The following is a 111,854-nucleotide window of genomic DNA, read 5'->3' on the forward strand; positions in this document are numbered from 1 at the left end:
GCTGCGTGACGAGAGCGGCGAGCCGCCGCAGTGGAACTTCACCTGCGCCGAGCTGAGCGTGCTGGCCGCCTTCTACCGGCGCTGCGCCGAGCGCGGCTTCGCGGTCTACGCCGACGCCTGACCCGGCTGCCCGGCCTCGCCGGGTCCGGCCGCCGTGGCCCGGTTGGCCGCCGCGATCACCTCGGTGAGCACCGTGTGCAGGTGCCGCAGGTCCGCGAGTGGCAGGCCGAGCCGCTGCACGATCGCCGGCGGGATCCGCTCGGCCTCCGCCCGGAGCGCCCGCCCGCTGGCGGTGAGCGAGACGGCCAGGCTGCGCTCGTCGGACGCGTCGCGCTCCCGCCGCACGTAGCCGGCGGCTTCCAGCCGCTTGAGCAGCGGGGACAGGGTGCCCGGGTCGAGCTGGAGCAGCCGGCTCAGCTCCCGGACCGACAGCGGCGCGTGCTGCCAGAGCGCCAGCATGACCAGGTACTGCGGGTGGGTCAGCCCCATCGGTTCCAGCAGCGGGCGGTAGACCGCGACGACGCCGCGCGCGGCGACGGAGAGCGCGAAGCACACCTGCTCCTCCAGCGCCAGGGGATCGCCCTCCAGCCGGTCGGCCACCCTTGTCCTCCTCGTCGGTCGTTGCGATCGTAGCAACGATTGGTGTACCAATTATTGGGGCACCAATCGTACGGCGGCGAGGGAGAGCGGCGGATGAGCGGCGACGAGCAGCAGGTGGGCGACGCTTCCGGCAGGGGCGGTCGCCTGATGGGCTGGGTCTTCCAGAACCTCGCCGGCCCGTCCCAGGTGCAGGGCGCCGTGCAGGGCGGCTCCCGGCAGGCGCGCGAGGCCTGGAAGCAGGACCTGGAGCGGCGCAAGCAGTGGAGCCGCGAACAGCGGGAGCTCAAGCGCGCCCAACGGGAGGCACGCCGCGGCGAGCGGTGACGCTCAGCCGTAGGTGTCGCGCGGCCCCCGACCACGCACCCGGCGCGGGCCCCGCGACCAGGACGGCGCAGCCGGGCCGTGGATGTGCAGCTTGCGCACCACGTTGTGGCCCACCTCGCTGGCGATCTGCTTGAGCAGCGAGCCGGCGAGCAGCCGCAGCTGGGTGGCCCAGGCCGTCGAGCGGGCCTCCACGGTCAGCTCGCCGTTCTCCAGCTTCACGGGGCGACTGTGCTGCGCCACCTCCGCGCCGACCACCCGCTCCCAGGCGCCGAAGACCGTCGCCTCGGCCGCCGGCTGCTGCCAGCCGCGCGCCTTGACCAGCTTGTCCAGCACCGCGCCGAGCGGCTGCGGGTCCCGCGGGTCCGGCCCTGGGCCGGAGTATCCGCGCAGCCTCTTCTCGCCGTCGCCGCGGACCGAGCTGCGCCGCCGCGTGCCGGCCGCCGCCTGCCGGCGTGCCTTCGCCGCGTCCAGCACGGCCCGGGCCAGCTCCGGCCCGGCCGCCCCGTCCGGCAGGTCCGCACCGGCCTTGGCGCCCGGCTTCGCTTCCGGTCCCTCCGGGGTACGCCCACCGCGTCCCGGCCCCAGCCGCGCGGGCGGGAGCTCCACCTCATCCGACACGGCGTACCGTCCCCTCGCCCACCGCGTACCGGGTGCCCCGCAGGGTCGCCGGCACGTCGTCGTCGACCGCACAGGTCACCAGGAGCTGGCTCGCACCACCGACCAGCTCGGCCAGCCGCTCCCGCCGGCCGGCGTCCAGCTCGGCGAAGACGTCGTCCAGCACCAGCACCGGCTCGATCCCGTCGGCGCGCAGCAGGTCGTAGCCGGCCAGCCGCAGCGCCAGCGCGTAGGACCAGGACTCACCGTGGCTGGCGTAGCCCTTCGCGGGCAGCGGGCCGAGGGTCAGCGCCAGGTCGTCCCGGTGCGGGCCGACCAGCGTGGTGCCCCGCTCGATCTCCGCCGACCGGCTCGCGGTCAGCGCGGCGCCGAGGGCCTCCACGAGGGCCGCCCGGTCGGTGGTCGACTCGGGCAGCTCCAGCGACGGGCGGTACGCGATCCCCGCCGCCCCCCGGCCCGCCGCCACCGCGTCGTACGCCTTCGCCACGTGCGGGGTCAGCGCCGCCACCAGCTCCAGCCGGCCGGCGAGCAGCTCCGCGCCGTGGTGCGCCAGGTGCGTGTCCCAGACGGCGAGGGTGGACAGGTCCCCGCCCCGCGAGCCGCCCGTCTTCCGGGCCAGGTACGCCGTTCGCAACAGCGCGTTGCGCTGCTTCACCACCCGCTCGTAGTCGGCCCGCACCCCGGCGTACCGGGGCTGGCGGGTGACCAGCAGGTCGTCCAGGTAGCGGCGGCGCTCGGCCGGGTCACCGCGGACGAGTTCCAGATCCTCCGGGGCGAACAGCACCAGCCGCAGCACGCCCAGCACGTCCCGGGCCCGCCGAGCCGGGGAGCGACCCAGCCGGGCCCGGTTGGCCTTGCCCGGAACGATCTCCAGCTCGATCAGGAGCTCCCGGCCCTCGTGCACCACCGCACAGCGGATCACCGCCGAGGTGGCACCCATCCGGACCAGCGGGGCGTCCGTGGCGACCCGGTGCGAGTCCAGGGTCGCCACGTAGCCCAACGCCTCGACCAGGTTGGTCTTGCCGACACCGTTCGCGCCGACCAGCACGTTCGGGCCCGGCTCCAGGTCGACGCCGACCCGCTCGTACGAGCGGAAGTCGACCAGTTCGAGCCGGCGGACGTACACAGGCTGTGGATACCGGTCAGCGCTTGTGGACGGCGTGCCCGCCGAACTGCTGGCGCAGCGCGGCGACGGCCTTCATGGCGGGCGAGTCGTCCTGCCGGGAGGCGAACCGGGCGAACAGCGAGGCGGTGATGACGTTCAGTGGCACGGCGAGCCGCACCGCCTCGTCGACCGTCCACCGGCCCTCGCCGGTGTCCTCGGTGTAGCCGCTCAGCTCGGCCAGCTCCGGGTCCTCGTCCAGCGCCCGGTCGAGCAGGTCGAGCAGCCAGGACCGGACCACCGTGCCCTCGCGCCAGGACTTGAAGACGCCCGGCACGTTGGTCACCAACTCGGAGGCGGCCAGCAGCTCGTAGCCCTCGGCGTAGGCGTGCATGAGGCCGTACTCGATGCCGTTGTGCACCATCTTGGCGTAGTGGCCGGCGCCGACCGGGCCGGCGTGCACGAAGCCGAACTCACCCGCGGGCTTGAGCGCCTCGAAGATCGGCAACAGCCGCTCGACGTGCTCCTGGGCGCCGCCGACCATCAGGGCGTAGCCGTTCTGCTTGCCCCAGACGCCGCCGGAGACGCCCACGTCGATGTAGCCGATGCCCTGCTCGTTGAGGCGCTCGGCGCGCGGGGCGTCGTCGCTGAACCGGGAGTTGCCGCCGTCGATGATGATGTCGCCCTCGCCGAGGACACCGGCGAGCTCGTCGATGGTGGCGTCCGTGACGCCGGCCGGGACCATCACCCAGACGGCGCGGGGCGACTCCAGCTTCTCGGCCAGCTCCGCGAGGCTCGCGACGTCGCTCAGCTCCGCGTTGCGGTCGTAGCCGACCACCTCGTGACCGGCGGCGCGCAACCGCTCGCGCATGTTGCCGCCCATCCGGCCGAGTCCTACCAGGCCGAGCTGCATCTGCTCCTACCTCCGTACGTCTGGGTCGTGCTGCCGTCGATCAGCGGGACACGCGGATCGGCATGATGAGATACCGGTACCCGGGGATGACCTCGCCATCCTCGCCGGCGGGGGAAATCACCGCGGGCTTGAAGGCGTCGACGAACGCCAGCTGGGCGTGCTGGGCGCCCAGGTTGGTGAGGCCGTCGATCAGGTACTGCGGGTTGAAGCCGATGGTCAGCGCGTCGCCCGTGAAGGTCGCCTCCATGGCCTCGCTGGCCCGGGCCTCCTCGGTGCCGCCGGCCTCGACCACCAGACCGTCGGAGCTGAAGCTGAGCAGCACCGGGGTGGTGCGCTCGGCGACGAGCGCCACGCGCTTGACCACCTCGATGAGCGTGGCGACCGGGACGCGGGCCTCGGCGTTGTGGCTGGCCGGGAAGAGCGAGCGCACCGGCGGGTAGTTCGCCCCGTCGAGCAGCCGGCTGGTGGTCCGCCGGGTGCCGCCGGAGAAGCCGATCATGCCCTCGCCGGCGCCGCCCTGGGAGAGCGCCATGGTGACGTGGCCGCCGAGCGGGCCGAGGGCCTTGGCGGTGTCGTGCAGCGTCCGCGCGGGCACCAGCGCGTTGAGGCTGATCTCCGGGTCGTCCGGATTCCATTCCATCTCGCGCAGGGCCAGCCGGTAGCGGTCGGTGGCGAGCATCGCCAGCGTGCTGCCGGAGAGCTCGATCCGGACGCCGGTCATCATCGGCAGCGTCTCGTCCCGGCCGGCGGCCACGGCCACCTGGGCCACGGCGGCGGCGAAGGCGGCCGCGTCGACCGTGCCGGCGCTCTCCGGCATCTCCGGCAGGGTCGGGTAGTCCTCGACCGGCATGGTCGGCAGGGTGAACCGGGCGCTGCCGCACACCAGCTCCAGGTGCGCGCCGACGGCGGCGATGTCCACCGGCTTGGCCGGGAGCGCCTTGGTGATCTCGGCGAGCAGCCGGCCGGAGACCAGGGCGGCCCCGTCGGCGTCACCCTGCACCTCGACGGTGACCTGGCTGGAAACCTCGTAGTCGAAGCCGGAGACCTGGAGGTTGCCGTCGGTCACCCGGAGCATCACTCCGGCCAGCACCGGCACGGAGGGTCGGTTGGGCAGGCTCTTGGCGGTCCACGCGACCGCCTCGGCGAGCGCGTCGCGCTCCACTCGGAACTTCATCAATGCCTCCGCGTCGACGTCAGCGACAACTCTCTCATGCCGACCGCTGCAACCCGCCCCGCCCGACCGTGCGGGTACCCCTCGCACCTTAGGGCGCGTGGGCATCGGCTGTGCGCCCGACCCCGTGGATCCAGGTGCCCGGGTGACTGCCGGCGGCAGTGCTCCGGCCCGATCCACAGGAAGTCCAACGGTGATGATTGGTTTTTGTTGTTTAGAAGAGATAACTCATCGTCTTCATCGCACCTGTGCAAACTGTGGAGAACCCGCGTCCGCCCAGGTCAGACAGGTTATCCACCGGTGGTTTGGCTGTGGAGAACCAGGGGTACAACCCGTGTCCCGGTCCACAGCCGTCGCCAGCCGCCGGGTTTTCCACGGCTGTCCACCGGTTGTCCACCGCTAATCCACCGGTTTTCTCCCCAGTGCTGTGGACAGCGTCGACCGCGGCGACCGCCGTCGTCCCCAGAACCTTCAACAGGTCCCCCACAGGCCGACCGTCGTCGGTGGACAACGCAACCGTCGTCCCCAGGCGTCCACAGGCTCGTCCCCAGGGTTTGTCCACAGTCTGTGGGTAACCGGGCGGAGACCGAGCGTGGTTTTCCACCGTCTGTGGAACAGGGGGTGTGGACAACCGGGCCGAGGTGTGGATGAACACGACACCGATCGTGGGCCCTGCACCGGGTCGAGGGTCAAGCGCCGGACCTCCACAGGCACGAAAAAGCCCGGCCGGTGGGCGGCCCGGCCGGGCTTCGCGTCGGCGTACGGATCAGGTGGTCTGCTTGATCCGGTTGGTCAGCTCGGCGATCTGGTTGTAGAGCGAGCGCCGCTCCGCCATCTGCTGGCGGATCTTCCGGTCGGCGTGCATGACGGTGGTGTGGTCCCGGCCGCCGAACGCCTGCCCGATCCGGGGCAGCGACAGGTCGGTCAGCTCGCGGCACAGGTACATGGCCACCTGCCGGGCGTTGACCAGCACCCGGGACCGGGAGTGGCCGCGCAGGTCCTCCAGGCTCACACCGAAGTAGTCCGCCGTGGAGGCCATGATCTGGTCGGCGTTGATCTCCGGGCCGGCGCCGTCCGGCATGAAGTCCCGCAGCACCTCCTCGGCCAGCGACAGCTCCACCGACGAGCGGGTGAGGCTGGCGAACGCGGTGACCCGGATCAACGCGCCCTCGAGCTCCCGGATCGAGTTCGACACCCGGGAGGCGATGAACTCCAGCACGTCCGGTGGGGCGTACATCCGCTCCTGTGCGGCCTTCTTCTGCAGGATCGCGATCCGGGTCTCCAGGTCCGGCGGCTGGATGTCGGCCAGCAGCCCCCACTCGAACCGGGTTCGCATCCGGTCCTCCAGGGTGGCGAGCTGGCGCGGTGACCGGTCGGAGGTGATCACGATCTGCTTGTTGGCGTTGTGCAGGGTGTTGAAGGTGTGGAAGAACTCCTCCTGGGTCCGTTCCCGGTTCTCCAGGAACTGGATGTCGTCGATCAGGAGGATGTCCACGTCCCGGTAGCGACGCTGGAACGCGCTGGTCTTGTCGTCGCGCAGCGAGTTGATGAAGTCGTTGGTGAACTCCTCGGTCGAGACGTACCGGACCGAGCGGGCGTTGCCGAGGGTGGTGGCGTAGTGCCCGATGGCGTGCAGCAGATGGGTCTTGCCCAACCCGGAGTGGCCGTAGATGAAGAGCGGGTTGTACGCCTTCGCCGGTGACTCGGCCACCGCGACGCTCGCCGCATGGGCGAAGCGGTTGGACGAGCCGATGACGAACGTCTCGAACATGTACTTCGGGTTGAGCCGGTTGCCGCCGCTCTCCCCGCCGCCGGGCAGCCGCCGGTCGGCCTGGCCGCCCGGGCGGTGGTCCGGGCCGCCGCGGCCGGGGCCGCTGTCCGTGGTGCCGTCCCGGGGCAGGCCGCGCAGCGGCGGGGCGTCGGCCGGGCCGGGCGCCTCCCGGTAGCGGGGCTCGTAGCCGTCGGGGACGGTCGGCTCCACCCGGGACCGCTCGTCGTAGCCACGACGCTCCGGGGTGGCGCGCAACGGCTCGGCGAAGGCGGCGCTGAACAGCGTGTCCTGCCCGTCGCGGCTGGCCGGGATGAGCTGCGGCCGGGGGCCGTCGGCCGTGCGCTGCCGGGGGGCCGGCTCCTCGGCGGGCGGCTCCGGGCGCGGGTCCGCGTACGCCGGGGCCTCCGGCCGGGCCGGGGGGAAACCCAGGTCGGGGAAGCCGGGCCGGGCGTCGGCCGGGCCGGGCTGGTCGAAGCCGGTGAGCAGATCCGGTGGGCCGTCGGGCCCGGGAGCGGGCTCGGGGCTGCTGCGGTAGACGGTGCCGGCGGGGCGGGCGCCCGGATCCTCCGCGACCCGCACTGTGACGGCCACCTGGATGGGCCGGCCGAGCCGGCGGCTCAACGCCTCGGTGATGGCCGGGCGGAGACGGGACTCGATCACGTCCCGGGTGAACGCGTCGGGGACGGAGAGCAGTGCGGTGTCCTCGACGATCGCCCGCAGCCGGGTGAGCCGGAGGTACGCCCGCTGCTGCGCGGAGATGATCTCGTCGGCGAGTTCGTCGGTCGTCGCCGTCCACACCGCGGCAAGGTCGGTCGATCCGGTCACCGTCGTGCCACCCCCCTCGCCTCTGCTCACGCCCGCCCGGACGGCTGACCGGTCGTCATCCACAAGTTATCCACAGCCTGTGTGTACCGACCGATTGGGGCCGCCCACCGGACGCGGGTCGGACCTGCCCCCTGGTTCCCGGAGGCAACGAAGCGGGTTCACCGTGCCGAACGATTCACTACCTTGTCCGGTCTTGCCAGCCAGCGACAACCGACACTCCAGCTCGGCGCGTCTGACGCCGCGCGGCGACCTGGAGCCGTCGTCCCGGACCCCCGACGCTGACCGCAATCGGGCACGCTAACAGCGCGGACCCCGCGCCATCAACCGTCGACACCGGGGCAGCCTTGTCAACATCAGTGAAAACCGCCCCTTCGGTCGGGCTCCCGGCGCAGGTCGCGGCCCTGGTGTGAGGTTTGACGGTCATTGCCCCCCTGCGTAGGCTGGAACGGCTGCTCTCTCGCCCTCTGCTAGGGTGATGGGTGCTTGCTGTCCGCGGTCACCTCCCCGCATCGCCGGGGCCCCAGGTCGCCGGGCAGCACCGATCGGAGGCCACCGGCGAGGTGGCCTGGACCACCACACGACCCCGGGCGATCCCCCGCGCGAGGTCTACGACAACGGAGAGCCTGACGTGAGCAAGCGCACCTACCAGCCGAACAACCGCCGGCGCGCGAAGACCCACGGCTTCCGGCTGCGCATGCGCACCCGTGCCGGCCGCGCCATCATCTCGACCCGTCGCAGCAAGGGCCGCACGCGCCTGTCGGCCTGAGGCCGACCGGTCCGGTCCGGGGACGTGGGCAGTCGTGCTGGCCGCCGCGCAGCGACTGCGGCGTAGTAGCGACTTCGCCGCAGCGGTCCGGGGTGGCCGACGCGTCGGCCGGGGTGCCGTCGTGGTGCACCTGACCCTCCCCGAGCAGACCGGATCCACCGCGACAACCTCGCCGGAGCCGGCGCGGAGCGGCGGTGCGGAGACCTCCGCGCCGCGCCGCGCCGGCTTCGTCGTGTCCAAGGCCGTCGGCAATGCCGTGGTCCGCAACACGGTCCGCCGCCGGCTCCGCCACCTGGTCCGCGAGCGGCTGGCCGACCTGCCCGCCGGCAGCACCCTGGTGGTACGCGCGCTGCCGCCGGCCGCCCAGGCTTCGTACGCCCGGCTCGGCGCCGATCTGGACGCCGCCCTCGCGGCCGCGCGCTCTCCCCGGGGACGGCGGTCGCGGTGACCGAGCACACTGCCGCGCCGCGGCCCTCTGCCGGTGCCCGCATGCTGATGGCGCCCATCATCGCGTACCGTCGGTGGATAAGTCCGGCACTGCCGGCCCGCTGCCGGTTCTACCCGTCGTGCAGTGCCTACGCCGTCGAGGCGGTGTCCCGGCACGGTGCGGCGCGGGGAGCCTGGCTGACGGTCCGTCGGCTGTCGCGCTGCCACCCCTTCCACCCTGGTGGACACGACCCGGTCCCGGAGCCGGGCGACCGCCGCCGTTCCGACGTGACTGGAGCCTGAGTGTTTAGTCTCGACTGGATCTACTACGCGATCTCGTGGATCCTGCTGACCTGGCACTCGGCCTGGGACGCCATCGGGGTCTCGGTCGGAGCCGTGATCGGCACGAACTGGGCGTGGATCCTCTCCATCATCTTCCTGGTGGTCACCGTCCGGGTGATCCTTTTCCCGGTCTTCGTCAAGCAGATCAAGTCGCAGCGGGCCATGCAGGCGCTCCAGCCCAAGGTCAAGGAGCTGCAGGAGAAGCACAAGGGTGACCGGGAGACGCTCCAGAAGGAGATGATGGAGCTCTACCGGAAGGAAAAGGCCAACCCGCTGATGGGCTGCCTTCCGATGTTCCTCCAGATCCCGGTCTTCCTCGGCCTGTTCCACACGCTCAAGCGGCTCAACCCGGACAACCAGGGCAAGACCCTGTACGGCTGGACCGTCGAGCAGTTCCACAGCGCCTCCAGCGCGAAGCTCTTCACCGCCCCGATCTCCGGCCGGTTCGGGTCCACGCCCGACGAGCTGGCGAACCTGGGCGCGAACAGCACCACGGTCAAGATCGTCGCCGGCATCCTGGTGCTCATCATGATCGCCACGACCTACCTGACCAGCCGGCAGATGATCCTCAAGACCGGTTGGGCCGAGGACCCGCAGCAGCGAATGGTGCAGCGGCTGATGCTCTACGGCATCCCCGTCTCGCTGCTCATCTCGGGCTCGATCTTCCCGATCGGTGTGATCATCTACTGGGTCACCAACAACCTCTTCACCCTCGGCCAGCAGCAGTGGGTGCTGCGGAAGTTCCCGCCGCTGGTGCCGCCGAAGAGCAGCACCGCCGGCAAGGCCACCGCGGGCAAGGCCACCGCCCAGCCGGCCCGGGCCGGCGGCCTGCTCGGCCGCAAGACCGCGCAGCCGGCCGTCAAGGCCCCGGCCGCCGCCCCCAAGGTGGCCGGCCCGAAGCCCGGCGCCAAGCCGGTCAACCCGAAGAAGAGCAGCGGCCGGCCCGCCAAGCGACAGGGCTGAGCCTTACCGGGCCGCCGCCGGACACCGGTGGCGGCCCGTTCCGGTCCCCGAGCTGCCACCCTCCGGAGTCGGCGCCGGGCCGGAACCGCCGCGCGGAGCGCGGTCACGGGCGAAACTGGCCCGTACAGACGTGCCCGAGGGCACCGGCGAACCTCCCGCCGGCCCCCGGGAGACCAGCGGACCCGACGGTCCGGCCGAGCGAGTACGGAGATGAGACCGTGACCGACACCAGCATTCCCAGCGCGGACCAGTCCCTGGACGAGGAGACCGCGCCGGCCGCCACCACGGAGGAGGCCGAGGACACCCAGGCCGAGGCCCGGGAGAAGAAGGCCCCCGCCGACAGCGACCTGTTCCGGCAGAGCGAGATCGCCGCCGACTACGTCGAGGGCCTGCTCGACATCCTCGACTACGACGGCGATATCGACGAGCTGGTCTCCGGCGGCCGCCCGGTCGTCGAGGTGGTCGGCGGTCGCCTGCAGAACCTGGTCGGCCAGCGCGGCGCCACCCTGGAGGCGCTCCAGGAGCTGGCCCGGCTGGCGGTGTTCCGGCAGACCGGTTCGCCGAGCCGCCTGCTGCTCGACGTCGGCGGCTACCGCGCCGCCCGGCGCAAGGAGCTGGCCGCGGTCGCCAAGAACGCGGTGGAGAAGGTCAGGGAGCACGGCGAGCCGGTGCGCCTCGAGCCGATGTCCGCGTTCGAGCGCAAGTGCGTGCACGACGTGGTCAACGCGATGAGCGGTGTGGAGAGCGAGTCCGAGGGCGTCGAGCCGAACCGCCGGATCATCGTGCGGCCGGTTACGGACTGACGTAGGTGGCCTCCGACGAGACAACGGCGGGTGCCGTGACCGGCCCGGGCGGTACGCCGCCCGGGCCGTCGCCTGTCCGCACCGATCCGGCCGTCGACCCGGTCTTCTCCGGGGGCGATGCCCCGGCGCACCCGCCGACCCCGGTTCCGACCTCGGGCCCGGTCGACCCGGCCTTTTCGAGCGAGCCGGCCTACTCGGGCGATCCGGTTCCGACCACCGTGCAGCCCGCCGCCGGCGCCGACCCCGCCACCGGCGTGACACCGGCCTTCTCCGGCGAGCCCGACGGACGACCCGAGTCGTCGGCGTCGGTGGAGGCACCGGCCGCACCGGCCACGGGCGGCGCGATCGACCCGCTGTTCGCCGAGCCGGTCGCCGCCGGCCGCGACCCGGGCGACCGGCCCTCCGACGAGCGAGACAACTCCGGACCGTCCCTCATGGACGGTGGCGAGCGGCCCTCGGGCGACCAGCCGGCCCCGGCGGAGGCGACGTTGCCGCCCGAGTTGGCCGAGGCCGCCCGTACCCTCTTCGGCGACCGGCTCGACGTGGCCGCCGCGTACGCCGAACTGCTGGCCACGGACGGCGTGGTGCGCGGCCTCATCGGCCCCCGCGAGACGCCACGGCTCTGGGAGCGTCACCTGCTCAACTGCGCGGCGCTGGCCGAGCGGATCCCGGAGGGCGCCAGCCTGATCGACGTCGGCTCCGGGGCCGGCCTGCCCGGCCTGGTGCTGGCCATCGCGCGGCCGGACCTCACCGTGACGCTGGTCGAGCCGCTCGCCCGGCGCACCGCCTTCCTCATCGAGGCGGTGCAGCACCTGGGGCTGACCAAGTCCGTCCGGGTTTTTCGTGGCCGGGCCGAGGAGGCCGCGGTCGGCTCCCGGGACCGGGAGCCGCTGTCCGCCGACATCGTCACGGCGCGCGCGGTGGCCCCGCTGGACCGGCTCGCCGGCTGGTGCCTGCCGCTGGCGGTGCCCGGCGGCCGGCTGGTCGCGCTCAAGGGCGCCTCCGCCGCCGAGGAGATCGCCGAGCACGCCGCAGCGGTGACCCGGCTCGGCGGTGGCGAGCCGGAGCTGCACCGGTGCGGTGTCGACGTGATCGACCCTCCCGCAACGGTGATCGAGGTGGTCCGCGAGCGGGTGGTCGGCCCGGCCCGGAAGAAGGCGCCCAAGCGCTCGCGGGGTGGCCGCCGCCGCGGCACCCAGGGCCGGGACCGCTGACGCGGCAAGGCTTTCCGGACGCGGGCCCGGTCGTTGGACCGGGTGGGCGTGAGCTGGTCGATCAGAACCCGACATGGACCCGCTACGCCCGTCGGCCGTAGGCTGGCCGCGCGCCGATAGTGTGGAGCGGCGGTGCCGGGCGGCACCCGAACCCGACCGTTCCCACCGGGCCGATGACGCCGCGCGGCGAGCGCGGGGGGCTGAATGACGGGTGCGGACCGACCATCCGGAGCGGGCAGGGATGACAGGTGCATGACGACGGCAGGTACGACGATTCACGGGTGACCGGGCCAGGCGAACGATCCTCGGCCACCGGCCCCGTTTCACGTGAAACCAACTCCCAGGGCTGGCCGTCGAACGGCGAGCCGCACGACCCATCCACGCGACCCCCGGACTGTGACCCGGTGGTGCGGCGCGAGGTGCCGCCGGCCGGCGCGGTGCGGCCGACCTCGTCCGTGCCGGCGAACGTCCCGCCGGCGCGGGACCCGCACGATCCGAGCGACGGCCCGGCGAACGCGCCCGCCGCGCGCCCGGCCCCGGTACGCGGGAACGCCGCCGTCCCCGCGCGGTTCGAGCCGCAACCGCCGGCCGTGGTCGTACCCCAGCAGCCCACCCCGGAGTCCGCGCCGGACGTGCCTGCGGCCCCGGCTCCGTCCGACACGCCACCGGATGCCGGCTACGGTCCCGAAGCCCCGGCGAGCACGTACGTTTCACGTGAAACCCCGACGCGCGAAGAGGATGACCCACCGTTGGCTATGGAGGCTATGCGCGCCGTGCAGATCCTGAATCCCAGTGGTGAGGTCACCATGCCGCGCCCTGAACGGACCCGGGTGATGTGCGTCGCCAACCAGAAGGGCGGCGTCGGCAAGACCACCACCACGGTGAACCTGGCAGTGGCGCTCGCCCTGCACGGCAACCGGGTGCTGGTCGTCGACCTTGACCCGCAGGGCAATGCCTCTACCGGGCTCAACGTCCCGCACCACACCGGCGTGCCGGACGTCTACGACTGCCTCATCGACAGCGTGCCGCTGGAAGAGGTGGCCCAGGCCGTCGAGGGCATCCCGAACCTGTGGTGCGTACCGGCCACCATCGACCTGGCGGGCGCCGAGATCGAGCTGGTCTCCGTCGTCGCCCGGGAGTCCCGGCTGGCCCGGGCCATCGCCGCGTACCCCGGGCACTTCGACTACGTGTTCATCGACTGCCCGCCCTCGCTCGGCCTGCTGACCGTCAACGCGTTGGTCGCCGCGCAGGAGGTGCTGATCCCCATCCAGTGCGAGTACTACGCGCTGGAGGGCCTCAACCAGCTGATCCAGAACATCAACCTCGTTCGGCAGCACCTCAATCCGAAGCTCGAGGTGTCCACGATCCTGCTCACCATGTACGACCGCCGTACCCGGCTGGCCGACGCGGTGGAGCAGGACGTCCGAAACCACTTCGGCGACAAGGTGCTCCAGGCCGTGATCCCCCGGAACGTGCGGGTCTCCGAGGCGCCCAGCTACGGGCAGTCCGTGATGACCTACGATCCCGGATCGCGGGGGGCCACGAGCTACTTCGAGGCCGCCCAGGAGATCGCGGAGCGGGGCGTCAAGGAGCCGGTGAGCCGGAATGCGTAGTACGGAGAAGTCGCTGGGAGGCGTCGCATGAAGAACCGTCCTCGCGGCGGTCTGGGCCGGGGGCTCGGCGCCCTCATCCCCACCGGGCCCGTGCCGGGCAGCGCCCCGGCGACCGCCGAGACCGAGAACGGTACGGGGGCGGCCGTCCCGGCTCCCTCGATCGGTGGTGCCGCGGCGGCCGTGACGGGAGCCAACGGGGTCGGTGACGTGGCCGCCCCGGCGGCTCCGGCGGCGGAGCCGGAGCCGCAACTGAGCCCGGTCCCCGGAGCCCGCTTCGCCGAGATCCCGGTCGACAGCATCGTGCCGAACCCCAAGCAGCCCCGGCACGTCTTCGACGAGGAGGCGCTGGAGGAGCTGAAGACCTCGATCCAGGAGGTCGGCTTCCTCCAGCCGATCGTCGTCCGCCAGCTCGACAGCGAGAAGTACGAACTCGTCATGGGCGAGCGGCGCTGGCGCGCGGCCCAGGCGGTCGGTCGGGAGAGCATCCCCGCCATCGTCCGGGACACCAAGGACGACGCGATGCTCCGGGACGCGCTGCTGGAGAACATCCACCGCGCCAACCTCAACCCGCTGGAAGAGGCGGCCGCGTACCAGCAACTGCTGGAGGAGTTCGGCGCGACCCACGAGGAACTGGCCCGCCGGATCGGCCGGAGCCGGCCGCAGATCTCCAACACGATCCGGCTGATGAACCTGCCGGCCCAGGTGCAGCGCCGGGTCGCCGCCGGCGTGCTCTCCGCCGGCCACGCCCGCGCCCTGCTCAGCCTCGACGACTCCGAGGCGCAGGAGCAGCTCGCCAAGCGCATCGTCGCCGAAGGCATCTCCGTACGCGCCACCGAGGAACTGGTGGCGCTGGCGCTCGCCGACGGCCCGGCGAAGGCCCCGACCGCGAAGCGCCGGCCGAAGCCGCACGCCCCCGCGCTCACGGACCTCGCCGACCGGCTCTCCGATCGCTTCGATACCCGGGTGAAGGTCGACATCGGCCGGAGCAAGGGCAAGATCACGATCGAGTTCGCGACGGTCGACGACCTGGAGCGGATCGTGGGCATCATCGGTGTCGGGCAGGAGGAGCGGCCGCCCGAGGAGTGAACAGCCCGCTGTCGATCTCGGCCGCGTGGTCCCTCCGGGGGCGACGCGGCCGAGCCGTTTTCGGGCTGGAGGATCGCCGACGCCCGGGACCTGTTGGAGGGTGTCGGTGGTGCCGGGGTCGTGCTCGCTTCGGCGTGCTCGCAGCGGGTCGGGGTGCTGGCTGTCTAACGACGTCCACTACCGGGCTCGGATCCGGCGGCTCCGCTACCGGGCTCGGGTCGGGCGGCTCCGCTACCGGGCTCGGGTCGGGCGGCTCCGTTATGGGCCTTGAGCCCGGCGGCATGCCCTGGCTTGCGGGGTGCCCTATCACCTGTCGTGTCGTGGGAGGCGCTTGTGCGGCGTCCTGATGGGCCTCTGGGCGGCCGGTAATCCCCCGGACGGGGCGCTGGGACACCCTGGCCGTGCTCGGCGCTGGCGGCCTTCTGAGGGCATCGGCGTTGGCTGGGTAGCGATTCGACGGCCATGGCGGACGGGATCGCTGCGCCGTGCTCAATGGCCCTCGCTGTTGTCGCCCGATCGTCTGAGCTTGTCCCGATCGTCTGAGCTTGTTTCGCCGCGGGACTGGTCGAGTGCCCGTCACCGCTGCCGTCGCGACCACCAGTCACCTACCGGCAGGCGGGGTAGTGCAGGTCGACCTGTCGGTCCCGTCAGCTGGCCGGTGGACACCCAATCGGCAGCAGCCGGGTGGTGCGATTGTCGCGGCCGGCGAGGCCGGGCGCGAGGCTCCAGGGAAAGGCGGCTCACCCCCACGTCGCCGTTTCACGTGAAACACGTCCGCTGGCGCGCGTTGTGGGCGTGACGCGCACCGCAGCCGGCTGGTTGGCGACGCGCGCCGCAGCCGGACTGGGTGGCGACGCCACGCGCCACAGCCGGGGTGGTTGGCGGTGGGGCGCGCCCCAGCCGGGCTGCTGGGTGGCGAGGCGACGCGCCACAGCTGTGGGTGGTTCGCGACGGACGCCGCAACCAGGGCTAGGTGGAAATCCCGCGTGCCGCAGTCGGCGAGACGGCCGTCGGTCGGGGGAGCAAGGCTGGTCTCACCCATTACCGACGTCCTGTTTCACGTGAAACGGGGAGCGCAGCCGCGACAGGGGGGCGGCCCACGACTAGGCCCTTGCGATTGGGCGCCGGCAGTCGGGGCGGGGCGCCGGCACGCTTGTTCAACGGATCGGGCGAGCGGACACGGACTGGCGGAGGAAGCGGAGATGGCGGAGGGAATTGAGTGGCGGGCGCCCAGACATCGGCCTCGGCGGACCCGGCCGTCGCCATCGGGGTGGGCGGACGCGCGGGGGTGTCAACTCGCCTCCGCGCCCGACGGGTCGGTAGGTGACCGAGCGGCACGCCGCAGACGCCCACGGGTTTGGCGGGGCAATCGGGCCCCCAGCATGACGTGCCGCCGGCAACCGTCATGCGCGCCCGGCGAGCAACCGCCGGCCGCACCCGACGGGCAGGGCCAGGTCCCTGTCCTGAAGCCTTCGCCCACGGCGGCGTGTCTGCGGGCCCGTTGAGCGGTGTGCGCCCCAGCGCCTGGAGGCCGAACTACCTAGCGATCGGCCGGAGCCAGCTGGGCATGGCGTCGACCGGGACAAGGCGCTGGGCGCTGCTTCTCGTTCCGGCCGTCATCCGACTCCGTTGGACGCTCCGCTCTGGAGAGGTCGGCGACCCAGGAAGGTCCGTCCTGAGGCCTGTCGCCTCTCGGTCGTCGATGGGATTGCGGGCGGGCCGGCAGTGGTTCCGCGGGGTGGCGTCTTGGAGGCTGCGAGCGTCTTGGCACCGCCTATCGTCCTTGACGATCCAGAGTGCCGACGGCTGGGCGTCGCCGGTTCACAGGGCGCTGAGCGGCGCCGGACCGGTCGTCGTCTCCCGACGGCCGCCCATCGCGCGTCGAAGCTCGCCGCCGATCATGAGGACCCCGCCGGCCGGCCGAGTGAGGGCCCAGCCCGTACCCGGCCAGCCCTTCACGACGCCACACTCCGCTTCCTGTTTCACGTGGAACACAGCTCGACCGGATGTTGGGCATGGCGTCGACCGGACAACTCGCTGGGCGCTGCTTCTCGTTCCGGCCGTCATCCAACTCCGTTGGAAGCTCCGCTGATGGCCGCATTGCGGTTGGCGCCACTGCTGACCACAGACCTGCCGGCGGCCTCACTTGTGCGCCGACGCCGATGTCTCCGTCAACCGCCGGGCAGCCATGACCGGCGCCGCGCGGCACGGGGAGTCGCTGCAACGGACGTCGCTCGCCGAACGCGCTCGCCGAACGGACTCACCGAACGCGCTCGTCGACCCGCTCACCGGATGTCGCCCACCGGACGCAGTCGCCGGACGGGCTCGGCGGACGCTGCTGACCGGACGCCGCTCACCCGAATAGCGCTCATGCGCGCCGCCGTTTCACGTGAAACACGGCCGCCAATCGCGCACCTGTCGGGCCCGCGCGGTGCCCCGGGGGCTGTCTCGGAAACCATCGCCATCGGCCGGTGCGGATCGCCGCCTCGCTCGTTGGGAAGGAAGGATCGAGGCACCCCAAAGGCCCGCTAACGACCGCCAACGTTATCCACAGCAGTTGTCCACAGGCTCTCGCCGTTCCACGTGAAACATCGCGCCGAAACCCTTGCTGAGCAGTGGATGACGCGCTGTGCTGGTGATCTCAGCGGCCTGTGGACAACGCGGTGGACAACCTGTGGTTGATCGATGAGGAACGCTCAGCGGCCCGTACTCGGGTAGGGACAGGCGTCGCCAACTCGGTTAGGGTCAGCGTCGTGCAGGACACCCCTCCCTCAGTCCCGGACTTCACCCAGTGGCCCTCCTTCCCCTTCGAGGGCGATCTCCACGTCAAGCAGCTCGACGAGCCGGTGCCGGTCGAGCCTCCCCGCCGCGGCGAGGGAAATCGGGAGTGCACCGCCTGCAACGCGCCGGACGAGGCGTACATCTGGGTGGGTGAACGATGGCGGGTCCGGGCCATGGACCGGCCCACCGGCCTGCCCATGGTGTTGATCCTGGAGTCCCGGTCGCACCTCGACCTCGGCGATCTGCCGAACCTGCTCGCCGCCGAGTTGGGCGTCATGACCGTGCGCCTGGAGCGGGCAATCCGGTCGCTGGACGGCGTCGCCCGGGTGCATGTCAACCGCTGGGGTGACGGCTCGGCGCACCTGCACATGTGGTTCCTGGCCCGGCCGTACGGGCGGCTGCAGCTGCGGGGCACGTTCCTGTCCCTGTGGGACTCGATCCTGCCGCCGATCTCCGAGGCGCAGTGGCGGGAGAACCTGGCGATGGTCGCCGCGTGGCTGGCCGAGTTCGGTGGCCGTCCGCTCGCCGAACCGCCGCGCATCCAGTGGCAGGCACCGTCGAGCCTGACTGCCGCGCCGACCGGCGGGGCGACCGAGGAGCCCGAGGAGGAGATCGCCTCGGTGATCGAGGCCGCGGACGAGATCCCCGAGGCCGAGGCGGCGGAGGAGCCGGCCACGCCCGAAAAGGCCGAGCACCCGGAGCGGGCGCCCGCGCCGCAGCAGGCCGGGCAGCCGGATCGGGCGGGCACGCCGGAACGATCCGAGGTGCCGCAGCAGGCAACCGCGCCGGAACAGGCCGAGCAGCCGCAGCGGGCCGAGACGCCGTAGCGGGCGACCGGTCAGCCGGACGTCAGGGGCGGCGGGCGGCGGCGCGGCTCACCAGGGTGCCGAGCGCCCGCCCGAAGTCCAGGCCCGCCGCCTGGACGGCCAGCGGGAGCAGCGAGGTCTCGGTCATCCCGGGGGAGACGTTGACCTCCAGCACATGCGGCTGGCCGTCCGCGTCGACGATCAGGTCGACGCGGGACAGGTCGCGGAGGCCCAGCGCGGCGTGTGCGGCGAGCGCCACCCGGGTCACGCGCTCGGTCGTTTCGGGGTCGAGGCGGGCCGGCGCGTGCCACGTGGTGCGGCCGGCCGTGTAGCGGGCCGCGTAGTCGTAGACGCCGTTGCGGGGCACGATCTCGACCGGCGGCAGGGCCTGCGGCCCCTCGCCCAGGTCCAGCACGGAGACCGCCACGTCCATCCCGGGCACGTAGCGCTCCACCAGCGCCGTCTGGTCGTACGCGAAACAGCCGACCATGGCGGCCGGCAGCGACGTGGCGTCCCGGACGACGGCGGCGCCGAGCCCGGAGCCGCCCTGCGCGGGCTTGACCATCAGCGGCAGGCCGAGCCGGTCGGCGATCCGGTCCAGGACGGCCACCGCGCCCAGTTCCGAGAAGCGGTCGTGTGGCAGCGCCACCCAGTCGGGCGTCGGGATGCCCGCCTCGCGCAGCACCGCCTTGGCGGAGGGCTTGTCCCAGGCGAGCCGGGAGGCGCGGGCGTCGCAGCCGACGTAGGGGACGTCGCAGAGGTCGAGCACACCGCGCAGGGAGCCGTCCTCGCCGGTGGCGCCGTGCAGGGCGATCACCACGGCGTCCGGCGGGTCGGCGGCGAGAGCGGGCAGCAGCGCGACGTCGGCGTCCCGCAGTTCGGCTTCCACGCCGACGGCGCGCAGCGCATCGAGCACCCGCCGGCCGGACCGGAGCGAGACGTCCCGCTCGTAGGAGAGGCCGCCGGCGAGCACCAGCACGTGCAGTTCGTCGGTGGCGGCGGGTCCGGTCACGGACGTGTGTGCGGCAGGGCTGACGGACATGCGGGAATCATGCCAAGTCGGGACCGGGCGTGTCCGAGCCGCCCTGCCGGCGCCGCGGACCCGCCCCGCCGACCGCGCCGAAGACCTTGCGCATGGCGATCTCCTGCTCCATCACGCCGGCCAGCCGGCGAACGCCCTCACGGATCCGCTCCGGCGGCGGAAAGGAGAAGTTGAGCCGCATGTTGCCCGTCCCGGTCCCGTCGGCGTAGAAGCCGGTGCCCGGCACGTAGGCGACCCGGGCGGCGACCGCCCGCGGCATCATCGCCTTGGAGTCGAGACCGTCGGGCAGGGTCGCCCAGACGAAGAGGCCACCGGCCGGGGTGGTCCAGGTGGTGCCCTCCGGCATCAGGTCCGCGAGCGCGTCGAGCAGGGCGTCCCGGCGCTCGCGGTAGACCTCGCGGTAGACCTTGAGCTGCTCCCGCCAGGGCATGGTGCCCAGGTAGGTCGAGACGGCGGCCTGTGCGAAGCCGCTGGGGCAGAGGATCTGCGCCTCGCTGGCGATGACCAGCTTGTCGCGGACCGCGTGCGGGGCGAGGATCCAGCCCACCCGCAGGCCGGGCGCGAAGGTCTTGGAGAAGGTGCTCAGGTAGAAGACCCCGTCGCGCCGCCGGGCCCGCAGCGGCGCGGGCGCCTCACCCTCGAAACCGAGCTGACCGTACGGGTCGTCCTCGACCACCAGCAGCCCGGCGCGCTCGCAGATGTCGAGCACCCGCTCGCGCCGCTCCTCGCTCAGCGTCACGCCGGTGGGGTTCTGGTAGGTCGGGATGGTGTAGAGGAACTTCACCCGCCGGCCGGCGCGGGCCAGCTCGGCGATGGCCACCTCCAGCGCCTCCGGGATCAGCCCCTCGGAGTCCATCGGCACGTGCGTCACCTGGGCCTGGGCGGCCTGGAACACCCCGAGTGCGCCGACGTACGTCGGCCCCTCGGCGAGCACCACGTCACCCGGGTCCAGGAAGAGCCGGGCCACCAGGTCGAGCGCCTGCTGCCCGCCGACGGTGACCACCACGTCCTCGGGGGAGGCGCCGCACGACGCGTCGATCCCGGACAGCGCCATGACCTCGCAGATCCGCTCGCGCAGCTCCGGGGTGCCCTGGCCGATGCCGTACTGGAGGGTGGTGGCGCCGTGCTCGGCGCCGAGCCGGCCGAGCATCTCGCCGACCGCGTCGAGCGGCAGCGCCGCGATGTAGGGTGCCCCACCGGCGAGCGAGACGACCTCCGGCCGGCTGGCCACCGCGAAGAGTGCCCGGATCTCGGAGGCCGTCATCCCCCGGACCCGCCGGGCGTACCGGTCGGTGTAGTCGTCGAGCGTCGTGCCGGTCATGACATCACCTCGATCGGGTGTCGGCGGGGCTGCCGCCCGGTGTGGTACCCGCGATGCCGGCAACCATGGCGGCGCGCGGGAAAAGCCGGTTGGTCGATCGTAGTCGCCGCCGGCCAGCACCGGGCCCACCGTGTGGGTACGTCCACATCCCGGACCGGCCCTCGTCCCCGGCGCGGGTGGGCGTTCGCGCGTCCCCTCCCGTAGCGCCGGGCGGAAGCGTACGATCGCTCGTCGGGGGGCAGGAAGGCGGCGGGAGACCGCAGGGGTCTCCGCTCCGGGCCTATGGGTGGGGTGCTCATGTCGCGACGTCTGGTCAGTCTGACCCTGGACACGCTGGAGGACCTGCCCCGCTCCTGCCGGCAGTGCGTCTACTGGGAGCTGGACCCGGTCTCGGCCGAGCGCGCGTGCGCCGCCGGTGACCCGGGGCTGGAGAAGGAGGCCTGGGTCTCCCAGACGCTCCTGGAGTGGGGTTCCTGCGGCAAGCTCGCGTACGTGGACGGCATGCCCGCCGGTTTTGTCATGTACGCCCCGCCGGCGTACGTTCCGCGCTCGATGGCGTTCCCCACCTCGCCCGTCTCAGCGGACGCCGCGCTGCTCATGACGGCGCACGTGGTGCCCGCCTTCGCGGGCGGCGGCCTGGGTCGGATGCTCGTCCAGGGGGTCGCCCGGGATCTCACCAAGCGTGGGATCAAGGCCATCGAGGCGTTCGGCGACGCGAAGTTCGGCGACGACGCGGACGACCCGGCGCGGGGCTGCCTGGCGCCCGCCGACTTCTTCCTCTCGGTGGGCTTCAAGACGGTCCGCCCGCACCCGCGCTACCCCCGGCTCCGGCTGGAGCTGCGCACCGCGCTCAGCTGGAAGTCCGACGTCGAGTACGCGCTGGAGAAGCTGCTCGGCTCGATGAGCCCGGAGACGCTGCTGCGCCCGGTCCGCCCGGCGCCCGCCACCCGCTCGATGAGCTGACGCCCGGGGCGGCTCAGTCGACCACCGTGCCGGCGGCCACCACCGCCCGCAGCTCGCTCACGTCGATCGAGCCGGTGGGCACGTCCCGCTCGATCGGGAAGTACATCCGCTGCACGGCGGCGACGATCGCCTCGACCAGCCGGTCCCGGAACCGGGGGTCCACCAGCCGGTGGCGGTCGGCCGGTGAGGTCAGGTAGCCCACCTCGACCCGGACCGCGGGCATCCGGGTCAGCCGCAGCAGATCCCAGGTCTTGGCGTGGGTGCGGCAGTCCCGCAGCCCGGTGCGGGCCACGATCTCCCGCTGCACCAGCCCGGCCAGCCGCTCCCCGGTGGCGGAGGTTACGCCGTTGTCGGTGCCGTAGTGGTAGGTGGCCACCCCGTCGGCCGCCGGGTTGGCGTGCCCGTCGGTGTGCAGGGAGATGAAGACGTCGGCGCCGAGGGAGTTGGCGAGCTGGGCGCGGTCCGCGTCCGGCAGGCAGGTCCGCGGGGACGGGCCCCGGGTGAGCTGCACGCGTACGCCGGCCGCCGCGAGCCGCCCCTCCAACCGGCTGGCCAGGTCGTGCACGAGGTCCGCCTCGGTCCAGCGCAGCGGGCCGTCGGGCACGACCACGCCCGGGTCGGTGCCGCCGTGCCCCGGGTCGATGACCACGGTCCGCCCGACCAGGGTCGGCCCGGCCTGCCGGATGGCGTCGGATTCGCGGAGCCACTGCGGCCGCCCGCCGACCACCTTCCGGCCGAGGCGGCGCAGCGCGTTGATGGTGTGCGGACCGCACGTCCCGTCCGGTTTCAACCCCATCTCCCGCTGGAACTGGGCTACCGCGCGGGAGGTGCGGATGCCGTAGATGGCGTCGGCGCGGCCCGCGTCGTATCCCATCTCCAGGAGCCGTTCCTGCAGTGACCGGACGTCCTCCCCGGTCAGCGGCTCGGGGACCGCGTGGTAGAGGGTGCGCGCGCCGAACCGCCAGCGGGCCGCGTCGAGCGCCTGCCAGGTCTCCGTGCCCACCCGCCCGTCCACGCTGAGGCCGCGGGACTGCTGGAACGCCCGGACGGCGCGCTCGGTCTCCGCGTCGAACTCCTCGCCGCCGGGTCCGGCGGGGAGCAGTTCCAGGCCGGTGAGGACGGTGCGGATCTCGGCCACCGCGGGTCCCCGGTCACCGGGTCGGATGGGACGCACGATGACCCCCCTCTGCACGGACGCTGGCTGGCCGGAGACTCCGACGGAGGTGCTTCCCCGCTGGGGAGACCTTACGGAGCGTACCGTGGCCGGTCACCGGCGATTGTGGGTTCGCCGCAGGTCAGAAACGCGGAACCCCCGTCGCCCGGGGTCGGGCGGACGGGGGTTCCGGTGGTGTCGGGTGTCGGCTCAGAGCGCCGACTCGATGAGCTTGACCAGCTCACCCTTCGGCTTGGCGCCGGCGATGGACTGCACCGGCTCGCCGTTCTTGAAGATGGTCAGGGTCGGCACGGACATCACCCGGTAGGTGCGCGCCGTCTCGGGGTTCTCGTCGATGTTGAGCTTGACGATGGTGACCTGGTCACCCATCTCGCCCGCGATCTCCTCCAGCAGCGGCGAGACCTTGCGGCACGGACCGCACCACTCCGCCCAGAAGTCGACCAGAACCGGCTTGTCGGACTTCAGCACGTCGCTCGCGAAGCTCGCGTCCGTGACCGCCTTGGTTGCTCCCACTATGAACCCCTCCTCCGGGACCTGTTCGTGAAAATGTTTCAGCCTTGCAGGGTGGCGATGAAGCGCTCGGCGTCGAGGGCGGCGGCACAGCCCGTGCCGGCCGCCGTGATGGCCTGCCGGTAGATGTGGTCGACCACGTCACCGGCGGCGAAGACACCCGGGATGCTGGTCCGGGTGCTCGGCGCCTGCACCTTCACGTACCCCTCGTCGTCGAGCTCCACCTGGCCCCGGAAGAGCTCGCTGCGCGGGTCGTGGCCGATCGCCACGAAGACGCCGGTGACGTCGAGCACCTTGCTCTGACCGCTGTGCACGTTGCGCACCCGTACGCCGCTGACCTTGCCGTCCTCGCCGAGGATCTCCTCGATCACGCTGTTCCACTCGACCTTGATCTTCTCGTTGCCGAGGGCCCGAGCGGCCATGATCTTGCTGGCGCGGAACGAGTCGCGGCGGTGGATGATCGTCACCGACTCGGCGAACCGGGTGAGGAAGCTGGCCTCCTCCATCGCCGAGTCGCCGCCGCCGACCACCACGATGTGCTGGTTCCGGAAGAAGAAGCCGTCACAGGTCGCGCAGGACGACACGCCGTGGCCCAGGTATTCCTGCTCGCCCGGCACGCCCAGCGGACGCCAGGCCGAGCCGGTGGAGAGGATGACCGCCCGGGCCCGGTAGGCCGTCTCGCCCACCCAGACGGTGCTCACCTCGTTGGAGCCGACCTCGCCGGTGTCCTTCAGCTCGACCCGGGTCACGTCGTCGGTGAGGAACTCGGCGCCGAACCGCTCGGCCTGCTTGCGCATGTTGTCCATCAGCTCGGGGCCGAGGATGCCGTCCGCGAAACCGGGGAAGTTCTCCACCTCGGTGGTGGTCATCAGCGCACCGCCGGACTGCACGCCCTCGATGACCAGCGGCTTGAGGTTGGCGCGCGCGGCGTAGACCGCCGCGGTGTAACCGGCCGGCCCGGAGCCGATGATGATCAGGTTGCGGACCTCGTCCACTGCCGTCTCCCGATGTGTGTGTTCGTCACCGGCGCGCACCGATGTCCGATCCCGAGTGCCGACGGCTCAGCGGCGTCGGCGCCTGACTTGCAGAACGTCATCGTACGAAGCGAAGATTCCCGAGCCGGTCATCCGGTGGGTCACGTCACGCGGCGGAGCCCGCCCGGGTGACCGCGACCTCACCCTACCCGCGCGGTGAAGCGGGTGTCCGCGCCGGACCCGGGGACCCCGCACTCGGGTCCGCTCACCCAGGCCCAGCGGGCGCCGCCCCCGTCCGTGAAGGTCACCACCAGCGCCGGGCTGCCCCGGAACCGGGCGTAGTCGACCAGCTGAACGGTGAGCGGGCCGGCGCGGTGCTCCGCGCCGATCTCGGACAGGCAACCGGCCAGCGCCTCGGGGCGTTCGAGCCGGTCCAGCCCGGTGGTCTCGAACACCCGGTGCTCGTCCTGTCCGTCCGCGGGCTCCGCCCGGTCGCTCGCCTTGGTCGAGAGCCCGGCGAACCCGCCCGGGATCCGGGAGAGGGTGTCCGGGGTGTAGTCGGTGCCGCTGTGCAGGGCCGGCCCGGTGGTCCGGAACGGCCCGGCGGCGAGCGGAGCGGCCCCGCCCTCGGCCCGGCTGCCCGCGCTGTCGGCCGTCCCGGTGATCCCGCCGGCACCCGCGTCGACCAGGTAACTGACCCCGAACCCGACCGCGGTCACCGAGGCGGCGGCCAGCGCGACCGGACCGGCGAGCCGCGTCCAGCGCCGGGAGCGGCGTCCCGGCCCGGTGTTCCGGCCGGGCCGGCCCGTCGCGCCGGGCGGATGGGCGCCCCGGCCGGGCTGTGCCGGCACGGCGGCCGGCGTCGAGCCGTGCTCGGGAGGATCGGACGCCAGATCGCCCGTCGGGGCCGGGCCGGCGCCGGCGAGCGCCGCGGTGATCCGGTCCGCCACGCCCGGCGGCAGCTCCGGGCCGGGCTCGGCGGCCCAACCGGCCAGGTCCGCGTGGACCAGCTCGACCGCCCGGGCCAGGGCCGCGTACGCCTCGCCCCAGGCCGGGTCCTGCTCGACCAGCCGGGCGACGGTCGCCCGCTCCGGGGTGCCGTCCAGCGCCCCGCCGAGGTAGTCGGCGAGCAGGTCGTGGTCGACCTCGCTGAACTCCCGGGAAGTCACGTCTCCTCCTGGCTGGCATCCCGCCGGGACCACCCCGACGTGGATCCGACGCCCTCGGGCGGCCGGGGGTTCCCACCGGTGACCCTGGGCACGTCCGGGACCTCGTCGGAGCCGGTCCGGAGATGCCCGAGAAGCACGGCGAGGCGGGCCCGGCCCCGGGCGCACCGGCTCTTCACCGTCCCCTCGGCGACCTCGAGGATCCGGGCCACATCGGCCACCGAATAGCCCTGCACGTCCACCAGCACCAGCGCGGCCCGTTGCTCGACCGGGAGCGCGGCGAGGGCCTGCCGGACCACCAGGGCGGTGTCGTGGTCCCGGGCCGGTGCCGCCAGCTCCACCCCGCCGGTGTGCCGGCCGGGCTCCCCGTCGGTGTGGACGCCGTCGGACAGCGGGACCGTGGCGTGCGTCTGGCGCCGCCGGATCCGGTCCAGGCAGGCGTTGACCACGATCCGGTGCAGCCAGGTGGTGACCGCCGAGTCGCCCCGGAACCGGGCCGCGGCGCGGTGCGCCGACAGCAACGCGTCCTGGAGGGCGTCGGCCGCCTCCTCGCGGTCGCCGACCGTCCGCAGGGCCACCGCCCAGAGCCGGTCCCGGTGCCGGTGGAACAGCTCGGTGAAGGCGTCCCGATCGCCGGCGACGTGCGCCCGCAGCAGGTCGAGGTCGGACACGCCGGCCGGCTGGCCGTCACCGGTCGCTGGTTCGGGCGTACGCCCACCGCGACCCGCCATCACCACGTCCGGCGGAGGTGGTGCACCGGGTGCGGCGTACGGCTCACGAGCCCTGGACCGTGATTTCCTGGACGCCGAGCTTCCAGCCGCCGCCGCCGTCCTTCTCCGGCAGCTCGGTGATCCAGAAGAGGAGGTACTGGTACTTCTCCTCCGGGTTGAACCCGTCGAAGACCATCGTGGTGCCGTCGTGGTCCTCGAACGGCTGCCCAATGCGCTCCGTGTAGGCGGCGACGAGATCCTTGTCGCCCTTGGAGCTGGACGGAAACTCGTTCTTGCCGGCGCGCAGCTCGGCCGAGGCGCCGGTGGACGACAGGGTGGCCTGGATCGCCTTGACCGTGTGCGGGGCGCCGAGATCGATCCAGATCCCCATGCCGTCCTTCAGGCCGCCGAACTTGCCGTTGTTCCGGTAGCTCTGGGTCTCCCAGCCCTCGTTCGGGTCGCCGTCGATGACCTTCTCGGCGTCGCGCACCTCGGCGCGGTCCCGGCTGTCCGGGTCGATGATCCGGACGTCCTGGATGTTGAGCTTGCGGACCGGGGCCGCCGGCACGCTGGTGCCGCCGGCGGCGGGCGCGCTGCTGGACGGCTGGGCCACCGGCTCCTTGCCGTGGTCCTTGTCGTCGCCGAGGGCGCTGATGCCGATGAGCAGCCCGACCAGGGCCACCGCCAGCAGCGCGGCGATGCCCAGGGCGACCTTCCGGCCGCCGGCCGCGGCCAGCGGCGAGGGCTCGTCCTCGGTGTCGGCCGTGAAGCGCAGCGGACCGGCCTGCTCCAGGAAGTGCTCGTCGGCGGGGATGTCCAGCCGGTTCAGCTCGGCCGACAGGACGTCGGACGAGGGCGGGGCGATCTCCGGGTCGAGCAGGTCCATGGTGAGGTCGTCGAGGTACGCCGGCACCCCGGCGCGCACCTGGCGGGGCGCGGCGATGGCGCCGCCGGCGTCCCGGACGGCGTCGGGAAGGGCGGCCCGGCCGTGGCCGGCGGTGGCGCCGTGCAGCGGGGCCTCGCCGTGCGGCCAGTGGCCGGTCAGGGCGAAATAGAGCACCCCGCCGACCGCCCGCAGGTCGTTCTCCTGGCTGTCGGCCCCGTCGGTGCGCGCGTCGGCCAGCACCACGCGGCCGTCGTCGCTGATCATCGCGGTGCCGGGGTGGACGTTGCCGTGCACCATGCCGGTGGCGTGCACGGCGGCGAGGGCGCTGGCGACTGCGCTGCCGATTGCCGTGGCCCGGGCCGGGTCCAGCGGACCGTCGGCGGTCACCAGCTCGCGCAGCGACTGCCCGTCCACCCATTCGCGGACCACGTAGGCCCGGTCGGCCTCGTCGATCGCGTCGTAGACGCCGACCAGGTTGGGGTGGATCACGCGGCTGGCGGCGACGGCCGCCTGGAGCATCTCGGTGGCGGAATCGCCACCCGGGTAGCGGAGGACCACCGCGACCGGACGGCGCAGCACGACGTCGACCCCGCGCCAGACCAGCCGGCCCGCGCTGTCGTTGTTGATGTGCTCGACCAGCTCATACCGCTCGGCCAGGACCTCACCGACCGCGGGAGCACCGAAGGTCACGACCGGCGGAGAGGTCTCCTCCGCCTCCTGACCCTCGCCGACCTGGGTCACCCGTCCTCCCTCGGTGATCGTGTCGATCGATGGACCCGTGCTGCTGGGCATGTGGCTTCCCGCTCTGCCTTGGCTGGAACCGGCAGACCGGTGTCGACGCCCGCGTCGGCACCCGCCGTGCCCGTCGAGAGTGACCTTACCCGGGATGCCCGGTTCTCCGACATGTCATCTTCCCGCCGGACTCGGTGGGACGCCAGTGACCGTGGGGATCGGCCGGGTAACGGCCCGGTCGGGCCACGTCGCTGGGACACGCACGCCCAATCTAGATGTTGACGGCAAGTAGTCGGCGCAGGGGCGCACCGGTGTGGCGGCCTCCGTGACGCGGCTGGATTTCCCCTGCTCCGGCCGGTCACCCTCAGCCGTACGGTTGGTTGTCCACAGGCCGAGAGGCCCATTGGGCGGGGGAACCCTGAGTTATCCACAGCCGTATCCCCAGGCTGGTGATCGTCGTTCACCGTCCGTCATCGGCGCTGGTCGAGGTCATCGCCCGAGCCGGCGGCGGACCATACCGACCACCTCGGTGATCTCGCCGATGCGCAGCACCATGGCCAGCCCGAGGTACGTCACGCCGATCACCGCGCCGCCGATCACCAGCTGGGCCGCGGCGGCGAGCCAGCTCAGGTGCGCCGGGTCGCCGGGGAGCACCTTCACCACGAGCAGGCCGACCAGCGCGGCGCCCAACGCGGCGAGCACCACCCGGCCCATGGTCCGCATGATCCCGCCCAGGCCGATCCGGCCCACCCGGGGCCGCAGCAGCAGCGCCGAGACGACCGCCGCCGCCACGTACGAGATCGCGTTGCCGAGCATCATGCCGGCCGCCGCGAAGGTGGCCGAGAAGGCCAGGTAGAGGCCTACCTGGAGGAGCACCCGCAGGGCGACCACCGGGATGTTGACCAGGGCCGGGGTGCGGGTGTCCGGCAGCGCGTAGAAGGCGAAGGTGAAGAGCTGGCTGATCGAGAACGGCACCAGGCCGATCGCCGCCACCAGCAGCACGGTCGAGGTGGCCACGGCGTTGTCGCCGGTGAAGGCGCCGTACCGGAAGACCACCACCGAGATGGGGCCGGCCAGCACCGCGTAGCAGACCGCGACGGGAGCGAGCACCGCGGTGACCATCCGGGTTCCCCGGGACAGGTCGGCGGTGACGTCGTGGAACCGTCCGTCGGCGGCGGCCCCGCTCATCCGGGGCATCAGCGCCGTGATGATCGAGACGGCGATGATGCCGTGCGCCATCATCAGCAACAGGAAGACGTTGTTGTAGATCAGCAGACCGGCGCTGTCCTGGCCGGCCGCCCGGGTGAGCAGGTTGACCACCACGAAGAGGCCGAGCTGGTTGACCGCGACGTAGCAGAACATCCACGCGCCGAGCTGGGCCAGCTCGCGCAACCCCAGCTCCCGGAAGTCGAAGCGCAGCTTCCACCGGAAGCCGACCTTGCGCAGGGCCGGCAGCAGGCCGGCCGCCTGGACCGCCACGCCGAGCAGGGCACCGCCGCCGACGAGCAGGATCTGCCCCCAGCCCATGTCCTCGGGCCGGATCGCCTCCGCGCCGTAGATCAGGATGTAGAGGCCGAAAGCGCCGATCACCACCAGGTTGTTGAGGATCGGCGCCCACATCGGGGCGGCGAAGTGCCCCCGGGTGTTCAACACCGCGGCGATCAGCGCGCTCAGGCCGGTGAAGAACAGCATCGGCAGCATGAGGTAGGACAGGTTGGTGACCAGGCCCGTGTAGTTCGCGTCCTTGCCGCTGGCGTAGAGCGCGGTGAGTACCGGCGCGCCGGCCATGGCGATCAGCGCGGCGGCGGCCAGGGCGAACACCGCCAGGGTCAGCAGCCGCTGGGCGTACGCCTCGCCCCGGTCCGGGTCGGTCTTGCGGCGGCGGACGAGCACCGGGATCAGCACGCTGGTGAGCACGCCGCCGAGCAGGAACTCGTAGACCTGGTTCGGCAGGAACTGGGCGGTGGTGAAGACGTTGCCCACGAGGTTGCCCAGGGCCGCCCCGACCATCAGGTTGCGGACGAAGCCGGTGCCCCGGCTGACCAGGCTGCCGACCGCCATCACCGCGCTGTTCGCCGCGGCGCTGGTCTCCGCCACCACCTCCTGGGGCGGCGCGGTGGCCTCGACCCCCGGCTGGTTCAGCGGCTCCGCCGAGATGAAGGTGGCGCCGTCGTCCGGCGGCAGGCCGTCGCCGTGCGCGTTCGCGCTGCGGTAGAGCCTGCCGCTCATCTACCAGCCTCCAAGGGGTACGTCAGAGCCGGGCCTCGCCGGTCCCGCCCAACCGAGACCTTAGTCAACCCCGGCCCGTTACCCGCGCCCGGCGCAGGAGATGCGGTCCGCGACCGATAGGCTGGCGATCCCATGTCCGAAGTCTCCGCCTCCCACGCCGCCGACCGCCGCGATCTGACCGCCGCGCAGCGCAACGCCGTCGCCGAACTGCTCCGCGTCTCGCCGGTCGCCGACGAGCTGGGCCGACGTTTCGCCCAGGCCGGTCACGAGCTGCACCTGGTGGGCGGTTCGGTCCGCGACGCCCTGCTCGGTCGCCTCGGTGACGACCTGGACTTCTGCACCGACGCCCACCCGGACGAGACCATCCGGGTCATCCGGGGCTGGGCCGAGTCGATCTGGGAGACCGGGCGGGAGTTCGGCACCATCGGCTGCCAGCGCGACGGGCTCCGGCTGGAGATCACCACCTTCCGCGCGGAGGCGTACGACCAGGTCAGCCGGAACCCCGTCGTCGAGTACGGGACCAACCTCGTCGACGACCTCAAGCGCCGGGACTTCACCGTCAACGCCATGGCGGTCAGCGTTCCCGACCACCGGTTCACCGACCCGTACGGCGGGCTGGCCGACCTGGCCGCGAAGATCATCCGTACGCCCGGCACGCCGCAGGAGTCGTTCCGGGACGACCCGCTGCGGATGCTGCGCGCGGCCCGGTTCGCCGCCCAGCTGCGCTTCACGGTCCACCCGGACGTCCGCGCGGCGATGACCCGGATGGCCGCCGACCTGGACCGGATCACCGCCGAGCGGATCCGGGACGAGTTCACCAAGCTGCTCTGCGGCGCCGACCCGATCACCGGCCTGCGGCTGCTGGTCGACACCGGGCTGGCCGAGCGTTTCCTGCCGGAGCTGACCGGGCTGAAGCTGGAGATCGACGAGCACGCCCAGCACAAGGACGTGTACGAGCACACGCTGACCGTGGTCGCCAACGCCATGTCGATGGAGGAGAACGGCTGCGACTTCGTGCTGCGGATGGCCGCGCTCATGCACGACGTCGGCAAGCCGGGGACCAAGTCGGTCGGCTCGGACGGCCGGGTCAGCTTCCACCATCACGAGGTGGTCGGCGCCCGGCTGACCAAGGCCCGGATGAAGGCGCTGCGGTACCCCAAGGACGTCACCTCCCAGGTGGTCAAGCTGGTCGGCCTGCACCTGCGCTTCTACGGGTACGGCCGGGGCGAGTGGACCGACTCGGCGGTCCGGCGGTACGTCACCGACGCCGGTGACCTGCTGTCCCGCCTGCACAAGCTGACCCGCTCCGACTGCACCACCCGCAACCGGCGCAAGGCGGCCCAGCTCGCCGCCGACTACGACGCGCTGGAGGAGCGGATCGCCCGGATCGCCGCCGAGGAGGACCTGGCCCGGGTCCGGCCCGATCTCGACGGCAACGCGATCATGGAGTTGCTCGGGGTGCCGCCGGGGCCGGTCGTCGGGCGTGCCTGGCAGTACCTCAAGGAGCTGCGGCTGGAACGCGGCCCGCTGGAGCGGGCCGAGGCCGAGGCCGAGCTGCTGCGCTGGGCCCGCGAACAGGGCGTTCTCGACTGACGCCGCCGTCCGGCTGACGACGATACGCCGGCGTGTCGACCGAACGGTTGACGCGCGAGGGTCGATGTCTCCCGCATGATGTCGGTCATCACCGGCCTCCCGCTCCCAGGGGTGAGGCGGTTCTGATCGCATCCGCCCGTCCGGTCCGGACGGTCGTTGGACACCGGGAGAACTCTCAGTGAGAAGCCACGGCGCGCTGCGCCGCTCTGCCCTCGTGGGGCTCGCCCTCACCTCGGCAACCTCCATCATGTGCGCCGCCACGAGCGGCCCCGCGCTCGCCGATCCGGCCGGCCCGAAGCGGGCCCCGGTCCGGGGTGCCGACGCGGCCGAGGCGGTCCCCGGCCGCTACATCGTCGTCCTGAAGGACGGCAAGGCCAGTGCCGCGAAGGTGCGGTCCGCCGCGTCGGCCCTCGCCGGCGAGCACGGCGGCACCGTCCGCCGGGTGTTCGGCAAGGCCCTGCACGGATACTCCGCCAGCATGGACCGCCGGCAGGCCGAGCGCCTCGCCGCGGACCCGGACGTCGCGTACGTCCAGCAGGTGCAGCGCTGGTCGGCCACCGGCAGCCAGAGCGGCACGCCGTCCTGGGGTCTGGACCGGATCGACCAGACCACCGCGAAGGCCAACGGCGTCTACACCTACCCGGCGACCGGGGCCGGCGTGACCGCGTACGTCATCGACACCGGCATCGACATCGACCACCAGGACTTCGGCGGTCGGGCCAGTTACGGCTACGACGCCATCGAGCAGGACGACGTGGCCCAGGACTGCGACGGCCACGGCACGCACGTGGCCGGCACCATCGGCGGCACGAAGTACGGCGTGGCCAAGGACGTCAACCTCGTCGCCGTGCGGGTGCTCGACTGCGAGGGCAGCGGCGACAGCGAGCAGGTGATCGCCGGCATCGACTGGGTCACCGCGCACGCCGCCAAGCCGGCCGTGGCCAACATGAGCCTCGGCTTCACCGCCACCGACCAGGCCGTCAACGACGCGGTCACCCGCTCCATCGCCTCCGGCATCACGTACGCCGTCGCGGCCGGCAACAGCTGGGAGGACGCCTGCGGCGTCTCGCCGGCGAACGTGCCGGCGGCCATCACGGTCGGCGCCACCGACCAGGTGGACTTCCGGGCCTGGTTCTCCAACTACGGCCGCTGCCTGGACACCTTCGCGCCGGGCACCGGCATCGTCTCCGCGAAGATGGGCACCACCGACGGCTCGGTGGCGATGAACGGCACCTCGATGGCCTCCCCCCACGTGGCGGGCGCCGCCGCGCTGCTGCTGGAGGCGCACCCGACCTGGACCCCGCAGCAGGTGCGGGACTCCGTCGTCACCACCGGCGTGGGCGGCGCGGTGCACGACACCATGGGCTCCATCGACCGGCTCCTGCACGTCGGCACGGTCCCGACGGCCCGGACCTCGTACGGCTTGAAGGCCCGGGTCAACGGCCGCTACGTGACCGCGGAGAGCGGCGGCACCAAGCCGCTGATCGCGCGGGGCACCAGCATCGGGGCGTGGGAGAAGTACGACGTGGTCGACGCCGGCAGCGGGCTCGTCGGGCTGCGGGCGCGGGCCAACAGCAAGTTCGTGACCGCGGAGAGCGCGGGGGCGAAGCCGCTGATCGCCCGGTCCGCCTCGATCGGCGCCTGGGAGACCTTCCAGATCGTCGACAACACCGACGGCACGATCAGCCTGAAGGCGACCATCAACGGCAGGTACGTCACCGCACCGAGCACCACCTCCCCGCTGATCGCCAGCAAGACCACCATCGGCACGGCCGAGAAGTTCGATTTCGACGCGCCCGCCCCGGTCGTCGGCATCAAGTCGCTGGCGAACGGCAAGTTCGTGACCGCGGAGAGCGCGGGGGCGAAGCCGCTGATCGCCCGGTCCGCCAGCGTCGGGGCCTGGGAGAAGTTCGAGATCGTCAGCGCCGGCGACGGCTACGTCGGCATCCGGTCGCTGGCCAACAACAAGTTCGTCGTCGCGGAGAGCGCGGGGGCGAAGCCGCTGATCGCCCGGGCCGACGCGATCGGCGCGTGGGAGACGTTCGACTTCCTCGACTACAACCCGGACGGCTCGATCTACCTGCGGGCGGACGTCGACGGGCAGGCGGTCACCGCCGGCAGCACCGGCGCCAGCGAGCTCATCTCCAGCCGCACCATCGACTGGGACAACACCGCGACCCTGGGTCTCGGCATCGGCGAGAAGTTCGTCGTCGCGGTCATCTGACCGTTCACATGACGGCGCCCGCCGGAACCCCAGCAGGGGAACCGGCGGGCGCCGTCGTGTCACGGGGTGACGGTGGTGCCGTCCACGGTGTTCTTGCCGTTCGTGTGCGCGCTGCCCAGCTTGGCGAGCAGGCCGGCCAGGTCGATGCCGGTGAGGTCGCTGCCGAGCTGGAGGCCCTGCGCCACGTTGCCGGCGACCGACTTGGTCAGCGATGACGCGCCGTCGGTGGAGATGACGGTCATCTTGTCGATCGCGCCGATCGGGGCGCTGGCCGCCTCGACCACCTGCGGCAGCACCTTCACCAGCAGGTCCAGCACCGCGGCCTCGCCGTACGCGGCGAACGCCTCGGCCTTGCGGGCCATCGCGTCGGCCTCCGCCTGGCCCCTGGCCAGGATGGCCGCGGCCTCGGCCTGACCCTCGCGCTCGACCGCCTCGGCGATCGCGGAACGGCGGCGCTGCTCCGCCTCACCCTCCTTGGCGCCCTCGATCGCGTTCGCCTCGGCCAGCGCGGCCCGCCGGGCCCGCTCGCCCTCACCGGTGAGCCGGGCCTGCTCGGCGGCGGCCTGGGCGGCGGCGATGGTGGCCTGCCGCTGCGCGTCCGCGTTGAGCACCGCCGCGTTGCGGGACGCCTCGGCCTCCTGCTCGACCTTGTAGCGGGCCGCGTCGGCCGGCTTGCGCACCTCGGTGTCGAGCTGGCGCTGCTTCAGCTCGGCGTTGCGCTCGGCCACCTTCTGCTGCTCGGAGAGGATCGCCTGGTCCCGCTCGGCCTGGGCGAGCGGGCCGGCCGCCGCGGACCTCGCCTTGGCCGCGTCGATCTCGGCCTGGATGGCGGCCTGCTTGAGCGACAGGTTCCGGTTGGCCTCGGCGATCGCCTCCTCGGCGAGCAGCCGCTCCTGCTCGGCCTGCTGCCGGGCCCGTGCCTCGGCGATGGCCGCGTCCTTGAGCACCCGGGCGGCCTCCGGCCGGCCCAGGTCGGCCAGGTAGGACCCCTCGGCCAGGATGTCCTGGAGCTGGAAGGTGTCCAGCACCAGGCCCTGGTTGGTCATCGAGTGCTCGGCCTCCTCGGCGACCGCGCTGGCGAAGGCGGCCCGGTCCCGGATGACCTCTTCGACGGTGAGCCGGCCGACGATCGAGCGCAGGGCGCCGGCCAGCACCTCCCGGGTGAAGTCCTCGATCTCGTCCTGCTGGTGCAGGAAGCGCTGGGCGGCCGCGCGGATGGCGTCCTCGGTGCCGCCGACCTTGACGATCGCCACGCCGTGCAGGTCGGCGCGGATGCCCTGCTTGCTGACCGCGCCCTTGATGCCGACGTCGATCCGCCGGCTGGACAGGTCGAGCGACTGGAGCTTCTGCACCACGGGCAGCACGAAGACCGACGCGCCGAGCACGACCTTCTGGCCGGACATGTCGGTGGAGCGTCCGCCGTCGGCGGTCTGGGTGGTCCGGCCCTTGCGGCCGGTGACGATGAACGCCTCGTTGGGGCCGGCCACCTTGATCCGGGAGAGCACGAAGAAGACGAGGACGACGGCGAGGAGGACCGCGCCGCCGATGGCGACGAGCAGGGGCATGGGAGTTCCCGTCTGTGCTGGGGGTTCAGTAGGTCTCGACGTGCACGCTGGTCTCGCTGAGCGCTTCGACCACGAAGATCCGGGCGCCGACCGGGATCGGATGGTCGGCGCGGGCGTTGAGTTTGACCGGCTGGCCGGCGAGGCGTACCCGGACCTCGCCGTAGCCGCCGGCGGGGATCGGGGTCACCACGAGGCCGATCGCGCCGGCCAGGTCGTCCCGCGTCGGCGTGGCGTCCGTGCGCATGTTGCGGGCCGCGCGGCTGAGCCGGGCCGCCAGCCAGCCGGTGGGCACGGCGGCGAGCGCGCCGCCGCCCACCGCCGCCGCGATCATTCCGGGGGTACGCCCACCGAGCAGCTCGTTGACGATCGCGGCGCCGAAGCCGAACGCCCCGGTGAACCCGGCGACCGCCTCCAGCGACACCGGACCGTCGATGTCCGGATGACCCAGGTGCAGCACGCCCGACCCGAGCAGGGCGAGCGTCAGCACCCCGACCCCGATCCCGCCGATGATCAGGAAGATGAGCGTCCCCGTGGCCACGACCTGCACGGTATCGATGCCGCGCAACATCAACGACCGCTGAACGGTCAGCGTGGAGCGACAGTCACCTCAAGATCGACCAGCTGCTTCGGCAGTGGCTGACGGACCAGTGCCCGGCCTGACGTGTCAGCGAGCACGAAGTCCCGCGACCCGTACGGCAGCCGGTAGAGCAGGCGGTCGCCGGTGACCCAGACGACGTCGGCGGTGGGCAGCGGGTTCACCACCCGGCCGGTCGCCGTCTCGACCAGAAGCGGTTCCTGCTGGCCCTGGACGACCACGAGCGTCCCGTCGGGTGACCAGGCCGACGGCCCGGCCGGATCGCCGGGCACGGGGAGCAGCCTGGTGGGCCGGCCGTCGTCCGCGGAGAAGAGCTGTACGCCCCGCCGCTTGTCCCGGACAGCCTCGTTGTGGACGCCCCCACCCGTTTGCGGCAGCACGACCTCCCGGGCGTCTCGTGTCCAGGTCAAGTCGCAGTAGTCGGTGCAGAAGTATGTCCGCCGATCCAACCGGTGCGTGTGCTTCGTGCCGTCCGTCTCCAGCACGATGAAGCCCTCGTGGTCGAGCTGGGTCGTGGTGAAGAGCAGGCGGCGGCCGTCCGGTGACCAGCGCGGCGCGGACAGCGCCCGGCCCACCTCGTACCAACGGGTCTTACCGCTGACCAGGTCGAACAGGCCGATCTCCCGGGGCCGGTCGTTGTCGCGGACGGCCACGAGCGATCCGCTGGGCGCCGGGAAGATGCCGTCGTAGCGGTCCGTGCTGAAGTAGCGACCCCGTTTCCGGTCGAGCAGGACTCCGGCACCGGAGCCGCCGGTGGCCTGCGCCCGGGTCACCACCCAGTCGCCGGGCAGCACCAGTGGCTTGCCGGCCCAGTCCGCGCCGGGGGTGGGTCGCATCGCGGGCGACGGGGTGGCGGTGACCGGTGGCGTCGTCGGGGGCGGAGTGGGCCGGGGCCGGAACAGCACGAAGGGCAGGGTCATCGCGACGACCGCGACCAGCGCGGCCCCGGCCGCGGCCACCCGCCGCCGGCGGCGCAGCCGGCGACCGCGGCCGAGCGCCCGGGCGGCCAGGTCCGGGGCGGGGCCGGCGTCGTCCGCGAGTTCACGCACGGCCGCCCGGAGGGTCTCGTCCAGCGACGTGCTCATCGGGTCACCTCCGCTCGACCGGTCCGTTCCTCCAGCCCGGGCACCAGGTGCCGGAGTCTGGCCAGCGCCTTGGCGCTCTGGCTGGCCACCGTGCCGGCCCGGCAACCGAGCAGCGCGGCGGTCTGTTCGACGCTCAGGTCCTCCAGGTAGCGCAGCGTCAGCACGGCCCGTTGCCGGGGCGGCAGTGCCCGCAGCGCGTCCCGCAGCAGCAGCCGCAGGTCGCTGTCCTCGCCGGCCGCCGCCCGTTCCGGCAGCTCCGCGAGCGGCACCTCCGGGCGCCGCGCCCGGCGCCGCCAACCGGAGACCTGGTCGTGGTAGAGGATCCGTTTCACGTACGGTTCGGCGTCGCCGCGGATGCGCGGCCACCGGGCGTACGCCTTGGCCAGCGCGTTCTGGAGCAGGTCCTCCGCCGCGTGCTGGTTCCCGGCCAGCGCGTACGCGACGCGCAGCAGGGCCGCTCCCCGTTCGTTCACGAACGCGGTGAACTCCCCGTCGACCTCTGCCACCGCCCACCTCCGTAGCTCAGACGCCCGGGGCGGGAGGAACTTTGCCTCATGGCGCGGGACAATGGGTGACATGCGTTGGACCGTGCTCGACTCGCCGATCGGGGAGTTCTCCGTCGGCACCGACGGGGAGGCCGTGCGCGGGGCGCACTTCGGCCGGGTGGCGTCGGCGACCGACGAACCCGGCGACGAGGTCGCCCGGCGGGCGGTGGCCGAGCTGCGGTCGTACTTCGCCGGTGAGCTGACCGGGTTCACCGTGCCGGTGGTGGCGCCGCGTGGCTCGGAGTTCGAGCGCGCGGTGTGGCGGGAGATGACCCTCATCCCGTACGGGGAGACGAAGACCTACGGCGAGGTGGCGAAGGCGGTCGGGGATCCGGGCGCCGCGCGGGCGGTCGGGGTGGCCTGCAACCGCAACCCGGTCCCGGTGCTCGTGCCGTGCCACCGGATCGTCGGGGCGGGCGGCAAGCTGGTGGGCTTCGGCGGCGGGCTGCCGCGCAAGGTGACCCTGCTGGAACTCGAAGCGGCGGTGGCGCTGCGGCGCGCCTGGTCCTGACGTACCCGAACAAGGAAGGCCGGGTCCACGCGGACCCGGCCTTCCTTCGGAGTGCTCAGCGCGTCAGCGCTCGACCTCGCCGGCGATGAACGCCTCGACGGCGGCGTGCGCGTCGTGGTCGGCGTACTGCTTCGGCGGGGACTTCATGAAGTACGAGGAGGCGGAGAGGATCGGGCCACCGATCTTCCGGTCCAGCGCGATCTTCGCGGCCCGGACGGCGTCGATGATGACACCGGCCGAGTTCGGCGAGTCCCACACCTCGAGCTTGAGCTCGGCGTTCAGCGGGGTGTCACCGAAGGAGCGACCCTCCAGGCGGATGTACGCCCACTTGCGGTCGTCCAGCCACGGCACGTGGTCGGACGGGCCGATGTGCACGTCGCTCTTCTGCATCTCGTGCGGGATCTGGGAGGTCACCGACTGGGTCTTCGAGATCTTCTTCGAGACCAGGCGGTTGCGCTCCAGCATGTTCATGAAGTCCATGTTGCCGCCGAAGTTGAGCTGGTACGTGCGCAGCAGCTCGACACCGCGGTCCTCGAAGAGCTTCGCCAGGGCGCGGTGGACGATAGTGGCGCCCACCTGGCTCTTGATGTCGTCACCGACGATCGGCAGGCCCGCGTCCTCGAACTTCTTCGCCCACTCGGGGTCGGAGGCGATGAAGACCGGCAGGGCGTTCACGAACGCGCAGCCCGCGTCGATGGCGGCCTGGGCGTAGAACTTGTCGGCCTGCTCGGAGCCCACCGGCAGGTAGGACACGACCACGTCGACCTGCGCGTCGCGCAGCGCCTGGACCACGTCGACCGGCTCGGCGTCCGATTCCTCGATGATCTCGCGGTAGTACTGGCCGAGACCGTCAAAGGTCGGGCCGCGCTGCACGGTGACGCCGGTCGGCGGCACGTCGCACAGCTTGATGGTGTTGTTTTCGCTGGCCACGATGGCCTCGGCGAGGTCCATGCCCACCTTCTTGGCGTCCACGTCGAACGCCGCGACGAACTTCACGTCGGAGACGTGGTAGTCGCCGAAGGTGACGTGCATGAGACCCGGGACGCGGTCGTTCGGGTCGGCGTTCCGGTAGTACTCCACGCCCTGCACGAGGGACGAGGCGCAGTTACCCACACCGACGATGGCGACGCGGACGGAGCCCATAACGTCTGCCTCCTTCTTCTTTCATCACGGCCGCTTCGTCCTGGACTCTCCAGGCGGGGGCGGGCTGTCGTTTTCTCCTCGGCCGCCGGCCGTCCCGGGTTGGGGGACCGTCGGGGCCCGGCCGGAGCGCTCGTTGGCGATGAGCTCCTCCAGCCAGCGGACCTCGCGCTCACAGGCGTCGAGCCCGTGGCGTTGCAGTTCCAGGGTGTACGCGTCGAGCCGCTCGGCCGCCCGGCCGAGCACGTCACGAAGGCCTTCGCGACGCTCCTCGATCTTTCGACGACGACCTTCCAGGATCCGGAGCCGGGTGGCCTGGTCGGTCCGGGCGAAGAACGCGAAGTGCACGCCGAAGCCCGTGTCGTCGTACGTCTCGGGTCCAGCCTGCGCTATGAGCTGGGCGAAGCGTTCCTTGCCCTCGGCGGTAATGGTGTAGACCACCCGACCGCGTCGGCTGGTCAGCGCGGGAACCTCCTCGGCGGTCGCGGGTGTCTCGGCGGCTTCGGTGATCCATCCCGCCGCCTGCAGCCGGCGCAGGGTCGGGTAGAGCGAGCCGTAGCTGATCGCCGCCCGGATCGCGCCGAGTTTGGCGGTCAACTCCTTGCGCAGCTCGTAGCCGTGCATCGGAGCCTCCTGCAGGAGACCCAGGATGGCGAACTCGAGCACGGGCCATCCCTTCTTACCCCCGGCGCGGAGCGGTAACCGCCGCGATGTATCGAACCGATACATCGCACGTTAGCGGAGACGCATGATCAGGGCAAACCCCCGATTCCGAGGTTCTGTCGTCACGGATCGTGACGATGGTCGCCTCACCCCGCCGGACCGCGTACCCTTTCCCGCATGCGTACGCAGCGCCAGGTCGTCGACTACTCGCTCCAGAAGCGAGCGGTGCTGCGCGAACTCCTCACCGGGCGGATCGGCACGTACGACGTGTGCGACGCCTCGCCGTACCTGAAGAACGCCGCCCGCTTCCACGGCGAGCCCACCGACGAGCGCTGCCCGATCTGCCGCAGTGAGAACCTCATCCACGTCCACTACATTTACGGCGACGAACTCAAGCAGTCGGCCGGCCAGGCGCGCACCCGGGCGGAGTTGCCGGTGCTGGCCATGACGCTGCGTGAGTTCCAGGTGTTCGTGGTGGAGGTGTGCCCCGGCTGCGACTGGAACCATCTCGTCGAGCAGTTCCTGCTCGGCCGGGACGGGCTGGCCGGCGGCACGGATGACACGGTGGAGCAGGAGACCGCGACCGGCTCCACCCCTCGGCGAAGGCGAGAGGCGCAACGGTGAACCTGGCTGTCCCGCTCGATCCCGGCCCGACCCCAGGGCGGGACGACCGACAGCCGCTAGGTCTGATTGATCCGAATAGGTCGGATTTGACGCCTGCGCCCGGGCGCGCCCGGGGTGTAGCGTCTCGTGTTCCATCTCACGGCAACCCGGTGGCGGCGCGCCCGCGCCCCACCGCGACCGGCAGGGTGTGAGGAATGAACTACGGCGATCCCAGTTCTTCGCGTGGGCGGGCCCAGATCCCGGGCCCGAACGGCGAGCCCGGTTCTCCCGGGAGCCCGCACGGGAACGGCTGGTCCTCCGGGTCCGACGGCGCTGCCTCGGCCCGGGCCTCCGTGACGCCGCGCGGCTCCGCGTCCGGTGGACGGGCTCCGGTCGGCGGCGCGGCCCCGGCAGCCCGTGGCGCCGCGGGCTCGGCCTCCGTGGGCCGAGCCGGTGCGGGACGGGCCTCGGTGCCGGTCTCGCCGGCGCCCGGCGGTGCGTCGGGGCGGGCCGGCTCCGGGCGGGCCTCCGTGCCGGTGTCCCCGGCCGGCCCCGCCGGGCGCGCCTCGGTCGGCGCGGCGAGCGTCGGCACGGGCGGGCGGGCGAGCGTCGGTTCGGCGCCAGTGGGTGGCCGGGCCGCGGTGGCCCGCGCCGGGGTGCCCGGCATGGCCGGTGGCGGTCCCGGTGGGCCGGGCGGCCCGACCGGCCCCGGTCGCGGTGGTCGCGGCGGTCGCGGTGACGACCCGGCGTCGCGGGCCCGGGCGAAGAAGCGCCGGCGGATCAACATGATGATCGCCGGGTTCGCCGTCTTCATCATGCTCGCCGGCATGGGCGTTGTCGGCTTCACCTGGTACTCGCAGAAGGTGCTGCTGCCCGAGGACACCATCCCGCCGCTGTCGACCACCATCTACGACCGCACCGGCAAGACGACCATCGCCAAGGTGGGTGACCAGAACCGGCAGCTGGTCACCATCGACCAGATCCCGGAGTGGGTGCAGCACGCCGTCGCCGCGGCGGAGGACCGGAACTTCTACCGGCACTCGGGTGTGGACTACAAGGGCATCGCCCGGGCCGCCTGGAACAACATCAGCGGCGGCGACAAGCAGGGTGCCTCGACGATCACGCAGCAGTACGCGCGCAACGCCTTCGACAACCTGAACCAGGACACGTACGGCCGCAAGGTGAAGGAGGCGATCCTCGCCTCCAAGCTGAACGACAAGTACGACAAGCGCGAGATCATGCAGCACTACCTGAACGTGATCTACTTCGGCCGCGGCGCGTACGGCATCCAGGCGGCGTCGCAGACGTACTTCAAGAAGGACGTCTCCAAGCTGACCGTGGCGGAGGCGGCCGTGCTCGCCGCGCTCATCAAGCAGCCCGAGCCGAGCGCCACGCACAAGGGCTACGACCCCGCGATCAACCAGGAAGCCGCGCTGGACCGGTGGAACTATGTCATCAACGGCATGATCACCGAGAAGTGGCTCGACGCCCCCAACATGCCGCCGCACCCCACCGAATACCCGACCAAGACGCTGCAGAAGCCCTCCAAGAACAACGGCGGCGGCTTCGGCATCGACACCCCGTACGGCAACGTCGTCAACTATGTCTCGCAGGAGATGCGCGAGATGAACCTCTGCACCGACAACGAGGCCGAGGTGACCGAGAAGAAGCCGCTCTGCTCGAAGGCGCTGAGCCGCGGCGGCTACCGGGTCACCACCACGATCGACACCAAGATCCAGACGGCGGCGCTCGAGGCGGCCCAGCGGGCCAAGAAGGGCTCCGAGCTCTACAAGCAGCCGCCGAATTTGATGGCCGCCGTGGTGTCGATCGACCCGAGCAACGGCGAGGTGCGCGCCTACTACGGCGGTGACAACGGCACCGGCACCGACTACGCCGGCAAGAACTACGACAACGGCGTCGTCAGCGGCGGCCACTCACCGGGCTCAAGCTTCAAGATCTACACCCTGGCGGCCGCGCTGAAGGCCGGCATCTCGATCAAGTCGCGGTGGAAGGGCTCGGCGTTCACCCCGAAGGACACGAAGTTCAAGGTCAGCAACGCCGGTGCCGACAAGGTCTCCTGCGGCGACTCCTGCACCCTTGAGCTGTCGACGCTGAAGTCGCTGAACGTGCCGTTCTACTACATCACCGAGCAGATCGGCCCGGACAAGGTGCTCGACATGGCCAAGCAGGCCGGCGTCACCACCATGTGGCGCACCGACACCAATCCGGCCAAGGCGTACGACCTCACCAAGGCGGACCCGAAGGACCTGGCACCCGCGCCGTTCTTCCACGTGATCGGCTACGGCCAGTACCCGATCACGGTCCTCGACCACGCCAACGGCGTCGCCACCTTCGCCAACCAGGGCGTCTACAACAAGGCGCACTTCATCAAGAAGGTGGAGAAGCAGAACCCGAACACCGGCAAGTGGGACCTCGTCGGATCCCCCAAGCTGAAGTCGCAGCAGCGCATCCCGAAAGACATCGTCGCCGACGTCACCTCGGTGCTGGAGCAGTACCCGGCCAAGTCGTCCCACCGTCCGCTCGACGACGGTCGGAAGGTCGCTGAGAAGACCGGTACCTGGGAACTCAACGAGAAGACCACCGATAACGGTGATGCCTGGATGATCGGCTACACGCCGCAGCTCGCCACCGCCGTCTGGGTCGGAAACAAGGGCGACCGCAAGGCGATCGAGGACAACGACGGCAACAAGATCAGCGGTGCGAGGATGCCCGGCGCCATCTTCCAGCGCTTCATGAACGACGCGCTGAAGGGCAAGGAAAAGCTGGACTTCCCGCCGGCCGCGCACGTCGGCAAGGACGACACCGGCAACGGCGAGCAGCCGCCGCCGGAGGTGCCGCTGCCCGGTCAGCCGGGGCCGGGCTGTGACCCGCTGGGCCTGTTCTGCCCCGGCGGCAACAACGGTGGCGGTAACAACGGCGGTGGCGGCAACACCGGGCCGGGCGTCCCGCCGGGACCGGGCGACACCGGCGGCCGCGGCGGTGGACTGCTACCGAGCACACCACCCACCCGCCAGACGTACTGACGCCCACGGCCTCATGACGGCGGCCGGACCACCTGGTCCGGCCGCCGTCGGCGTTTCGCGTGGCGGAATTTGTGCGCGCGCGGCGGGACGGCGGGGCCCGGCGTACGGCAGGATGCCTCTCCATGAGCACCCAGTCGACGGCAGGCATCGACGAGAACGGCTCCGAACGGCACCTCCGGTCCGGCGCGTCCGAGGCCGCACCGCGACCCGGCGCCGTCGTGGACCACCCGTCCCGCTCGGACGGCTTCGTCCGCGGCGCCGCCGAGCTGATCGGCGGCCCGCTCGGTGACCACGCCGTCGCCCTGGACCGGCCCCCCGGCCGGGAGGGCCGGTTCTGGACCGCGGCCCGGATCGTGCTGGCCCTGGTGTGCCTGACGCTGGCCCTGCACTGGGTGCAGAAGTCCCCCTGCCAGGACGGCGCCTGGCAGAACAACGTCCAGTACACCCGGATGTGCTACACCGACGTGCTGGCCCTCTACTACGCCGAAGGGCTCAACGAGGGCAAGGTCCCCTACGCCGACCACCCGGTGGAGTACCCGGTGCTGACCGGCTACTTCATGGGCGCGATCGGGCTGCCGGTGCACGCCCTCGGCGTCGACCGGCCCGGCATCAACCAGGGGCAGTGGTTCTACAACCTCAACGCGCTGGTGCTCAGCGCGCTCGCCGTCGCCACCGTGGCGGTCATCCTCAGCCTGCGCCGCCGACGACCATGGGACGCGGCCCTCTTCGCGCTCTCACCGGCCCTGGTGCTCACCGCCACCGTCAACTGGGATCTGCTCGCCGTCGGGCTCGCCGCGTTCGGGCTGCTGGCCTGGGCGCGCCGCCACCCCGCGACCGCCGGCGTGCTGCTCGGCCTGGCCGGGGCGGCGAAGATGTGGCCGCTCTTCCTGTTCGGCCCGATCCTCGTGCTCGCGCTGCGCGCCGGGCGCCTGCGGGCCGCGCTCACCGCCACCGCCACCGGCGCGGTGGCCCTGATCGCGGTCAACCTGCCGGTGGCGATCCCCTACCGGGAGAACTGGGAACGCTTCTTCGATTTGAACACCACCCGGCCGATCGACTGGGGCACGCTCTGGTACATCGGCCGCTACCTGGACGGCAGGATCAGCCCCTCCGCGCCCGGCGACCTCGGGCCCTTCGAATGGCTGAACGTGCACATCTCCACCCTCAACTGGCTGTCGTACCTGCTCTTCGGGCTGGCCTGCCTCGGCGTCACCGCGCTGGCGCTGCTCGCACCGCGTCGCCCGCGGCTCGCCCAGCTGGCCTTCCTGGTGGTCGCCGCCTTCCTGATCTTCAGCAAGGTCTGGTCCCAGCAGTTCGTGCTCTGGCTTCTGCCGCTCGCGGTGCTCGCCCGCCCCCGCTGGGGCGCCTTCCTGGCCTGGCAGTTCGCGGAGGTCTGCTACTTCGCCGCCTTCTACGGCGAGCTGCTGGGGGCGGCCACCACCCGGCCGGTCTTCCCCGAGGGCGTCTTCGTGCTGGCCGCCAGCCTGCGCCTGATCACCGTCGCGGTGCTCTGCGGGTTCGTGATCCGGGACATCCTGCGTCCCGAGCGGGACGCGGTGCGGGACACCTACGCGGACGACCCGGACGGCGGGGTGCTCGACGGCACCCAGGACGCGCCCTGGTACCAGCGCTGGCGGCACGGCACCGCCGCCGACCGCCCCGCCGAGGCGGTCACCGCCTGACCGGTGGCACCGGTCAGAGGCGGTAGACCACCGCGTCGCCGACCTCTTCCCGGGTCACGCCCAGCCCGTCGACCGGCCGGTCGAGCATCCCCTCCCACGGGGTGCCGCCGAGCCGGTCGCGGAGCACCACCACGTTCTTCACGCCCAGCTTCCGCAGGTAGTCGACGCTGCCGAAGTCGGGGAAGCTGACCGTGGCGTCGCGGACCTGGGCCTGCGAGTTCGGGGTGAAGCCGCTGCCGCCGTTGACCATCCGCTGGAACCGGTCGGTCGACCAGAGCATCACCGGCTGGTCCAGGTTCTGGCTGCTGGGCAGCACCAGCATCGGCCCGTCCACCGTCCGCATCACCGCCGGCTGCTGCGGCACCACCGGATGCGGCGTCACGTTCAACCCCTCCAGCACGACCAGCAGCAGCGGCACGAGGGTGGCCAGTCGCAGCCACGGGCCCGGCCACGGCGGGACCCGCTCGGCGGCGAGCTCGCGTACGCGGGCGCAGAACGCGGTGACCGCGCCGGCCGCGAGCAGGCCGAGCAGAAGCGTCGTCCAGAGCATCATCCGGCCCGGGGTACGCAACCCGTTCCAGCCCGGCAGGTGCTCGAAGAGCGGCACGTAGGTGAACCGGCCGTCGAGGAACCGGGTGCCCATGGCCAGCGCCATCGTCACCAGCACCCCGGCCAGCAGGAAGATCCGGTGGCGGACCCGCCAGACCGAGAAGAAGAGCCCGCCGGCGGCCAACGCGTAGAGGGCGAAGCCGGGCAGCAACGTCATCTCCGGATGCCAGGGCAGCACGGCCCGGGCACCCTCGTGCAGCTCACCCCAGACCCGCGACTCCGCCGGGGCGGTGAAGAACCCGCTGGCCGGCGGCGAGTAGAGCTGGATCTCGCCCAGCGTCCGGGCCGCGTTCGGGTGCTGCTCGGCGACCGTGAAGTACGGCACGGCCAGCAGCGCGCCCACCGCGGCGAAGACCAGCCCGCCGAGCAGGTCGGCCAGGAACAGCCGCCAGCCGAACGGGCGCTTCCCGCGACGCCGCCGCGCGAACCAGACGACCGCCGAGACCAGCACGATGCCGGCCAGCAGGTACGCGAACGGCAGCCCGATGCCGAAGCCGAGGCTGAGCTGCCAGGCGGCCGCCAGCCAGCCCGCGAAGGCCCAACCGGCGTGCCGGCGGCGCGGGCGGTAGCCGTGCCGCAGCGACCAGCCGTGACCGCGGGCGAGCATGGCCAGCGCGAGCGGGATGCCGCCGTTGGAGATGACGTGCAGGTGCCCGGCCTGGGCCAGCAGCCACGGGGCGTACGCGTAGCTCGCCCCGGCCACCGCGCCGCCGATCCGGCCCGCGCCGAGCTGCCGCGCCAGCGCGTACGCCCCGAACGCGGCGAGGGCGTGCGCCAGCACGAACATGATGTTGTAACGCAGCAGGGCGTCCTCGGGGCCAGCCCCGATCATGCCGGCCGGGGCGTACCCGAGCAGGGTGTCGGAGAAGGCGAAGCTCCACGGCTCGGGGAAGAACGTGTTCGAGTTCCACAGCTGCGCCGGGTCGGTCAGCAGGATGTGGCCGGACCAGGCCAGTTGCCAGGACTGGAGGCTCGGGTCCCAGTAGTCCTGCGGCAGCGTGTAGCGCGGGTAGCGCAACGTGGGCCAGGTCATCAGCACGGCCAGCGCCAGCGAGGCGACGGCGGCCAGGGTCCACTCGTGCACCACTGATCGGCCGACCGCGCGGACCACCCGGCGGGGCCGGCTGAGCACCGGGTCCGGCGCGGGACCGAACGCCGTCCAGGGATCGGCCGGCTTGTCCCCGTCCTTGCCGTCGCCCCCGGTCTTGTCGTCCTTCCCCGCGGTGCCCGGCTCGGCCGTGCCGCCCGTCGCCGCCGTGTCCGACCCGGTCCCGCCGTCGGCTTCGGCCCCGCGGTCGGGCCCGCTCTCGCCGGTCCCGGCCTTCCCCGTTCCGGCCACCTCGGCGGTGTCCCCGCCGGCCTCGTTGGCCGTGCCGGTGCTGCCGGCGGTGGCGGTCGCGGCGGTCTCCGCCGCGGCAGCACCCTCGGCGCGGTCACCGTTCCGGCCCGCCTCGGTGGTCGGCGCCGGCTCGTCCCCCGGCCCGGTCGAGGTCGCGTCGGACTGCTCGGTGGTCATGCCGTCGCGCCCAGCTGCCCGCGCAGGAATGCGATGTCGGCCGCCTGACCCTCGACGCCGCCCGGTGTCTCCACGATCACCGGCGCGCCCGCCGCCCGGATCACCGCGACCACCAGCTCCGGGTCGATGGTGCCGCCGGTGAGGTTGTCGTGCCGGTCCTGGCCGGAGTTGAACGTGCCCTTGGAGTTGTTCGCGTGGATCAGGTCGATCCGGCCGGTGATCGCCTTCACCCGGTCGACCAGCCCCAGCAGCTCCTCGCCCCCGGCGTGCGCGTGGCAGGTGTCGAGGCAGAAACCCACCTCGTAGTCGCCGAGCGCGTCCCAGAGCCGGGCCAGCGCGTCCAGGTGCCGGGCGCAGGCGTTGTCGCCGCCGGCGGTGTTCTCGATGAGGATCGGGAGCGGGAAGCCGCCCGAGTCCGCCGCGTACGCGAAGGTCTTCCGCCAGTTGTCGAAGCCGACGGCGAGGTCGTCGCCGGCGTTGACGTGGCCGCCGTGCACGATGAGCCCCTTGGCGCCGACCGCCGCCGCGGCGGCAGCGTGGCCGAGCAGCAGCTTGCGGCTGGGGATGCGGATCCGGTTGTTCAGCGTGGCCACGTTGATGACGTACGGCGCGTGCACGTAGAGGTCGACGTCGGCGGCCCGCAGGCGCTCGGCGTCCTCGCGCGGCTTCGGGGCCTTCCAGCCCTGAGGGTCGGCGAGGAAGAACTGCACCGCCTCGGCGTCCCGGGCGGCCGCCTCGGCCAGCGGGTCGGTCGGATCGACGTGGGCTCCGATTCGCATGCAGGGCAGCCTACGTCGCGCCCCCGACGCGCGGGGCTCCCGCGCGCGGGGGTTCCGTGGTACGGATCGCGTCACCAGCGGGCCCGGTGGTCGTTGTCCGAGGTGGGATCGATGGTCGACGCTCCGGCCGGACGCGGGTCCACAGCGCGTACGGCGAAGCGGAGGCCCCCGGTAACGGGACGCCCCGCCGTGCGGCCCGGCACGACGGGGCGGGATCCCGGCTCGTCAGACCCGAAGACTGGCCACCGAACCAGTCCGGCGAATTCCTCCATTTCCCCCAAGAGGTGACGAGAGCCGTTGTATGGTCAGACCAGGTAACAACACGATAAAGCTCCGCGGGGCGTCCTCGATCCAACCTCATCGGTGTGGTCGTTCCTCCCCAGGTCCCACCCAAGGAATGCGGACGGGACGCCCCGCGGCCCTGTGGACAGGGGCCCACCTTCCGGCACGCGACGCCGAAGGTGGGCCCCTGTCGCCGCGCCCGGACCCGATGGACGACCGGCCCGGGCATGATCGTCGGGACCGGGTATTCTGGTCCGGTTGTCCGCGTCCGGCCGGGTTCCCCCGGCACCGGTCGCGGCAACGACGCACGACCTCCTGCCACGGAAGGACCGTGGCCGCTTAGCCCACAGGAGGTGAGCACGTCTTGCGTCATTACGAAGTAATGGTGATCCTCGACCCCAGCCTCGAGGAGCGCACCGTCGCCCCGTCGCTCGACACGTACCTGAACGTGATCCGGACCGCGGGTGGCTCGGTGGAGAAGACCGACGTGTGGGGCCGCCGGCGCCTCGCGTACGAGATCAACAAGAAGGCCGAGGGCATCTACGCCGTCATCGACCTCCAGGCGTCGCCGGAGGCCGTGGCTGAGCTGGACCGTCAGCTCCGACTCAACGAGTCGGTGCTGCGCACCAAGGTCATCCGGCCGGAGATGCGCTAAGCATTCAACCCCGGTTCGCCCGGATCAGCCTCATCGGCTCTGTCGTACGGCTCTGAGAGCCTGTACGGCGGGATCTGATGAGTGCGCGAGGAGATGGTCATGGCAGGAGACACCACCATCACGGTCATCGGCAACCTGACCGATGACCCCGAGTTGCGGTTCACCCCGTCGGGTGCGGCGGTCGCCAAGTTCCGGGTCGCTTCGACGCCCCGGTTCATGGACAAGACCACCAACGAATGGAAGGACGGCGAGCCGCTCTTCCTGGCCTGCACGGTGTGGCGGCAGGCGGCGGAGCACGTCGCCGAGTCGCTGCAGCGCGGCGCCCGGGTGATCGTGTCCGGCCGGCTGCGTCAGCGGTCGTACGAGACGCGTGAGGGTGAGAAGCGCACCGTCATCGAACTGGAGGTCGACGAGATCGGCCCGTCGCTGCGCTACGCCACGGCGAAGGTGCAGAAGATGTCCCGTTCGGGCGGCGGTGGCGGCGGCTTCGGTGGTGGTGGTGGTGGTGGTGGCCAGGGTGGCGGCGGAGGCAACTTCGACGACCCCTGGGCTTCGGCTGCACCGGCTCCCTCGCGCGGTGGTTCGGGCGGCGGCAACTTCGACGAGGAGCCCCCGTTCTAATGGCGCCGAGCGCCCGCGATCGCAAACCAGGAGCAAGAGCAATGGCCAAGGCTGCGGCACTTCGCAAGCCGAAGAAGAAGGTGAACCCGCTCGACAAGGACGGGATCACCTACATCGACTACAAGGACACCGCGCTGCTGCGCAAGTTCATCTCCGACCGCGGCAAGATCCGCGCTCGGCGGGTGACCGGCGTCACCTCGCAGCAGCAGCGGCAGATCGCCCGTGCGGTCAAGAACGCCCGCGAGATGGCGCTCCTGCCGTACACGGCCACGGCCCGCTGAGAGGAGGCACCGACATGAAGATCATCCTGACTCAGGAGGTGTCCGGCCTCGGTGCCCCGGGCGACATCGTCGAGGTGAAGGACGGCTACGGCCGTAACTACCTGCTCCCGCAGGGCTTCGCGATCGCCTGGACCAAGGGCGCGGAGAAGCAGGTCACGGTCATCCAGCGGGCCCGCGCGGCCCGCGAGATCCGCGACCTCGACCACGCCAACGAGGTCAAGGCCCAGATCGAGGGTCTGAAGGTCAACCTGAAGGCCCGCGCCGGCGACGGCGGGCGGCTCTTCGGCTCGGTCACCCCGGCCGAGATCGTCGACGCCGTCAAGGCGGCCGGCGGCCCGACCCTGGACCGTCGTCGGCTGGTGCTGCCCAGCCACATCAAGTCGCTCGGCGCCTACCCGGTCAGCATCCGGCTGCACCCTGAGGTGAGCGCCAAGTTCGACCTGAACGTGGTCAAGGGCTGACACCCGCACAGCACGACGGAAGGGCCCGCACCGACATTCGGTGCGGGCCCTTCCGCATGTCAGAGGGACTACGTCGCAGCGTCACCCGATCGGCTGGCCCGTCACCGCGCTGATCACCACGGTCGAGAGCCCGCCGCCCACCACGGCCGCCGCCAGCGCCACCGTCGCCGAACGCCAGGTCGTGCCGACCCGCCGCAGCACCACCGCCACCACGAGACTGCTCAGCAGCGCCAACCCGAACCGCGGCGCCCCCGCCACCAACGAGGCGATGGCGTGCGCCCGCGGCGAGTCACAACCGCCCCCGGTGATGTCCGTGACGCACCCCGCGGGCGGCTGCCCGTCGAGGAACAGCAACCCCACGATGAGCAGCAACGCCGGCACCAGGTAGCACGAAGCCGTGTAGAACAGCGACCGCAGGGGCCCACCCGGATCCGGGTCGAGAAGGTCGTCCTCCAGCGGGCGGCCCCACGACCCGCCGCCCACCGGCTCCACCCGCCGTCGCAGCGTCGACGCCCCGGCCCGCCCCGCCACCACCGGCTCCACCGGGCGACGGCGCGGCACCGGACGCGGCGCGGGCGCGGCGACCATCGGCGAACGCGGGGCCGACGGCGGCGTCTCCGTCCAGCGGGGATCGTCACCGGCCAGCCGCGTCCCGGACCAGAACGCCTCGGCCCGCTCCGGCGACGCCCAACCCTCCCGCACCGGCACCGGCGGCGCCGTCCGGTCCCACTGGTCGACCTCCGCGTACCGCTCCCCGGCGCCGGCCTCCCGGACCCGGTTCCACTGGCCGGTGTCGGCCGGTCGGTCCCACTGCCCGGTGTCCGTGAACCGGTCCCACTGACCGGTGTGCTCCGTCCGGTCCCAGCGGCCCTCCGCCTGATCCCACCGGCCAGCCGTGGCGGGACGGCCCCACGCGTGCACTCCCGACGCGTCCCACGGATCGACCGCGGGCGGCTCCGCCGGGTCCGGCTCGGCCGCCCGGCCCCGCTCCCACGGGTCCACCGCCGGCCGCGACCACGAATCCGTCGTCGCGCGCCGACTCTGCCGGCTCGGCCGCTCCGCCTCCCACCGGTCACCCTCGTCGCCGGACGCGGGCGCCTCCTCCAGCCCCGACCAGATCACCTGGGGCCGCCGGGTCGCCGCGCGACGCGGCCGGCTGCGCGGGGCCACCCCGGAGACCGGCTCGCCCTCCATGCCGTCGGCGCGCCGGCTCCCGACGTACCCCTGATCCTGCGGGGCGTCCAGGGTCCACTCGGCGGTGTGCTCCGACACCGGGCCGGCGCCGATGGCCCGCAGGTCACGGCGGTCGTCCTCGCGGCGCCAGCCGGCGTCCGCCCGCCAGCCCCCGCCCGAGTACGGCGGGTCGACGTCCTCGTCGTCGTCGCGAGCGGCGTGCCGACCCCCGCCGTCGGCCCGACGGATGCCGGACTCCAACGCCCACCGGGGCAGATAGGCGTCCACCGGCTCGTCCTGGCCGCGCTCGACGGCGCGCCGACGGCTCGGCGTGCGGTAGCTCTCGGAGGCGGCGGACGAACCGGCCGGGAGCGGACCGGCGGGAGCGTCCCAGGAGGCGCTCGGCCGGCGCTCGCGCGGGCTGCCCTCCCCGCTTCCCCAGTCCCGGTTTCTCACGGCGGGAGCGTGACCCTTCTCGACCGAAAGTGCAATCCGCAGTCCAGGTGTAGCCGTTCGCTGAGATAGTACGGGACGAACGGCGCCCAAGCTCGACCCGAAATCTTTCGTCCACAGGGTGGGGATCGTAAAACTGCAGGTCAGAGCCGAGCCCGCCGAAATTCCCCATCACTTATCCACACCCTGTGCACACCCTGCGCACATGCCTGCCCACCGGCGTCCACAGGTTGTCCCGAGGCTCGTCCACCGGTGCTGTTGAGTGGCTGACCTCGGGTTCCGTATCGTGGCCCCCGACCGTCCGGGCGATGGCCCCCGATCGACCGGAGGGTCGTCGGAACTTGTCACACCCCGGCGGTAGAGCTGGATCCGATCCGACGCAGCAAGGGGGGACCCGTGTCGGTCACCGACGAGACGCGCTCGGAGCGGGCCGGGGGGCAGCCGCCCACCCCGGCGCAGCGGGACGGCCAGTTCGAGAAGACCCCGCCCCAGGACGTGGCCGCCGAGCAGTGCGTCCTCGGCGGCATGCTGCTCTCCAAGGACGCCATCGCGGACGTCGTCGAGATCCTCAAGTCGAACGACTTCTACCGCCCGGTGCACGCCACCATCTTCGACGCGATCCTCGACATCTACGGGCGCGGCGAGCCGGCCGACCCGATCACCGTGGCCGCCGCCCTCGCCGACTCCGGCGATCTGGCCCGGATCGGCGGCGCGCCCTACCTGCACACGCTGATCGCCAGCGTCCCCACCGCGGCCAACGCGGCGTACTACGCCCGCATCGTCGGTGAGCGGGCGGTGCTGCGCCGGCTCGTCGAGGCCGGCACCCGGATCGTCCAGCTCGGCTACGGCACCGGCCAGGGCGGCAGCCGGGACGTCGACGACATCGTCGACCTCGCCCAGCAGGCCGTCTACGAGGTCACCGAGAGGCGGGTCAACGAGGATTTCGCCGTCCTGGCCGACATGCTCCAGCCGACGCTCGACGAGATCGAGGCGGTGGGCGCCCAGGGCGGGGTGATGACCGGTGTGCCCACCGGGTTCAGCGACCTCGACCGTCTGCTCAACGGCCTGCACCCGGGTCAGCTCATCATCGTGGCCGGCCGCCCTGGCTTGGGCAAATCAACCGCATCTATGGACTTCGCCCGAAATGCTGCCATCCGGGCCAACCAGGCGTCGGCGATCTTCTCGCTGGAAATGAGCAAGGTCGAGATCGTCATGCGACTCCTCTCGGCCGAGGCGCGCGTCCCGCTGCACGTGCTGCGCAGCGGCCAACTCTCCGACGACGACTGGACCAAGCTGGCCCGCTGCATGGGCGAGATCAGCGAGGCGCCGCTCTTCGTGGACGACACGCCGAGCATGAACCTCATGGAGATCCGGGCGAAGGCGCGGCGGCTCAAGCAGAAGCACGACCTCAAGCTGATCGTGGTCGACTACCTCCAGCTGATGACCTCGCCGAAGCGCACCGAGAGCCGGCAGCAGGAGGTCGCGGACCTGTCGCGTGGCCTGAAGCTGCTGGCCAAGGAGGTCGAGTGTCCGGTGATCGCGGTGAGCCAGCTGAACCGTGGCCCGGAGCAGCGCACCGACAAGCGCCCCCAGCTGTCCGACCTGCGTGAGTCGGGCTCGATCGAGCAGGATGCCGACGTCGTCCTGCTGCTGCACCGCGACGACTACTACGACAAGGAGTCGCCGCGGGCGGGCGAGGCGGATTTCATTGTCGCCAAGCACAGAAATGGCCCGACCGACACGGTGACCGTGGCGGCGCAGCTGCACCTGTCCCGCTTCGTCGACATGGCGATCGTCTGATCCGGGCCGGACGGGCGGTCAGCCGAGCAGTGGGAACCAGCCGGCGGCCTCGCCCAGCTCCAGCCGGTCGCGGTCGGTGAGCGGCACCCGGCCGGTGGCCTTGAGCAGGTAGTCCCGGTCGTCCCAGCCGGTTGGCCGGACGGCGTCGTCGCTGAGCAGGCCGTCCACCGTGGCCACCGCCACCCGGGTGGGTGCCTCGGCCGGGAGCGGGGCGTCGGGCAGGTCCACCACCAGGTCGAGGTGGTGGATGACCGCCTCGGTGGTCAGGGTGGCGAGGAAATCGGGTACGCGCAGCACGTGTCCCTGCGTGGTGACGTGCCCGTCGGGGTCGGCGGCGGCGGCCGCGCGGACGGCGGCGGGCGCGGTGTCGGACCAGATGCGTACCACGCCGCTGGGCCGGTCGAAGGCGGCGGCGGAGCGCCGGGCCCACCAGGCGTGCTTCACGCTCGCCTCGTCGTCGCCGCCCGGGGTGAACGCGCGCCAGTAGCTGACGTCGTCGACGTCGGCGGGCCCGGGTGCCGGGCTGGCGAGGGCGACCAGCGCCCGTTGCGCGTCGCAGAGCACGTGGAAGAGCAGGTCGGCGACGAGCCAGCCCTGGCAGCGGGTGGGGCGTTGCAGGCCGGCGTCGTCGAGTCGGGTGACGACGGCCGTGATGCCGTCGTACGCCTGCGCCAGCGCCTCGTGCGGCCGGATCGCGGTCATGTCGTGCAGCCTGCCACGGCGTGGCGGAGTCGGCACGACGGCGGTGCCGGGCCGGTGGGTCGCCGGCCCGGCGTGGCGACGGTCAGTCGAACAGTTCGCCGAGGAAGCCGCCGTGCTTCTTCTTCCGGCGGTAGTGGCCGTGGTAGCCGTAGTGCTGCTGCCCGTGGCCGTACGCGGGCTGCGGGTAGCCGTGGCCGGGCGGGGGCGGAGGCGGCGGGACGGCGCCGTAGCCGGGCTGGTGGGGCGCGGCGGCGGGCGGTGGCGGCGGGGGCGGGGGCGGGGCGTAGCCGCCTCCGGAGGGCGCGGCCTGTCGCGCGCCGTGCTGCTGGTTCCAGTTCGCCTCGGCCTCGAACAGCTTTTCGAGCTCGCCGCGGTCGAGGAAGATGCCGCGGCATTCGCCGCACTGGTCGATGATCACTCCGCTGCGCTCGTACTGGCGCATCTCTCCATGGCATTTGGGACAGGTGAGCTGCATGACACCGAAGGTACCCGGTCACCTCACGCGGTGGCGGTGAGCGCCTGCGTCACCTCGTCGTCGGCGACCTCGTGGAAGTCGTCGTAGTAGGCCCCGACGGCGGCGAAGTCGGGTGGGACCTGGGGGCAGACGACCTGGTCGGCCTCGGCGGCGAGCATCTCGTACGCCTGGTCGGAGCCGACCGGGACGGCCACCACCACGCGGGCGGCGCCCAGGTGCCGGGCGACCTGCACGGCGGCGCGGGCGGTGGCGCCGGTGGCCAGCCCGTCGTCGACGATGACGGCGGTCCGGCCGGCCAGGTCGAGCTGCGGGCGGTCGCCGCGGTAGAGCTGTTCGCGGCGGTCCAGTTCGGCCTGCTCCCGTCGGCGTACCTCGGCGCGTTCGTCTGCGTCGAGCCGGTCGGCGATCATCTCGTTGAGCACCTGCACGCCGCCGGGGCCGAGCGCGCCGTACGCGACCTCGGGGGCCCAGGGCATGCCGAGTTTGCGGACCACGAGCACGTCCAGTGGCGCGCCGAGCCGTTCGGCGATCACCTGGGCGACGGGTACGCCGCCGCGGACCAGCCCGAGGACGATGACGTCGGGTCGCCCGGCGAGCTCGCCGAGCTGGTCGGCGAGCATGCGTCCCGCCTCGGCCCGGTCGCGGTAGGTGGTCATGCCTCAGGTCTACGCCCTCCGGCCGGGCCGTGCCGGCCAGTTGCCGGGAAAGACGGTCGGGGGGCGGCCCCGGGCCGGTGGCCGGCGAGTGCGAGGGCGGGGGCGGCGACGAGCAGGGCGATCGGGTAGAGCAGGTAGCCGAAGCGGGTCGAGGGCATGAGCAGGATCGCGGCGAGCAGGCCGTACCCGCAGATCAGGGCGGTGGCGGCGGCGGTGCGCGGCGGGCGGCGCAGCAGCCGCGCGGCGATCGCCACGGCGACGGCGGCCAGCAGCGCGGCGGCGACCAGCCGGCCGGCGGGCAGCGCGCTCGCGATGAGGTGGCCGGGGAACGGGGACTGCGCGGGGCTGGTCACGAGGCCGTGCCCGAGGGGGAAGCGCAGCACGTTCTCCACCAGGGCGTCGCGGTCGACAAGCAGCACGGGGAGCAGCGCGAGGACCGGCAGGCCGAGGGCTCCCAGGGCGGTGCGCGTGCCGGCCCGGCGGGTGGCGGCCCAGCAGACCAGCACGACGGCGACCGGCCAGGCGAAGAGCTTCAGCGCGCCGGCCGCGCCGACCGCGAGGCCCGCCCGGCCGGGCCGGCCGGCGGCGGCGAGGGCGAGGGCGAGCAGGCAGAGCGCGAGTACGGGCAGGTCGTCGCCGCCGGTGGCCAGGGTGAGCGCGCAGATCGGCAGGACGGTGGCGGCCTGCGTGGCGCGCAGCACGGCGGCGCCGGGCCGGGGTGCCGCGGGGCCGGCGGTGGTCCGCAGGGTGTGCACGGTGGCCGCCAGCACGAGCGCGGTGACCAGGGCGAACCAGACCCGAGCGTCGGTCCACCAGGCGTCGGCGGCGGCCCGGGGCAGCCCGAACAGCGCCATGCCGGGCTGGTAGGGGGTGTAGCCGAGCAGTTGCTCGCCGGGGGGCAGGGCGGCGATCGCGTCGTGCCCGAGGTAGGGGGTGCCGTGTTCGGCGAGCCGCGTGCCGGCGTGCTCGACGACGATCACCTCCTCCTGCGCCCGGTCGGTCCGGCCGCCGGCACGCTGGATGCTCTGGGCGATCACCGGCAGGAGGGCGGTGGTGGCCCAGGCGAAGCCGGTGACCGCCCAGCGGGCGGGCAGCCCGGCGAGGCGGGTGCCGGGTTGCCGGCGGCGGGCCAGGAGTTGGGCGGTCGCGGCGAGCGCGGCCAGGGCGTAGCCGATGGTGGCGAGGACGCCCCAGGCGCGGTGCGGCAGCAGCGTGGAGGTGACGGCGGTGACCGCGGCGAACGCGGCGGAGACGGCGTAGAGGCCCACGTCGAGGGCGAGGCCGCCGGCGGCGGTGTCGATCGCCCGCCAGCGGCGGGCGGCGGGGGCGGTCCGGTCGGCGTCGGCGGTCACGCGGGCCAGTCTGGCAGACGGGTACGGCATCCCGGCCTGCGGATCTTGGCGGGCCGCGGTGGTCATGGGGTGGCGCTGCGGTTGCGTCCGCCGCCGGTGCGGCGGCCGGGCAGGCGGATCACCGCGCCGGCGTCGTGCAGCGGCGCGGCGAGGGCGCCCGGCCGCCCGCCGGCGCCGCGTTGGAGGGCGGCGAGGAGCGCGCCGGACGGCAGCGGCCGCGCGAACAGGTGGCCCTGCCCGGCGGCGCAGCCCAGCTCCCAGAGCGCCCGCCGCTGCGGCTCGCTCTCCACGCCCTCGGCCACCACGGTCAGGCCGAGGCTGCGGCCCAGGTCCAGGGTGGAGCGGATCACCGCGGCGGCCTCGGCAGCGCTCTCCATCGCGGTGACGAAGCTCCGGTCGATCTTCAGCTCGTGCACGGGGATCCGGGAGAGCAGCGAGAGCGAGGAGTAGCCGGTGCCGAAATCGTCCAGCGCCAGCCGTACGCCGGAGTCGCGGAGCCGGCTGAGCACCCGGTCGACGACGTCGAGCTGGCTGAGCGTCAGGGTCTCGGTCAGCTCCAGCACCAGCCGGTCCGGCGGCAGGTCGTGCGCCCGGAGCCGGGCCAGCACCGCGCCGGGGAAGCGGGCGTCGAGGAGACTGCGGGGCGACACGTTCACCGAGACCGGCAGGTCGAAGCCGGCGTCCCGCCAGGAGCCGGCGGCGATCAGCGCCTGGTCGAGGATCGCCTCGGCGAAGGCGGGCAGCAGGCCGGAGCGCTCGACCGCCTCCAGGAAGCGCAGCGGGTCGATCATGCCGTGCGTCGGGTGGTGCCAGCGGGCCAGCGCCTCCGCGCCGATCACCTCGCCGCTGCCCAGGTCGACGATCGGTTGGAAGTTGACGATGAACTCGTGGTCGGCGACCGCCCGGGGCAGCTCGCCGCCGAGGGTGAGCCGGCCCAGATCGGCGGTGTCGCGGGTCGGTGCGTACGTGGCGACCCGCTGGCCGGCCCGCTTGGCCTGGTACATCGCCACGTCGGCGCGGCGCAGCAGCTCGGTCATGCCGCCGCTGGCCGGGGCGACCGCGATGCCGCCGCTGGCCTCCACGCTGATCCGCATGCCGTCCAGGTCGAGCGGCTCGTGCAGCGCGGCCAGCAGGGCCTCGGCCCGGTGCGCGGCGACCGCCGGGGCGGGCAGGCCGCGCAGCAGCACGGCGAACTCGTCGCCGCCGAGGCGGGCCACCAGGTCGTCACGGCGGGCCGCGCCGCGCAGCCGGTCGGCGACCTGGATCAGCACCCGGTCGCCGGCGCCGTGCCCCAGGGTGTCGTTGACCTCCTTGAAGTGGTTGAGGTCGATCAGCACCAGGGCGGTGACGCCGTCGGCGTGCCGGTTGGTGAGCTGCTCGGTGCCCTCGTCGAGCAGGTGCCGCCGGTTGGAGAGCCCGGTGAGCGCGTCGTGGGCGGCGGCGTACGCGTGCTCGTCGGCGATCCGGGCCAGTTCGGCGTACGCCTGGGCGTTGCGGACGGCCGTGCAGAGCGCCGAAGCGAAGGTGCGCAGGGTGTACTGCTCCCGTTCGGACAGGTCGATCTGCCCGGTGAACCGCAGTCGCAGTACGCCGAGGTCCACCGCCCGGTCGTGCCCCTCCAGCGCGACCGGCAGGACCCTGCCGTTCACCGCGCTCGGCTCGGGGGTCGCCCCGTCGTACGCGATGCCGCCGGCGTTGCCGCGGACCGTGCGCCCCCGGTCGCGCAGCTCGATCTCGACCTCGTCGGCCGAGAAGAGCTCGGCGGCCTCGGTGACGGCGGTGGTCAGCACCTGGTTGAGGTCGACGACGTTGAGTGCGTCGGTGGCCCGGGCGAGCCTCTGCCAGGCCTGCTGCTCGGTGCGCGTGCGGACCCGCGTCGAGTAGGCGAGGTGCAGGCTGAGCACCAAGGGCGGCACGGCGAGCAGCAGCCGGGGGTCGGCCCGGAGGATGAGCACGGTGCAGGCGGCCACCACGAACCGGACGGCGAAACCGGCGAGCCGCAGATCCAGGTCGTCGCGGAACTGCCGGAGGATGCGGGTGCCGGAGGCGAGTGCGATGACCGGCATCGCCAGCAGGTCGTCGAGGAGCGCCGCGACCAGGTAGACGATGCTCAGGGTGCCGATGAGGCTACCGACCGGTGGCGCTGTGCCGGGCCAGTGAAGGAACCCGGCGACGGCCACGGTTCCCCCGGCGATCAGCACGTTCTTGCCGATGCCGAAGGCCGCCTTGATGGCCGGCAGGCGCAGCACGGCGGAGGCGCCGGCGACGCCCAGAACGGTGGCCACGACGACCCAGGAGGCCGGGCTGATCGCCACGCCGATCACGATGGCCGTCTCGACCCACGCGATGGAATGGGTGGTCGACCGGATCCGGACCGACGTCTTGACGACCCCGCCGACCGCGATCATGAAGGCCAGCGTGACGAACGTGGCCACGTCCCGGACGGAGCTGGGTGGGGTTCGTGCCAGGAACACCATCGCGGTGATCGCCACCGCTGACGCGAGGACGACGATGAGACCGACGAGCGTCAGCAGGTGCCGATCGGTCTCAACATCGCGTCGTCCGTCGGTGTGGCTCACCCGGCTCCAGTAGGTGAACGGCTGAAGCCCGGACCGGCATCAACCAGCAGGTTCGATGCCAGGAGCCTACCGCGAGGGATTCTCGGGGTGAAGCCCCGCAGTTTCAGTGCCACTCGCTGCCGCGCATCGCCCGACTCCTTCCGGCTCTCTTTCGAAGCGTTCGAAGGTTCCGTAAACCTCGAATGCAGCTTAGGAGTCAGGGGTGTCCAGTCAGAAGAGATAAATGTCGGTATGCGCAATATTAGCCAACACTGTGGTGGTATATGACGGTCTGTCCATGGCGGTTATGCGGAGCGGAGTGAGCCCTATCCCGCACGTGCCCGGCCGGTAGCCGAGCGCGACCGCATCGCTGTGGGACTTGCACCTTGCTAGTCAGCCTGGACAGTTGCTGCACTATTTTCAACCTCTCCTTGGTTGACGGTTCGAGCCGGAATGGGCGACGCACGTGCGTAAATACCCCGTAGCGGGCCGGTGGCTCGGCGCGACCGTCGGTAGAATTCCGACGCGATCGATTGAGGTGCACTAAATCCGGAGTCGTCCGACGTGGATATTCGAGTCCTGGGTGGTCTCGCCGTACGGACCGAGGACGGATATGTGCACCTCGGCACACCAAAACAGCAGCTCGTGTTCGCCATGCTCGCCGTGCAGGTGGGCCGGCTGGTCACCCTGGACGGACTGGTGGACGAGCTGTGGCCGGAGGAGCCGCCTCGCTCCGCTGTTCCCAACGTGCGGACCTACGCCGCGAATCTCCGCCGCAGCATCGAAGCGGCGACCGCCGGGCTTGTGTCGGTGGTCCGGGCACAGGGCGGCTACCGCCTCGGGGCGGAGCCGAGCCGGGTCGACCTGGTCCGGGTCGGCAGCGGGTGGCGCCGTGCGCGCGAGTTGGCCGAGGCGGGTGAACCGGCCGAAGCCGCGGCGCTGCTCACGGAGATGATCGAAGTCTGGCCGGAGCCGTTCCTGGCCGGGCTGCCGCTGGGTCCCACTCTGACCGCACGGCGCGAGGAGGTGGCCCGCGAGCGGCAGGCAGCCGTGGAGCTGCTCGCCGAGCTGCGACTGGGCAGCGGCAGCGCGGACCTGGCCCTCCCGATCCTGCGTGCCCACGCGTCGCGGTATCCGCTGCGCGAACCCGCCCAGGCCCTGCTCATGCGGGCGCTCATCCGCACCGACGACCTCAGCGGAGCGCTCGCCGTCTACCAGGCCGCGCGCGACGCGCTCGCCGAGCAGCTCGGCGTGCCACCCGGGCCCGAGTTGGAACGGGTCCACCGTGCCGCGCTCGACGCCCGGCGAATGCGGCGGAGGTTCGCGGGCGGCCCGCTGGAAGCCGCTGCGGGCGCCGGGAACGAGGACGTCGGCCGGGGTCCGAACTGGCTGCCCCGCGTGGTGCCGGATTTCGTCGGACGGCGGGAGGTTATCGAGCGGACGCTCGGCGACATCGCCGCCGACGAGGCGCGGCCGGTGGTGCGGGTGATCGACGGCATGGCGGGCTGCGGCAAGACGACCCTCGCGGTCCACCTCGCCCACCGACTCGCGGGCCGGTTTCCTGGCGGGCAACTGTTCATCGACCTGGGTGGCCATGCGGAGGGCGCGCCGGTCGCACCCGCATCCGCACTGGTCACCCTGCTCCGCCAGCTCGGTCTGCCGGCCGGTCGGATCCCCGGGGACCTGCCCGACCGGATCGAGATGTGGCGGCGGGAACTCGCCCTCCGCAGGGCCGTGGTGGTGCTCGACAACGCCGCGGACAGCGCGCAGGTCGAGCCCTTGCTGCCCGTCACCGGTCATGCCGTGGTCCTGGTGACCAGCCGGCGTCGGCTCCTGGCGCTCACCGAGCGGCCTCCGGTGTCGCTTCCCGTGTTACCCGAGCCCGAAGCGTTGGCCCTGCTCACGTCCCTGGTCGGCGAGCAGCGGGTCGGGGCCGATCCCGACGGGGCGGCGGAGATGGTGCGCATCTGCGGTGGGCTGCCGCTGGCCATCCGGTTGGCCGGCACCCGGCTGGCCCATCGCCCGGCGTGGACCATGTCCGACATGGTTCGCCGGCTGGCGGGGAAGCCGGCGTTCCTCCCCCGGTTGCAGGCGGAGGCGCGGACCGTGGTCGAGGCCTTCGCCGAGTCGTACGAGCCGCTGGACGGCGCAGCCAGGCGCGTCTTCCGGTCCTTGGGACTGGTCGCCGCGGGTCACTTCGACACCGCCATGGTGGGCGCGCTCACCGACCTGCCACTGGACGAGGCCGCCGACCTGATCGACGAACTGGTCGACCGGCACCTGGTGGAGGAGATCGCCGATGGGCGCTACCGCCTGCACGACCTGATGCGACAGTACGCCTACGAACTGTCGCTGCAGGCGGACCCGGAACCGACCCGGAAAGCGGCGGTGGCGGGGCTCCTCGATCACCTCCTGCATTCGGTCGTGGTGGTCTCCGCGCCGATGGAGGAGAAGCGCCTGGTCGACCGGAACCTCCGCCTGAAGGCGCCGCTGCGCCCCGACCTGCTCGCGGCGCGGCTGCCCGGTGACCTGGAGTGGCTGGAGGAGCAGCGCCTCAATCTGAACTCCCTCGTCCGGCAGGCCGCCCGCGAGGGTCACGAGGCGGTGGCGTGGCGGCTGGCCCGGGCGGCCTGGCGCTTCTTCTACATGCGCAGCTACTTCGACGACATCTCCGCCACGCACGGCGAAGGGCTGGTCGCGGCACGCCGGACGGGAGATCGGCACGCCGTCGCCCTCATGCACAACTACCTCGCCTCGGCCCGCGTGCGTAACGGCGCTTACCAGGAGGCGTCGGCCCACCTGCGCGAGGTGGTGTCGATCCGGGCGGAACTCGGCGACGTCGAGGGCACGGATCGTGCGCGGGTGAACCTGGGTGTCGTGTACTGGCTGACCGGCCGCATCCAGGACTCGCTCGAGGTCAACCAGGCCGCGGTGCGGGCCGGGGCCCTGGACACTCTGCCCGTGCTGCCCAACCTGGGCCTGACCCTGCGCGTCCTGGGCCGGCACGACGAGTCCATGGCCGTCCATCGGCTGCACCTCTTCGTCGCCCGGGTCAGAGGGGATCTGTTCCACCTGTCCAACGCGCTCGGTCACCTCGGCGGCGTCCGCTACCGCCTCGGCCAGAACGCGCAGGCGGAACGCCTGCTCCGGGCCTCCCTGGCGCTGCGGGACCGCACCGGCAACGGGTACGCCCGGGCCGAGACCCTCAGCGACCTGGCCGGCACCTACCGGCACCTGGGCCGGCTCGACGAGGCGCTGCGGCACCATCACGCCGCGATCGAGGCGGCGGCCAACGCCGGCGAACGCCACGTCCAGGCCGAGGCCCGCAACGAACTGGCCATGACACTGCGGGTCGCCGGGCGGCACGAGGAGTCGATGGCCATGTTCCATCAGGCGCTCGACATCGCCACCCGCATCGCACACCCCTATGAGCAGGGCCGGGCGCTCAGCGGCCTCGCCGAACACCTGGCGGACACGGATCCCGAGGAGGCACGCCGGTACCGGCGGCGGGCCCTGGCGATCTTCGAGCGGATGGGCGTACCTGAGCAGCACGAGATCCGCCGGCTGCTGGCAGAGGTCTCGTCGGACCGGGTCTGAGTGGGTTTATCGATTTCTTATCGCCCGGCTCGTTAGCGTCGCGGCATGTCGGCCAACGGGGGCGGTCCACTTCACGGGGGACCCGGCCGACCAGGCCCCCGCCGTCCGGTTTCCCCCCCAGCGAATCGACGGCGGGCAGGTGCGGGAGGGGTGCCGCGGGGTGCCCCTCCCCGCCGACGGCCCCGACACGCACGTCCGGTCGTACCGGACGGATAGGCTCGCGGCCGTGACCGAACCCGCGCAGCTCACCCACGTCGACCCGGCCGGCGCGGCCCGGATGGTCGACGTCTCCGCCAAGGCGATCTCCGGCCGGCTCGCGGTCGCCGCCGGCCGGCTCCGCACCACCGCCGAGGTGGTGGACCTGCTCCGCCGCGACGGGCTGCCCAAGGGTGACGCCCTGGCCGTCGGCCGGCTCGCCGGGATCATGGGGGCCAAGCGCACGCCCGACCTGATCCCGCTCTGCCACCCCATCGCCCTGCACGGTGTCACCGTCGACCTGCGCCTCACCGACGACACCGTCGAGATCACCGCCACGGCGCGGACCGCCGACCGGACGGGCGTCGAGATGGAGGCGCTCACCGCGGTGGCCGTCGCCGGGCTCGCCCTGGTCGACATGGTCAAGGCGGTGGACCCGGCGGCCTCCGTGGACGCGGTCCGGGTCCTGCGCAAGGAGGGCGGCAAGACCGGCGAGTGGGTCCGGCCGGAGGACCGGCCGTGATCCGGGCCCGGGTGATCGTCGCCTCGAACCGGGCGGCCGCCGGGGTCTACGCGGACACCAGCGGCCCGCTGCTCGTCGCCGGCCTGCGGGAGCTGGGCTGCGAGGCCGACGAGCCGGTGGTGGTGCCCGACGGCGAGCCGGTCGGCGCGGCGCTTCGGGCGGCCCGCGACGAGGGCGTCGACGTGGTGCTGACCAGCGGCGGCACCGGTGTCACCCCGACCGACCGCACCCCCGAGGTGACCCGCCCGCTGCTCGACTACGAGATCCCCGGGATCGCCGAGGCGATCCGGGCGCACAGCCGGGACGCCGTGCCGACGGCCGCGCTCTCCCGCGGGCTGGCCGGGGTGGCCGGCCGGATGCTGGTCGTCAACCTGCCCGGGTCGCGGGGCGGGGCGAAGGACGGGTTGGCGGTGCTCGGGCCGATCCTGCGGCACACCGTCGACCAGCTCCGCGGCGGCGACCACTGACCACACACCCCCGCCGCGCCGGCGCTAGGCTCGGCCGATGAGCACGGAAACCGCAGCCGCCGCGGCCGGGGTCGCCGCGCCGCCGCCGGCCGGGTGGGAGGAGGCCCGCTCCCGGGTGTACGCGGTGGGTCTCGCCGCCGCGCTCCCCACGGTCGGCCGGCCGCTCGCCGACGCCGACGGGCACACCCTGGCCGAGCCGCTGACGACGCGTACCGACCTGCCCGCGTTCCCGACCTCCAGCGTGGACGGCTGGGCGGTGTGCGGGGATGGCCCGTGGCAGGTGGTCGGCCGGGTGCTCGCGGGGCAGACCCCACCCCCGTTGGAGGCCGCCGGCAGCACGGTGGAGATCGCCACCGGCGCCATGGTCCCCGAGGGCACGACGGCGATCCTCCGGATCGAGGAGTCGACCCGGACCGCCGACGGCCGGGTGGCCGGCACGCCCCGTCCGGTGCCGGAGTGGCGGCAGCCGGGCGAGGAGGCGTACGCCGGGGAGGAGCTGCTGCCCGCCGGCACGCCCGTCGACCCGGCGGTGATCGGCCTGGCCGCCTCCTGCGGGCACGACACCCTGCGGGTCCGCCGCCGGCCGCGCGCCGCGCTGCTGGTCTTCGGTGACGAACTACTGACTGCGGGCCCGCCGGGGGCCGGCCGGGTCCGCGACGCGCTCGGCCCGGCGGTGCCCGCCTGGCTGCGTCGGTACGGCTGCCAGGTGCGCCCGGCCGACGTGGTCGGTCCGGTGGCCGACACCCTCCCCGCCCACGTGGCCGCGCTGCGCGCCGCGCTCGCCGACGCAGATCTGGTCTGCACCACGGGCGGCACCATGCACGGCCCGGTCGACCACCTGCACCCGACGCTGGAGACGCTCGGCGCCGACTACGTCGTGAACACCGTGGCGGTCCGGCCGGGCTTCCCGATGCTGCTGGCCCGGCTGGTGGACGGCGACGGCCGGGTGCGCTTCGTGGCCGGCCTGCCGGGCAACCCGCAGTCCGCGATCGTCGCGCTGGTGTCGCTGGTCGCGCCGCTGCTCGCCGGCCTGCAGGGCCGGCCGATGCCGGTGCTGCCGCAGGTCACCCTGGCCGAGCCGGTCCCGGGCCGGGGCGACCACACCCACCTCGCCCTGGTGCGGTGGGACCGGGTGGCCGGCACCGCGCACCCGGTCCGCCACGTCGGCTCGGCGATGCTGCGCGGCCTGGCCGGCGCGGACGGCTTCGCGGTGATCCGGCCGGGCACCAGCGGCGCGGCGGGCGACCGGGTGCCGCTCGTACCGCTGCCGCTGACCCCCGGGGAGCGGGCATGGTGAGCGCGAGGAGTGAGCCGGGGTTGCGAGCCCCGCAGTCGCGAACCGGGGAGGAATGGTGAGCGCGAGGAGTGAGCCGGGGTTGCGAGCCCCGCAGTCGCGAACCGGGGAGGAATGGTGAGCGCGAGGAGTGAGCCGGGGTTGCGAGCCCCGCAGTCGCGAACCGGGGGGGAACAGTGAGCGTGGTCGGCCTGGTGCTCGGCGCGGTGACCGAGCAGCCGCTGGACCTGGCCGCGCACGAGGCCGCGGTCGCCGAACGCCGGGCCGGCGCGGTGGTCTCGTTCCAGGGCGTGGTCCGCGACCACGACCACGGCCGGACGGTCATGCTGCTGGAGTACGAGGGCCACCCGACCGCCGAGGCCGTGCTGCGCGAGGTGGCGGCCGAGATCGCCGCCGACCCCGACGTGTACGCGGTGGCCGTGTCGCACCGGATCGGTCCGCTGGAGATCGGCGACGTGGCCCTGGTGGCGGCGGTCAGCACCGCGCACCGGGCGGCGGCCTTCGCGGCCTGCGCGCGACTGGTCGACGAGGTGAAGGCGCGGCTGCCGATCTGGAAGCGGCAGGTGTTCGCCGACGGCACCGAGGAGTGGGTGAACTGCCCCTGAGGCTCAGCGCCGGCCGGCGGGCTGCGCCACCCGGGCGAGGCGGTCGTGGTAGAAGGCCGGCTCGGCGCCGGGGCGCCAGGGCAGGGCCGCGACCAGCACGATCAGGGCGACGGCCAGCGAGTTCTCCATGAGCGCGCCGAACAGGCCGTCCTGGTAGTGGGACACCTCGGGCAACTGGTGCTCGTACGGCCAGATGGGCGAGATCAGGAAGAGCAGGTAGAGCCCGAGCGCGCCGACCCCGTGCCGGAGCCCGGTCAGGGTCGGGTACCAGATCGGCGGTCGCAGCGCCGGCACCCCGTTGGCCGGCGGCGTGCCGGTGGCCCGGGGCAGCACGCCGCGGCTGGCTTCGCGCCGGCGTACGGCCGCGTCGGCCAGCACGATGATCGCCGGGATGACCCAGACCAGGTGGTGCGACCAGGAGATCGGGCTGACCACGTTGGCGGTGAGCCCGACCAGCGTGAACGCGGTCAGTTCGTCGCCGTCGGCGCGGGCACTGGCCGCCCGGGACAGCCCGAGCGCCAGCATCAGCACCGCGAAGGCCAGCCAGAGCAGGCCGGGCGTCTCGATCGAGTCGTAGAGCCGGGCCAGCAGGCCGGCGAGGGACTGGTTGGCGGTCATGTCCGCCGCGCCGACCCGCTCGGTCTGCCAGAGCACGTCGGTGAAGTACGTCCGCGACTCCGCGCCGATGAGCGCGTACGTCGCGAGCGTCACGCCGATGGCGGTGCTGGCGGCGGTCAGCGCGGCCCGCCACTGCCGGGTGATCACGAGATAGGCCAGGAACAGCGCCGGGGTGAGCTTGACCGCGGTGGCCAGCCCGATGCCGACCCCGGCCCAGGTGCCGCTGTAGACGAACCGGGCCAGCGCCGAGTCGGCGTTCTCGTGGTGGGTGCCGCGCCGGGCCCGCCAGCGCAGGCCGACCAGATCCGCCATGATCAGCGCGAAGAGCAGCAGGTTGACCTGACCGTAGCCGAGGGTCTCCCGGGACGGCTCGATGGCCACGGCCAGCGGGGTGGCGATGCCGACGGTGAACCAGAGCGACCAGCCCAGCCGGTCGACGATGGGGCGCAGCAGCGCGGCCAGCACGACGGCGAGCGCCGCGATGCTGGCCAGGGCGTTGAGCCCGCCCGCGGCGTCGACCGGCAGCCAGGACATCGGCAGCATGGCCAGGGCGGCGAACGGCGGGTAGGTGAAGCCCAGGGTGGTGGAGGGTGCGATGAAGTCGTACAGCTCGTTGCCGCTCGCCCACCACACCACGGCGCCATGGTAGATCTTCATGTCGAAGAAGTTGTACGGCCGACCGAAGGCGCCGATGGCGAGCCAGGCGGCGTAGGCGACGGCGGCCACGATGCCGGTCCGCACGACGATCCGGCGGTCGATCCCACGCGTGACACGCTGGATGGGAGCGAGGCGGTCCGTCCGTCTACCGACTGTCGTCGGCATGGCGTGGCCACCCCCGTACCAAGGTCGTCCTGCCCGTCCAGGTCCAGCACGGAGCCTAGAACGGCGCCTCACGTCAGTGCCTCCCGCGTTATGCGACCGTGTCCGATCCCACACGTGTTTTTGACATTTCCACCGCGTTAACGGGTCTCGGACGGTTCAGGTGATTAGCGGCCTTGCGGGGGGTGGCGGCCGTATTGATGCAGGTCAGCCGGGGATCCGACGGGCGGTGGCCGCCGAGCGTACGGCGATCTTCGCCTCCCGGCGGGCGGTACGGACCGCGCGCTTCACCGAGCGGCGTGAGTGGTCGATCCGGTGGCCGGTGCGCCAGCGCAGCCCCGGCTTGCCCTCGGTGTCGGCGGCGGCGAGGAGGAGACCGCCGAAGAGCCCGAGGTTCTTCAGGAAGTGGATCTGGTTGTTGTTCCGCGCGGCCGGGTCCTGGGTGTTCCAGAAGGGATGGCCGGCGGCGGTGGTCGGCACCAGGGTGGCGGCGAGGACGAGCGCGGCCGGCCGGGTGAACCTGCCGGTCGCCAGCATGAGCCCAGCCACCAGCTGGGTGGCCGAGTTCGCCCGGACCAGCGTCGCGGTGTCGGTGGGGATGCGGGGGTTGATGTTCTGGAGCAGCGGCGTGACCTTGTCGGTGATCGGCTGCGCGGCCGGGACCAGCCGTCCCGGGTTCCGCAGGTTGCGGGCGCCGCTGACCACGAAGATGCCGCTCAACATGACGCGGGCGAGGGAGCGCACGGGCTTCATGGCTCAGTCATACCCCGTTGCGGCCCTCGCCACCCCCGCAACACCCGAAAGGGATCGGCCGACGTGGACGTCCGGAGCGTACCGATTTCAGCGACCGTCGCAGATGGACCGGCTCCGGGCGGTAAGGTCGCGCGGGTGACGACGCTGCGACTCCGACCCGAGGATCCGGCGGACGAGGAGCCGGTCGCCCGGGTCCTGGCCGCCGCGTTCGCCCGCCCCGACGTGGCCACCCCGCCCGAGGTGGAGCTGGTCGAGGACCTGCGGCGCAGCGACGCCTGGATCCCGGAGCTGGCCATGGTCGCCGAGTACGGCGGCGAGGTGGTGGGCTACGCGCTGCTCACCCGGGTGCAGGTGCGCACCGACGGCGGCGCCTGGCCGGCGCTGGCGCTGGGCCCGGTGGCGGTCGCCCCGCACCGGCAGCGGATCGGGCACGGCGCGGCGGCGGTGCAGGCCGCTCTCGACGGCGCGACCGAGCTGGGCGAGCGGCTGGTGGTGGTGCTGGGCGACCCGGGCTACTACCGCCGGTTCGGGTTCGGCCGCGCGGACCGGCTGGGGTTGACCAGCCCGTGGTCGGGGCTGGGTGAGCCGTGGCAGGCGCTGGTGCTGCCGCCGTCCACCAGCGACGAGCCGCCGCCCCCGACCGGCGAGGTGGTCTTCCCGCCGCCCTGGTCGAAGGTCTGAGCCGCGGTCAGGCCGGCTGGGTGCGCAGGTAGCGGCCGAAGTGCGGGACGGTGAAGGCGACCGTGCCCCGCTCGCCCGAGTAGATGAGGCCCTTCTTGATCAGCGCGTCCCGGGCCGGGGAGAGGCTGGCCGGCTTGCGGCCGAGCGCCCGCGCGATCTCCGCGGTGGGCACCGCCGCGTCCATGTCGTCGCGGCCACCCTCCTCGCCGTCCACCAGCGCGAGCGTCGCCATGGCGCGCATGTACTCGCGCTCGGCCGGCGTGGCCCGCTCGAACCGCGAGCCGAAGAAGCCCACCGCCAGCTCCGCCTCCGCCTCGGGTGCGGCGACCCGGACGTCCGCGGCGGTGATCGGCGAGCGGGGCGCGTGGTCCCAGGTGGCCTTCCCGTACGCCTGGACGAAGTACGGGTAGCCGCCGGACTTCTCGTAGAGCAGGTCGAGGGCCTTCTGCTCGTACTCGACCTCCTCCCGCTCGGCCGGGGCGCAGAGCGCCTGGTCGGCGGCGATCCGGTCCAGCCGGTCGATCCGCTGGTAGCGGAAGAGCCGCTCGGAGTACGACTTCGCGGCGCTCAGCACGGCCGGCAGGTGCGGCAGCCCGGCGCCCACCACGATCAGCGGCGCGCCGAGCTGGGACAGCTCGTGGCATGCGGCGCACAGCGCGGAGACGTCCTCCGCGCCGAGATCCTGCATCTCGTCGATGAAGATCGCGATGCCGGTGCCCACGTCGGTGGCCACCGCGGCGGCGTCGGTGAGCAGCTCGACCAGGTCGATCTCGATGTCGCCGGAGTCGGCCCGGCCGCTGCTGGCCGGCACGTCGATGCCGGGCTGCCAGCGGTCGCGCAGCTTCGGGGCGGCCCCGCCGCGCCCGGCCGGGGCGGCGCGCTGGGCGAACGCCTTCAGCACACCGAGGAAGGCGTCGATCCGGTCGGGAGCGCGGTGGCGGGGGGCCAGCTCGCGGACCGCCATGTGCAGCGCGGCGGCGACCGGCCGGCGCAGTGACTGGTCCGGCCGGGCCTCGATCTTGCCGGTGCCCCAGAGGTGGTTGATGGCCTGCGAGCGGAGCGTGTTCAGCAGGACGGTCTTGCCCACGCCGCGCAGCCCGGTCAGCATGAGGCTGCGTTCCGGCCGGCCGCGGGCGATCCGCTCCAGCACCACGTCGAAGACGTCCAGCTCCCGCCCCCGCCCGGCGAGTTCGGGCGGGCGCTGGCCGGCGCCGGGGGCGTACGGGTTGCGGACCGGATCCACGAATCGCACAGTATCGGGCCGTCTAGCGGCGAGGCTAGACATGCGTAGATGCGGCTACCGCGTGTCGAGACTGTCGAGACGAAACTAGGGCTGTCTAGCATCCACGCTAGACAGCCCTAGTTTTGGCTACCGTGGTCCTACCGTCGCTTCAGGCAGAGCACGAAGTCGAGGGTGTCGAGCCGGCTGTCGAAGAAGTACCAGTCGGTGTAGCCCTCGACCTTGGCGCACTTCGACTCGGCGTCCTTCTTGCCGCTGGTCGACCCGTCGATGCGGCGCAGCACCTGGTACGTCTTCGGGGCGCAGTCGGTGATCACCAGCTTCGGCTCGGCGGAGCCGCCCTCATTGGCGACGCACTGGCCCGCCTTCACGAAGCGCGGATCCGTCGACGAGGCCGGGGCCGGCGGGGTGGTGGGCGCACCGGCCGGATCGCTCGCGGCGCCGGTCGGGGCGGCCGCCGAGGCGGAGGGGGACGCCGTCCCGCCCTCGCCCGCGTCGTCCCGGCCGAGGAACCAGTAGGCCCCCGCCCCGCCCAGCAGCAGCACCGCCAGCACGACCAGGACCACCAGCAGCGGCCCCCTGCCGCGCCTCGGCGGCGTCGGCTCGGCGTACGGCGGCTGGCCGCCGTACCCCGGATCGGCCGGGTAGCCCTGGTAGGGCGGCGCGGCGGGCGGCGGGCCGGCGTTCCAGGCGGGGCCCGGCTCGTAGCGCGGGGTCGACTGGTCGTAGCGCTGGGCGGGCGGCTCGTAGTGCCGGGTCGGCGGCTCCTCCCAGCCGCCCGGCTGCCCGCCGTAGCCGGGGTCGTAGCGCGGATCGGCCGGCGGAGCGTACCCGTCATCGGGGCGCCGTCCACCCCACGGCTCGGGGGAGCCGCCGCCCGGTGGTCCGAAGTTCGACATGAACGCCCTCCTGCGTACGCCAGTGCTGAGAGGCCGGCCACCAACAGGGGACGCCGACGCCGTGGTCACCGTAGCGTGGTCCACCGATGAGCTCACGCCCCACGAGTGCGACGCCCGCCGTCGACCACGCCGCCGCCCCGGCCCGTCCCGCCCTGATCTGGACCGCGCTGGTCCTGGTCTACGTGCTCTGGGGCTCGACCTACCTGGGCATCCGGGTCGCGGTCGAGTCCCTGCCGCCGCTCACCTCCGCCGCCATGCGGTTCGCCGCCGCCGCGGCGGTGCTCGCCCTGGTGCTGCGGCTGCGCCGCGGTCCGGGGGCGCTCCGCGTCGACCGGCGGCAGCTCGGCTCGGCCGCGCTGGTCGGCGTCCTGCTGCTGGCCGGCGGCAACGGCCTCGTGGTGCTCGCCGAGTCCGGCCCGGAGGGGACCGCGGTGCCCTCCGGCATCGCCGCGCTGCTGGTGGCCACCGTCCCGCTCCTCGTGGTGCTGCTGCGGACCGTCGGCGGGGACCGGCCCCGGCCGTGGACCTTCGTCGGCGTCGCCCTCGGCTTCGTCGGTCTCGTGCTGCTCGTCCTGCCGAGCGGCGGGTCGGGGAGCGTGCCGCTGGTCGGCGCCCTGACCGTCGTGGCCGGTGCGGTCAGCTGGTCGGTCGGCTCCTACCTCTCCGGGCGGATGCGGATGCCGGACGACCCGTTCGTGGCCACCGTCTACGAGATGGTCGCCGGTGCGGCGGCGCTCGCCGTGATCGCCGCCGTCCGGGGCGAGCTGCAGGGCTTCTCCCCTGCCGAGGTGACCGGCCGCTCGTGGGCCGCGCTGGCGTACCTCATGGTGGCCGGCTCGCTGGTCGCCTTCACCGCGTACGTCTGGCTGCTGGCCCACGCCCCGATCTCCCTGGTCTCCACCTACGCGTACGTGAACCCGGCCGTCGCGGTGGCGCTCGGCGCGCTGTTCGTCGCCGAGCCGGTGACCGCGCAGGTGCTGCTCGGCGGCGCGGTGATCGTGGTCGGCGTCGCCGTCGTGGTGAGCACCGAGCGTCCGCGCCGGTCGGCGGCACCACGCGTCGACGGGGCGGCCCCGGAGCCGGCCCGCCGGTAACGTTCCGGCCCGTGTCGGCCGGGCTGGTGGCGGGTGTCGCGCTCCTCGGCGCGCTGGCCGGCCGGGCCGCCGTTCCGCTCGCCCGCCGGTTCGCCGGGCCGGCGGGTTCGGCCGTCCCCGGGGCCGGCGGTGCGTGGTCCGGTGCCGGGTCGGCCGCGTCCGCCGGGCAGGTTGCCCGGCCGCGCGACGCGCCGTCCGATGCCCGGGTGGGCCGCCGCGGAAACCGGCTCCGCGCGACACTGGCCGGGGCGGCGGTGTTCGGCGGCCTCGCCGCCGCGCGCGGCGGTGACCCGGCATTGCCGGCGTTCCTGGTGATGGCAGCGCTCGGGCTGGCGCTCGCGCTCGTGGACCTCGCCTGCCTGCGGCTGCCCGACCGGCTGGTGGCCGCGACGGCGGGCGCGGGTGCGACGGGCCTGGTCGGGGCGGCGCTGCTCAGCGGCACGCCGGGTCGCCTGCTCGTCGCCCTGGCCGGCGCGGCGATCTCCTTCGCCGGTTACGTGCTGCTCGCCCTGCTTCCCCACTCGCGGCTCGGCTTCGGGGACGTCAAGCTCGCCGCCGCGCTCGGCCTGCCGCTCGGCTGGCTCGGCTGGCCGGCCCTCGGCCTCGGCCTGCTCCTCCCGCACCTGCTGAACGGGGTCACCGTCCTCGCCCTGCTCGCCGCGCGCCGGGTCCGCCGGGACACCCCGCTCCCGTTCGGCCCGGCGATCCTCGCCGGCGCCTGGCTGGCGGTCCTGCTCGCCTGACCGTCCCACGCCGTGCTCGCGCCACCGTGCGGCGCGTCGGGGACGTGTCGCCAGGCGCCCCTCCTCAGATCAGGCGGAGCTGGCGGTCCCTGGGGCGGCGGGGTTCGGTGTCGCCGAAGCGCTCGAACAGGCCCGGGTCGATCACGTCGAGGAACGGGGTGGGGCGGCACTCGCGCTCCGACCCGTGCCGCGTACGCCGGGCCGCGTGGCTCACGTAGAGCCGGTCCTGCGCCCGGGTCAGCCCGACGAAGAAGAGCCGTCGTTCCTCGGCCACCGCGTCGTCGTCCGGCTCCTGCCCGGGCCAGCGCAGCGGCAGCAGCCCGTCCTCGGCGCCGACCAGGAAGACCACCGGGAATTCCAGCCCCTTCGCCGCGTGCAGGGTGAGCAGGGTGACCGCCTCGGCACGCGGGTCGAGGGCGTCCACCTCCGCCCCGGTGGCGAGTTGGGCGAGGAACAGCTCCAGGTCGTCGCCGCAGCGCCGGGCCAGCGGGGTGAGCAGGTCGACCGCGGTGCGGACGTCCTCGGGGCGTACCGCGCCGGAGCCGTCGAGGGTCGGCACGGCGAAGCGTTCCGCCAGGATCTGGCCGGCCAGCCGTACCCGGGCGGCGAGGGAACCGTCGAGCCCGGCGTGCCGCAGCTCGCGGGCGATGGCGGTCACGCCCGGCCGGTCGCGCAGGCGGTCGTGCGAGCGCTTCTGCACGGGGATGTTCGCCCGGGCCAGCGCGTCCACGATCGGCGCGGCCTGCGAGTCGGTGCGGTAGAGCACCGCGATGTCGGAGAAGGACAGCGAGGTGGCCCGCCCGTCGATCCGGCCCGAGTCGAGCGAGCGGTGGGAAAGGCCACCGACCAGGTCGTCGATGGTGCGTACCAGGAAGTCGGCCTCGTCCGCGACGGAGGTCGTGGCGTAGCGACCCACCAGCGGGGCCTCCGGGTCGAGCCGGGCCGGGTCGAGCCGGCGGCCGCGGACCAGCGACGACGGCGCGATGGCCTGCACGGCGGCGGCCAGGATGGGCGCCGACGAGCGGTAGTTGCGGTTCAGCCGGACCAGCCGGGCGTCGGTGAAGTCCTGGGAGAAGCGCAGGAAGTAGCCGACGTCCGCGCCCCGGAACGAGTAGATCGCCTGGTCGGGGTCGCCGATCGCGCACAGGTTGCCGTCGGCGGGGCTGAGCAGCCGGAGGAGGTCGTACTGGACGGCGTCGACATCCTGGTACTCGTCGACGAAGATCCACTTCCAGCGCTCGCGGTACTCCCGGACCAGCTTCCGGTCGCCCTTCAGCAGCGCCACCGGCAGGGTGAGCAGCTCGTCCAGGTCGACCAGGTCCCGCTTGCGCAGCAGCGCGGCGTACCGCTCGTCGTCCTCGCCGGCCTCCGCGCGGGCGGCGGCCCGGTCGGCGTCGTCGGCGATGCGGAAGTCCGCCGGCAGGCCCGCGGCCGGCGCGTTCTCCCGCAGGATGGTGAGGCCCAGCGAGTGGAAGGTGCCCACCGTGACGTCCTCGGCCACCGGGCCGAGCAGCCCGTCCAGGCGGTGCCGCAGCTCCTCGGCCGCGCGCCGGGTGAAGGTGATCGCCAGGCACTGCTCCGGGAAGACGTTCAGCTCCGCGCACAGGTACGCGATCCGGTGGGTGAGCGTCCGCGTCTTGCCCGTGCCCGGGCCGGCCACGATGAGCAGCGGGCCGCCCGGCGCCGAGGCGGCCACCCGCTGCATCGCGTCGAGCCGGTCCAGCAGCCCGGTGCCGACCTCCTCCATCCCGGCGAGCATCGGCTCGAACGGCTCGTGCGGGGAGGGCGCCGGCGCGATCGGTGGCGGGGGCGGCGGGGCGGGCTTGCGCTTCGGCTCCGCCTTGGCCGCCGCCGGGCGCCGGGCCCTGGGCTTCGCCGCCGGCTCCGCGGGCTTCCGCTGCGCGGGCACGGGTACGTCGAAGAGCGTGTCCTGGCCGGCGCCGCCGGTCGACGACCCCAGCTCGGCCGGGTCGAACAACGTGATCACCCCGTACTCGCCGTCGTAGCCGGGGACCCGGCGCACCTCGCCGCGGCGCAGCCGGCCGATGCCCTCGGCGAGCAGCTCACCGCCGACCCGGCCGATCTCGTCCAGCGGGGTACGGGTGAGGATGTCCAGCTCCGGGCCCAGCGCGGCGATCAGCTCGTGGAGCTTCCCCTCGACCTTCTTGGAGCGCGCGCCGACCTTGTTGAGCTCACCGAGGATCTCGGCCAGCGGCACCAGGTGGGTCACCTCCCGGGCGTGCGCCGGCCGGTGCCCCTCGGGCCGGTCGGCAAGCTCCGCCACCCGGCTCAGCACGCCCACCGTCAGCGGCTTCCCGCACTCCGGGCAGCGCCCGCCGGCCTCCCGGGTGCGCTCCGGGGACCAGTTCACGCCGCAGAGCCGGTGCCCGTCGGCGTGGTACTTGCCCTCCTCCGGGAAGAACTCGATGGTGCCGGCCAGCCCGTCGCCGGTGCGCAGCGCCTCGCGGATGGCGAAGTAGTCCCGCGCCGAGTCGAGGACGGTGGCCTCCCGGGCCAACGCGGGCGGCGAGTGGGCGTCCGAATTCGACACCAGCTGGTAGCGGTCCAGGCTGCCGACCCGCCAGTTCATCTCCGGGTCGGAGGAGAGGCCGGTCTCCACGGCGAAGATGTGCTCGGCCAGGTCGGCGTAGCAGTCGGCGATGGCGTCGAAGCCGGACTTCGAGCCGAGCGCGGAGAACCAGGGCGTCCAGATGTGCGCCGGCACCAGGTAGCCGTCCGGGCTGGCCTCCAGCGTGATCTCCAGCAGGTCGCGGGAGTCCAGCCCGAGGATCGGCCGGCCGTCCGAGCCCAGGTTGCCGATCCGCCCCAGCGCCGCGTTGAACCGGGCCACCGCGTCCAGGTCCGGCAGGTAGATGAGGTGGTGCACCTTCCGGGTCCGGTCGTCCCGCTTGTAGATCGTGGAGATCTCCACGCTGAGCATGAACCGGACCGGGTCCGCCTCCGCCGCACTGGCGAGCCGGGGCGGCAACCGCCGGGCGATGTCCCGCTCCGCCTCCGGGCTCAGCCGGTAGAGGCCGGGCTCGGCCGGGTGCAGGGTCTCGCGCAGGTGGTCGTACCAGGCGGGGTGGGTGAAGTCGCCGGTGCCGAGGACGCCGATGCCCTTGCGGCGGGCCCACCAGCCGAGGTTCGGCAGGGTCAGGTCACGGCTGCACGCGCGCGAGTACTTCGAGTGGATGTGCAGGTCCGCGACGAACGACGGGGGGCCACCGGGGGGTGCGGCGTTGAACGGAGGCACGCCGCATCCTGTCACGCCCGGTCCTCCGGCCGCCCGCCGCCACGCGTACGCGTGACCTGAGCAATGCGGTGCTGGACCGGGCGGCCCGGAGGCGCTATGGGGCGCGCAGCTCGACGAGGGTCACCTGCGGCGGCGCGCCCACCCGGACCGGCGGGCCCCAGAAGCCGGCGCCGTTGGTGACGTAGACCTTGGTGCCGTCCACCTCGCCCAGGCCGGAGACGACCGGCTGCTGGAGCTTCACCAGCAGGTTGAACGGCGCCATCTGGCCGCCGTGGGTGTGCCCGGACAGTTGGAGGTCCACGCCGAACTTCGCCGCCTCGTGCGCGGCCACCGGCTGGTGGGCCAGCAGCACCACGGGGCCGGACGGATCCCGGTCGCCGAGGGCGGCGGCGTAGTCGGCGGGGGCGGCCAGCCCGGTGCCGGCGGCCGTGACGTCGTTGACGCCGGCCAGGTCGAGCACGCCGCCCCGCGCCCGGATCTCCTGGCGCTCGTTCTGGAGCACCCGCAGGCCGAGCCGGTCCACCTCGCGTACCCACTCCTCCACACCGGAGTAGTACTCGTGGTTGCCGGTGACGAAGAAGCTGCCGTGGCGCGAGCGCAGGTCGCGCAGCGGTTCCGCGGCCGGCCCCAGCTCGGCCACCGAGCCGTCGACCAGGTCACCGACGACGGCCACCAGGTCGGCGTCGAGCCGGTTGATCATCGCGACGATCCGCTCGGTGTGCGCCCGGCCGCGCAGCGGCCCGAGGTGGATGTCCGAGACGGTGGCGACGCGCAGCCCGTCCATGGCGCGGGGCAGCTTGGCCAGCGGGATCTGCACCCGGTCCAGCCGGGGCGGTCCCATTGCGGTGCGCACGCCGTACCCGGTCACGCTCGCGGCGGTGAGCCCGGCGAAGATGGCGGCGCCCCGGGCCAGCAGCAACCGGCGGGACGGGTCGTGGTCCGGCGCGGCGGGTGGGGTGCCGGTACCGGGCGGCGGATCGCTCGGACCATCGGCCGAGGGGGCGGGCCGGCCGGCCGTGGCCTCCGACAGGCCGGCCGGCTCCACGGCCGGCGGGTCCGCGAGCGCGACGGGCGACGCCGACGCGCCGCCGGCCGGCACCCGGTCCGGCCCACCGGCGAGGTCCCCCCGGCCGGCGGTGGACCCGGCCGGGACCAGCGCCGGCTCGGAATCGGTGGCGGCGACGGCGCGCTCGCGGCGGCGCAGCACGAGCTTCACGACCGCCGTGGGCACCTCCAGCACCAGCAGCAGCACCAGCAGGTAGAACATCAGGGCCAGCCAGAGATAGCCGGGCCAGGCCAGCCACTGGGCGCCGCTGCGGGTGCCCGCCATGGTCGCCGGGACCAGCAGCGCCAGCAGCAGCGCGACCACCCCGCCGGCCTTCCGCAGGCGGCCCGGGCGGGTGGTGTCCCGCACCAGCCGCTTCCACAGGTAGAGGTGGATCAGGGCGGTGACGAGCACAGCGAAGCCCACGAACGACGCCATCGCCAACACGGGAGCCTCCCTCAGCCGCCCGCGAAGGGCGGCAGCACGTCGACCGTCGCCCCGGCCGGCAGCGGTGCCTGACGATCATGGCAGGCCACCCCGTCGACCAGGAAACTCGCCGCCTTCAGCACCATGGCCAGCCGCTCGCCGTGCCGCTCGGTCAGCTCGTCCAGGAGCGCGTCGAGCGACCGGCCGGCGGTCGCGGTCTCCTCGGCGCGCCCGGCCGCGGCCCGCGCGCCGGCGAAATAGCGGACGGTGAGCTGCACCGGTCAGCCTCCGATCGCCGACATGGGGCGGGCGGGTTGCAGGAAGGTGGGGTCGTCGATGCCGTGCCCGGCCCGCTTGCCCCACATCGCGGCACGCCAGCGCCGGGCCAGCTCCTCGTCGTCCGCCCCGCCGCGCAGTGCGCCGCGCAGGTCGGACTCCTCGGTGGCGAAGAGGCAGTTGCGGACCTGACCGTCGGCGGTGAGCCGGGTCCGGTCGCAGTCGCCGCAGAACGGCCGGGTCACGCTCGCGATCACACCGACCCGGGCCGGGCCGCCGTCCACCAGCCAGGTCTCGGCCGGGGCCGCCCCCCGCCCGCCCGGGTCGGCGGTCAACGCGAACTCGGCGCGCAGGGCGGCGAGGATCTCGTCGGCGACGACCATGGTCGACCGGTCCCAGCCGTGCTGGGCGTCCAGCGGCATCTGCTCGATGAACCGCAGCTCGTAGCCGTGGGCCAGGGCGAAGCGGAGCAGCGCGGGCGCCTCGTCGTCGTTGACGCCGCGCATCAGCACGGTGTTGATCTTCACCGGGGTCAGCCCGGCCGCCGCCGCGCCGGCCAGCCCGGCCAGCACGTCGGCGTGCCGGTCCCGACGGGTCAGCTCGGCGAACCGCGCGCGGTCCAGGGTGTCCAGCGAGACGTTGACCCGGTCCAGCCCGGCGGCGCGCAGGGTGGGCGCGAGGCGGTCCAGGCCGATGCCGTTGGTGGTCAGCGAGATGCGCGGGCGGGGCTCCAGCGCGGCCACCGCCGAGACGATGCGGGCCAGGCCGGGCCGGATCAGCGGCTCGCCGCCGGTGAAGCGGACCTCGGTGACGCCGAGCCGCTGCACGGCAACCCGGATCAGCCGGACGATCTCGTCGTCATCGAGCAGCTGCGGCCCGGCCAGCCAGGGCAGCCCCTCGGCGGGCATGCAGTAGGTGCAGCGCAGGTTGCACTTGTCGGTCAGCGAGACCCGGAGGTCCCGGGCGATCCGGCCGTAGCGGTCGACGAGGACCCCGTCGGTCGTCGTCGGGGCGGCGGTCACCCGTCGACCGTAGCGCGTCCGGCGCCGCGCAGTGCGGCGCGGGCGACGGAGTCCACCGCGGCCCGGTACGCGGCGCCGAACAGCGCGGTGTGCACCAGCAGCAGGTGGAGCTGGTGCAGCGGCACCCGCTCCCGCCAGCCGTCGGCCAGCGGCCACGCCTCCCGGTAGGCCGCCGTGATCCGGTCGAGGTGCGGCGGGCCGCCGAAGAGGGCGAGCTGGGCCAGGTCGGTCTCCCGGTGGCCGCCGTGCGCGGCGGGGTCCACCAGCCAGACCCGGTCGTCGACGCCCCACAGGAGGTTGCCGGGCCAGAGGTCGCCGTGGATCCGGGCCGGCGGCTCGTCGCCGCCGAACTCGGCGATCCGGTCGATCAGCTCCTCGACGGGGCCGGCCTCCGCGGGCGTGAGCGCGCCGTTGTCGACCGACATCCGCAGGTAGGGGAGCAGCCGCCGCCGCGCGAACCACGCGGACCACGGGCCCGGGTCGGGCGTGTTGTCCTGCGGCAGCGCGCCGATGAACCCGGGCCACTCGGCGCCGAAGGCGGGGGCGACGGCCCGGTGCAGCCCGGCCAGCTCCCGGCCGAACAGCTCGGCCGCCTCCGGCGTCGGCTCGCCGGGCTCGACCCAGTCGAGCGCCAGCAGTTCGGGCAGCGCCACCACCACCTCCGGTACGGCGACCGTGCCGGCCTCGCGCAGCCAGCGCAGCCCGGCCGCCTCGGCGGTGAAGAAGCCCTCGGGCACGGCCCGTTCCGCGTGCTCGGGCCAGGTCTTGGCGAAGACCGAGTGCCCGTCGTCCAGGGTGAGCCGGGACGCGGCGCAGATGTCCCCGCCGGAGACCGGCGTCTCCCGGATCCGCTGGTGGGTCAGGAAGGTCGGCAGGTGCTCCGGGTGTGCCCGCAGGTACGCCAGGTCCATGAGCGCAACGTAGCCGGTCCGCGCGGCCGGCGCGGGCCGTGCACGGCTCAGCGGTGTGCCGTTCCTCGCCCACCTGGCCCGATACTCTCCGTGTCTGTGGACAACCCGCGTGTCGTCCACAGGGCCTGTCGGGCCGGCACCCGTGCGCCGCACGCTGCCGGCATGAACTCCACGGAGCGTCCCCGCCTCGCCGTCCGCTCGCCCGCCGACCTCGTGGCCGCCGTGCCGTACCTGCTCGGCTTCCATCCCGCCGACAGCGTCGTGGTGGTGGCGGTGCGCGGCCGGCGGGTCGTCTTCGCGGCGCGGGGCGACCTGCCCGAGCCGGGCAGCGACCCGCGTCCGGCCGCGCGGCACCTGGCCGAGGTGGTGGCCCGCCAGGGCGCCGACGCCGCCACCGTGCTCGGCTACGGCCCGGCCGCCCGGGTCACCGGCGCGGTCGACGCGGTCGGCGAGGCCCTGGACCAGGCCGGGCTCGTCGTCCTCGACGCGCTCCGGGTGACCGAGGGGCGCTGGTGGTCCTACCTCTGCGCCGAGCCGGCCTGCTGCCCGCCCGAGGGCACCCCGTACGACCCGGCGGCCAGCCGGGTCAGCGCGGCGGCCGTCTTCGCCGGTCAGGTCGCCCTGCCCGACCGTGCCGCGCTGGCCGCGCAGGTCGCCCCGATCGGCGGGCCGGTCCGGGTGGCCATGCGCCGTGCCACCGCCCGGGCCCACGGCCGCCTGGCCGGGCTCGCCGGAGGCCCTCCGGTCGGATCCGCAGGGGTGGCGGCGGTGCGCGGCGCGTTCCGGCGGCACCGGCGCGGTGAGCGCCTGGGCGACGACGAGGTGGCCTGGTTGACGGTCCTCCTCACCCACCTCGAGGTCCGCGACCACGCCTGGTCCCGCACGGACGGCCGGGACGCCGACATCGGCCTCTGGACCGACGTGCTGCGCCGGGCCGAGCCGGAGCTGATCGCCGCCCCGGGTTGCCTCCTGGCCTTCGCCGCGTGGCGGGCCGGGCACGGCGCCCTGGCGGCGGTCGCCCTGGAACGGGTGCTCGCCGCGCATCCCGGCTACCCGCTCGCCGTGCTCCTCGACGACGCGCTCCGCCGCGGGCTGTCCCCGTCCGAGCTGGACGGCTGGCCGGCGACCGCCGGCACGGTGCTGCGCCGCCGGCGGCGCCGTCCCCGCCGGTGACCGGCTCAGCCGGGCACGCGCTGCGCCCCCGTGTAGACGTTCATGGTCCTGCCGCGCAGGAAGCCGACAAGCGTCATCCCGGCCTCCTCGGCCAGGTCGGCGGCGAGCGTGCTGGGCGCGGAGACCGCGGCGAGCAGCGGGACGCCGGCCATCCACGCCTTCTGGGTCAGCTCGAAGCTCGCCCGGCCGGACACCAGCAGCACGTGCCCGGCCAGCGGCAGCCGGCGTTCCCGGACGGCCCAGCCGACCACCTTGTCCACCGCGTTGTGCCGGCCGACGTCCTCGCGCAGCACCACCAGCTCACCGTCGGCGGTGAAGAGGCCGGCCGCGTGCAGGCCGCCGGTGCGGTCGAAGGCGCGCTGGGCGGCGCGCAGCCGGTCGGGCAGCCCGGCGAGCAGCTCGGCGGTCACCGCCAGCGGATCCTCGCGGACGGCGAACTGCGAGCGGGTCCGGACGGAGTCGATGCTCGCCTTGCCGCAGACCCCGCACGAGCTGGTCGTGTAGAAGTTCCGGGACGGGTCGGTGACGGGCTCCGGCACTCCGGGGGCCAGCACCACGTCGACCACGTTGTAGGTGTTGGGGGTCTCCGCCCCGGCGCAGAGCTGCGCGGTGCGCACGTCGTCGCTCGACCGGATCAGCCCCTCGGTGAGCAGGAAGCCGATCGCCAGGTCCAGGTCGTCGCCGGGGGTGCGCATGGTCACCGCGAGCGGCTTGCGCCGGCCGGGGCCCGGCGGGCCCACCCGGATCTCCAGCGGCTCCTCCACCGCGAGGGTGTCCTGTCGGCGGATCCGCGCCCGCCCGTCGGCCGCCGCGTCGAGGTCGATCCGGAGCACGCCCCGCCGGTCAGTCGCCCGTCCCATGCCGCCCATCCTGCCCCGCGCCCCGGGCCACCCGCACGGCGACGCCGCCGCGGTTACCGTGGGCCGGTGACGGCGTACGCGGCGGTGGTGCTCTCGGGTGGCGCGGCCCGCCGGATGGGCGGGGTGGACAAGCCGGCCCGGCCGGTCGGCGGCCGGCCCATGCTGCACCGGGTGCTGGCGGCGGTGGCCGACGCGGGCGAGCGGATCGTGGTCGGCCCGGCCGGCCCGGTGCCCGAGGGGGTCCGGGTGACCCGCGAGGAGCCGCCCGGCGGCGGCCCGGTGGCCGGGACGGCGGCGGGGTTGGCCCTGCTCGACCCCGGCACCAGCACCGTCGCCCTGCTCGCGGCCGACCTGCCGCTGCTCACGCCCGCGGCGGTGGCCGAGCTGCGAGGCGCCCTCGACGGCTCGGCCGCCGGGGTGGCGTGCTACGTCGACGACGGGGGCCGCCGGCAGCAGCTCTGCGCGGTGTGGCGGGTGAGCGCGCTCCGGGCCGCGCTGGACCGGCTCGCCGCCGAGCGGGGCGGCACGGTCGACGGGGCGCCGGTGCGCGGGCTGCTGGCCGGCGCGACCGTGCGGGAGGTGTCCTGGTCCGGGTCCGGGCCGCCACCGTGGTTCGACTGCGACACTGACGAGGACGTACGCCGGGCCGAGGAGTGGACGAGATGACGGCGATGGACGACTGGGTCACGGCGGCCTGCGCCGAGCTGGGGCTGGACCCGGCCGAGGTGCCGGTGCCGACCGTGCTCGACCTGGCCAGGGACGTGGCGCACCAGGTGCTGCGACCGGGAGCGCCGGTGACCGCGTACCTGCTGGGGATGGCTGTGGGACGCGGCGCGGACCCGGCCGCGGCGGCCGCCCGGCTCGGCGCGCTGGCCGGCACGTGGCCCGTGGAGCTGGACGGGACCGCCCCCGCCGACTAAGGCCTTCCGGCCCGCTGTCCGATGCCGGTCGGGGTGATTGGGCCCCCATCCTCCGTGGGTAGGGTGGCGAGGACGGACGGAGGCGATCATGACGGCAGACCACCCCTCGGCGCCGGCTGGTGAGCCCGCCGGCGCGACGCCGGAGCAGCACGAGTCGATCCTGCTGGACGAGCCGACCACGGCCGACCTGCGAGCCAAGGTGACCGAGGCCTGGCGGGAGTTCGCTCGCGCGCTGGCCGACCGGCTGCGCGGGCTGCCCGCCGGCGCGCACCTGGAGGTCACCCTCGACCCGACCGCCTCCGGCACCGGTGACGCCGTCTACTCGGTGAGCGTGGACGCGGGCGAGGAGGGCCGCCTGTCGGCGCGGGCCGTCGGCAACGCGACCCTGCCGCAGGGCTACCGGCTGGACCGGGCCGCGGTGGCCGACATGATCGCGCTCGGCTGGTCCCCGCCCGGCGTGGTGGCGGGCTCCGGTGAGCAGTTCGGCCTGGACTGCCTCGCCGACGAGGCCACCCGACTGTCGGCGGTGCTGTCCCGGACCCTCCGCGACGTCTACGGCGCCCCGCACCCCGCCTTCCTGGTCTACCTCGTGCACGACGCCGAGGGGGAGCCGCTGCCGGAGGAGCCGCTCGGCACCGCGCGCAGCGAGTTCGGCCCGGACCGCGACGTGGAGGCCGACCTCGACGAGGCGCTGGCGGCTGCGGCCGCCGCCCAGGCGGGCGAGAACGACGTGCTGGCCCTGGAGGAGCGGGTCCGCACGGTCGTCTCCACGATGCTGAAGTCCAACGCCGACCAGGTGCAGGTCGACTCGGACGGCGACATCAATATCCGCGCCGGCTCGGCGATGGTCTTCGTGCGGGTCCGCGACAACCCGCCCCTGGTCGACGTCTTCTCCCCGGTGCTCACCGAGGTCGAGCCGACCGAGCGTCTCTACGTGAAGCTCTCCGAGCTGACCAACCGGATGCCGATCGGCCGGCTCTACTGCGCCGACGACACCGTGTGGGCCTCGATCCCGGTGTTCGGCCGCAACTTCCAGGCCACCCACCTGATGCTCGCCGTGCAGGTGATGACCGGGCTGGCCGACGAGCTGGACGACCGGTTGCACGGGGAGTTCGGCGGCAAGCGCTTCTTCGGCGAGGGGGACAAGCCGGCCCGCACCGAGGAGCACCGCACCGGCATGTACCTCTGACGGCGGCGGCACGGCCCAGCGGCGTCAGCGGACGTCGAGGAGGGTCTTGCCCACCGTGGCCCGGGACTGGATGGCGGCGTGCGCGTCGGCGGCCCGCTCCAGCGGGAACCGCTGCCCGATGAGCGGCCGGAGCCGGCCGGCGGCCCCCTCGGCGAGCGCCTGTTCGGTGAGGGCGCGCAGCTCGTCGGGGGTGCCGCGGGGGCGGAGCAGGGTCACCCCCCGGGCCGCGGCCTCCGCCTCGGGCACGTCCGCCCAGGCGCCGCCGGCAAGCCCGAAGCTGACCATCCGACCGCCCCGGTCGAGCAGGTCGAAGGCCGCGCGGGCGAGCGGCCCGCCCACCCCGTCGAAGACCACGTCCACCCCGCCGACGGCCGCCCTGACCCGGTCGGTCCAGCCCGGCTCCCGGTAGTCGACCGCCGGGTCGAGGCCGCGCTCGCGCAGCAGGGCGACCTTGCGGGGGCCGCCGGCCGCGGCGACGACCCGTGCGCCGGCCGCCGTGGCGAGCTGGGTGAGCAGGCCGCCCACCCCGCCGGCCGCCGCCTCGACCAGCACCCGCTCGCCGGGCCGCAGCGCCGCCGCCCGGGCCAGCATGAGCGCGGTCCGGCCGTCGGCGAGCAGCGCCACGGCCGCGTCCAGCGGCAGCCCGTCCGGTACGGGGATCGGTGCGCCCTGGTCCACCGCCACGCGCTCGGCGTACGCGCCGGTGCCGCCGGTGCTGCTGACCACCCGCCGGCCGAGCAGCGCCGGATCGACGTCGGGGCCCACCCCGGTGATCGTCCCGCCGACGCCGTTGCCGGGGATCACCGGCAGCGTGGCGGTGAACGGGCCGAACCCGGTCGCGCGGAACATCGTCTCGACGAAGGTGATGTTCGCGTGCGCCACCTCGACGAGCACCTGTCCCGGGCCGGGCACCGGATCGGGCGCCGGTCCGGGGACCAGCACCTCCGGCCCGCCGAACTCCCGTAGCCACACCGCCCGCACGTCGCCTCCCCGTTGTCGCCCCGGTACGTCCGGTCCCAGTTGACGACATGAAGTGCGGTTCAGGTCAAGGGGAGGAGGGACCGACGCCGGGGGACTCGACCAGCCGGGAGAGGACGATGGTGCTGCGGGACGAGGTGACGAAGGACTCGGCCCGCAGCCGCTCCAGTGCCTCCTCCAGGTGCGCGATGTCGGCGGCCCGCAGGTGCACGAGGGCGTCCGCCTCGCCGGAGACGGTGTACGCGCCGACGACCTCGGGATGCCGCCGCGCGGCGGCGCCGATCTGGGCGGGGGTGGTCCGGCCGGCACAGAACAGCTCGACGAACGCCTCGGTGGTCCAGCCGACGGCGGCCGGGTCGACGACCGCGGTGAAGCCGCGGATGACCCCCGCCGATCGGAGTCGGTCGACCCGGCGCTTGACGGCGGGGGCGGAGAGTGACACCCGCGTGCCGATGTCCGCGTACGAGGCGCGGGCATCCGCCACGAGCAACGCAATGATTCGCTGGTCGACCGCGTCTATCTGCAACGTTCCGCCTCTGGGAAGCAATGGTTGTGGCTGTTACCAAAGTTGTACCGTACCTACTCTTGGTGACCGTGAACCAGCAGCGAGTCCCGCGAAAGCGGACATATCTCATGTGCTCGCCCGAGCACTTCGCGGTCGAGTACGCGATCAACCCGTGGATGGATGTGACCGCCCCGGTCGACGCCGAGCTGGCGGTCAAGCAGTGGGACCGCCTGCGCGAGACCCTGGTCGGCCTCGGCCACGAGGTGCACCTGCTCACCCCCGGGCGGGGGCTGCCGGACATGGTCTTCGCCGCCAACGGCGCGTTCGTGGTGGACGGCACGGTCTACGGCGCCCAGTTCAAGCATGAGCAGCGGGCCGCCGAGGCCGCCGCGCACCGGGCGTTCTACGAGGAGAACGGCTGGCGGTTCATCGCGCCGAGCGAGACCAACGAGGGCGAGGGTGACTTCGCCTACCTGCCGGAGGCGTACGGCGGGCTGATCCTCGCCGGCCACGGGTTCCGCACCGAGCTGGCCGCGCACGCCGAGGCGCAGGAGGCGCTCCACCGGCCGGTGGTCTCGCTGCGCCTGGTCGACCCGCGCTTCTACCACCTGGACGTGGCGCTCGCCTCGATCGACGACGAGAACATCGTCTACTACCCGGGCGCCTTCTCGGCGGCCAGCCAGAAGGTGCTCACCCAGCTCTTCCCCGACGCGGTGGTCGCGGACGACGAGGACGCCCTGACCTTCGGACTCAACCTGGTCAGCGACGGGCTCAACGTCGTGCTGAACAGCGAGGCGACCCGGCTGGCCGGCAAGCTCAAGACGGCCGGCTACCACCCGGTCCCGGTCGAGCTGGCCGAGCTGAAGAAGGGCGGCGGCAGCGTGAAGTGCTGTATCGCCGAGCTGCGCCACTGACCGCACGGGAACGGGCGGTCTCCCCGAGGGGAGGCCGCCCGTTTCGCGTACGCGGGGTGGATCAGCCGAGCGTCGCCAGCTCGTTGATCACGACGTTGGCGAGCATCTGGCCGTCGAGCTGGACCCGGCGCAGGTACCACTTCTGCTGCGGGGTGCGCGACTGGTTGAACTGCCAGGCGCCGCGCGGGCTGTCGATCTGGCCGATCTTGCCGAGCGCCAGGTTGACCTGCTGCGGCGTCGGGTTGCCGCCGACCAGCCGGATCGCCTTGTTCAGCACCTGCGCGGCGTCGTACGAGGCCATCGCGTAGGTGGTGGGTGAGGCGTTGTAGGTCTTGCGGTACGCCGAGGCGAACACCCGGTTGGCGGTGTTGTTCAGGTCGGCCGAGTAGTTCAGCGCGGTCTCGATGCCGTACTTCTCGATCAGCCCCCGCTCCTCGCCCTTCTCGCCGTCGTCGAGCTGGCCGAGCACGGTGCCCTCGGTCAGGAACCCGGGCGCGTAGACGGGGCCGCGGTAGCCCTCGGCGTAGAGCTGCTTGACGAACTGCACGGCCTGCACCCCGAAGTAGTGGCAGAAGACCGCGTCGGGCGCGGGCCGCCGGTCCAGGGCCTTGCGGATCGAGCCCGTGTAGGCGCCCTTGCCGGGGTTGGGGTAGTCGGGGGTGAGGACCGGGTCATCGGTCAGCCGGCGGCCGCCCTGCTCGTAGCCGCGCCGGAGGCCGTCGATGACGTCCCGGCTGCTCTGGCCCTGGGTGCCGAAGATCGCGATCCGGCTGGACTCGTCCAGCTTGTCCCGCAGGTACTGCCCGAGCGCCTCGCCCGGCTCGTTCAGCACGTAGGAGGTCCGCCAGATGTAGACGACGCTCTGCAGGCTGATGGGGGAGGCGTTGGAGCCGACCAACGGCACCCGCGCCTGCTCCACGGCGTCCCGGATGCCGAGCATCACTGCGGAGCTGACCACGCCGGTGAGTGCCAGCACGCCCTCCTTGACCAGCCGGTCGACGGCGGCCTGGCCGGTCTTGGCGGTGTCGCCCTCCTCGGCCGGCACCAGCGTCACGGGGTGGCCGCCGAGTTGCCCCTCGTTGAGGGTGAGGAACATCTGGAACCCGTTGATGATCTCGTCGCCGATGACCTTGTTCGGCCCACTGCCGGGAACGATCAGACCAATCTTGATGGGGCTGCCGGGCTTCGCCTCGTCGGCGGTGTCGGTTCCGGAGCCACAGCCCGCCGCCAACCCGGTGGTACCCAGTGCGGCCAGCAGTTGTAGCGCCCGCCTGCGGTTCATCTGTGACACCAATTTCCTTCCCGATGGAGCGGCCAGGGTGCAACGCCCCCTCGGCGTTCTACCTGCTCCGCGACGCTGCGTCAATGCCGTGAAGATCATCGTGAAGCGACCGCAACGCGTCGACCACCTGCGGCCAGGCCGCCGAGTCCGGCGCGATCAGCCCGAAATGCTCGCATTTGGGCAGCTCAATCAGCGTGGCTGCACTGCCCGCAGCCCGGGCGGCCGCCACCCAGGACCGGCTGATGGCGATCGGGACCTGCTGGTCGAGAAGGCCATGCATGACTACTGTCCGTGGTTGTACCGGCACCAATGCCGATGGATCGGCGGCCGCGTACCGGTCCGGAAAGTCGGCCGGGCCGCCGCCGAGCAGCGCGGCCACCGCGCCGGAGTCCAGATCCAGCCGGTACGCCTCGGCGAGGTCCGCGACCGGCGCCAGCGCCAGCACACCGCCGACCGTGGTCGGGGCGTGCGCGGCGGCGTACAGCGCCAGGTGCCCGCCGGCCGAGTGGCCCACGACGATCGGTGGGGCGGACGCCACCAGGCCCGGCAGCGCGGCCGCGGCCAACCCGGGCAGCGCCGCCACCCCGGCCAGCACGTCGGTGAGCGTGTGCGGCCAGCCCCCGCCCGGCTGGCCGGTGCGCCGGTACTCGACCTGGGCGACCGGGTGGCCGAGCGCGGCCAGCGCCGCCGCCATCGGGCCGGTGTGGGTGCGGTCGTACTCGGCCCGCCAGAAACCGCCGTGCACCACGACCACCAGCCGGCGGGGCGGCCCGTCGCCCGCCGGCCGGCGCAGGTCGGCGCACTGGTCCGGGTGGTCGCCATAGGCGACGGTGGCGTCCGGCGGCGGGGCCGGCCGGGTCAGCACGGCGCGCGGGTCTGCGGGCATGACGGCGACGGTAGCGCGCCCCGGCCGGGTGGTACCCGGCCCGGCAGCCGGTCCGGGCGCGTGCGCGTGGTGGACGTGGGTAAAGATGGGTCCCATGACCGAAGCGCGCTTCGCCGGACAGGACGACGAACAGGGCAACGATGGCATCCCCGGCACCGTGGTGGTGGTCGGGCCGGACGGCCGGCCGGTCGGCACGGTGCAGACCGAGGAGGGCCAGGGCGAGGATCCGACCCGCCTGGTCGAGCAGCCCGCCAAGGTGATGCGGATCGGCAGCATGATCAAGCAGCTGCTGGAGGAGGTCAAGGCGGCACCCCTGGACGACGCCAGCCGGAACCGGATGCGGGAGATCCACGAGCGCTCGATCGTCGAGCTGAAGGAGGGCCTCGCCCCCGAGCTGCGCGAGGAGCTGGAACGGATCTCGCTGCCCTTCACCGAGGACCAGGCGCCCAGCGAGGGCGAGCTGCGGATCGCCCACGCCCAGCTGGTCGGCTGGCTGGAAGGGCTGTTCCACGGGATCCAGGCCGCGCTGGTCGCCCAGCAGATGGCCGCCCGCGTCCAGCTGGAGCAGATGCGCTCCGGCCGGCAGGCGCTGCCCAGCGGCCCGGGCGGCGGAATGGTGCCGGGCATGCCGGGCATGCCGCAGGGCAACGAGGGCCACACCCCCGGCCAGTACCTCTGACCGGCCGGCCGCTCAGGCCACCCCGAAGACCTGTTCGAGGTACGCGGCCACACCGTCCTCCGTGTTCGCCCCGGTGACCTCGTCGGCGATCGCCAGGACGGCCGGGTGGGCGTTGGCGACCGCCACCGCCCGCCCGGCCCAGGTCAGCATCGGCACGTCGTTCGGCATGTCGCCGAAGGCCAGCACGTCCCGCTCGTCGATGCCGAGTCGCGCCGCGTACCAGGCCAGGCCGGCCGCCTTGGTCACCCCGGCGGCGGAGATCTCCACCAGCCCGCTGTACGACGAGTGGGTCGCCTCGGCCAGCCCCTGCAGGGCGCCGGCCACCACCCGGACGAACACGTCCGGGTCCTGCTCACCGGCGCGGGCCAGCAGCTTCACCGCCGGGGCGGCGAGCAGCTCCTCGGGTGACTCGATGGCCCGGATCGCGTCGGCGTCGGCGTCCCAGCGCAGCGGGTAGTGCGCCTCGTGCCGCATCTGCCGGCTGTCCACGATCTCCACCGCGAAGCTCACGTCGGGCACCTCGGCGCGGAGCCGCCGGGCCACCTCGGCCAGCAGCTCGGGGGCGAGCGGATCGGCGCGGAGCACCTCGTCGGTGACCGGGTCGTACACCACCGCGCCGTTCGCGCAGATCGCCGGCAGCGGCTCGGCGAGCTGCTCGTACACGAGTTGGAGCCAGCGGATGGGGCGGCCGGTGACCAGCACGACCGGCGTGCCCGCCGCGGAGATCCGGGCCAGTACCCCCGCGGTGCGCGGGCTGAGCGTCCGGTCGTCCCGGAGCAGCGTGCCGTCGATGTCGGTCGCGACGAGCCGAGGTGCCTCTCCCATCACCGGGAGAGTAGTCGGTCCAGGTAGACCGCGACGCCGTCGTCGTCGTTGCGCAGGGTGATCTCGTCGGCCGCGGCCCGCACCTCCGGGTGCGCGTTGGCCACCGCCACGCGGCCCCAGCCGGCCCACTCGAACATCGGCAGGTCGTTCGGCTGGTCGCCGAAGACCAGCACCTCGGCCGGGTCGACGCCGAGCCGCTCGGCGACCACGCTGAGCCCGGTGGACTTGTCCACCCCGGGCGGGCAGATCTCGACGAAGCCGAGCCCGGCCTGGGTGAGCGTGGCCAGCCGGGCCGGGACGATCCGGCGGGCCGCCGCCAGCAGCTCGTCCACGTGGTGGTCGGCGGTCCGCGCGAACGCCTTGAGCACGTCGCCGGAGAGGCACTCCGCGCGGCTGCGCACCTCGAACCGGTCCTGGTAGGGCCAGCTCGGGTGGTAGTCGCCCCAGAGCGGCGCGTCGGGCTCGTCCGACGCCTCCACCATGACCGTGAGCGGACCGACGGCCGCCTCCAGGTCGGCCAGGATCCGGGCCAGCACGCTGCCCGACAGCCGCTCGTCGCGCAGCACCAGCGGCCCCGCCGGGTCGCTCTGGTCGACCACCCGGCCCCCGCCGGCCATCACGAGGAAGTCGGCGGCACGGATGTCGTTGCGGGTCAGCTCGGTCAGGCGGGGCCCCCGGCCGGTGGCGCCGACCACCGGGATCCCCGCGGCCCGCACCCGGTCAAGCACCTCGTGGGTGTACGCCGAGACGGTGTCGTCGCTGCGGACGAGCGTGCCGTCGAGGTCGGTGGCGATCAGCTTGGGCAGTCCCGGGCGGGTCATGGTTCCTCCTTCGCCCGCCGCCGTCGCGTCGGCCGTCCAGGTCCTCGGTGCCGTGGCCACCGGACGGCGGGCAGCAACCGTATCTCGCGGAACGGGTCCCAACCATGGCTTTTCGGCGAATCGGACACCAACCCGCGGCGGGCCGTCCGGTGTCCCGGACGGCCCGCTCCGCGGGGCGCACGCCGGGCGGTCCGGGGTCGGGGAACGGCCTGGTTGCCGCCCCGTCAGCGGGGCGGTTCGGGCCGGGCGAAGGGCGTCGTGGGCTGCACGCTCAGGTCCGCCGGGGCCGGCGGCAGCTCGTCGCCGGTCGCCCGGCGCCGGCCGCGGCCGGACCAGGCGTCCGGCTCCCCGTCACCCGGCTCCGCCCGGCGCTCGTCCACCCGGCCGGCCGGCGCGCCGCCGGCCCGGCCGGACAGGTGCAGCGCGGCGGCCAGCAGCACGGTGGCGAGGAAGGCGGTGACCAGGCCACGCCCGTGCTCCACCTGCAACCGCTGCTCGATCGGGAAGAAGAGGGCGCGGCGGCCCACCTCCTGCAGGGAGAAGGCGGTCGCGACGAGCACGGCCAGCAGGCCCGCCGCGAGGCCGAGACCGGCGATCCGGGCGTGCTGCCGCACCGCCGGCGCGCCGCGCAGCGCCAGGGCCACGGCGACCGCAAGGCCGAGCAGCCCCACGAGGTACGCCACCCCGAAGCCGCCCACCTCGGCGACCCCGCTCGGAAGCCGGACCGTGCTGCTCCCGTCCGGGCCCTCGTCGGGCACGGTCATCACCAGCCACTCGCCGATCAGCGAGGCGACCGCGGCCACCGCGCCGAGACCGGCGAGCACCGGCGGGAGGCGGTGGTCCCGGCCCAGGCCGGCGAGCGAGCGCCCGACGCGGCCGGGCGCAGCTGGTTCGGCGTCGCCCCACTCCACGACGGTCGTGTCGTCGGACCGGTTGTCCTGCCTGGGGACGGGGGGATCCTGGGACATCGGCCACCTTCCCGTACGCGGGCCTGCCCCGAATCATGACACGGCCGGCACGTGATGACGGGGACCACAAGGGCCACAGGCCGGTGCGGGCGCGGCCGCTTTCCGTTAGCGTCGGTGCCATGCCTATCCGTACCGCATCCGCTCGCTGGCAGGGCAACCTCACCGAGGGGTCCGGCACCGTCCACACCGGCAAGGGCGGCCTGACCGGCAACTACTCCTTCAAGTCCCGCTTCGAGGAGGGCGAGGGCACCAACCCCGAGGAGCTGATCGGCGCCGCGCACGCCAGCTGCTTCTCGATGGCCCTCTCCAAGCAGCTCGCCGACGCGGGCGCCACCGACACCTCGGTGGAGACCACCGCCAAGGTGCACTTCGACAAGACCGACGCGGGCATGACTGTGACCCGGATCGAGCTGGAGACCGTCGGTCAGGTCCCGGGCCTGGACGAGGCCGAGTTCACCAAGCTGGCCGAGGCGGCCAAGGAGAACTGCCCGATCTCCCGGCTGCTCTCCCCCGGCGCGCAGATCACGCTGAACGCCCGCCTGGGCTGACCGCCCCCGACACGGCAGGGGTGCCCGGCGGGCGCCCTTGCCGTGCCGCGTGCCGATCGTGAAGGGGTGACCGGGCCGCGTGGCCGTGGAGATGAGCCGGGAGCGGTTCGAGGAACTCGTCGGCGAGGCGCTCGACGAGGTGCCCGAGGAGTTGCTCGGGCTGATGAGCAACGTGGTCATCCTGGTCGAGGACGACCCGCCGCCGGGCGAGGACCTGCTCGGGCTCTACGAGGGGCACGCGCTCACCGAGCGGGGCTGGGACTACGCCGGCGTGCTGCCGGACCGCATCCTCATCTTCCGCAATCCCATCCTGGGGATCTGCGACACCGAGGACGACGTCGTGGACGAGGTCGCCGTGACGGTGGTGCACGAGATCGCCCACCACTTCGGCATCGACGACGAGCGCCTGCACGCCCTCGGCTGGGGCTGACCGGGCCCGCGGCGCGCCCCGCTCGGCCGATCCCCGCTGTTGCGCGGGTCCCCTAACCTCCGGTGCAGGCACATCCCGATGCAGGAGGAAAACCCATGCGCAGCGCGCTGTTCTCCGCGGAGAACCTTGAGAAGGAGTCCCAGCAGCCGGGCATGCGGCTGCAGAACTCCAAGATGCTGAAGATCGAGCTGAACGGCGAGGCGATGGCCCGCGTCGGGTCCATGGTCGCGTACCAGGGTCAGGTGCAGTTCCAGGCGCTCGGCTCCGGCGGCATCGGCAAGTTCATCAAGCAGCGGCTCACCGGTGAGGGCGTGCCGCTGATGAAGCTCTCCGGGCGCGGCGACGTCTTCCTCGCCGAGCTCGCCAAGGACGTGCACATCATCGACCTGGAGCCCGGCGACGCGCTGTCGATCAACGGTTCCAGCGTCCTGGCCTTCGACTCGACGCTCCAGTACGACATCAAGATGGTCGGCGGTGCCGGGATGGCGTCCTCGTCCGGCCTGTTCAACTGCGTCTTCACCGGCCACGGCCGGATCGCGATCACCACGAAGGGCACCCCGGTCGTGCTCAACGTCGACCAGCCCACCTACGTCGACCCGCAGGCCGCGGTCTGCTGGTCGGCCAACCTCCAGACCGGCTACCACCGCGCCGAGCAGCTCGGCCTGGGCACGCTGCTCGGCCGGAGCACCGGCGAGGCGTTCACGATGAGCTTCGCCGGCCAGGGCTTCGTCGTGGTCCAGCCCTCCGAGGAGCCGCCGGTGCAGGGCAGCGGCGCCCAGCAGCAGCAGGGCGGCCTGCTCGGCGGCCTGCTCCAGTGACCGCCCGGTGCGCGGGGCGCCCCCTCCGGGCGCCCCGGCACCGTCAGTTCAGCTCGCCCGCGCGCAGCCGGGACAGCCAGGCCGCCGCGTCCGCGTAGTCGCTGTCGGAGAGGCCGGCCGGCGCGGGGACCGGCCGGTCGCCCGCCGCCGGGTTCCAGCGGTGCCGGGGGTACGAGCCGAGGAAGCGGACGTCCGCGCAGACCCGTCGCAGCCCCTGCAACGCCTCGCCGAGGCGCACGTCGGCCACGTGGCCGGTGCAGTCGAGGAAGAACACGTAACGGCCGAGCGCCTCGCCGGTGGGACGGGACTCGATCCGGGTCAGGTTCACCCCGCGGGTGGCCAGCTCCGTGAGCACCGACAGCAGCGCGCCGACCCGGTCGTGCGCGATGTAGACCGCCAGCGAGGTCACGTCGTCGCCGGTCGGCGGCGGGGGCGGGCCGGGGCGGGAGACCAGCGCGAACCGGGTCACCGCGTCCGGGTGGTCGGCGATCTTGTCGGCGAGCACGGCCAGCCGGTGCCGGGTGGCGCCGATCGGGGCGCAGATGGCGGCGTCGTACTCGCCGTTCGCCGCGCCCGCCGCGGCGGCGCCGTTGGAGAGCACGTCGACCACCGTGGCGTCGGGCAGGTGGTCGCGCAGCCAGCCCCGGCACTGGGTGGACGCCTGCGGGTGGGCCGCCACGGTGCGCACGTCGGCCAGCGCGATCCCGGGGCGGGCGGCGAGCACGAACTCGACCGGCAGGATCACCTCACGGGTGATCACCAGGGGTTCCCCCTCGGCCAGCTCGTCCAGGGTCACCCCGACCGCGCCGCCGATCGAGTTCTCCATGGGCACCAGCGCCGCGTCGGCCTCGCCCGCCCGTACGGCGTCCAGCGCCTCGCCCACGCTGCGCGCCGGTGTCCGGCCACCTCGCTCGGCGGCCGGGACGGTGCGCAGTGCCTGCTCGGCGAAGGTGCCCTCGGGACCCAGGTAGACGAAGCGGGTCGGCGGTGTTCCCGGCATGTCGCCCAGACTACGCACCCGGGGTGCCGTCGCAGGCCAGGGTCCGGATGCCGGACGGGCCGGCGGCGCGCACCTCCACGCCGCACACGTCCGTGCCGGCGGTGACGAGTTCCAGCGCGGTGGGCCGGCCCCGGGTGACCACCTGGAGTTCCTCGTGCCCGCTCACCGCCAGCACGGTGTACTGCCAGCCCTCCGCGCAGAGCGGTCCCGTCCGCACCGTGACCCGGACGTCGCGGGGCAGCACCCGGGCCGAACCGCGCAGCAGGGCGACCACCCGGTCGCCGGACGGGCCGGATCGGCAGGGCGTGGCGGTCGGGTCCGGGGTCGACGCCGTGCGCGCCGGCCCGGTCGGGGTCACCGGCGCGGTCGGTGTCGCGCTCGGGGTGGGGGTGGCGGAGGCCGTCGGAGCGGCGGTCGCGGAGGCGGCCGGATCAGTCAGCTCGGGCGGTGCGCCGCAGCCGGCGAGGGCGAGCAGGGCGGCCAGCACCACCGGGAGTCGCCGGCGGGCGGGGTGGGGCGGGGTGCAGGGCACGGTGCGATCCTCGGCAGCGACGGATGTCGTCATGGCCGGACGGCCGAGCCCATCGTAGGAGGATCACCCGGGCGGGTGAAGTCACGTCCGGACCCGGTGGCCGGCCCGCTCCAGCGCGCCCGTCGCCTCGACCAGCCGCACGGCGGGCACCAGCAGGTGGTCGGTGTCGTACGTGGAGAAGGCCACCACGTCGACCCGGGCCCGGGCGAGCGGGTCGACAAGCGCGGCGAGGGTGCCGGTGACCGCCCCGTCGAGCGGGCCGACCAGCCGCAGGCAGCGCCATTCGGTCTCCACGTCCGCCCCGGTGGGGGCCCGCTCGGCGGGGCAGATCACCGAGACGCCGTCGGCGGCCCAGCTCACCGTCACCACGTCGCCGTCGCCCAGCTCGCCCCAGAGGTGCGGGGGCAGCACGGCGCCGGCCGGCAGGCGGCACACCGCGTACGCGCCCGGCAACAGAGCGACATCGAGCATGAGGGCACCCTACGGCCTCGGTATGGCTGTGCCCCAGCACCGCCCGGTGCGGCGATCGCCACACGTCCTCGCAGGTCAGACGGCTGAGAAGAAGGTGAGCGCGCCGGCCACCTGGCCGTCGCTGAGCACCGGCGTGGAGATGGCGTCGACCGTCGTGCCGGCGTCGGAGCCGGGCCCCTGCACCCGGAGCAGCCCTCGGGCCAGCCGGCCGGAGTGCAGCGCCAGCAGTGGCGGGATCTTGTCGGTCTCCTGCTCGGTCAGCTCGCTCGGGCTGGCGGTGAAGTCGACCAGACGCAGGCCGCCCTCCAGCAGCGGCCGGCCGATCACGTCCTCCGGGGCGCCGAGGCAGAGCAGGTCGCAGCCGGACGAGGAGATCGCCACCACGGTGGTGTCGGCGTCGATCAGCAGGCATGGCTCGGCGGCCCGCGAGACCATGCCGGACCACCGCCCGACGTTGTCGGACTCCTGCTCGGTCGGTGTCCCCGCCGGGGGCACGAACACTTCCGAGAGCGAGAGTTCGACGTGGGCCACCGCGCCTCCTATGTACACCGACGGTCTGTCCACGCTAGCCGGTCGTCACGACGACCGCCCGCACCGTGCGGCGTCTCCGGTGGCCGGAGCCGGGCGGGGGGTCCGGGGCTCGGCGGGGACCGGGGGACAGGTGTCGGTGCGACGGTGCCCGGTGTCGGGCGGCCGGCGACGGCGCGGGCCGACGGGACCACCGGGGCGGACCCGCGGACCGCGTGGCGTCGCCGCAGACGTTACCGGCGGGCGGCCCGCTTGTCAGCGGCCGTTCGGCCCTCGTCGTACCACCGGTAGTCGGCCGCTGGACGGTACGTGCCGTTGAGCCACGTCGACGGGGCCTGGGCGACCCGGGAGAGCTTCTCGGCGGTGGCCGGGCTGATCCGGTTGCCACCGGCGACGAGCAGGCGGTCCAGCTCCCGGTGGGTGGCCATCAGGCAGTCCTTCGGCAGGCCGTAGACGCTGATGACCCCGGAGCCGACGAAGGTCAGCACCGGGGTCACCGGGATCGGCAGGCCGACGGCGTCGGAGAGGGCCTTGCTGGCCCGCTTGGCGTCGCGGCGCGCCTCGGCCACATAGGGCGGACGCTTGCCGTTGATCTGCACGACGTCGCCGGCGACGAGCACCCGGGCCCGGCCGTGGTCGGCGATGGTGACCGCGAAGAGCCCGCTGGGCCCGATGGCGAGGAACCCGGCCCGCTCGTCCCGGGTGTGGTCGAGCAGGATGTCCGCGGCGTCGGTGCGGGGCCACTCGATGACGTGCCAGGCGGGCCCGAGGTGGTCGAGTTGACCGAGGGCCCGGGCCCCGGCCGCCTCCAACCGGCGGGCTCCCCGCTCGGCCCGCCGGCGGCGGGCCCACTCCAGCGGAGTCGGTCGGGCCGGTTCGAGCACCGAGGTGGTCTCGACCCGGGGGTGCGGCACCGAGACGGGCGGCAGTGCCCGGCTCGGTACGGCTCGGCGAGCGGGAAAGACAGTCATCGCGACCTCCGGCAAAAGGTCTCTCGAAGTTATGTCTCCACTACCCTACGTTGCACACCCCGGTCCTCGGCAAGTTGGAGCGCCGGAATGAGTGCGGATGAATGCCATATTCATTCACACTTCTTTTCTCGGATGGTGCTGAAGCCTGTCCTAGGCTGCGAAGGTGACCCACTACGTGGACAGCGAGGTCGGTCGCCTCGGCACGGTGCTGCTGCACCGCCCGGGGCCGGAACTCGCCCGCCTCACCCCACGCAACAACGACTCCTTGCTCTTCGACGCTATCCCATGGGTGGGCCGGGCGCAGGAGGAGCATGACGCCTTCGCGGCCGCCCTGCGGTCCCGCGGCGTCGAGGTGCTCTACCTGGCCACCCTGCTGGCCGAGACCCTCGCCGTGCCCGACGCGCGGGCCGAGCTGACCGAGCAGGTTCTCCGCTCACCCCGGCTGGGCGACACCCTGCGCCGCCGCGTGGCCGACCACCTCACGTACCTCGACCCGGCCGCGCTGGCCGACGTGTTCGTCGCCGGGCTCGCCCACGAGGAGCTGCGGATCGGCCCGGACCGCCCCGGCGGTCTGGTCTGGACGCTGATGGACCGGCACGACTTCATCGTCGACCCGCTGCCCAACCTGCTCTTCACCCGCGACTCGTCGGTCTGGATCGGGGACCGGGTCGGGGTGACCAGCCTGGCCATGCCGGCCCGCCGGCGGGAGACCACGCTGACCAACGCGATCTACCGCTACCACCCGCGGTTCGTCGGCACCGAGTTCGTCTACCACCAAGAGCTGGAGCACCTGGAGGGCGGCGACGTGCTGCTGCTCGCGCCGGGGGTGCTCGCCGTGGGGGTGGGCGAGCGGACCACGCCGGCCGGGGCGGAGCGGCTGGGCCGGCAGGTCTTCGCCGCCGGGCTGGCGCACACCATCCTGGTGGTGCCGATCGCCCAGGAACGGGCCACCATGCACCTCGACACGGTCTGCACGATGGTCGACGTCGACGCCGTGCTGATGTATCCGAACATCGCCAGCGAGCTCTCCGCGTACACCGTCATCGCCGGCGCGGACGGCGAGGACCCGCGGGTCGACGGCCCGGCGCCGTTCCTGCGGGCCGCCGCCGACGCCATGGACCTCGACCAGCTCCGGGTGATCGACACCGGGCTGGACCCGGTCACCGCGGAACGGGAGCAGTGGGACGACGGCAACAACACGCTCGCGCTCGCCCCCCGGCTCTGCGTGGGCTACGAGCGGAACGTGGAGACCAACGCCCAGCTCGAACGGGCCGGCATCGAGGTGATCGCCATCGCCGGGTCCGAGCTGGGCTCCGGGCGGGGTGGCCCCCGCTGCATGTCCTGCCCGCTGGTCCGCGAACCGCTGAGCCTCAGCGCAGGGTGAGCTGGCGGCCGAGCAGGCCCTGGCGGGCCCGGCGCCCGGCCGCGTCCAGCGGCTCCCGCTCCTCCAGCGCCTCGGCGTACCGCTTGGCGAACCCGGTCACCGGCTCCTCCCAGTCGGTGGCCGGGACGTCCTCGGGCAGGTCCCAGACCGGCACGAGGCGGCCGTGCGCCCGGAACATGCCGGCGAAGCGGGTGTCGTCGCCGAGGGTCAGCGTGCCGGCCACGCTCAGCCGGGACAGGGCGTCCAGCGCCACGTCCTCGTCGTCCGGCAGCACCCAGCGCACGTGCGCCTTCTCCGGCACCTGGCACCAGTACGCGGCCCGCGCCGCGGCCAGCTTCACGGTCGGGTAGATCGCCGCGTTGGCCCGCTCCAGGGACGCCTGCACGTTCGGGTCGTCGGCGGCGCCCGGGTCGAGCCAGAACTCGAAGCCGTCGTGCATGCTGATCTCCAGCGGCCCGTCCACCAGGATGTCCTGGAGGCGAGGGCCCGGCCCGGGCAGCGGCGGCACGCTCACCTGACCGCCCGGCTCGGTCCGCAGCGCGCAGAGCAGCGCGTCGGCCAGGTCCCGCGAGACGTCGCCGGACTGCTGGTGCCGCTGGAGGCCGATGAAGACCCGCCCGTCCGGCTTGGTCATCGCCGGGGCGGCCATCGGCAGCACGGTGGCCAGGGTGACCGGCCGGTCGCCGTGCTCCTCGACCAGCTCGGGGGTCAGCCGCAGCGGCGCGGAGGCGGCCGGGACCAGCTCGCGCAGGGCGATCCACTCCGGCTCGTCGACCAGGCCCTCGAACGGTCGGGGCACGAAGACGTCGCGCACCTTCTCCCGCTTCGGGGTGGCTTCGGCGGCCCGCTGGCTCTTTCGACGCTTGCTCACGGCGAGACAGCCTAGATGCCGGAGCGGACGGCCGTGGGCCGGACCCGCCTGCCCGGTCGCCTCAACCGGCCACGACCAGGTCCGGCCGGGTCGAGGCGGTCGGGTCGAACTCGGCCCAGACGCTCTGCCCGAGGCCGTCCCGCTCGACGCCCCAGCGGTCGGCCAGCCCGGAGACGATGTGCAGGCCGCGCCCGTCGACGGCGTCCGGGGTCGCGATCCGCATGAGCGGGCCCGTGGCGGAGCCGCCGTCGGTCACCCGGACCTGGACGGTCTGCCCACCGGCCACCGGCCGCAGCCGCCAGGCCACCCGGACGACGCCCCCGGGCAGCGGGTCGGCGTGCCGCACGGCGTTGCCGACCAGTTCGGCGAGGACGGCCACCAGGTCGGCCAGCAGGGTCGGGGGTACGACGTCGGCCAGCTCGTCGGCGAGTCGGTGCCGGGCCAGGCGCGCGCCGGTGGCGTGGTGGGGCACCACCACGCACCATGATCGTTCGGCCGAACCCGTCCCCACCGTCGTTCCTTCCCCACCCCTGTGCGGGCCGGGCCGGGTTCACCCCCGCGGCAGCCGCACCTCTGCGACGGTACCCCCACCGGCTCTCGGTCGTAGGGATACCCATCCATTCTGCTGTTCAACGATCTGCCGGACGAGATAGAGCCCCAAGCCGGCCCCCGGGTAGCGGCGCCGGTCGCCGGACTCCCCCTGCCAGAACCTGTCGAACGCCCGCTCCACGTGCTCCGGCCGGATGCCGATGCCCCGGTCGGCGACCCGGAAGGAGACGGTGCGTTCGTTCGCCTCGGCGCAGACCTCGATGGGGGTGTCCGGCAGCGAGTACTTGCCGGCGTTGGTGCTCAGTTCGGTGAGCACGGTGGCCAGGCTGTGCCGGTCGCCGAGGGCCTTGGGCAGGTCGGCCGGCAGGTCGAGGACCACCCGGTGCCGGACGTCCGCCGGCAGGTCGGGCACCGCCGCCCGCAGTGCGTCGGCCAGGTCGAACGGGGCGGCCGGCTCGCCACCGGGGCGGTTCTCGGTGGCGGCGGTGAGCAGCCGGTCGACCAGCCGGGCCAGCTCGTTCGCGCGCTGCCCGATGATCCGGGCGGCCTGCCGCCGGTCGTCGTCGCTGAGCGATTCCCAGTGGTCGGTGAGGGTGTCCGCGTACCCCTTGATCACCGTGACCGGGGTGCGCAGCTCGTGGCTGGTCACCGCGACGAAGAGGTCCCGGTCGTTGTCGCGCCGCTGCTGGTCGGTGATGTCGCGGAAGGTGACCACCCGCAGCGTGCCCGGCCCGGGCAGCTCGCCGGACGTGATCCGCAGCCAGCGGCCGTCCGGCAGCCGGTGGTCGAGGACCTGCCCGGACGGGGGGAGGGGAAACGGCAGGGGCTGGTTGAGCGCGTCACCGACCGGCCGCCCGGTCACCTGGGCGGCGGCCGGGTTCCAGAGCCGTACGTGGTGCTCGCGGTCCACCACCGCCAGGCCGTCGGCGAGCGCCGCCACCACCGGGCCGTCGCCGTGCACGGGCAGGCCGGTCTGGTCGCCGTACATGTGGGCGATGCAGGCGGCCACGTAGCCGACCACGGCGTGCTGCGCGGCGTCCAGCGGCTCGCCCTCCGGGTAGAGGGCGTGCAGGCTGCCCACGGTCAGCCCGCCGATCTCGGCGCGCGCCAGGATCATCCGGCGCAGCCCGCGCGCGGCGACCTCGTCGGCGAGCGCGCCGGGGATCGCGTCGACCCGGAGCTCGCGCACGGGCGGGCCGGAGAGCAGGCAGACGGTGGCCGGGTCGGTGGCCGGCAGCGGCCGGCCGGTGACGAACTCGGCGCTGCCGGTCGCCGCGATCACCCGGCCGCCGGTGGGGGCGAACTCCACGAACACCAGGCCGGCCGCGCCGAGGGCGGGCTCCACCTCGCCGAGCAGCCGGGTGAGCACGGCAAGGCCGGACTCCCCCGAGTTGATCATCTTGATCACGCTGGTGTGGCCGGCGATGAGGGCGGTGAAGTCAATTCGCTCCGGCATGTCCCGAGTGTGCCCCGCCGCCCGGTGCGGGGACACCCCCGGCCGGGCGACCGCCCACCGGTCGGACCGGCCGGCCTCACCGGCCCAACCGGGCCAACGTCCGCGCCGGCCGGTCGGTGATCACCCCGTCGACCTCGGCGGCCAGCACCAGCTCCAGGTCCTCCGGCTCGTTCACCGTCCAGACGTAGACCTGGTTGCCGGCGGCGCGCAGCGCGGGGACGAGCTGGGGGCGGGCCCGCACCAGGCCGATCCCCGGCCCGGCGATCCGGGTGCCGAACGGCAGCCGGCCCAGCCGCAGCCAGCGCGGCAGCACCTCCAGCAGCAGCACCGTGGGCAGCGCCGGCGCGAGGTCGCGGATCCGGCGTACGGCGAGCGGGGAGAAGGACATCACGGTGACCGTGACCGGGTCGTCCGGACCGGGCTCGGCCAGCCCGTACCGCCGCAGGACGGTGACCAGGCGGCGCTCGACGTCGCGGCCGTAGCGGGACGGGTGCTTGGTCTCGATCAGCAGCCGGACCGGCCGGCCGGCGGCCAGCACCGCGTCGAGCAGCCGCTCCAGGGTGAGCAGCCGGGTGTGTGTCTCGTCGAGCTGTTCGTCCCCGTCGGCGGGCACCCCGCCGGGGTGCCAGGAGCCGAAGTCGAGCGTCTCCAGCTCGGCGAGTGTCCGCGCGCTGACCAGCCCGTGACCGTTGCTGGTCCGGTCCAGCCGCCGGTCGTGGACGCAGACCAGGTGCCCGTCCCGGGTGAGCCGGACGTCGCATTCCAGCCCGTCCGCGCCCTCGTCGAGGGCGCGCAGGTAGGCGGCGAGGGTGTGCTCCGGCAGGTCGTACGACGCGCCGCGGTGTGCGAAGACCAGGGGGACGGTCATGGCCGCGTCGCCTCAGGCGACCCGGCCCGGCTGCCCGTCGTCGGTGACCACCGGGCGGCCGGCGGCGGCCCAGTCGCCCATCCCGCCCTCGACGTTGCGCACCTGGTCCCAGCCGTTGCGCATGAGGTAGGCGACCACCTGCGCGGACCGCCCGCCGGAGCGGCAGATCACGGCCACCTCGCGGTCGTCCGGCACCTCGGCGATCCGGGCCGGCAACTCGGTCATCGGCAGGTGGTGGGCGGCCGGCGCGTGACCGGCGGCCCACTCGTCGTCCTCCCGGACGTCGAGCAGGTAGACATCGTCGGGCACGGCCGACGCGGGCACGCTGGGAACCTGTGGTCCGAACACGGCTACCAAGCCTAGACGGGCCCGTCCGGTCAGAGGTGGTTGACCCAGCGGGGATTGGCGGCGGCCCACTCCGGCATGCGGTGGCCGCGCAGCGCGTCGAAGAGCCCGCCGCCGCCGTTGTCCAGCACCACGTAGGAGACCTGGTCGATGGTCTGCGGGTAGGAGGGCACCTGGACGCCGTGCAGGGCGTCCGCGGGCAGCCCGCGGAGCGCGAGGAGCAGGTCCTCCAGGGGTACGCCGTTGCTGTCCAGGGTCAGCGCCCCGCCGACCGCCCGGAGCACCCGGTCCAGCTTCACCGGGTCGCTGCGCAGGTGGGTCTCGCCGGCCCGGTCGAGCACCGCCCGGAGCATCTGCTGCTGGTGCCGCTGCCGGTCGTAGTCACCGTCGGGCAGGCCGTAGCGCTGCCGCACGTAGTCCAGGGTCCGGGCGCCGTTCATCTGCTGGCAGCCGGTGTCGAACTGGGTCTTCGTGTGGATCGACCGGACCGGGGTGTCGACGCACATCCGGATGCCGCCGAGCAGGTCGATGACCTGTTTGAAGCCGGAGAAGTCGATCAGGGCGGCGCCGTCGAAGCGCACCCCGGTGAGCCGGGTGAGGGTGGCGCTGAGCAGCCGGGCCCCGGCCTCGCCCCCGCCGCCGTGCTCGTACGCCGAGTTGACCTTGTCCTGGCCGCCGCCGAAGCCGGGCGCCGCCGGGATGGCGACCAGCAGGTCGCGCGGGACGGAGATCAGGTACGCCTGCCGGAGCCCGGCCGGCACGTGCACGATCAGGATGCTGTCGGAGCGCTGGTCCTCGGGGTTGGCGCCCAGCCGGTGGTCGGACCCGATCAGCAGGTAGTTGAGCGGGCCGGAGAGGTCGGTGCGGGACTGCCGGGCCCCCGCGTCGAGCAGCTGCTGCTTGGTGACCGTGCGGTCGTACCGGTTGGTGAGCCAGTGCAGCCCCGCCACGCCGAGGGTGGCGAGCAGGAGCAGGGCGAGACCGGAGCCGAGCAGGAACCGGGGCCAGCGGGCGGGTCGACCCCGCCCGCGTGCGTTCCGTGCTGGCCTGGACGTGACAGTCCCCCCGTAGCCGCGACATGAGACCCGCTCACGTCAGGCTACGGGGGGAAGCTCCGGCCGGTGCCGCTTTCGCGCGGCTACCGGCCGGTCATCAGGTCATTTGCGGGTGGACAGGACGGACGGGTTCGACACCACGAAGTCCGCGAGCTTGTCGTTCTTGACCGCCTGGAACATGTCCATGGTCGTCTCGTTGAACTTCTCCCGGCCGTTGCCGGCGCTGCTGTAGGTGCCACCGTTGGTCCGGAGGGTGACCAGGTCGTTCCCGCTGACGCCCTTGAGCGTGAAGATGAAGTTCGCGATCGGCACGCCGCCGGTGTCCAGGATGAACGCCTTGCCGGCCGCCTTGATCAGCGAGTTCAGCTTGATCGGGTTGGTCAGCATGCCCTTGTCGGTGGCCTTCTTCGCCATCGCCTTGATCAGCTGCTGCTGGTTCTGCTGCCGGTCGTAGTCGCTGTTCGGCAGGCCGTAGCGCTGGCGGGCGAAGTCGAGGGCCTCCCAGCCCTCCATCTCCTTGCAGCCCTTCTTGTGCACCACCGGCGTGTACGACTTGCCGGTCTTCTTCGCGTCCGCGTTCCACATCGGCTTGCCGTCGACCATCGACATGTGGTGCGACTTGACCTCGTGACTCACACAGATGCGCACGCTGCCGAGGGCGTCGATCACGTTCTTGAAGCCGCCGAAGTTGATGATCGCGGCGCCGTCGAAGCTGATGCCGGTCATCGACTTGATGGTCTTGGCCATCAACTGGGCGCCGCCCTCCCAGCCGCCGCCGTTGCGGGCGCCGATCTGGAAGGCTGCGTTGATCTTGTCCGTGCCGCCCCGGTAGCCGCTCTTCTCGAAGGCCGGGATCTGCGCCTCGGTGTCCCGAGGGATGGAGATCAGATAGGCCTGGTCGTGGGTCGCCGGGATGTGCAGGATGATGATCGTGTCCGACCGGACGTCGTCGGCGGCCCAGCGCTGGCGGGCGTCGACGCCGAGCAGCAACATGTCGATCGGGCCTTCGAGGCTGTTGCCACCCTCGGCGTCGGTCTTGCCCGCCTCACCGAGCAGGTTGCCCTGGTCGATGCTGCTGGTCGCCTGGCCGATCACCGCCTTGCTGCCGACGATCGCGACGCCACTGGTCATCATCAGCACGGCACCGAAGATCACCGTCAGCTTGGCCCAGAACGGGTCCTTGCGCTTGGTGCGCTTCTTCCCGCCGCCGGGCCCGCGGCCGCCATGGCCGGGCTGCGTGGGGATGATCGGGGGAACCCACCCGGGCGAACCGGGCTCCAGTGACTGAGGGCGACGGCTGGTCTGGACCGGCATGCGTGCTCCAGCTCGGTGATCGGGGGCGGGACCACTGTACGTATCTGTTCCCGTTCTCGCGACCTCATGTGAGGGCTATTCCCGTCAATCTCGGCCAATGGCTCGGGGTTGTGACCGAACGGTCAATTGAAAAGATCCGGTCGGCGGTTGGCTCACCATGGGAAGAGCCTTGACCGCCGACCGGATGCGTCGCCTCGCGGGGGGCGGCGTCAGCCACCGCTCCCGTCGCCGTCGGTCTTCTGGTTGGCCTTCACCCAGTCGGCCATCGTGTCCGACGCGATGGCCTTGTACATCGCCAGCGCCTTCTCCCGGTCGGAGACCACCACCGACTGGTCGTCGACGGTCTGGCCGCCCAGGTTCGGGCTGGTGAGGAAGGTCAGGTTCTCCCCGCGCAGGTTCCGGAACTGCAGCGCCATGTCGGTCAACGAGAATCCCTGGTCGACCGTGACGGCGGCGGTGACCGCCTTGAGGAACTCGTTGAGCTTCTTCGGGTTGGTCAATGTCCCCGTACTGGCCGCCTTGTCCATCAGCGCCTTGAGGAACTCCTGCTGGTGACGCATCCGCGCGAAGTCGCCGTCGGGGAACTGCTTGCGCTGCCGGACCCAGTCCAGCGCCTCGGCGCCGTTCATGTGGTTCACGCCCTTGGTGAACGTCCGGTACGGCTTGTGGATCGAGGTGATGGTGCGCTCCACCTTGAGGTCCACCCCGCCGAGGGCGTCGGTGACCTCCTTGAAGCCGCCGAAGTCGATCGCCATGACGTGGTCGATGCGGACGTCGCTGAAGCACTCCACCGTCTTCACGGCGAGCGGGAGGCCGCCGAACGCGAACGCCGCGTTGATCTTGTTGCGCGAGCCCGAGTCGCAGGACGCGCCGGCGCTCTCCGGGATCGGCACGTAGAGGTCACGCGGGATGGAGACCAGGTAGGCCTGCTTGTGGTCGGCCGGGACGTGCATGACGATCAGCGTGTCCGCCCGCCACTTGCCGGCGGCGTCCACCTCGGCGTCCGGGTCCCGCGAGTCGCTGCCGACCAGCAGGATGTTCAACGCGCCGTCGACCTGCTTGGCCGGCCGGCCCCCGGTGATCTGCGAGAAGGGGTCAGTCCGGGCCAGGTCACCGTTGAGGTTGCGGGCGTAGAGCCAGGCGCCCGCGCCACCGAGCAGCGCCAGCACCAGCACCGCGATGCCGGCCACCAGGCCGATGCGCCCCCAGCGCGGCCGCGGGCCGCGCCGGCCGGCACCGCCGTTGCCGCCGCCCGACCCGCCGGGCCCACCCGGCCCGGTCGGTCCGCCCGGACCCCCGGGGCCGCCGGGGCGCGGCTCGTCGTCGGGCGAGGGGTACCAGCGGGCGTCGGTCGCGCGGGCACGCCCGGTGGTCCCCCGGCCGGAGCCGGGGACCTGGGCGCGGCCCGCGCTCCGACTCAGACGTGCGGGGAGCGGGACGCCGGCAGACGAGGTCGCTGACATGTAACCGAGGGTAGGTCGGCGGAGCCAGCCGTGCCCTGAGGCGCAGCCGGGTGTCAGCCTCCTCCCAGGGGGACTCAGTACCCTAGCCGGCCGCGGAAGTACTCGATCGTGCGTCGGAGGCCGTCTTCGGGCGTCACGGTCGGCTCGTATCCCAGCAGCTCACGGGCGAGCGTCAGATCGGGTCGCCGCATCTCCGGATCGTCGGCGGCGCGGGTGATGTAGCTCACCTCGGACCTGCTTCCGGTCAGTGACACGATCGTCTCGGCCAGTTGCCGCATCGACATCTCGTGCTCGGTGCCGCAGTTGATCGGACCGGTCTCGGTCGAGTCGAGCAGCAGCAGGATGCCCCGCACCAGGTCGTCGACGTAGCAGATCGACCGGGTCTGGTTGCCGGTGCCGTGCACGGTGATCGGCTCGCCGCGCAGCGCCTGGGAGATGAAGGTCGGGATGGCGCGGCCGTCGTCGGGCCGCATCCGCGGGCCGTACGTGTTGAAGATCCGGACGATCGCGGTGTCGGTGCCCCGGCTGCGGTGGTAGGCCATGGTGGCCGCCTCCGAGAAGCGCTTGGCCTCGTCGTAGACGCTCCGGATGCCGATGGGGTTGACGTTGCCCCAGTAGGTCTCGCGCTGCGGGTGCTCCTTCGGGTCCCCGTACGCCTCCGAGGTGGAGGCCATCAGGAACCGGGCGCCGTCGGCGGTGGCCCGCTCCAGCAGGTGCAGGGTGGCCACCGAGCCCACCCGCAGGATCTCCACCGGCAGTTTCTCGAAGTCGGTGGGGCTGGCCGGGGAGGCCATGTGCAGGATCCCGTCGAACCGCTCGGCCATGGCCGGGTGATCGGTCGGCAGGCCCTCGGAGATGTCCGCCTCGATCAGCGTGAAGGTCGGCTTCTCGAGCAGGTGGGAGATGTTGTCCTTGGAGCCGGTGACGAAGTTGTCCAGCACCACGACCGTGCAGCCGCGCTCGATGAGCCGGTCGACCAGGTGCGACGGGACGAAGCCGGCGCCGCCGGTGACGAGGATGCGATGTCCGGAGCCGAAGCGGGGAGCGACCTTCATGCCGGCAAGCCTACTCAAGCCGGTGGGCCGGAACCGTCGTCGGCTCCGGCCCACCGGGGGTGGGGGGTGCGGTCAGTGCGCGCCGGCGCCGGTGACCGACCGCACCTCCAGCTCGGCGTACTTCACCTCGTCGTGCTCCTTCGACAGCAGGGTGCCGACCCAGCCGCAGAGGAAGCCGATCGGGATCGAGATGATGCCCGGGTTCGACAGCGGGAACCAGTGCCAGTCGTGGTCGGGGAACATGGCCGTCGGCGCCCCGGAGACCACCGGGGAGAAGAAGACCAGCACCACGGCGGCGATCAGGCCACCGTAGATCGCCCAGACCGCGCCCGAGGTGTTGAACCGCTTCCAGAACAGGCTGTAGAGGATCGCGGGCAGGTTGCCCGAGGCGGCGACCGCGAAGGCCAGCGCCACCAGGAACGCCACGTTCAGGCTCTGCGCGAAGATCGACAGCACGATGGAGATCGCACCGATCACCAGGGCGGAGATCCGGGCGACGTTCACCTCCTGCCGCTCCGAGGCCTGGCCGTTCTTCACCACGTTGGCGTAGAAGTCGTGCGCCAGGCTGGACGAGGAGGCCAGGGTGAGCCCGGCGACCACCGCCAGGATCGTGGCGAAGGCGACCGCCGCGATGATCGCCAGCAGTGTCGCCCCGCCCAGGTCGCCGCCGAAGAAGTCCTTGCCGAGCGCCTCGGCGAGCTGCGGGGCGGCCGTGTTGCCGGCCTTGTCCTGCGCGGTGATCGCCTGGCCGCCGACCAGGGCCGCCGCGCCGAAGCCGAGGGCGAGGGTGAGCAGGTAGAAGGTGCCGATGATGCCGATGGCCCAGAGCACGCTCTTCCGGGCCGCCTTCGCGGTCGGCACGGTGTAGAAGCGGATCAGGATGTGCGGCAGGCCGGCGGTGCCGAGCACCAGCGCGATGCCCAGCGAGAGCAGGTCCATCTTGCTGTAGAAGGTCTTCAGCGCGTCGCCGGGTGTCTCCACGCCGTAGCGCAACCCGGGTTCGAGGAAGGACGCACCCTTGCCGGACTGCTTGGCCGCGTCACCCAGCAGCGAGGACAGGTTGAACTTGTAGTGCGCCAGCACCAGCAGGGTCATGACGACCGCGCCGGTCATCAGCAGGAACGCCTTGACGATCTGGACGTACGTGGTGCCCTTCATCCCGCCGACCGTGACGTAGATGATCATCAGGGCGCCGACCATGATGATGGTGGCCACCTTGGCGGTGTCCGCGTCCATGCCCAGGAAGGTGGTGCCCGGCTTGATGCCGAGCAGCAGGGCGACCAGCGCGCCCGCGCCCACCATCTGGGCCAGCAGGTAGAAGATCGACACCGTGATGGTGGAGACCGCCGCCGCGGTCCGCACCGGACGCTGGCGCATCCGGAACGCCAGCACGTCGGCCATCGTGTACCGGCCGGAGTTGCGCAGCAGTTCGGCGACGAGCAGCAGCGCCACCAGCCAGGCGACCAGGAAGCCGATCGAGTAGAGGAAGCCGTCGTAGCCGTACAGGGCGATGAGGCCGGCGATGCCCAGGAAGGACGCGGCCGACATGTAGTCGCCGCCGATGGCCATGCCGTTCTGGAAGCCGGAGAAGGACCGGCCGCCGGCGTAGAAGTCGGTGGCGGTCTTGGTCTGCCGGCTGGCCCACACCGTGATGGCCAGCGTGATCGCCACGAAGATCAGGAAGAGCGTGATCGTCAGGTTCCGGGCCGTGGTGCTGCCCGCCTCAGCCGCGAGGACCGTGTTCATGGGTCACCTCCCCCATCTCGGCGCGGATCCGGTCGGCGACCGGGTCGATCTTCCGATCGGCGAACCGCGAGTAGAGCCAGGCGATCACGAACGTGGAGACGAACTGGAGGAGGCCGAAGACCAGGGCGACGTTGATGTTGCCGACCAGCTTCGTGCCCATGAAACCCCGCGCGTACGCGGAGAGGATGACGTAGAGCGCGTACCACAGGAAGAACGCGACGGTCATCGGGAAGATGAAGCCGCGCAGCGCGCGCCGCAACCCGGCGAACTCGTCCGACCGCTGGACGGCGAGGTACCGTTCCGCCGCCGACTCGGCGGGTGCGGACGCGGGTGTGTCCGTGGACATCTGTGGATCACCACCTTCGCAGGCGTGGGGAGTTTTCGCGCACGGTAGAGAGCGCGCTCCCCGCCGGGGAAGGCTGGGATCGGCCATGGTCGACGCCTGCGCCGAACGGTGGTCCGGCTGCGCCGAGTGACTCAGGTCACTCCGCTCAGCGGTCGGTGGTCAGTCGGTCAGCCCCCGGTAGCGACCGCGGTAGTGCAGCAGCGGCGCGGTCTCCTCGGCCAGGTCGACCGCCTCGATGGTGGCCTCCACCAGCAGGCCCCAGCCGTACTCCCGGGCGGTGTCGAGCCGGCACCCGGCCCACCCGCCGGCGTCCGCGGGCACCGGTCCGTAGGGGGTGTCGGTCCAGGAGTCGAGGGCGAAGAGGCCACCGGGGGACGGGAAGAGGCCGGCGAACCGGTCGGCGAGCTGCCGGTGCTGGGGACCGAGCGGGGCGACCGCGAACCGGCCCGCCTCCTCGACCGCCGCCCACAGGTCCGACTCCGGGTCGACCAGCCCGAGCAGCCGGTCCGGCTCACCCTCGGCCACCAGGGTGGACGAGACGGTCAGGCCGGCCGGGCCGGGCGCGGTCCAGAGCGTCACCGGGGCGGCCAGCCGGCCGCGCAGCCGGCGGACCGGCGAGCGCTGCCCGGCCGGCACGGCGAACGGGTCGGTGTGGTGGATCTCGGCGCCCGGATCATGATTCACGTGAAACATTGTGCCGCCCCGGCCCCGCGCCCAGCCTAGGAAGCGCTGGTGCAGGTCCCCGGCTCGCGGAAGTTGCTCGGCGGCCTCGGCCATGAGCCGCCCCAGATAGAGCATCAGCGCCGTCCGGTCGTGCCGGTACTCCGTCAGCAGCGCGAGCCGCGCCGGCTGGCACGGCCAGTGCGCCCCGCACACCCGGCACCGCCACGAAGGACGCATGGCGACGTGCGCCGCTCCCGGCCTCGTCCGGATCTTGGACGAATTCAGCCCCGCGGAGGGCCACTTCCGTCCAAGATCTCGGCGGTCGTTGCTCATCAGCGCCTCCCCGGATAGGGGTCGCCCCGGCCGGGGAATGGCCGGGGCGACCTGCCGCAGGACCGGCCGCCGGGTCGTCGCCTCCACCAGCCGGGCCGCGCCTCTCCACCCTGGACTCGGAGGGGTCGGCGCGGGAGGATGCCAGGGCTTACTACACAGGGCGATCACGTACTTACCGGGGACGTAAGGATGGACATCGAGATGTGGATCCGGGCGCTCAAGGCCGCCCGAGCCGGTGCGGACGTCTCCCAGGAAGGGCTCGCGGCCGAGATCAGGTGGAGTCCGTCAACGGTGGCCGCCATCGAGACCGGCCGCCGCCGCCCGACCATGGAGTTCGCGGTCGCCGCCGACGAGGCCCTCGGCACCGGCGGCCTCCTCGCCCAACTGCTCAAGGCCGCCGACCAGGAGCGCGGTCCGTCGTGGTTCGTGCCCTGGCGTGGGTACGAGCAGCAGGCGCTCCGGCTGCGCGCCTTCGAAGCGTGTCTGGTTCCCGGGCTGCTCCAGACCGAGGCGTATGCCCGCGCGGTCATCTCCACCGGTGGCCTCCAACCACCCGGCACAGTCGACGAACTCGTGGCCGTCCGGCTGGAGCGTCAGCAACTGCTGCACCGTGACGCCCCACCTCACTGCGTCTTCCTGCTGGACGAGACGGCTGTCCGGCGGCCCGTCGGCGGGCCCGCCGTGCTTGACGCTCAGCTCGGGCGGTTGCTGGAGGTGGCCGAGCTTCCCGCTGTGCGGCTGCACGTCGTTCCGCTCGCCGTCGGCGAGCATGCCGGCCTCGGCGGAGGCTTCGTGCTTGCCGATCTGCCGGAATCCGAGCGGGTCCTGTACCTCGAAAACGCAGCGCGGGGACACGTCATCGACGACCCCGACACGATCGGCTTGATCGAGCGGAAGTGGGATAGCCTCCTTGGGGAAGCGCTGTCCACGGGAGCCTCACTGGATCTGATCCGGAAGTTGAAGGTGACGCCATGACCACCGTCGAGCCGCGCTGGCGCACGTCGTCACGCTCGACCGACTCAGGTGGCAACTGCGTCGAGGTGGCGGGCAATCTGCCCGGGGTGGTGCTGGTCCGGGACAGCAAGGATCCCTCCGGGCCGGCGCTCGCCTTCTCCCCGGACTCCTGGCGCCGCCTGCTCGCGAGCCTCGGGCGGGCCGGGCTCGACTGAGGGCCCTACCCTGCCGGGCATGTC

Annotated in this window: 107 protein-coding genes (2 of these 107 only partly in view); 44 read left to right on the forward strand and 63 right to left on the reverse strand. The window is 73.1% G+C overall.

Annotated elements, in window-relative coordinates; translation table 11 throughout:
* On the forward strand, positions 1-121 hold the 3' end of the coding sequence (locus NFX44_RS19555; RefSeq protein ID WP_262284999.1) for a hypothetical protein. 434 nt of this gene lie to the left of the window's left edge; the window shows 121 of its 555 coding nt (coding positions 435-555); its start codon lies off the left edge, out of view; the stop codon is at positions 119-121.
* Here the strand turns inward: NFX44_RS19555 and NFX44_RS19560 are convergent.
* Positions 106-600: a MarR family winged helix-turn-helix transcriptional regulator gene (locus NFX44_RS19560; protein ID WP_262285000.1), complete on the reverse strand. Its 495-nt coding sequence runs from the start codon at positions 598-600 to the stop codon at positions 106-108. The genes NFX44_RS19555 and NFX44_RS19560 overlap by 16 nt on opposite strands.
* A 93-nt stretch (positions 601-693) precedes the next feature.
* Between NFX44_RS19560 and NFX44_RS19565 the strand changes: the two genes are divergently transcribed.
* Complete coding sequence (locus tag NFX44_RS19565; protein WP_262285001.1) at positions 694-924, forward strand: hypothetical protein; 231 nt, start codon at positions 694-696, stop codon at positions 922-924.
* Positions 925-927: 3 nt separating this feature from the next.
* Here the strand turns inward: NFX44_RS19565 and NFX44_RS19570 are convergent, their stop codons facing one another.
* From NFX44_RS19570 to dnaA, 5 genes are all read right to left on the reverse strand, one after another.
* A complete protein-coding gene (locus NFX44_RS19570; RefSeq protein WP_262285169.1) occupies positions 928-1,437 on the reverse strand; it encodes a DUF721 domain-containing protein in 510 nt (169 codons plus the stop codon).
* Positions 1,438-1,531: 94 nt separating this feature from the next.
* Complete coding sequence (gene recF, locus NFX44_RS19575; RefSeq protein ID WP_262285002.1) at positions 1,532-2,665, reverse strand: DNA replication/repair protein RecF; 1,134 nt, start codon at positions 2,663-2,665, stop codon at positions 1,532-1,534.
* Between the two features lie 16 nt (positions 2,666-2,681).
* Positions 2,682-3,554 (reverse strand): phosphogluconate dehydrogenase (NAD(+)-dependent, decarboxylating), encoded by an 873-nt coding sequence (gene gnd / locus NFX44_RS19580; protein ID WP_262285003.1) that lies wholly within the window; start codon positions 3,552-3,554, stop codon positions 2,682-2,684.
* Between the two features lie 40 nt (positions 3,555-3,594).
* The gene (gene dnaN / locus NFX44_RS19585) at positions 3,595-4,728 is read right to left on the reverse strand and encodes a DNA polymerase III subunit beta (protein WP_151460585.1); all 1,134 of its coding nucleotides are present in this window, start codon (positions 4,726-4,728) and stop codon (positions 3,595-3,597) included.
* Between the two features lie 763 nt (positions 4,729-5,491).
* On the reverse strand, positions 5,492-7,321 hold the full coding sequence (gene dnaA, locus NFX44_RS19590) for a chromosomal replication initiator protein DnaA (protein WP_262285004.1): 1,830 nt from the start codon (positions 7,319-7,321) through the stop codon (positions 5,492-5,494).
* Between the two features lie 628 nt (positions 7,322-7,949).
* Here dnaA and rpmH point away from each other — a divergent pair.
* The 9 genes from rpmH (at position 7,950) to NFX44_RS19635 (ending at position 18,142) form a co-directional block, all read left to right on the forward strand.
* The gene (gene rpmH, locus NFX44_RS19595; protein ID WP_117668129.1) at positions 7,950-8,087 is read left to right on the forward strand and encodes a 50S ribosomal protein L34; all 138 of its coding nucleotides are present in this window, start codon (positions 7,950-7,952) and stop codon (positions 8,085-8,087) included.
* Positions 8,088-8,121: 34 nt separating this feature from the next.
* On the forward strand, positions 8,122-8,535 hold the full coding sequence (gene rnpA / locus NFX44_RS19600; protein ID WP_262285005.1) for a ribonuclease P protein component: 414 nt from the start codon (positions 8,122-8,124) through the stop codon (positions 8,533-8,535).
* A 41-nt stretch (positions 8,536-8,576) separates the two neighbouring features.
* On the forward strand, positions 8,577-8,816 hold the full coding sequence (gene yidD / locus NFX44_RS19605; protein WP_262285170.1) for a membrane protein insertion efficiency factor YidD: 240 nt from the start codon (positions 8,577-8,579) through the stop codon (positions 8,814-8,816).
* Positions 8,817-9,818, forward strand: coding sequence for a membrane protein insertase YidC (gene yidC / locus NFX44_RS19610; protein WP_262285006.1), 1,002 nt, complete (start codon positions 8,817-8,819; stop codon positions 9,816-9,818).
* Positions 9,819-10,036: 218 nt separating this feature from the next.
* Complete coding sequence (locus tag NFX44_RS19615) at positions 10,037-10,621, forward strand: R3H domain-containing nucleic acid-binding protein (RefSeq protein WP_262285007.1); 585 nt, start codon at positions 10,037-10,039, stop codon at positions 10,619-10,621.
* Positions 10,622-11,055: 434 nt separating this feature from the next.
* On the forward strand, positions 11,056-11,835 hold the full coding sequence (gene rsmG, locus NFX44_RS19620; RefSeq protein ID WP_262285171.1) for a 16S rRNA (guanine(527)-N(7))-methyltransferase RsmG: 780 nt from the start codon (positions 11,056-11,058) through the stop codon (positions 11,833-11,835).
* A 248-nt stretch (positions 11,836-12,083) separates the two neighbouring features.
* On the forward strand, positions 12,084-13,448 hold the full coding sequence (locus tag NFX44_RS33260) for an AAA family ATPase (RefSeq protein ID WP_315974611.1): 1,365 nt from the start codon (positions 12,084-12,086) through the stop codon (positions 13,446-13,448).
* A 27-nt stretch (positions 13,449-13,475) separates the two neighbouring features.
* Positions 13,476-14,534 carry a ParB/RepB/Spo0J family partition protein gene (locus tag NFX44_RS19630; RefSeq protein WP_262285008.1) on the forward strand — a complete coding sequence of 353 codons (1,059 nt, stop codon included), beginning with the start codon at positions 13,476-13,478 and terminating at the stop codon, positions 14,532-14,534.
* Between the two features lie 2,753 nt (positions 14,535-17,287).
* A complete protein-coding gene (locus tag NFX44_RS19635; RefSeq protein ID WP_262285009.1) occupies positions 17,288-18,142 on the forward strand; it encodes a hypothetical protein in 855 nt (284 codons plus the stop codon).
* Positions 18,143-18,164: 22 nt separating this feature from the next.
* On the opposite strand, the gene NFX44_RS19640 is transcribed toward NFX44_RS19635, so the two are convergent.
* Both NFX44_RS19640 and NFX44_RS19645 read right to left on the reverse strand, forming a co-directional pair.
* A complete protein-coding gene (locus NFX44_RS19640; protein WP_262285010.1) occupies positions 18,165-19,163 on the reverse strand; it encodes a D-alanine--D-alanine ligase in 999 nt (332 codons plus the stop codon).
* Between the two features lie 7 nt (positions 19,164-19,170).
* On the reverse strand, positions 19,171-20,484 hold the full coding sequence (locus tag NFX44_RS19645) for a PLP-dependent aminotransferase family protein (RefSeq protein ID WP_262285011.1): 1,314 nt from the start codon (positions 20,482-20,484) through the stop codon (positions 19,171-19,173).
* Positions 20,485-20,781: 297 nt separating this feature from the next.
* Here NFX44_RS19645 and NFX44_RS19650 point away from each other — a divergent pair, with 297 nt between their 5' ends.
* On the forward strand, positions 20,782-21,447 hold the full coding sequence (locus NFX44_RS19650) for a GNAT family N-acetyltransferase (protein WP_262285012.1): 666 nt from the start codon (positions 20,782-20,784) through the stop codon (positions 21,445-21,447).
* Between the two features lie 13 nt (positions 21,448-21,460).
* Here the strand turns inward: NFX44_RS19650 and NFX44_RS19655 are convergent, their stop codons facing one another.
* The 7 genes from NFX44_RS19655 to murJ all read right to left on the reverse strand — a co-directional run bounded on the left by NFX44_RS19655 (position 21,461) and on the right by murJ (position 29,828).
* Entirely contained in the window at positions 21,461-22,621 is a 1,161-nt protein-coding gene (locus NFX44_RS19655; protein WP_262285013.1) for an N-acetylmuramoyl-L-alanine amidase, read from the reverse strand.
* 189 nt (positions 22,622-22,810) lie between these two features.
* Complete coding sequence (trxA, locus tag NFX44_RS19660; protein ID WP_073836974.1) at positions 22,811-23,134, reverse strand: thioredoxin; 324 nt, start codon at positions 23,132-23,134, stop codon at positions 22,811-22,813.
* 38 nt (positions 23,135-23,172) lie between these two features.
* Positions 23,173-24,126, reverse strand: a complete 954-nt coding sequence (gene trxB / locus NFX44_RS19665; protein ID WP_262285014.1) for a thioredoxin-disulfide reductase — start codon at positions 24,124-24,126, stop codon at positions 23,173-23,175.
* Positions 24,127-24,305: 179 nt separating this feature from the next.
* Positions 24,306-25,274 (reverse strand): hypothetical protein, encoded by a 969-nt coding sequence (locus tag NFX44_RS19670; RefSeq protein ID WP_262285015.1) that lies wholly within the window; start codon positions 25,272-25,274, stop codon positions 24,306-24,308.
* A complete protein-coding gene (sigM, locus tag NFX44_RS19675) occupies positions 25,271-25,942 on the reverse strand; it encodes an RNA polymerase sigma factor SigM (protein ID WP_262285016.1) in 672 nt (223 codons plus the stop codon). Before sigM ends, NFX44_RS19670 begins: the two co-directional genes overlap by 4 nt.
* A gap of 103 nt (positions 25,943-26,045) precedes the next feature.
* The gene (locus tag NFX44_RS19680; RefSeq protein WP_262285017.1) at positions 26,046-27,659 is read right to left on the reverse strand and encodes a protein kinase family protein; all 1,614 of its coding nucleotides are present in this window, start codon (positions 27,657-27,659) and stop codon (positions 26,046-26,048) included.
* 429 nt (positions 27,660-28,088) lie between these two features.
* Positions 28,089-29,828 carry a murein biosynthesis integral membrane protein MurJ gene (murJ, locus tag NFX44_RS19685; RefSeq protein WP_262285018.1) on the reverse strand — a complete coding sequence of 580 codons (1,740 nt, stop codon included), beginning with the start codon at positions 29,826-29,828 and terminating at the stop codon, positions 28,089-28,091.
* A gap of 132 nt (positions 29,829-29,960) precedes the next feature.
* Between murJ and NFX44_RS19690 the strand changes: the two genes are divergently transcribed.
* Together NFX44_RS19690 and NFX44_RS19695 are read left to right on the forward strand one after the other, a co-directional pair.
* Complete coding sequence (locus tag NFX44_RS19690; RefSeq protein ID WP_262285019.1) at positions 29,961-31,421, forward strand: CCA tRNA nucleotidyltransferase; 1,461 nt, start codon at positions 29,961-29,963, stop codon at positions 31,419-31,421.
* A gap of 178 nt (positions 31,422-31,599) precedes the next feature.
* Positions 31,600-33,645, forward strand: coding sequence for a S8 family serine peptidase (locus NFX44_RS19695; protein WP_262285020.1), 2,046 nt, complete (start codon positions 31,600-31,602; stop codon positions 33,643-33,645).
* A 59-nt stretch (positions 33,646-33,704) separates the two neighbouring features.
* Here the strand turns inward: NFX44_RS19695 and NFX44_RS19700 are convergent, their stop codons facing one another.
* From NFX44_RS19700 to NFX44_RS19715, 4 genes are read right to left on the reverse strand one after another with little or no spacing between them, the layout of a single operon-like run.
* Positions 33,705-35,210 carry a flotillin family protein gene (locus NFX44_RS19700; RefSeq protein ID WP_262285021.1) on the reverse strand — a complete coding sequence of 502 codons (1,506 nt, stop codon included), beginning with the start codon at positions 35,208-35,210 and terminating at the stop codon, positions 33,705-33,707.
* Positions 35,211-35,235: 25 nt separating this feature from the next.
* A complete protein-coding gene (locus NFX44_RS19705) occupies positions 35,236-35,778 on the reverse strand; it encodes a hypothetical protein (RefSeq protein WP_262285022.1) in 543 nt (180 codons plus the stop codon).
* Between the two features lie 17 nt (positions 35,779-35,795).
* The gene (locus NFX44_RS19710; RefSeq protein WP_262285023.1) at positions 35,796-36,890 is read right to left on the reverse strand and encodes a hypothetical protein; all 1,095 of its coding nucleotides are present in this window, start codon (positions 36,888-36,890) and stop codon (positions 35,796-35,798) included.
* Positions 36,887-37,396, reverse strand: a complete 510-nt coding sequence (locus NFX44_RS19715) for a SigE family RNA polymerase sigma factor (protein WP_262285024.1) — start codon at positions 37,394-37,396, stop codon at positions 36,887-36,889. Before NFX44_RS19715 ends, NFX44_RS19710 begins: the two co-directional genes overlap by 4 nt.
* A 70-nt stretch (positions 37,397-37,466) precedes the next feature.
* Here NFX44_RS19715 and NFX44_RS19720 point away from each other — a divergent pair, with 70 nt between their 5' ends.
* Positions 37,467-37,946, forward strand: coding sequence for a methylated-DNA--[protein]-cysteine S-methyltransferase (locus NFX44_RS19720; protein WP_262285025.1), 480 nt, complete (start codon positions 37,467-37,469; stop codon positions 37,944-37,946).
* Between the two features lie 63 nt (positions 37,947-38,009).
* On the opposite strand, the gene NFX44_RS19725 is transcribed toward NFX44_RS19720, so the two are convergent.
* Both NFX44_RS19725 and NFX44_RS19730 read right to left on the reverse strand, forming a co-directional pair.
* On the reverse strand, positions 38,010-39,089 hold the full coding sequence (locus tag NFX44_RS19725; protein WP_091264990.1) for an inositol-3-phosphate synthase: 1,080 nt from the start codon (positions 39,087-39,089) through the stop codon (positions 38,010-38,012).
* A 24-nt stretch (positions 39,090-39,113) separates the two neighbouring features.
* Entirely contained in the window at positions 39,114-39,752 is a 639-nt protein-coding gene (locus tag NFX44_RS19730) for a PadR family transcriptional regulator (RefSeq protein ID WP_262285026.1), read from the reverse strand.
* A 174-nt stretch (positions 39,753-39,926) separates the two neighbouring features.
* On the opposite strand from NFX44_RS19730, the gene NFX44_RS19735 reads away from it, so the two are divergent.
* The 3 genes from NFX44_RS19735 (at position 39,927) to NFX44_RS19745 (ending at position 45,078) form a co-directional block, all read left to right on the forward strand.
* Complete coding sequence (locus NFX44_RS19735) at positions 39,927-40,373, forward strand: DUF5318 domain-containing protein (protein WP_262285027.1); 447 nt, start codon at positions 39,927-39,929, stop codon at positions 40,371-40,373.
* 194 nt (positions 40,374-40,567) lie between these two features.
* Entirely contained in the window at positions 40,568-43,396 is a 2,829-nt protein-coding gene (locus NFX44_RS19740; protein ID WP_262285028.1) for a transglycosylase domain-containing protein, read from the forward strand.
* A 122-nt stretch (positions 43,397-43,518) separates the two neighbouring features.
* Positions 43,519-45,078 carry a glycosyltransferase family 87 protein gene (locus tag NFX44_RS19745; RefSeq protein ID WP_262285029.1) on the forward strand — a complete coding sequence of 520 codons (1,560 nt, stop codon included), beginning with the start codon at positions 43,519-43,521 and terminating at the stop codon, positions 45,076-45,078.
* A gap of 13 nt (positions 45,079-45,091) precedes the next feature.
* On the opposite strand, the gene NFX44_RS19750 is transcribed toward NFX44_RS19745, so the two are convergent.
* On the reverse strand, positions 45,092-47,203 hold the full coding sequence (locus NFX44_RS19750) for a hypothetical protein (RefSeq protein WP_262285030.1): 2,112 nt from the start codon (positions 47,201-47,203) through the stop codon (positions 45,092-45,094).
* Complete coding sequence (locus NFX44_RS19755) at positions 47,200-47,982, reverse strand: deoxyribonuclease IV (RefSeq protein WP_262285031.1); 783 nt, start codon at positions 47,980-47,982, stop codon at positions 47,200-47,202. The genes NFX44_RS19750 and NFX44_RS19755 overlap by 4 nt, the downstream gene beginning before the upstream one ends.
* 646 nt (positions 47,983-48,628) lie before the next feature.
* Here NFX44_RS19755 and rpsF point away from each other — a divergent pair.
* The 4 genes from rpsF to rplI all read left to right on the forward strand — a co-directional run bounded on the left by rpsF (position 48,629) and on the right by rplI (position 50,282).
* On the forward strand, positions 48,629-48,919 hold the full coding sequence (rpsF, locus tag NFX44_RS19760; RefSeq protein ID WP_046563719.1) for a 30S ribosomal protein S6: 291 nt from the start codon (positions 48,629-48,631) through the stop codon (positions 48,917-48,919).
* Positions 48,920-49,000: 81 nt separating this feature from the next.
* Positions 49,001-49,540: a single-stranded DNA-binding protein gene (locus NFX44_RS19765; protein WP_262285032.1), complete on the forward strand. Its 540-nt coding sequence runs from the start codon at positions 49,001-49,003 to the stop codon at positions 49,538-49,540.
* A gap of 41 nt (positions 49,541-49,581) precedes the next feature.
* Positions 49,582-49,821 (forward strand): 30S ribosomal protein S18, encoded by a 240-nt coding sequence (rpsR, locus tag NFX44_RS19770; RefSeq protein ID WP_007073789.1) that lies wholly within the window; start codon positions 49,582-49,584, stop codon positions 49,819-49,821.
* Between the two features lie 14 nt (positions 49,822-49,835).
* Entirely contained in the window at positions 49,836-50,282 is a 447-nt protein-coding gene (gene rplI, locus NFX44_RS19775; protein WP_151460617.1) for a 50S ribosomal protein L9, read from the forward strand.
* A gap of 81 nt (positions 50,283-50,363) precedes the next feature.
* On the opposite strand, the gene NFX44_RS19780 is transcribed toward rplI, so the two are convergent.
* Positions 50,364-51,911, reverse strand: a complete 1,548-nt coding sequence (locus tag NFX44_RS19780; protein WP_262285033.1) for a hypothetical protein — start codon at positions 51,909-51,911, stop codon at positions 50,364-50,366.
* Between the two features lie 393 nt (positions 51,912-52,304).
* On the opposite strand from NFX44_RS19780, the gene dnaB reads away from it, so the two are divergent.
* Positions 52,305-53,708: a replicative DNA helicase gene (gene dnaB, locus NFX44_RS19785; protein ID WP_262285034.1), complete on the forward strand. Its 1,404-nt coding sequence runs from the start codon at positions 52,305-52,307 to the stop codon at positions 53,706-53,708.
* A gap of 18 nt (positions 53,709-53,726) precedes the next feature.
* Here dnaB and NFX44_RS19790 read toward each other — a convergent pair whose 3' ends face one another.
* From NFX44_RS19790 to NFX44_RS19810, 5 genes are all read right to left on the reverse strand, one after another.
* Entirely contained in the window at positions 53,727-54,410 is a 684-nt protein-coding gene (locus NFX44_RS19790) for a maleylpyruvate isomerase N-terminal domain-containing protein (RefSeq protein ID WP_262285035.1), read from the reverse strand.
* An 82-nt stretch (positions 54,411-54,492) separates the two neighbouring features.
* Entirely contained in the window at positions 54,493-54,885 is a 393-nt protein-coding gene (locus NFX44_RS19795) for a zf-TFIIB domain-containing protein (RefSeq protein WP_262285036.1), read from the reverse strand.
* Between the two features lie 23 nt (positions 54,886-54,908).
* Entirely contained in the window at positions 54,909-55,541 is a 633-nt protein-coding gene (locus tag NFX44_RS19800; protein ID WP_262285037.1) for a phosphoribosyltransferase, read from the reverse strand.
* The gene (locus tag NFX44_RS19805; RefSeq protein ID WP_262285038.1) at positions 55,538-56,893 is read right to left on the reverse strand and encodes a glycosyltransferase 87 family protein; all 1,356 of its coding nucleotides are present in this window, start codon (positions 56,891-56,893) and stop codon (positions 55,538-55,540) included. The genes NFX44_RS19800 and NFX44_RS19805 overlap by 4 nt, the downstream gene beginning before the upstream one ends.
* Before the next feature lie 62 nt (positions 56,894-56,955).
* Positions 56,956-59,406: a bifunctional diguanylate cyclase/phosphodiesterase gene (locus NFX44_RS19810; RefSeq protein WP_262285173.1), complete on the reverse strand. Its 2,451-nt coding sequence runs from the start codon at positions 59,404-59,406 to the stop codon at positions 56,956-56,958.
* Positions 59,407-60,015: 609 nt separating this feature from the next.
* Between NFX44_RS19810 and NFX44_RS19815 the strand changes: the two genes are divergently transcribed.
* The 5 genes from NFX44_RS19815 (at position 60,016) to NFX44_RS19835 (ending at position 66,132) form a co-directional block, all read left to right on the forward strand.
* Positions 60,016-63,048: a tetratricopeptide repeat protein gene (locus NFX44_RS19815; RefSeq protein ID WP_262285039.1), complete on the forward strand. Its 3,033-nt coding sequence runs from the start codon at positions 60,016-60,018 to the stop codon at positions 63,046-63,048.
* Positions 63,049-63,274: 226 nt separating this feature from the next.
* Entirely contained in the window at positions 63,275-63,766 is a 492-nt protein-coding gene (gene moaC / locus NFX44_RS19820; RefSeq protein WP_262285040.1) for a cyclic pyranopterin monophosphate synthase MoaC, read from the forward strand.
* Positions 63,763-64,233, forward strand: a complete 471-nt coding sequence (locus NFX44_RS19825; protein WP_262285041.1) for a molybdenum cofactor biosynthesis protein B — start codon at positions 63,763-63,765, stop codon at positions 64,231-64,233. Before moaC ends, NFX44_RS19825 begins: the two co-directional genes overlap by 4 nt.
* Positions 64,234-64,270: 37 nt before the next feature.
* Positions 64,271-65,530 carry a molybdopterin molybdotransferase MoeA gene (locus NFX44_RS19830; protein ID WP_262285042.1) on the forward strand — a complete coding sequence of 420 codons (1,260 nt, stop codon included), beginning with the start codon at positions 64,271-64,273 and terminating at the stop codon, positions 65,528-65,530.
* A 173-nt stretch (positions 65,531-65,703) separates the two neighbouring features.
* The gene (locus NFX44_RS19835) at positions 65,704-66,132 is read left to right on the forward strand and encodes a molybdenum cofactor biosynthesis protein MoaE (RefSeq protein WP_262285043.1); all 429 of its coding nucleotides are present in this window, start codon (positions 65,704-65,706) and stop codon (positions 66,130-66,132) included.
* Positions 66,133-66,135: 3 nt separating this feature from the next.
* On the opposite strand, the gene NFX44_RS19840 is transcribed toward NFX44_RS19835, so the two are convergent.
* Together NFX44_RS19840 and NFX44_RS19845 are read right to left on the reverse strand one after the other, a co-directional pair.
* Positions 66,136-67,572: a glycosyltransferase 87 family protein gene (locus NFX44_RS19840; RefSeq protein WP_262285044.1), complete on the reverse strand. Its 1,437-nt coding sequence runs from the start codon at positions 67,570-67,572 to the stop codon at positions 66,136-66,138.
* A gap of 204 nt (positions 67,573-67,776) precedes the next feature.
* A complete protein-coding gene (locus NFX44_RS19845) occupies positions 67,777-68,322 on the reverse strand; it encodes a DoxX family protein (protein ID WP_262285045.1) in 546 nt (181 codons plus the stop codon).
* Positions 68,323-68,457: 135 nt separating this feature from the next.
* Here NFX44_RS19845 and NFX44_RS19850 point away from each other — a divergent pair, with 135 nt between their 5' ends.
* Positions 68,458-69,003: a GNAT family N-acetyltransferase gene (locus tag NFX44_RS19850; RefSeq protein ID WP_262285046.1), complete on the forward strand. Its 546-nt coding sequence runs from the start codon at positions 68,458-68,460 to the stop codon at positions 69,001-69,003.
* A 7-nt stretch (positions 69,004-69,010) separates the two neighbouring features.
* On the opposite strand, the gene NFX44_RS19855 is transcribed toward NFX44_RS19850, so the two are convergent.
* Together NFX44_RS19855 and NFX44_RS19860 are read right to left on the reverse strand one after the other, a co-directional pair.
* A complete protein-coding gene (locus NFX44_RS19855) occupies positions 69,011-70,246 on the reverse strand; it encodes an ATP-binding protein (RefSeq protein ID WP_262285047.1) in 1,236 nt (411 codons plus the stop codon).
* Positions 70,247-70,383: 137 nt separating this feature from the next.
* Positions 70,384-71,142 carry a flagellar basal body protein FliL gene (locus NFX44_RS19860; protein WP_262285048.1) on the reverse strand — a complete coding sequence of 253 codons (759 nt, stop codon included), beginning with the start codon at positions 71,140-71,142 and terminating at the stop codon, positions 70,384-70,386.
* Positions 71,143-71,228: 86 nt separating this feature from the next.
* On the opposite strand from NFX44_RS19860, the gene NFX44_RS19865 reads away from it, so the two are divergent.
* Positions 71,229-72,236: an EamA family transporter gene (locus tag NFX44_RS19865; protein WP_262285049.1), complete on the forward strand. Its 1,008-nt coding sequence runs from the start codon at positions 71,229-71,231 to the stop codon at positions 72,234-72,236.
* Between the two features lie 11 nt (positions 72,237-72,247).
* On the forward strand, positions 72,248-72,979 hold the full coding sequence (locus NFX44_RS19870) for an A24 family peptidase (protein WP_262285050.1): 732 nt from the start codon (positions 72,248-72,250) through the stop codon (positions 72,977-72,979).
* Positions 72,980-73,043: 64 nt separating this feature from the next.
* On the opposite strand, the gene NFX44_RS19875 is transcribed toward NFX44_RS19870, so the two are convergent.
* From NFX44_RS19875 to NFX44_RS19895, 5 genes are all read right to left on the reverse strand, one after another.
* Entirely contained in the window at positions 73,044-76,235 is a 3,192-nt protein-coding gene (locus NFX44_RS19875; protein WP_262285051.1) for a UvrD-helicase domain-containing protein, read from the reverse strand.
* A 94-nt stretch (positions 76,236-76,329) separates the two neighbouring features.
* Entirely contained in the window at positions 76,330-77,718 is a 1,389-nt protein-coding gene (locus tag NFX44_RS19880) for a metallophosphoesterase (protein ID WP_262285174.1), read from the reverse strand.
* A gap of 20 nt (positions 77,719-77,738) precedes the next feature.
* Positions 77,739-77,984 carry a MoaD/ThiS family protein gene (locus tag NFX44_RS19885; protein ID WP_262285052.1) on the reverse strand — a complete coding sequence of 82 codons (246 nt, stop codon included), beginning with the start codon at positions 77,982-77,984 and terminating at the stop codon, positions 77,739-77,741.
* A gap of 3 nt (positions 77,985-77,987) precedes the next feature.
* Complete coding sequence (moaA, locus tag NFX44_RS19890) at positions 77,988-79,004, reverse strand: GTP 3',8-cyclase MoaA (protein WP_262285053.1); 1,017 nt, start codon at positions 79,002-79,004, stop codon at positions 77,988-77,990.
* On the reverse strand, positions 79,001-79,915 hold the full coding sequence (locus tag NFX44_RS19895; RefSeq protein WP_262285054.1) for a fructosamine kinase family protein: 915 nt from the start codon (positions 79,913-79,915) through the stop codon (positions 79,001-79,003). Before NFX44_RS19895 ends, moaA begins: the two co-directional genes overlap by 4 nt.
* Before the next feature lie 162 nt (positions 79,916-80,077).
* Between NFX44_RS19895 and NFX44_RS19900 the strand changes: the two genes are divergently transcribed.
* A complete protein-coding gene (locus tag NFX44_RS19900) occupies positions 80,078-81,088 on the forward strand; it encodes a DUF4192 domain-containing protein (protein ID WP_262285055.1) in 1,011 nt (336 codons plus the stop codon).
* A gap of 5 nt (positions 81,089-81,093) precedes the next feature.
* Here the strand turns inward: NFX44_RS19900 and fdhD are convergent, their stop codons facing one another.
* A complete protein-coding gene (fdhD, locus tag NFX44_RS19905) occupies positions 81,094-81,948 on the reverse strand; it encodes a formate dehydrogenase accessory sulfurtransferase FdhD (protein WP_262285056.1) in 855 nt (284 codons plus the stop codon).
* A 66-nt stretch (positions 81,949-82,014) separates the two neighbouring features.
* On the opposite strand from fdhD, the gene NFX44_RS19910 reads away from it, so the two are divergent.
* The 3 genes from NFX44_RS19910 (at position 82,015) to NFX44_RS19920 (ending at position 84,057) form a co-directional block, all read left to right on the forward strand.
* The gene (locus NFX44_RS19910) at positions 82,015-82,614 is read left to right on the forward strand and encodes a molybdenum cofactor guanylyltransferase (RefSeq protein WP_262285057.1); all 600 of its coding nucleotides are present in this window, start codon (positions 82,015-82,017) and stop codon (positions 82,612-82,614) included.
* Positions 82,611-82,868, forward strand: coding sequence for a DUF6457 domain-containing protein (locus tag NFX44_RS19915; RefSeq protein WP_262285058.1), 258 nt, complete (start codon positions 82,611-82,613; stop codon positions 82,866-82,868). Before NFX44_RS19910 ends, NFX44_RS19915 begins: the two co-directional genes overlap by 4 nt.
* A gap of 88 nt (positions 82,869-82,956) precedes the next feature.
* Positions 82,957-84,057, forward strand: coding sequence for a YbjN domain-containing protein (locus tag NFX44_RS19920; RefSeq protein ID WP_262285059.1), 1,101 nt, complete (start codon positions 82,957-82,959; stop codon positions 84,055-84,057).
* Between the two features lie 24 nt (positions 84,058-84,081).
* On the opposite strand, the gene NFX44_RS19925 is transcribed toward NFX44_RS19920, so the two are convergent.
* Both NFX44_RS19925 and NFX44_RS19930 read right to left on the reverse strand, forming a co-directional pair.
* On the reverse strand, positions 84,082-85,038 hold the full coding sequence (locus tag NFX44_RS19925; protein WP_262285060.1) for a zinc-binding dehydrogenase: 957 nt from the start codon (positions 85,036-85,038) through the stop codon (positions 84,082-84,084).
* A 64-nt stretch (positions 85,039-85,102) separates the two neighbouring features.
* Positions 85,103-85,561, reverse strand: a complete 459-nt coding sequence (locus NFX44_RS19930) for an Lrp/AsnC family transcriptional regulator (RefSeq protein WP_262285061.1) — start codon at positions 85,559-85,561, stop codon at positions 85,103-85,105.
* Positions 85,562-85,620: 59 nt separating this feature from the next.
* Between NFX44_RS19930 and ddaH the strand changes: the two genes are divergently transcribed.
* Positions 85,621-86,454, forward strand: a complete 834-nt coding sequence (gene ddaH / locus NFX44_RS19935; protein WP_369015320.1) for a dimethylargininase — start codon at positions 85,621-85,623, stop codon at positions 86,452-86,454.
* 61 nt (positions 86,455-86,515) lie between these two features.
* Here the strand turns inward: ddaH and NFX44_RS19940 are convergent, their stop codons facing one another.
* Complete coding sequence (locus NFX44_RS19940; RefSeq protein WP_262285062.1) at positions 86,516-87,745, reverse strand: ABC transporter substrate-binding protein; 1,230 nt, start codon at positions 87,743-87,745, stop codon at positions 86,516-86,518.
* A gap of 49 nt (positions 87,746-87,794) precedes the next feature.
* On the reverse strand, positions 87,795-88,622 hold the full coding sequence (locus NFX44_RS19945) for a S9 family peptidase (RefSeq protein ID WP_262285063.1): 828 nt from the start codon (positions 88,620-88,622) through the stop codon (positions 87,795-87,797).
* An 85-nt stretch (positions 88,623-88,707) separates the two neighbouring features.
* Here NFX44_RS19945 and NFX44_RS19950 point away from each other — a divergent pair, with 85 nt between their 5' ends.
* Positions 88,708-89,301: a bacterial proteasome activator family protein gene (locus tag NFX44_RS19950; protein ID WP_262285064.1), complete on the forward strand. Its 594-nt coding sequence runs from the start codon at positions 88,708-88,710 to the stop codon at positions 89,299-89,301.
* A 12-nt stretch (positions 89,302-89,313) separates the two neighbouring features.
* On the opposite strand, the gene NFX44_RS19955 is transcribed toward NFX44_RS19950, so the two are convergent.
* The 3 genes from NFX44_RS19955 to NFX44_RS19965 all read right to left on the reverse strand — a co-directional run bounded on the left by NFX44_RS19955 (position 89,314) and on the right by NFX44_RS19965 (position 91,915).
* Positions 89,314-90,126, reverse strand: coding sequence for an HAD family hydrolase (locus tag NFX44_RS19955; protein WP_262285065.1), 813 nt, complete (start codon positions 90,124-90,126; stop codon positions 89,314-89,316).
* The gene (locus NFX44_RS19960; protein WP_262285066.1) at positions 90,126-90,947 is read right to left on the reverse strand and encodes an HAD family hydrolase; all 822 of its coding nucleotides are present in this window, start codon (positions 90,945-90,947) and stop codon (positions 90,126-90,128) included. Before NFX44_RS19960 ends, NFX44_RS19955 begins: the two co-directional genes overlap by 1 nt.
* Before the next feature lie 224 nt (positions 90,948-91,171).
* Positions 91,172-91,915, reverse strand: coding sequence for a hypothetical protein (locus tag NFX44_RS19965; RefSeq protein ID WP_262285067.1), 744 nt, complete (start codon positions 91,913-91,915; stop codon positions 91,172-91,174).
* 119 nt (positions 91,916-92,034) lie between these two features.
* Here NFX44_RS19965 and NFX44_RS19970 point away from each other — a divergent pair, with 119 nt between their 5' ends.
* The 3 genes from NFX44_RS19970 (at position 92,035) to NFX44_RS19980 (ending at position 93,711) form a co-directional block, all read left to right on the forward strand.
* A complete protein-coding gene (locus NFX44_RS19970) occupies positions 92,035-92,463 on the forward strand; it encodes an OsmC family protein (RefSeq protein WP_262285068.1) in 429 nt (142 codons plus the stop codon).
* 85 nt (positions 92,464-92,548) lie between these two features.
* Positions 92,549-92,893 carry a metallopeptidase family protein gene (locus NFX44_RS19975; protein ID WP_262285176.1) on the forward strand — a complete coding sequence of 115 codons (345 nt, stop codon included), beginning with the start codon at positions 92,549-92,551 and terminating at the stop codon, positions 92,891-92,893.
* A 95-nt stretch (positions 92,894-92,988) separates the two neighbouring features.
* Positions 92,989-93,711, forward strand: a complete 723-nt coding sequence (locus NFX44_RS19980; RefSeq protein ID WP_089011966.1) for an AIM24 family protein — start codon at positions 92,989-92,991, stop codon at positions 93,709-93,711.
* A gap of 43 nt (positions 93,712-93,754) precedes the next feature.
* Here the strand turns inward: NFX44_RS19980 and pheA are convergent, their stop codons facing one another.
* The 5 genes from pheA to NFX44_RS20005 form a co-directional block, all read right to left on the reverse strand.
* Complete coding sequence (gene pheA / locus NFX44_RS19985) at positions 93,755-94,711, reverse strand: prephenate dehydratase (RefSeq protein WP_262285069.1); 957 nt, start codon at positions 94,709-94,711, stop codon at positions 93,755-93,757.
* 10 nt (positions 94,712-94,721) lie between these two features.
* Positions 94,722-95,276, reverse strand: coding sequence for a hypothetical protein (locus NFX44_RS19990; RefSeq protein WP_262285070.1), 555 nt, complete (start codon positions 95,274-95,276; stop codon positions 94,722-94,724).
* 48 nt (positions 95,277-95,324) lie between these two features.
* The gene (locus NFX44_RS19995) at positions 95,325-95,714 is read right to left on the reverse strand and encodes an ACT domain-containing protein (RefSeq protein ID WP_262285071.1); all 390 of its coding nucleotides are present in this window, start codon (positions 95,712-95,714) and stop codon (positions 95,325-95,327) included.
* Between the two features lie 75 nt (positions 95,715-95,789).
* Positions 95,790-96,245, reverse strand: coding sequence for a PAS domain-containing protein (locus NFX44_RS20000; protein ID WP_262285072.1), 456 nt, complete (start codon positions 96,243-96,245; stop codon positions 95,790-95,792).
* A 230-nt stretch (positions 96,246-96,475) separates the two neighbouring features.
* Complete coding sequence (locus NFX44_RS20005; RefSeq protein ID WP_262285073.1) at positions 96,476-97,213, reverse strand: hypothetical protein; 738 nt, start codon at positions 97,211-97,213, stop codon at positions 96,476-96,478.
* Between the two features lie 163 nt (positions 97,214-97,376).
* On the opposite strand from NFX44_RS20005, the gene NFX44_RS20010 reads away from it, so the two are divergent.
* Entirely contained in the window at positions 97,377-98,597 is a 1,221-nt protein-coding gene (locus NFX44_RS20010) for an arginine deiminase (protein WP_262285074.1), read from the forward strand.
* On the opposite strand, the gene NFX44_RS20015 is transcribed toward NFX44_RS20010, so the two are convergent.
* The 12 genes from NFX44_RS20015 to NFX44_RS20070 all read right to left on the reverse strand — a co-directional run bounded on the left by NFX44_RS20015 (position 98,584) and on the right by NFX44_RS20070 (position 110,565).
* Positions 98,584-99,468, reverse strand: coding sequence for a DUF5926 family protein (locus NFX44_RS20015; RefSeq protein WP_262285075.1), 885 nt, complete (start codon positions 99,466-99,468; stop codon positions 98,584-98,586). The genes NFX44_RS20010 and NFX44_RS20015 overlap by 14 nt on opposite strands.
* 61 nt (positions 99,469-99,529) lie before the next feature.
* Positions 99,530-99,946, reverse strand: coding sequence for an ATP-binding protein (locus NFX44_RS20020; protein WP_262285177.1), 417 nt, complete (start codon positions 99,944-99,946; stop codon positions 99,530-99,532).
* 72 nt (positions 99,947-100,018) lie between these two features.
* Positions 100,019-101,473: an ATP-binding protein gene (locus tag NFX44_RS20025; RefSeq protein ID WP_262285076.1), complete on the reverse strand. Its 1,455-nt coding sequence runs from the start codon at positions 101,471-101,473 to the stop codon at positions 100,019-100,021.
* 76 nt (positions 101,474-101,549) lie between these two features.
* A complete protein-coding gene (locus tag NFX44_RS20030) occupies positions 101,550-102,341 on the reverse strand; it encodes a glycerophosphodiester phosphodiesterase family protein (protein ID WP_262285077.1) in 792 nt (263 codons plus the stop codon).
* A 12-nt stretch (positions 102,342-102,353) separates the two neighbouring features.
* Positions 102,354-102,689, reverse strand: coding sequence for a rhodanese-like domain-containing protein (locus tag NFX44_RS20035; RefSeq protein WP_262285078.1), 336 nt, complete (start codon positions 102,687-102,689; stop codon positions 102,354-102,356).
* A gap of 29 nt (positions 102,690-102,718) precedes the next feature.
* Positions 102,719-103,636: an LCP family protein gene (locus NFX44_RS20040; RefSeq protein ID WP_262285079.1), complete on the reverse strand. Its 918-nt coding sequence runs from the start codon at positions 103,634-103,636 to the stop codon at positions 102,719-102,721.
* A gap of 207 nt (positions 103,637-103,843) precedes the next feature.
* The gene (locus tag NFX44_RS20045; RefSeq protein WP_262285080.1) at positions 103,844-105,055 is read right to left on the reverse strand and encodes an LCP family protein; all 1,212 of its coding nucleotides are present in this window, start codon (positions 105,053-105,055) and stop codon (positions 103,844-103,846) included.
* 209 nt (positions 105,056-105,264) lie between these two features.
* On the reverse strand, positions 105,265-106,518 hold the full coding sequence (locus NFX44_RS20050) for an LCP family protein (RefSeq protein ID WP_262285081.1): 1,254 nt from the start codon (positions 106,516-106,518) through the stop codon (positions 105,265-105,267).
* 74 nt (positions 106,519-106,592) lie between these two features.
* Positions 106,593-107,573, reverse strand: coding sequence for a UDP-glucuronic acid decarboxylase family protein (locus NFX44_RS20055; protein WP_262285082.1), 981 nt, complete (start codon positions 107,571-107,573; stop codon positions 106,593-106,595).
* A gap of 72 nt (positions 107,574-107,645) precedes the next feature.
* Complete coding sequence (locus tag NFX44_RS20060; protein ID WP_262285083.1) at positions 107,646-109,319, reverse strand: cation acetate symporter; 1,674 nt, start codon at positions 109,317-109,319, stop codon at positions 107,646-107,648.
* Positions 109,297-109,665 carry a DUF485 domain-containing protein gene (locus NFX44_RS20065; RefSeq protein WP_262285084.1) on the reverse strand — a complete coding sequence of 123 codons (369 nt, stop codon included), beginning with the start codon at positions 109,663-109,665 and terminating at the stop codon, positions 109,297-109,299. Before NFX44_RS20065 ends, NFX44_RS20060 begins: the two co-directional genes overlap by 23 nt.
* Positions 109,666-109,824: 159 nt before the next feature.
* The gene (locus NFX44_RS20070; RefSeq protein ID WP_262285085.1) at positions 109,825-110,565 is read right to left on the reverse strand and encodes a flavin reductase family protein; all 741 of its coding nucleotides are present in this window, start codon (positions 110,563-110,565) and stop codon (positions 109,825-109,827) included.
* Between the two features lie 285 nt (positions 110,566-110,850).
* On the opposite strand from NFX44_RS20070, the gene NFX44_RS20075 reads away from it, so the two are divergent.
* The 3 genes in view from NFX44_RS20075 to NFX44_RS20085 are tightly spaced (at most 19 nt apart) and all read left to right on the forward strand, a layout consistent with a single transcriptional unit that may run on beyond the window.
* Positions 110,851-111,636: a helix-turn-helix transcriptional regulator gene (locus NFX44_RS20075; protein WP_262285086.1), complete on the forward strand. Its 786-nt coding sequence runs from the start codon at positions 110,851-110,853 to the stop codon at positions 111,634-111,636.
* The gene (locus tag NFX44_RS20080; protein WP_262285087.1) at positions 111,633-111,830 is read left to right on the forward strand and encodes a DUF397 domain-containing protein; all 198 of its coding nucleotides are present in this window, start codon (positions 111,633-111,635) and stop codon (positions 111,828-111,830) included. Before NFX44_RS20075 ends, NFX44_RS20080 begins: the two co-directional genes overlap by 4 nt.
* A gap of 19 nt (positions 111,831-111,849) precedes the next feature.
* On the forward strand, positions 111,850-111,854 hold the start of the coding sequence (locus tag NFX44_RS20085; RefSeq protein ID WP_262285088.1) for a hypothetical protein. 253 nt of this gene lie beyond the right edge of the window; only the first 5 of its 258 coding nucleotides appear in the window; the start codon lies at positions 111,850-111,852; its stop codon lies beyond the right edge, outside the window.

The organism is Micromonospora sp. MA102 (genome assembly GCF_025460765.1).
Taxonomy (GTDB): domain Bacteria; phylum Actinomycetota; class Actinomycetes; order Mycobacteriales; family Micromonosporaceae; genus Micromonospora; species Micromonospora halotolerans.

What these genes read in the sequence shown, in the direction of transcription:
- pheA (WP_262285069.1), bottom strand. Translation starts at nt 94,711, where the DNA reads ATGCCGGGAACACCGCCGACCCGCTTCGTCTACCTGGGTCCCGAGGGC.
- NFX44_RS19895 (WP_262285054.1), bottom strand. Translation starts at nt 79,915, where the DNA reads ATGGACCTGGCGTACCTGCGGGCACACCCGGAGCACCTGCCGACCTTC.
- NFX44_RS19645 (WP_262285011.1), bottom strand. Translation starts at nt 20,484, where the DNA reads ATGACCGGCACGACGCTCGACGACTACACCGACCGGTACGCCCGGCGG.
- NFX44_RS20080 (WP_262285087.1), top strand. Translation starts at nt 111,633, where the DNA reads ATGACCACCGTCGAGCCGCGCTGGCGCACGTCGTCACGCTCGACCGAC.
- yidD (WP_262285170.1), top strand. Translation starts at nt 8,577, where the DNA reads ATGCTGATGGCGCCCATCATCGCGTACCGTCGGTGGATAAGTCCGGCA.
- NFX44_RS19725 (WP_091264990.1), bottom strand. Translation starts at nt 39,089, where the DNA reads ATGGGCTCCGTCCGCGTCGCCATCGTCGGTGTGGGTAACTGCGCCTCG.
- NFX44_RS19795 (WP_262285036.1), bottom strand. Translation starts at nt 54,885, where the DNA reads ATGCAGCTCACCTGTCCCAAATGCCATGGAGAGATGCGCCAGTACGAG.
- NFX44_RS19990 (WP_262285070.1), bottom strand. Translation starts at nt 95,276, where the DNA reads ATGACGACATCCGTCGCTGCCGAGGATCGCACCGTGCCCTGCACCCCG.
- NFX44_RS19800 (WP_262285037.1), bottom strand. Translation starts at nt 55,541, where the DNA reads ATGACCACCTACCGCGACCGGGCCGAGGCGGGACGCATGCTCGCCGAC.
- NFX44_RS19915 (WP_262285058.1), top strand. Translation starts at nt 82,611, where the DNA reads ATGACGGCGATGGACGACTGGGTCACGGCGGCCTGCGCCGAGCTGGGG.
- rsmG (WP_262285171.1), top strand. Translation starts at nt 11,056, where the DNA reads ATGGACGGTGGCGAGCGGCCCTCGGGCGACCAGCCGGCCCCGGCGGAG.
- NFX44_RS19970 (WP_262285068.1), top strand. Translation starts at nt 92,035, where the DNA reads ATGCCTATCCGTACCGCATCCGCTCGCTGGCAGGGCAACCTCACCGAG.
- NFX44_RS19710 (WP_262285023.1), bottom strand. Translation starts at nt 36,890, where the DNA reads ATGAGCACGTCGCTGGACGAGACCCTCCGGGCGGCCGTGCGTGAACTC.
- gnd (WP_262285003.1), bottom strand. Translation starts at nt 3,554, where the DNA reads ATGCAGCTCGGCCTGGTAGGACTCGGCCGGATGGGCGGCAACATGCGC.
- NFX44_RS19750 (WP_262285030.1), bottom strand. Translation starts at nt 47,203, where the DNA reads ATGACCACCGAGCAGTCCGACGCGACCTCGACCGGGCCGGGGGACGAG.
- NFX44_RS20055 (WP_262285082.1), bottom strand. Translation starts at nt 107,573, where the DNA reads ATGAAGGTCGCTCCCCGCTTCGGCTCCGGACATCGCATCCTCGTCACC.
- NFX44_RS19995 (WP_262285071.1), bottom strand. Translation starts at nt 95,714, where the DNA reads ATGCTCGATGTCGCTCTGTTGCCGGGCGCGTACGCGGTGTGCCGCCTG.
- NFX44_RS19700 (WP_262285021.1), bottom strand. Translation starts at nt 35,210, where the DNA reads ATGCCCCTGCTCGTCGCCATCGGCGGCGCGGTCCTCCTCGCCGTCGTC.
- NFX44_RS20005 (WP_262285073.1), bottom strand. Translation starts at nt 97,213, where the DNA reads ATGACTGTCTTTCCCGCTCGCCGAGCCGTACCGAGCCGGGCACTGCCG.
- NFX44_RS20075 (WP_262285086.1), top strand. Translation starts at nt 110,851, where the DNA reads ATGGACATCGAGATGTGGATCCGGGCGCTCAAGGCCGCCCGAGCCGGT.
- NFX44_RS19755 (WP_262285031.1), bottom strand. Translation starts at nt 47,982, where the DNA reads ATGCGAATCGGAGCCCACGTCGATCCGACCGACCCGCTGGCCGAGGCG.
- NFX44_RS19745 (WP_262285029.1), top strand. Translation starts at nt 43,519, where the DNA reads ATGAGCACCCAGTCGACGGCAGGCATCGACGAGAACGGCTCCGAACGG.
- NFX44_RS19950 (WP_262285064.1), top strand. Translation starts at nt 88,708, where the DNA reads ATGGGTCCCATGACCGAAGCGCGCTTCGCCGGACAGGACGACGAACAG.
- NFX44_RS19845 (WP_262285045.1), bottom strand. Translation starts at nt 68,322, where the DNA reads ATGAAGCCCGTGCGCTCCCTCGCCCGCGTCATGTTGAGCGGCATCTTC.
- NFX44_RS19880 (WP_262285174.1), bottom strand. Translation starts at nt 77,718, where the DNA reads ATGGCGTCGTTCGTGGGCTTCGCTGTGCTCGTCACCGCCCTGATCCAC.
- dnaN (WP_151460585.1), bottom strand. Translation starts at nt 4,728, where the DNA reads ATGAAGTTCCGAGTGGAGCGCGACGCGCTCGCCGAGGCGGTCGCGTGG.
- NFX44_RS19735 (WP_262285027.1), top strand. Translation starts at nt 39,927, where the DNA reads ATGCGTACGCAGCGCCAGGTCGTCGACTACTCGCTCCAGAAGCGAGCG.
- NFX44_RS20060 (WP_262285083.1), bottom strand. Translation starts at nt 109,319, where the DNA reads ATGAACACGGTCCTCGCGGCTGAGGCGGGCAGCACCACGGCCCGGAAC.
- NFX44_RS19565 (WP_262285001.1), top strand. Translation starts at nt 694, where the DNA reads ATGAGCGGCGACGAGCAGCAGGTGGGCGACGCTTCCGGCAGGGGCGGT.
- NFX44_RS20070 (WP_262285085.1), bottom strand. Translation starts at nt 110,565, where the DNA reads ATGCGTCCTTCGTGGCGGTGCCGGGTGTGCGGGGCGCACTGGCCGTGC.
- NFX44_RS19690 (WP_262285019.1), top strand. Translation starts at nt 29,961, where the DNA reads ATGTCCGAAGTCTCCGCCTCCCACGCCGCCGACCGCCGCGATCTGACC.
- NFX44_RS19955 (WP_262285065.1), bottom strand. Translation starts at nt 90,126, where the DNA reads ATGGGAGAGGCACCTCGGCTCGTCGCGACCGACATCGACGGCACGCTG.
- NFX44_RS19740 (WP_262285028.1), top strand. Translation starts at nt 40,568, where the DNA reads ATGAACTACGGCGATCCCAGTTCTTCGCGTGGGCGGGCCCAGATCCCG.
- NFX44_RS19920 (WP_262285059.1), top strand. Translation starts at nt 82,957, where the DNA reads ATGACGGCAGACCACCCCTCGGCGCCGGCTGGTGAGCCCGCCGGCGCG.
- NFX44_RS19830 (WP_262285042.1), top strand. Translation starts at nt 64,271, where the DNA reads ATGAGCACGGAAACCGCAGCCGCCGCGGCCGGGGTCGCCGCGCCGCCG.
- rpsR (WP_007073789.1), top strand. Translation starts at nt 49,582, where the DNA reads ATGGCCAAGGCTGCGGCACTTCGCAAGCCGAAGAAGAAGGTGAACCCG.
- NFX44_RS19630 (WP_262285008.1), top strand. Translation starts at nt 13,476, where the DNA reads ATGAAGAACCGTCCTCGCGGCGGTCTGGGCCGGGGGCTCGGCGCCCTC.
- NFX44_RS19980 (WP_089011966.1), top strand. Translation starts at nt 92,989, where the DNA reads ATGCGCAGCGCGCTGTTCTCCGCGGAGAACCTTGAGAAGGAGTCCCAG.
- murJ (WP_262285018.1), bottom strand. Translation starts at nt 29,828, where the DNA reads ATGAGCGGCAGGCTCTACCGCAGCGCGAACGCGCACGGCGACGGCCTG.
- NFX44_RS19640 (WP_262285010.1), bottom strand. Translation starts at nt 19,163, where the DNA reads ATGTCCGTCAGCCCTGCCGCACACACGTCCGTGACCGGACCCGCCGCC.
- NFX44_RS19960 (WP_262285066.1), bottom strand. Translation starts at nt 90,947, where the DNA reads ATGACCCGCCCGGGACTGCCCAAGCTGATCGCCACCGACCTCGACGGC.
- NFX44_RS19790 (WP_262285035.1), bottom strand. Translation starts at nt 54,410, where the DNA reads ATGACCGCGATCCGGCCGCACGAGGCGCTGGCGCAGGCGTACGACGGC.
- NFX44_RS19840 (WP_262285044.1), bottom strand. Translation starts at nt 67,572, where the DNA reads ATGCCGACGACAGTCGGTAGACGGACGGACCGCCTCGCTCCCATCCAG.
- NFX44_RS19680 (WP_262285017.1), bottom strand. Translation starts at nt 27,659, where the DNA reads ATGCCCAGCAGCACGGGTCCATCGATCGACACGATCACCGAGGGAGGA.
- rplI (WP_151460617.1), top strand. Translation starts at nt 49,836, where the DNA reads ATGAAGATCATCCTGACTCAGGAGGTGTCCGGCCTCGGTGCCCCGGGC.
- NFX44_RS19705 (WP_262285022.1), bottom strand. Translation starts at nt 35,778, where the DNA reads ATGTTGCGCGGCATCGATACCGTGCAGGTCGTGGCCACGGGGACGCTC.
- NFX44_RS20045 (WP_262285080.1), bottom strand. Translation starts at nt 105,055, where the DNA reads ATGCCGGTCCAGACCAGCCGTCGCCCTCAGTCACTGGAGCCCGGTTCG.
- NFX44_RS19720 (WP_262285025.1), top strand. Translation starts at nt 37,467, where the DNA reads ATGCGTTGGACCGTGCTCGACTCGCCGATCGGGGAGTTCTCCGTCGGC.
- NFX44_RS20050 (WP_262285081.1), bottom strand. Translation starts at nt 106,518, where the DNA reads ATGTCAGCGACCTCGTCTGCCGGCGTCCCGCTCCCCGCACGTCTGAGT.
- NFX44_RS20030 (WP_262285077.1), bottom strand. Translation starts at nt 102,341, where the DNA reads ATGACCGTCCCCCTGGTCTTCGCACACCGCGGCGCGTCGTACGACCTG.
- NFX44_RS19945 (WP_262285063.1), bottom strand. Translation starts at nt 88,622, where the DNA reads ATGCCCGCAGACCCGCGCGCCGTGCTGACCCGGCCGGCCCCGCCGCCG.
- NFX44_RS19965 (WP_262285067.1), bottom strand. Translation starts at nt 91,915, where the DNA reads ATGTCCCAGGATCCCCCCGTCCCCAGGCAGGACAACCGGTCCGACGAC.
- NFX44_RS19860 (WP_262285048.1), bottom strand. Translation starts at nt 71,142, where the DNA reads ATGTCGAACTTCGGACCACCGGGCGGCGGCTCCCCCGAGCCGTGGGGT.
- fdhD (WP_262285056.1), bottom strand. Translation starts at nt 81,948, where the DNA reads ATGGGACGGGCGACTGACCGGCGGGGCGTGCTCCGGATCGACCTCGAC.
- NFX44_RS20025 (WP_262285076.1), bottom strand. Translation starts at nt 101,473, where the DNA reads ATGCCGGAGCGAATTGACTTCACCGCCCTCATCGCCGGCCACACCAGC.
- NFX44_RS19900 (WP_262285055.1), top strand. Translation starts at nt 80,078, where the DNA reads ATGAACTCCACGGAGCGTCCCCGCCTCGCCGTCCGCTCGCCCGCCGAC.
- NFX44_RS19650 (WP_262285012.1), top strand. Translation starts at nt 20,782, where the DNA reads ATGTCGCGACGTCTGGTCAGTCTGACCCTGGACACGCTGGAGGACCTG.
- NFX44_RS19865 (WP_262285049.1), top strand. Translation starts at nt 71,229, where the DNA reads ATGAGCTCACGCCCCACGAGTGCGACGCCCGCCGTCGACCACGCCGCC.
- NFX44_RS20065 (WP_262285084.1), bottom strand. Translation starts at nt 109,665, where the DNA reads ATGTCCACGGACACACCCGCGTCCGCACCCGCCGAGTCGGCGGCGGAA.